The sequence below is a fragment of the Lelliottia sp. RD5 genome (assembly GCF_056032945.1).
This window is the reverse complement of record NZ_JBVYHQ010000004.1, coordinates 173,015-288,357: the sequence shown is the minus strand read 5'-3', so window position 1 is coordinate 288,357 and position 115,343 is coordinate 173,015. Positions and strand designations below refer to the sequence as shown.

The window sequence follows — 115,343 nt, the reverse complement described above, 5'->3', positions numbered from 1 at the left end:
GCACATACGCCGGTGACGCGGCAAGATGGTAAAACTGCTGGCCGAAAACACGCGCGTGGAAGGAGGAATCCGTCAGCTCACCGATGCGAAAAATCACGTCGGCAGCATCCTTGTGCGGATCGATATAATCGTCCGTCAGCGTCAGATCCAGGTTCAGCCGGGGATAGCGATCTGCCAGCGCGGCCAGCCAGGGGGCGACATGCCGCTGCCCAAAAAACACCGGCGCATTCATGCGGATCAACCCGGACGGCTCACGGGTGCGTTCATCGAGTTCACGCCGCGCGTCCTCCAGGCTCCCCGTCACGGTTCGCGCATAGCGGACGAAGAGATGGCCACTTTCAGTCGGCATCACCGCGCGGGTATTGCGATAGAAAAGCTGCTGGCCGATCGCATCTTCAAGCTGATGGATAACGCGCGAAACCTGGGACGCTGAAATCCCTTCTCGGCGCGCCACCACAGAAAAATTCTGCGTCTCATACACGTCAATAAACAAGCGCAGCCAGCGGATACTGATGTTGGCGAAATCGTACATTGATGCATTTCCTGCACAGGTGTTTATCGCATTATGGCATTTTTCTCATGGATGTTTCGCCGTAGTCTTCCCGGCTCAACAACGTGAGACGGTGTGTTATGCAACTTGTATTAATTCTAATGGTGATCGCGGGCGGCATGGGGTTGTCCGTAGAAGCAGGCTTGCTGGGGCCGCTGGGCGGCGAAGTCGGTGATTTATGGGCAACGTTCAGCGTGTTTGGCGTCGGTGCGGCGCTGACCTTTCTGCTTATGCTTTTTTTCAGCCCGCGCAACAGCCCGTCATTTTTCGCCCAACCGTCGTGGCAGCTCCTGGGCGGCGTGCTCGGCCCGGTCTACGTCATCATTCTGACCGTCGCCACACCCGCGATTGGCGTGGCGATGACCATGATTGGCGTGCTGGCCGGTCAGGTGTTTAAGAGCCTGATTATCGACCACTTCGGGCTACTCGGCACGCCGCATCGCAAAATTGACATTAAACGTATCATCGCACTGATATTTATTATCGCTGCGCTGGTTTTAGTGGCTCAGGGGTAACGGAACAAATGACGATTATCATGATTATTTTGGCTGTCATCGGCGGCGCGATGCTTAGCATTCAGGCCGCCATTAATGGGCAATTGGGCAGCCGAGTTGGCGTGTTCAAGAGCGCTTTCCTGACGTTTTCCGTCGGGGCGTTGATCACTGGCTTGCTGATTTTCTTCTTCGAATCTCCCCACAGCGCCAGCCTGCTGGACGTGCCGAAATGGCAACTATTGGGGGCGATGTTCGGCGTGCCGTACATTGTCATCATGGTGCTCGCCGTGCAGCGTATTGGTACTGCGGTCGCCACCGTCGCCGTTATTTTCGGGCAATTGACCATGAGTATGCTGATCGATAACTTTGGCTGGCTGCACAATCCGTCGATTCCGTTTTCGATGACCCGTCTGGGTGCCATTGTGTGCCTGGGCCTCGCGCTGTGCTTTATTTACGCCAGCAACAAAACCAAAACAGCGCCAACGAAAAAGTCACTGCGCGACACCGCGACGAACGAATAATCACGTTTGACAGGCAAGTGATAAATAGAACTCTACACTTAGGAAAACGCGCAAAACCGGGACGACAATAAAGATGAAAGCAAACGTGGTGGCAGTATTGCATACGGCAGCTGATTGATAACCGTGGGGGGCCAGTCTCTCTACTACATCGGTGAATACCGCTTATGTTAGTCAATAAACGACTGATCTCGGTGATCTTTTCGGTCACGGTGTTCAGCCTGACCTACGGACTCAGCTCGCCGTTGATCGCCTTTAAGCTGCTCAACGCCGGGATGAGCGAAAGCGCGATCGGCGTTAATGCCGCCATGCACGCCGTCGGGGTGTTTCTGATTGCCCCGTTTTTACCCGCCTTGTTCCGGCGATACCGTCCCCTGACGCTGATCGTGGTGTCGCTCTGCGCCATCACGGTGATTTTTATGCTGTTCGGCGTCGTCTCGTTCCCGATGTGGTTTTTGCTGCGAATGGGGCTGGGATTGTTTAGCGAAATCATTATGGTGCAGACCGAAACTTGGCTTAACGGCAGCACGGTTGAACGCGCCAGAGGAAAAGTGCTGGCGCTCTACACCGCCGGAATGTCGCTGGGATTTGCGACCGGACCGCTGATTCTGGCATGGACCGGAAGCGACGGGAATCTCGCCTTTTACGTCGCCAGCGTTCTGGCTGCACTGGCTATCGTTTTCATTTTCACTTCCGGAATGCCACGCGTTGAAGGGCACGAAGCAAAGCCCGAAACGCTGGGTAATAGCCTGAAACTGGCCGCGCTTCCGATCATGGCCACGGTGCTGAATGCCGCCGTGGAGGTGCTGGGAATGAATTTTCTTTCGCTATATGCCATCAAACTGGGCTGGAGCGAGTCGGCCTCCGCGCTGTTGATTTCAGTGCTGATGTTTGGCGCCATCCTTTTACAGCTCCCCATCGGCTGGCTGGCCGACAGGGTTGATCGACTCAAACTGATGACCACGCTGGCCTTTATCGCCGCCGCCCTGGCATTTGTCTGGCCGCATATTCTCGCGTTCCATCTGCTCTCTTACGTCATGCTGTTTATCTGGGGCGGCATTTTCGTGGGGATCTATACCGTCGCGATTACCTGGGTAGGCGAACGGTTCAACGGCGGGCAACTAGCCGGGATTTACGCCGCTATGTCGGTAGCCTGGGGCGCAGGCGCGCTGGCCGGGCCGCTGTTGGGCGGTTTTGCGATGACGTTTGCACTGCATGGTCTGCCCTGGCTGACCGGGGCGCTGTGCCTTGTGTTTGCGCTGCTGAGCCTCTCCGGTCCGCTCAGAAATCGTAGCTAAAGCCGACGGTCAGCTCGGCAATCGCGTTCTTGTTGACCATCGGGCTGTCGGTAAGGGTGGACGAGTAGAACCGGCCCGTCACTTCGGCCCAGGTATTCCAGTTTTTCTGCCAGTTATAATTAGCCGCCAGCGAAACAAACGGAATGGCGCTGCTATGGGGCCGCCAGGCGGATAATCCTGATGCCGATGCTTCGTCATCCGAGACGCCGTAGTAATAGCGGTTTTGCTGCCCGTTGTTCCAGTCCACACCCGCCATGGGCACCAGCGTAAAGCCGCCCCACTGCTTCATGACTATCCACGAAAAATTCGCGGTGACGCCTTTGCTCTGATTTAGCGCGTCGACGCCCAGCGCGGTCTCAAAACCGCCAACGGGCGTCGTCAGAAGATAACTTGCGCCCGCCAGCATGGTGCTGTGGCGGTTGTTTAAACTGCGCAGCGCGGCTGTGCGCCCTTGAGACGCATCGTATTGCACGTCGAGATACCAGACCTTGAGCTTCAGCGTGTTGACACGATCGTCCACCAGCGTGAAACCCATCTCCGTGCCGTCAATGTAAAACGATTTATACTCCAGGCCGACATACGGCAGCACCCAGTTTTCGGCATGACGATCGTTGTACGGCGTGCCGTAGCTCCCCCCTTCCAGGCCCAGCGATACCGCCCCGACACTTCCCGGAGTGAACGCCACGAGAGCCATCGCGACAGACACACCAACGTGGAATTTCTGTTTTTTCAGCATTCGAGCTGCCCTTTTGTTGGCATGCGCAAGCGGTTCGGTCACGCGGGTGCAACGCGATGGTTATAAAGAGGCTGATGATTCAACCTCCACTTTCACTCGGGGTTTGGACAACAGGATTTTAACCAGCTCCGTATAGGGCACGGGCTTAAAGAAGTAGAATCCCTGCATAAAAGCGATGTTATTGCGGTTGAGATATTCCAGTTGCTCCTGCGTTTCGACACCCTCGGCAACAATACTGATTTTGAGTTTACGCGCGAGCGCGAGATCGAGCACGGAATCCAGAATTCGCGTCGAGTCCTCATGGGCGTTCACGCGGCCCACAAAACTGCGGTCAATTTTGATGTAATCGATATTCAGATCATAAAGGTAGGCGATCCCTGAATACCCGGTACCAAAATCATCCAGCGCAATCGCAAAGCCATTTTCATGGAGGGTATTCAGGGTCTGGACAAGATGTGCATTAACATCCAGCGGCTCACGTTCCGTCACCTCAATCACCAGATTCAAATCAGGTCGGATAAAACTGTCTTTATATTTCAGGCACTCTTCCACGAAAGAAGGCGCAGCTATATGCGACGCGCTGAAATTGATCCCGATGTGAAACCCCTCCGGTAATTTACTGGCAATGGCATTCATATTTGCTGCCACCTGAGCCATTAAGCTCTGCGTGAGCGGCACGATCAATCCCGTTTTTTCTGCCACCGGAATAAAGGAGGCTGGCGAAATATACCCGCCCTGCGGATGTTTCCAGCGAGCCAGGACTTCGACACCGCGCAAAGTGCCCTCTTTGCCATTCACGATCGGCTGATAAAAGGGAACGATCTCGTTTCTGAAGATGGCCCGGCGAAGAGACTCTTCCGGCAGCGTATTTTTATTCAGATACTTGTGCAGCAAGTAAGCGGAGAGACCGGAGATCAGCATTAAAAACAGTAATACCCCTCCGGCCTCGTCGATCAATTTTTGGAGGCTAAATAATGGAGGCGCGTCGAAATCAATGCTGTAAGGAAAATCGGTCGCCTGCACGCTTAAATCCGCACGCTCGGCATCGTTAACGGCCTCGACATCACCCGTCATGCCTAAAATATCCTTGCCTACCTTGAGCGAATACAAAATGCCGTTTAACGGGATATCCATAGCGTCCCGAATATGACTGTCGCTCATGCTGATCATGATGCGGCTTCCGGCATATTCCGTTTGGTAAATCAGCACCGGGCGGCCATTGACCGTGCTTCGCGCGGGCACAAGAAGGAGTGATGATTTCGGCAACGCTGCGCTGTTCACCAGCAAGATACGGTTGCCAGGCAGAGAGGAGCACCAGACGGCATCCTTTTTCAGAATCACGATGGTTCTAAGATGCGGTTGCAACGCCGCCTCGGTGCCAAGCCGGTACTGTCCTTCCACATCGCACTCGTTATCAACCACCCGCATCGCCGTGCGGGTCGCATGGCGGGCTTCCTCAAGAATAATATTCATGTTTTTGACCACGTAGTGAGCGCCCGCCAGGCTGTCTACGCGTGTTGAATACCAAATCTGAATATTAATAATAAAAACACCCAACAGAAACATTGCCACGGCCACAGCGAGGGGGATAAGTGCCTTGCGCATTGATATGTCCTGGGAATGAGGGAGACGAGCACGTCGAAAGTGTCTGATTTATAATTATATTGAGCATGGTCGACAACATAAAAAATAACCATGCTCCAGATAGCATTTTCTAGCGAAAGCGGGGGTATCTCACTAAACGTAGTGCATCGGGTATTGCACCGGATTTCATACTGAATAAAACGTTTCGTGCAGGTGTCGCCACATCACACGCCCATCCGGATCGATGTCAAACACCGCCGTCGCAAAACGCTGCGTTACGTTTTGGCCGGGTAGGGTCTGTCGTTCCGTATAGGTGACCGTCGCCCCTTTTTCACTTTCAGCGATAATGTGCAGATCGACAATATCAATCGTTAACCCCGCCCGCGCGCCCCGTTGCGAGCGGAAGAAACGGTTTAACGCGTGAGAATCGAACAACACGCCAATTGGAGAGACCATCGAGAAAGCCGGGCTAAAACGCGACAATAAATCATCGCACGTCTCAACAGGCGTTTCGGCATCGCCCAGCCAGTCGCGGATCAGTTCATGCGTATCCAGTACTTCTTTAAAATAACGATTCATTTTTGTTCCTGATTGAGGGTAAAAATAATGCTCTGGTTAGCGATGCGGAAACAACAAAGCAGCGGAATCACCGCGCTACAAGCCGCTAACACAAAGCTCAAATGCCAGGCCTGGTCTACCGGCAAGCCAGTGTGAGCTATCACATTAAACAGCAGGCTGATTAGCGTCACGCCCAGGCAGAAACTCAGCTGGCGGTTAATGTTCCATAATGCGCTGGCATCGGCCAAATCCTCGTTAGCAATCCGAATAAACGCGGCACTTTGCGCCGTACTGCTGCACAAGCTGCTACCGAATCCCATTAAGACGAACGCGAGCACTGCCACCCCGATATGCGAAGTGTGACCGGTGAGCGCCAGTAGCCCAATGCCCAGACTGTGTATCAGGCAGCCAGTAATAAACAGCGGCCGTGGCCCCAAAATATTGAAGACCTTTCCCGTCAACGTTATCGCCACAAAAGACGCCAACGCCCATGGGAGCATCAACGCGCCTACCCGCGCAGCTGACATGCCCAACTGGTTTTGCAGGTAAAACATGGCAATCAAACTCACCCCGGTAAAAATGCCCGGAACGAACTGATAAATCAGCATTGAAGTCCTGAATAGCGGTTCTTTGACCAGTTGTAGGTTAAGCAATGGACTGGATTTTTTCATCGCGCCGCGGACATATCCGCCCATGACGACAACCCCCACCAGCAGAGCCAGAGCGCCCTGCGAAACATGATGCGATTCTCCCAACACGGTCAGCCCGATGAGGATCAGGGTGAGCGCAACGCTTGCGCTCGCCAGACCGGACAGATCCAGCCGTGCACCTTTTTCATCAGGGGCATCGGGGTGGAGCCAGCATCTGGCCAGAATCAATGCCGCAACGGCGAACGGCAAGCTCGCCAGAAATACCCATCGCCAGCTCAGGCTGTCAACGAAGAGACCGCCAATGGCGGGCGACAGCGCGGGAGCCAGCAGCGCCACTAACATCACCGCCGATGACAGCTTTGCTCGCTCATGGCTACGGTACAACGCGTAGGTCATCGTCTGGCCAATGGGGATCAACAATCCGCCGCCCATCCCCTGTAATCCTCGCCACGCAATAAGCTGGGGAACCGAGAATGCCGCACTGACACCACAGGTCGCGACAATGAACACCAGCAGGGAGAACATCAATAAACGCCTGGCGCCAATCCGTTTTGCCAGCCATGTGCTCAGCGGAATCACCAGCGTGAGGCCTAAAATATAGCTGTTACTGATCCACGCCAGCTGGCTGACGGGTGCATCAAATTGCCGACCTATTTCAGGATAAGCCACGCTGGCGATAAACATATTCACCAGATCGACAAAGAATCCCAGCAGGTAAACGCTGGCAACACGGGCGCGATACGTCATTTTATTCTCATTTAAAACAGCCTGGCTCGCAGTATAGGCGCATGACTTAGCAGGAAAAATCCACGTTTACGGATTACACTGTCAAATTAATTTTGACAATCTCCTGAGCAGAATGGACAACATCATGATCAACATGCAGCGCCTTGAGATGTATGTGGCGGTGGTAGAAGCCGGAAGTTTTACCGGCGCGGCCCAAACCCTTGGGCTGACCAAAGCCGTGGTGAGCTTCAACATTAAACAGCTGGAGCAGGAGCTTGGCGTCTCATTACTCACGCGAAGCACGCGCCATATGGCGATGACAGACGCGGGTGAACGGTTTTATCATCGCTGCCAGCAGCTGCTTCAGGATGCAGAACGTGTGCTCGATGAAGTCCGAAGCCATCACGGTGGACTAAGCGGATTGCTGCGGATTACCACGACGCCAGAATACGGCGCGCGCGTCGTCGTGCCCGCGCTGGCGGCGTTTTCGGCGCAGTATCCTCACCTGCGCATCCAGCACGTTTCCTCATCCAAAAGTGACAATCTTATTGCAGGGCGCTTTGATGTGGCGATCAGACTCGGCCACCTGGCTGACTCAACGCATCACGCCAGGCTTATCGATCAATTTGATATTTACCCTGTCGCGTCGCCCGCTTACCTGGACTCACTCGGCGAAACAGGCATCAACGATTTAGAACACCTTGCCAGGGCAAAGTGGATTGCGCACAGTCGCCTCTCCACGCCGTTAAACTGGCAGGTCTTAACCCCTGACGGCGACCATGTGATGTTTGCGGCTCAGCAGCCTGTCACCCTCATGGCCGACAGCGCCGCTACGCTGTTGGCATTTGCACTTAATCATGCCGGTGTGGCTCTGCTTCCTTCGTGGCTCGTGCAAGATGATCTGGCAAAGGGAACGTTGCGCCGGGTGCTGCCGGATCACCTTTTTCCCCGCCAGGGCATTTATGCGCTTTATCCCAACACCCGCCATGTGCCTGAAAAGGTCAGAACCTTTATCGACTTTTTGCACAGCCGCGTGAATATCACGCGCCCGAATGAGAAATGAAGAGCAGTGCCTATACTCAAAGCATCCCACTCAACGGAGCGCGCTATGCCACTACCCGACTTTCACTCTTCCGAGCCGTTCACGCTGGGCATTGAGCTCGAACTGCAGGTGGTCAATCCGCCGGGATACGATCTCAGTCAGGACTCTTCGGCGCTGATTGCTGCCGTCAAAAACGACATCAAAGCCGGTGAGGTCAAACACGATATCACCGAAAGCATGCTCGAAATTGCCACCGGAGTTTGTCACAACATCGACCAGGCAGCCGCGCAGTTTTCCGCCATGCAGCAGGCGATCCTGCGTGCAGCAAGCGATCAACATATTCAGATTGCCGGCGGCGGGACGCACCCGTTCCAGAAGTGGCAGCGTCAGGAAGTGTGTGACGATGAGCGTTACAATCACAATCTGGAGCTGTTTGGGTATCTGATTTTGCAGGCGACGGTGTTTGGTCAGCACGTGCACATCGGCTGTCGCAACGGCGATGATGCCATCTATTTGCTGCACGGCCTGTCGCGCTTCGTCCCTCATTTTATTGCCCTTTCCGCCTCGTCACCGTATATGCAGGGCAGCGATACGAAGTTTGCGTCGTCGCGACTCAACATCTTCTCGGGTTTCCCGGATAACGGCAAAATGCCGTGGGTGAGCAACTGGCAGGAGTTTGAAGGGTTGTTCCGCCGTCTCAGCTACACCAGCATGATCGACACCATTAAAGACATACACTGGGATATTCGCCCCAGCCCGGATTTTGGTACCGTCGAAGTGCGGGTGATGGACACGCCGCTGACGCTGGCGCACGCCATTAATATTGCCGGGCTGATTCAGGCGACCGCGCACTGGCTGCTGACCGAACGTCCCTATAAGCATCAGGAACAGGATTATTTGCTGTATAAATTTAACCGTTTCCAGGCGTGTCGTTACGGTTTAGACGGGCTGCTCACTGACGTGAAGACCGGCGAACAGAAAACCATTGCCGACGATATGACGTGGCTGCTGGATCGCGTTGCGCCCTCCGCCCAAAAGCTGGGTGGCGCAAGCGCGATTGCAGAGATTGCCCTGATGTTAAAGCAGGGCAAAAGTGAAGCACAGCGGATGCGGGACTTTATCGCCGACGGCGGCTCGCTTATCTCGCTGGTGCAAAAGCACTGTGAGCTGTGGGCTACTCACCCGTAAGCCGGTGCCCCCACTCGCGCAGACGCTGGAACAGCACAAACAGCGCCGGGATAAAGACGATCCCCACCACGGTGGCCACCAGCATGCCGCTGAACACCGTGGTGCCGATGATTCGGCGGCTCTGGGCACCCGCCCCCGTTGCGAGCATCATCGGCAGAACGCCGATAATAAACGACACTGCGGTCATCATCACCGCGCGAAAACGGCGCGATGCCCCTTCGCGGGCGGCATCGACAATCGCCATCCCTTCATTGCGCCGCGAGCGGGCGAACTCAACGATCAGAATGGCATTTTTAGCCGCCAGCGCAATCAGCAGTACCAGCCCTATCTGCACGTAAACGTCGTTGGCATACCCCGCAATCCATAGCCACGTCAGCGCACCGCCGATGGCGAACAGCACCGAAAGCATCACGCTGGCGGGCAGCGTCCAGCTTTCATACTGGGCGACAAGGAACAGCCACGCCATCACCACCGCCGCGAGCACGATCCAGACCGCCTGATTACCCGTCTGCTGCTCCTGATACGACATTCCGCTCCACGCGTAGTCATAGCCTGCTGGCAAATTATCGACCAGCAGTTGGCCCATCGCCGCCATTGCGGTGCTGCTGCTCACGCCCGGCGCGGCAGAACCGCTGACCGAAACGGATGGGAACTGGTTGTATTGCTGCAAAAACGGTGCGCCAACGGTCGGCGCGATCGTCACCAGATTACTCAAGCGCACCCGCTCGCCGTTATTACTGCGCACGTACAGCTCGCTGATTTGCTCCGCGCGCTCACGCCACTGCATCTCGTTTTGTATCACCACGTGATAGACACGGTTGTTGATGCTGAAATCCCCGGCGCGCGTGCCGCCAAATGCCGTTTGCAGACTGCTGAAAATACGTGAAACCGGGACGTCCAGACGCGCGGCGCGCTCGCGATCCACGCTCAGCGTCAACTGAGGCACATTGCTGCTCCAGGTTGTGAAGACCCGGCTGAGCTGCGGATGCTGGTTGGCTTTCGCCAGAATCTCACGGGTGACGCGCTCAAGATCCGCCGGGCTTTGACCCGCCTGGGCCTGGATACGCAAATCGAAGCCAGACGCGTTGCCCAGCCCCGGCAGCGTTGGCGGCGCAAAGGTCATGATCGTCGCTTCCGGTAGCGCCAGCAGTTGACGTTGCAGCGTGCCCATCACCTCATCCAGCGGCGGGCGTTCGCTCCAGTCTTTCAGCATTACCGAGACAAACCCGCCGTTTGAGGCGCTGGTGCCGTTGAGGAGATTAAAACCAGACACCTGAATCACGTCGGCCACGGCCGGATTGGCCGCAATCAGCTGGCGTGCCGTGGTCATCACCGCTTCGGTGCGCTCCAGTGACGCGGCCTCCGGCAACTGCACGCTGGCAAAGAAATAGCCCTGATCTTCCTGCGGCAAGAAGGCTTTTGGCATGGCGGTAAAGCTGAAAACGACCACTGCCGCCGCGCCTGCGGTGGCAATAAGCGCCAGCACAGGGCGATGATTTAAGACGTTGACCAGACGTGCGTAGGCATCGCGCGTGGTATCAAGACCGCGATTAAAACCGCGGAAAATCGCCGCCGGACGCGCAGGTCGTGGGCGCAGCAACATAGCGCACAGCGCGGGTGTTAGCGTCAGCGCCACCAGGCTTGAAAACGTCACGGCGGTAGAAAGCGTCACCGCAAACTGGCGATACAGCTCGCCGACAATCCCCGGCAGCAGCGCCACCGGAATAAACACCGCCAACAGCACGAGCGTGGTGGCAATCACCGGTCCGGCAATCTGACGCAGCGCAAGCGCGGTCGCCGACGTACGGCTTTGCCCTTCTGCCATCAGGGTTTCGACGTTTTCAACCACCACAATCGCGTCGTCCACCACCATCGTCAGCGCCAGAATAATGGCAAACAGGCTTAGCGTGTTGGCGGAATAGCCCAGCGCATACAGCATCGCGAACGTGCCGATGAGCGACACGGGGATCGCGATAGCGACAATCAGCGTCGCGCGCCAGCTTTGTAAAAACAGAGAGACAATCACCACCACGGCAAGCAGCGTCAGCGCCAGCGAGACGCCAATCTCTTTGATCGTGGCCGCCACAAACTCGGTGGTGTCGAATTTCACTTCATAAGCAAGATCCGCCGGGAAACGTGCGGACAAGCGTTCAAGCTCGCCGCGCACCGCTTCCGCCACCCGCAAGGCGTTGGCTGATGGCGTGGGATAGATGCCTAAATAGGCGGAGTCATGGCCGTTAAGCTGCGCGCCAGAACTGTAGCTGCGCGATCCCAGCTCGATGTTCGCGACCTCCTTCAGGCGTACCAGTTGCCCCATTTCTCCCGCGCGAATAATGATATCGCCAAAGGCGTCGGCTTCATTCAGCCGCCCCAGTCCGTTGATGGTCAGCGTTTGCTGTTGGCCGTTAAACACCGGCGGCGTACCGACCTGCCCCGCAGCCCCCTGCACGTTTTGCTCGCGCAGCGCCTGTGAAATATCATCCGTCGTCACGTTCAGCGCGTTCATGCGATCCGGTCGCAGCCAGATGCGCATGCTGAAATCACGTGCACCAAAAACCTGCACCTGACCCACGCCCGGCAGACGTGCCAGCGCTTCACGGATCTGGGTGCTGGCATAGTTACTGACAAACAGCAGCGAATGGGTTTGTTCAGGTGAGTAAAGGCTTACCCCCATCATCAAATTGGTGGCGCGCTTGCGCACCTGAACGCCATTTTGCTGTGCATCGGCGGGCAGTTGCGCCACGGCCTGCGCCACGCGGTTTTGCACGTCGATCGCCGCCAAATCCGCGTCGGTTCCCGCCGCAAAGGTGATATTCAGGCTGTACGAGCCTTCATCCGAACTGGTCGATTCCATATACAGCATGTGATCCACGCCGTTGATCTGCGTCTCCAGCGGCGTAGCGATGGCCTCCGCCACGTCAGCCGCACTGGCGCCCGGCCAGCTGGCTGACACATTCACTACCGGCGGCGTGATTTGCGGATATTGCTCCACGGGGATCAGCTTCAGCGCGATGGCGCCGAGCAGGGTGATCACCAGCGCAATCACCATGGCGAAACGCGGGCGTTTAATGAAAAACGTCAGCATAGTAGCTCCTTAGTTCGCAACCTGAACGACAACACCGGCCTGCAAGCGCTGCGCACCGTCCGTCACCACGCGCTCATTCGGCTTGACGCCGCTTTGCACAATAAACTGCTGGCCGATTTGCCCCCCGAGGGTCAGCGCACGTTTTTCTGCGATGTCGCGATCGTTAACGACCCAGGCGTAAAAACCGGCGTCGTTTTGCTGAACCGCGGCCGCCGGAATCACCAGCGTCTTCAGCTCAATCTGCGGTCGTAGAAACACATTCACGTTACCGCCGGGCAGCAGACGATGCTGCGGATTGGCGAATTCGGCGCGAAGCATCACGCTCGCCGTCCGCGGATCGATGCGGTTATCCACCGAGGTGAGCGTGCCGTTTATACGCTGGTCGCCGTTTTGAATTTGCGCCAGCCACGCGCTTTTCATGGCGCTGAGATCCGCGTGTGCCCCGGCTTTCGCCGCAAATACCCCCTCTTCGACGGCAAAGGCAACCCGCACCGGATCGAGCTGGACTACCTCAACCAGCACACCGCTTGCCGGATTCACCAGGCTGCCGGTGTGGAACTGGCTGTGCCCCATTCGTCCACTGATGGGTGCGGTGATACGGGTGAAACCGAGCGTGACCTTGCGGGCTTCAAGACGCGCTTTGGCCTGTTCGAGCGCCGCGCGTGCCACGTCACGCTGCATCAGGGCGTTATCGACGTCGTGTCGGCTGATGGCGTTGCTGGTACCGAGGCTTTGAAAGCGCGTGAGTTGCTGCTGCGCCTGACGTAGCGTGGCTTCAGCGCTTTGCACTTCGGCCTGCGCCAGTCGCACCGCCGCGCGCGGTTCAGCGTCATCAAGTTCAAAAAGGGCGTCGCCTTGCCGGACGTATTGCCCGTCGCGGAAATGCACCTGGGTGATCACCCCTTCCGTGCGGGCGCGAAGTTCAACGGTATGGATCGCCTCGACGCGGCCAGGGATCTGACGTTCAGAGGCGTGATCCGTTTGGTTAACGGTGGCGACGCGCACCGGAATGGCTGCGGCAACAGCGGTTTGCAGGGTGCAGGCAAGGAAAGCGCAGGCCGTGGCGATGCGCAGAAAAGTCGTTTTCATGGAAGTGCCTCGTTGAAATCCCCTCACCCCGCCCCTCTCCCGGAGGGAGAGGGAGGTGAACATCCCCGTCACCCGCAGTGAGTGTGGTTAGAGTCCTCTATCACCAGGGAGTGGAATATTAAAATCCCCTCTCCCACACCGGGTGCTATTAGAGTTCCCTCTCCCCGTGGGAGAGGGTTAGGGTGAGGGCAAAAGTTATGCAGCTTTACGGAACCTGCGCGTCAGTCGCTTCTCAATTTCGACAATAAAGAACATCGCCCCGGCAATCACCAGCGTAATGCCCCAGTAGCGCAGCGGCAGCGCTTCGGTGCCGAACAGCATCTGCATAAACGGCAGGTAGATAATCGCCAGTTGCAGCAGAAGCAGCACGCCCGTCACCAGCCAGATCCCTTTGTTTGCCAGCAGGCCACGGTTCAGAGAGAACCCGTTGGTGTTACGGCAGTTGATCATGTAGACCCACTGCGCACTCACCAGCATTTGCAGCAGCACGGTGCGGATGAATTCGGCGCTGTGGCCGCGTGGCGCGAGCCAGGCTTCGAGGGCAAACGCGGCAATCGCAATCAACGTACCGACGAACGCCACACGCCAGACCGCAAAGGCGTCCATAACGTGCTGTCCGGTTTGACGCGGCGGACGCTTCATGATGTTGCGCTCGGCCGCTTCAAATGCCAGACCGAAGGAGAGCGTGGCGGACGTCGCCATGTTCATCCACAAAATCAGCACCGGCGTCAGCGGAATAATGTTCCCCGCCAGCAGCGCAATCACAATCAGCAGCCCCTGCGCCAGGTTGGTCGGCATAATAAACAGGATGGTTTTCTTCAGGTTGTCGTAGACACGACGCCCCTCTTTGACCGCGCTGGCGATGGTGGCAAAGTTGTCATCGGTGAGCACCATATCAGCGGCCTCTTTGGTCACTTCCGTGCCTTTGATGCCCATCGCGATGCCGACATCCGCCTGACGCAGCGCGGGCGCATCGTTCACCCCATCACCGGTCATGCCGACGATTTCACCTTTCTGCTGCAAGGCTCTCACGAGGCGCAGCTTATGCTCCGGGCTGGTACGGGCGAAAATGTCATATTCCACCGCTGCCTCTGCCAGCTCCGCATCGTCCATGTGCTCCAGCTCATAGCCCGTCACCGCCTGCGCGCTGTTGGTAATACCCAGCATTTGTCCAATGCTCATCGCCGTTTGCGGGTGGTCACCGGTGATCATCTTCACGCGAATCCCGGCCTGCTGACAGGCGTGGATGGCGTCGATAGCCTCCGGGCGCGGCGGGTCCATCATGCCGGCGATCCCAAGGAATATCAGCCCGTTGCTCAGGTCATCGTGGCTCAGCGTCTCCTGCCCTTCTGGCGCCGGTTTAAAGGCGGCAGCGACCATGCGCAGGCCCTGACGCGCATAGCGCTCCATCTCCGTTTCCCAGTACGCACGGTTAAACGCCTGGGCACCGCTGCGGGTTTGCTGCTGGTCGCACAGGCCGAAAATCACATCCGGTGCGCCGGTGATCAGAATTTGCTCTTCACTGCCGATCTGGTAGTGCGTGCTCATGTACTTGTACTGCGAGTCAAACGGGATTTTGCCAATCAGCGTGGTGACAACAGGTGCGAGATTCGCTTTCGCCGCCAGCACTTTCAGTGCGCCTTCGGTCGGCCCGCCGGTGATGCCCCACAAACCGCGCTCATCCTGCATCATCTGACTGTCGTTGCAGAGATCGATGGTGCGCAGATAGTGCTCCAGCACCGTTCCCTGCTGGATTTGCACCGGCTCGTCGCTACCCTCAAGGCAGATATCGCCCACCGGCTCGTAGCTATTGCCTTCGACGCGATAACAGCTGTCGGCGGTGATAATCGCTTTAACGGTCATTTCGTTCATGGTCAGCGTGCCGGTTTTATCGGAGCAGACCACGGTCATCGCGCCCAGCGTTTCGACGGTCGGCAGCTTGCGGATAATGGCTTTTTTGCTCGCCATTGCCTGCACGCCGAGGGACAAAATAATGGAGATAATCGCAGGCAGGCCTTCCGGAACGGACGCCACCGCGAGGCTAATCAGGGACAGCAGCAGCTCGCCAAGCGGAATATCACGCAACAACATGCTGAAGACAAACAGCGCGGCCATCATCACCAGAATCAGCGCGAAAATCGCTTTGCCGAGCTTGTCCATCTGCACCAGCAGCGGCGTGCGGTGCTTTTCGATCCCCGCCATCATCTGGTTAATGTGGCCAAGCTCAGTGTCCTGCCCGGTGGCAATCACGACGCCTACACCGCCACCTGCGCTCACGGTCGTACCGGAGAACACCAGGTTGGTGCGATCGCCCAGCGATAATTCACCGGTCAGAGGAAGAATATGCTTATCCACGACCGTGGATTCACCGGTCAGAATCGCTTCTTCTACGCGTAAATTATGCGCTTCAATCAGTCGCATATCCGCAGGAATTCTGTCACCGGCACGCAGCACAATAATATCGCCTGGTACAATTTCGGTCGTCGGAATGGTTTCGTGCACTCCATTTCGAATAACCCGTGCTTCGCTCGAAAGCATATTTCGAATACTTTGCAGCGATTTTTCGGCGTTACTTTCCTGAATATGACCAATCAAGGCGTTAATCACCGCCACGCCTAAAATGACCAGCGTATCGACCCAATGCCCCATTAGCGCGGTTAATAATGCCGCCGCCAGCAGGACATAAATCAGCACATCGTTAAAATGGGCCAGAAAACGCAGCCATGCCGGTTTGCCTTTTTTCTCAGGCAACGCGTTGGGGCCGTATTGCTGCAATCGAGCCTGAGCTTCCTCACGCTCCAACCCATTGGTGTTACTCTTTTTTTCTGCGAGAACCTGCTCTACCGTCTGGTGGTAAGGCCGATTTTCGGTGTTCATTTTGTTGGTCATAGATACATTTCCTTTAATATCCGGTGGACGTAAGCCTGAATTCCTTTCTGGCTTTAATTATTCACGTTTTACTGTTTAACGCTTGCAGAGTTATTTTCAGCATCGCAATATATTGCCAGTTGCGTAATTAAATTCTGTAGGTCATTATTTCGATAAGATGATTTTTACAAAATGTTTCTAAACGATAACTAAACGAGGGATAGCATGTTTGGGATTAATAGCACGCGGCGTCTGGCTTTGTATGTCGTTGTTGCAATTGTTATTGCAACGTTAATTGGATATAGCACATATACGTTTGTAAAATTCTTCGCCTGAGCGTGACAATAATTTACATAAAGACAGAGTAATTTAATTGCAGACGCGTTATTAAATTAATGTGCGAATATTTGGCGGGTTATTTTTGATTTATTATCGAAAAAGGTTAATTCGGGTTGATATTGCTTTACGTTGCAAGATCCCGGACAATAACTTTTTTAACTGATGATTAACAATAATATGAAGCACCCGTTAGAGTCACTGTTAACGGCAGGAGGCATTTTGCTGATGGCACTGCTCTCCTGCCTGCTGCTCCCCGCGCCCTCTTTTGGACTCACCGTCGCGCAGAAACTGGTCGCACAGTTCCATCTGATGGATTTGAACCAGCTCTACACGATTGTCTTCTGCCTGTGGTTTTTACTGCTCGGCACCGTAGAGTTTTTTGTGCTGCGATTCGTCTGGCGCCGCTGGTTTTCACTGGCCGCGTAATCCGCTGAAATCCCGCATCCCGTGGATGAGCGCTTCACACCAGGCCGTATCGGCGGATAGCGCAATGCAGCCCACGATGACGCAACTCCTCTGCCATATAATCGGCATAGTCAGGGTTTGGCACGCGTCTGGCGTGGTCACAGTGTCCGTCGAACAGGATTGAAAAATATAAAAACAAATCTGTTATGAAATTCGCGTGAGCAACAGGAAGAATGACAAGCGGCAGGCGTGATTGCGAAAAAGTAGTCTACATCTGGTCAGCGTCGACCCCGGTAACCGAACGTTACCGGGGTACAGTTTCAGTGCGTTTGAACGTGATTTTCTTTGCGGTACGCGCCAGGCGGCTGGTTGAACGTGCGCGTGAAGATGCGGGTAAACGTCTGCTGAGAATCAAACCCATAGCGCAGACAGATATCGTACACCCGCTCATCCGACTCACGCAGATCCTTCGCCGCCAGCAGCAGTTTACGCTCGCGGATATAACGCCCCAGGCTTTCGCCTTTGTATTGCATAAACAGACGCTGCAAATGCCATTTGGAATACCCTGCGTGGCGGGCGATCTCTTCTATGCGCAGCGGTTGATGAAGATTATCGTCAATCCATTCGACGATGGTGTCGATGACCTGAGCGGAAATCGTCATGCTGCTCTCCCCCTCTGTTACCTGATTAATCATTATTCCCACCACTCACTAAATTGCTGCGTCGTATCATTAACATGCACGGGCTCACCCAATTCAGGGGTCAGCAAACGATAATTTTTGTCCTGACTGGCGCGCGTCAGCTGAATCACCGGATCGTTCCAGGTGTGTTTCGCCAACACAAATCGCCCGTAATGCCCCGGCACCACCGCTTTGGCGTTGACATCCGCCGCCGCCTGCGCCGTCTGTTCAGGCAACATATGAATGTATTTCCAGTCCTGGTCGTATTGTCCGTTTTCCATAATCGCCAGATCGACGTCGCCAAACTGCTCGCCGATGGCTTTGAAGTGCGGACCATAGCCAGAATCACCGCTGTAATAGACTTTCTGCTCTGGGGTGACGAACATAAAGCTCGCCCACAGCGTCTGATTGCGCTTGAGCCCGCGTCCGGAGAAATGACGCGCCGGAAGCACGTGAATCATCAGGTCATCGTTAATGCGGACCGTCTGATTCCAGTCGCGTTCGTCAATGATTGATGCGTCCATGCCCCAGTAACGCAGGTGCGATCCCACGCCAAGCGGCGTTACGACGCGCTTCACTTTGGGCATCAGGGCTTTGATAGTGGCGTAATCCAGATGGTCATAATGGTCATGCGAAATAATCAGCAGGTCGATTTCCGGCATGTTTTCGGCGCGCCACGGATATTCCCCGGCGAAGGCTTTGTTCAGAAACGAAAACGGCGCGGCGTAATTGCTGAAAACCGGATCGATGAGGATGCGTTTGCCTGCCAGCTGTAGATACCAGGACGAGTGACCGAGCCACACCAGCGTGTCCTGTTCCAGTGGCAGGCTGGCCAGATCGGTTTTGACAAGCGGCAACGGCTGCGCAGGACGGGCGTTTTCGCGTTTGGTGACGAGAAATTCCCACCATGCCGCCAGCATGCTTTTGTCGCCGCTGTAGCCCGGCGTCGGGAGTTGGTTATGGAACTGCCCGTCGCGATAATGCGGCGAAGCCTCTATTTCACTAAGCTGCTCACCCTGCGGCGACTGGCCAAATCCGGCATTCAGTACAAAGGGTAAACTTGCCGCGGACGCTATAATCATGACAAACACCATGCTGATTAAAAGAGGCTTTTTCATATCCTGACCCGAATACGCGCCCCATCCGATGGTTTACGCGGGTTAAACTTGATTATGAGTGAGTAAGCACTCATTATAGATGTGATGAATATATCGTCAAGACGTTTTCGATCTTTGACATTCCGCGTTGCAGCGTGGAAGAGAGCATGTTTCAATCGTGGTTTTTGTAAATTTGATGCACGGCATCATTCAATCTTAAGCAAGGCGGCAAGGCGGAAAACCTCAGATGCACGGATAACTGTGCGACTGAGATTTTGAGCATAGCCCACGCAGCGCGAGAGTGACGAATGAGGTGCATGGAGGGGAATACGTGGCACGTCCGAAGAGTGAAGATAAACGACAAGCGTTACTGGAAGCGGCTACTGTGGCCTTTGCGCAGTCAGGCATTGCGGCGTCGACCGCGCTGATCGCCCGAAACGCGGGCGTTGCCGAAGGCACTCTGTTTCGCTACTTCGCGACCAAAGACGATCTGCTGAATGCCCTCTATCTGCACCTGAAACAGGATTTGTGCCAGACCATGCTAGCAAATCTTGACCGTGCCCTGAGCACGCCGAAAGAACATACCCGCAATATCTGGAACAGCTACGTTGACTGGGGCATCCGCAATCCGATTGCCCACGGCGCAATCCGCCAGCTGGGCGTGAGCGAGAAAATCAACGCCGAAACCGAACAGGCGGTGCATGATATGTTCCCGGAACTTCATGAGCTGTGCCGCCGCTCGGTGCGCCAGGTCTTTATGTCAGACGAATTCCGTACCTTTGGCGATGCGATTTTCCTGTCGCTTGCTGAGACGACGATGGCCTTCGCCACTCGCGATCCGTCGCGTGCGAAGGAATTTAAAGCCCTGGGATTTGAATCAATGTGGCGAGCGCTCGCCATCGAGGATGTTAATGGACAGTAAATCACTGAAGGAACATGCGCACCGCGTGGCGCTGGAATTGCCTTTTATCGAGCACTGCTGGCCGTTTGGCCCGGAATATGATGTGTTTAAGGTCGGCGGCAAAATTTTCATGCTCACTGCCGTAGCCCGCGGGCGTCAGCACGTCAGTCTGAAATCCGATCCTGAAAAATCCCTGCTCAATCAGCAAATTTACCGCGGTATTGAACCCGGCTATCACCTGAATAAAAAGCACTGGATTTCGATTTACGCCGCCGATGATATTACGCCGGAACTGGTCACCGATTTGGTGCTCGATTCCTGGAATTTGGTTGTCGATAAGCTGCCTAAAAAAGACCAAAAGCGCATTCGTCCAACCTGATTGTTCATCATGGCCGAACAGTATAAGCGCATTTAACGCACTTATCTTTTCCCGCTTACGCTTGTATTCTGCTTTTCTTTCGCGCCCGCGCATGGGCGAATTTCACTCCAGGAGCCGTTATGGATATCATTTCCGTTGCCCGCAAGCGCCACTCAACGAAGGCGTTCGACCCGAATTTCAAACTGACAGCAGAACAAGCAGAAAAAATTCAAACGCTGCTGCAATTCAGCCCGTCCAGCACCAACTCTCAGCCGTGGCACTTCATCGTTGCCAGCACTGAGGAAGGCAAAGCACGCGTCGCTAAATCAGCAGCTGGCACATACGTTTTCAACGAACGCAAAATGCTGGATGCGTCACACGTGGTGGTGTTCTGCGCCAAAACCGCAATGGACGACGCATGGCTTGAGCGCGTGGTGGATCAGGAAGACGCAGATGGGCGTTTTGACACGCCAGAAGCCAAAGCAGCCAACCACAAAGGCCGCTGCTACTTCGCGGATATGCACCGCGTTGATCTGAAAGATGACGATCAGTGGATGGCGAAACAGGTTTACCTGAACGTTGGCAACTTCCTGCTGGGCGTTGGCGCGCTGGATCTGGACGCCGTACCGATTGAAGGCTTCGACGCCGCGATCCTCGACGCCGAATTTGGCCTGAAAGAAAAAGGCTTCACCAGCCTGGTGGTTGTGCCCGTGGGTCGCCACAGCGTGGAAGATTTCAACGCCTCTCTGCCGAAATCCCGCCTGCCGCTGAGCACCATTATCACCGAGTGCTAATCGCTTTTGGCACGCCGTTCTGCGGTGTGCCAAATTTTCTCGGCGTATCGCCCAATCACCGCCAACGACCCCGCCAGAATCAGGAAGAAAATCACTTTATTCATCCCGTCCCAGAAATATTCGAAATAACGGGTATACAGGTTGATTGCCAGAAACGTCAGGCCAAAACCCCGCAGCATCCCGTCGTCCGTTTTCAGGCTGATATAAATACATACCACCGCAGCAACAGCGAAGAGCAGCGCCCACGGGAGTAACGCCTCGCGCGTCATGCCGTACCAGCTATCGATATCGTAATTGCCGAAAATCGACATAATCCACAGGGCGACAAATAAGTACGTCAGCCCCATCGCTTTACTGGTCGTATACAGATTTCGCTGTTGCAGCATCGCGCGCAAAACCCAGCACAACGCCAGCAGCGCGCCGCCGAAGAAGATAAAGCGCACCGGATAATTCATTCCCAGCCAGTATGCACCCCAGCCGGACATATACCCCGTTTGTGCGCCAAACCAGTTGCCGAGCGATAACAAAAAGAACAGCCACACCAGCCCCGAGCGCCCAAAGAATCCCACCAGGCCATACACCGCGCAGCCCGCCAGGAAGAGCGGCGCAATGTGTCCGCTGCCGTTATCCAGCCGCTCGCCCAGTTGCCACAGCGCGATGGCGGTAAACAGGACGCCGAGAAACAGAATCGCTTCTGTAGAGTAATGCCACTGCGTTTCGTGCCGCTGTCGGCTGAATCCCCACAGATAAAACACCACAGCCAGCACGGCGGGCAAACCGATACGGGCGAGCGATGAAAAGGCGAGCAATTCGATAATGCGGGCCATCATGTCGCTGTCAGCAAACAGGCTACCAAAGGCGATAATCACGCATGCCAGCGCAGTCCAGAAGGCGTAACGGCTGAGGCGTTGCCAGTCCATCGCCACGCGTTTTAAGGTGCCCGTCAGGCGGAGATGTTCCTGGTTGCTGAGCGTGCCATCCTGTTCCCATTCGCTGAGCGCGCGGCGCAGCAGGCGTTCTTGTTTGCGGGTGACGTTCATTTCCATTCTCTCTGACTGAAGGTAATGAAAGTATATCAAATTTATTTATCATCACTCCGGGCAGCATAGTGGGATGTTTAATCCCTCCATTCTCATGCTCATTTTGAAAAATAACTTACTGGGAGGTTAAATTAATCGTTGCTGTCGCGTTCGCATTTCCAGATATAACTTTTTTTGTTAGAAAATAACGGGATTTTATTGGAAAACGCTCCTGACCGTCTTCGGAATGTTTAATCTTCAGCGTTTAATTAATTTTCGACCATTACACTTACATGCTTTACGTAAAGAATTATTATCCATAATGTATTGAATAATCAACTTTTCACGCTTAAAGTTTAGCTTTGGATGGCGTATGTTGTGACTCACAAATACCTCAGCCTGTATAATACCGACTTTCTGCTGCAAGATTTTGTGCCTACCTCTGGTATAATTCCGAGATGTCTTTTTAAGAGTCCAACGATATGAAACCAGAAGGCATTATAAAAACACTGATTCATGAAATTTCCGATCCATCGTGTATTCGCCACGGACAGGAACGCACAATTATATCGCTTGATAATTATGAACACGATATGACGTTTATTCTACATGTCGGGACAGTCGCTGTTCACAGAAGTACGGATCAATTGCTGTTAAAATTCACTGAAGCGCCAATGATCATTGGAATGAACGACCTATTTAATATTCATGAAGGAATCTATTATCAGGTTCACGGCCAGGTTAAATATGAGATAAGAAAAAAAAGTGACATTCTCGCCTTGCTTGACAGTAAAAACCTTTGGAAGGAAGCCGCTTATTGCTATATGTATGGCGTAAAAGAGTTGCTTACAGCGCATAAAAAATCAGCAGGTCTAACAACTTACGAACTGATACGTCAAAGTTTAATGACCTTAATGGCTAAAAAAGAGGCGTTACGCCAAACGATCAATACCTGTGACTATATTCAGGAAAAGACCCATATCTCGCGTAGCCGCGTCATGAAAATCCTGAGCGATCTTAAAATCGGTAATTATATCGAGATCGAAAGAGGGGTTTTAATTAAAATCAATAAGCTTCCAAAGACTTATTAATAAAAAAGTGCCCTGCCAGAATCAGAAGGGCGTTTTTATGAGTGATGATTTTCCGCCAGCCACGCCAGCACCTTTTCACCTTCATCATCGACGGGTAAATAAACCAGCAGCCGCGAGCCGTTACGCGGTGCGGAATACCAGTACATCTGCTGCAAATGAAAATCACCGAGCTGTGGATGGGTGAAGAGCTTCAGCTGATTTTCTACTCCTCGCACGTCATAGCCCTGATGCCACAACGTTTCAAACTCTTCCGATACCGCAAAAAACCGTGCCAGCTGCGCTTCCCACTGCGGATCGCCGCGATGCTCTGCCATTGCCGCGCGGAAATAGGAGACAAAAATCGGCAGCGCGTCGGCACGCTTGCCGAGTCGACTGCGCCACGCAGGATGGGTGAGGAAAAGGTAAATACAGTTGCGATCCTCTGCGGGGATCTCGTTGAAATCCACCCCCATCAAATGACCAAAACTGTCATTCCAAGCCACGATATCGAAATTGGGTTTCTGAATGCTGGCAGGTTTGGGCATTAACGTATCGAGTAAACGCCGCGTGCCTTCGCTGATCCCTTCGCACGGTACCTGCGGCGGCACTTCTCCCGGCGGCAATCCTGCCAAAACGAACAGATGACGCGTCTCTGTGGCGGTGCATTGCAGCGCTTTCGCGACCGCCAGCATAACCACGCTGGAGGGATTCACGTCCCTTCCCTGCTCAAGCCAGGTGTACCAGGTCACGCCGACATCGGCCAGCATCGCGACTTCTTCACGGCGCAGGCCCGGCGTGCGTCGCCGTCCGCTGCGCGGTAAACCCAGACGCTGCGGATCAAGACTTTCCCGGCGCGCGCGTAAAAACGCGCCGAGCTGCTTGCGATTCTCATCCTGTAACGACGATACCGGTTCGGTCATCAGCGTCATACCGCCCCCTGCGTAGTAGTGCCAGTACCAGTATAAGCAAGAACTGGTACCCGTTTTTAATTTCCCTGATGCTACGTCCATCTGCTGAATGACGCAATGGAGTTACCATGAATACGTCTGTTGTTTCACCGGGCCGCGCGGGCCTGATATTGCTCTTAACGGGCCAGATGCTGCCGCTGATCGATACCTCGATCACCAACGTGGCGCTGGATTCCATCACGCAGTCGCTGCACACCAGCCCGACGCAGCTTGAACTGATCGTCGCCCTGTACGGCGTCGCATTTGCGGTCTGTCTGGCGCTGGGCAGTAAACTGGGCGATAACCTTGGCCGTCGTCGGCTGTTTATGTGCGGCGTTGCGGCATTTGGCGTGGCATCGTTACTGTGCGGGATGGCGGGAACCGTCGGGCAACTGCTGGCTGCACGCGTATTGCAGGGCGCGGGCGCAGCGCTGATCGTTCCGCAAATCCTCGCGACGCTTCACGTCACGCTAAAAGGCACGGCGCACGCCAAAGCGATCAGCCTGTTTGGCGGTATTGGTGGGATTGCCTTTATCGTCGGGCAGATGGGCGGCGGCTGGCTGGTGTCTGCGGATATCGCCGGGCTGGGCTGGCGGAACGCCTTTTTTATTAACGTGCCGATCTGCTTAGTGGTGCTGGCCTTGAGCCGTCACTACGTCCCCGAAACCCGCCGCGAAACGCCATCGCGCATTGACTGGCAAGGCACCGGCCTGCTGGCCGCGATCCTCTGCTGCCTGCTTTTTCCGATGGCGCTGGGAGCTGAACTTCACTGGCCATGGTTCCTGCAACTGGCGTTAATCGCGGTGATCCCGCTTGGATTGTGGATGCGCGCCAGCGCATTGCGTAAACAACAGCGCGGCGAACATCCTCTGCTGCCCCCGCGTTTGCTCAAACTGACCAGCATCCGTTTTGGAATGCTCATTGCCCTGCTGTTTTTCAGCGCCTGGTCGGGATTTATGTTCTGCATGGCGCTCACGATGCAGTCCGGTCTGGGCATGGCCCCATGGCAATCGGGCAATAGCTTTATCGCGCTGGGCGTGGCCTATTTTGTCTCAGCCTGGTATGCGCCAACACTGATCGCCCGCCACAGCATGGGACGCATTTTACTGACGGGTTTGACGATACAAATCGCAGGTTTACTGCTGTTAATGGCGACATTCTGGCGCTTCGGACAGGCCAATACCGCATTAACCCTGGCGCCTGCCACCGCCCTGATTGGCTATGGTCAGGCGCTGATCGTGAACAGCTTTTACCGAATTGGGATGCGGGACATCAGCAACTGTGATGCGGGAGCCGGAAGCGCCATTCTGAGTACCTTGCAGCAGGCAACGCTGGGCCTTGGCCCCGCCGTGCTCGGCACGTTGTTCCTGATGTTTGAGCGACATAACGGCGGGCACTATCCGCAGGCGATGATCGGTTTTCTCGGCATTGAAGTGCTCATGATGCTGGCGCTGGGCGGAGTTGCGTTGTGGTTGCGCCACCAACTCAATGCGGGCCCCCTCCCCGCCGCATCGTAAAATCCGGCGTAACGTCTCCGGGTTGCATAATAAAAGCGCAACCTTCATGATAAAAAGGAATATATTCAGGAGACGTTATGCAGGAATTAATTGCTCAGGTAGAAGAACTTGGGATCGAAATTAACCACACCACTTCGCTGGTGCTCATCTTTGGCATCATTTTACTCACTGCCGTGATTGTCCACCTTATATTGCATAAGGTGGTTTTGCGCCTGTTCGAAAAACGCGCGCAGGCCAGCGCCCATTTATGGCTGCAAATCATTACGCAGAATAAGTTATTTCATCGTCTGGCCTTCACCCTACAAGGCATTATCGTCAATATTCAGGCGGCGCTGTGGTTACAGAAAGGCAGTGAAGCAGCAGAAATAACCATGACCTGCGCCAGGCTGTGGGTGATGGTCTATGCCCTGCTGTCGTTCTTTTCTTTACTGGATGTAATATTCAATTTTTCGCAAAAATTGGCGACGGCTTCTCAGCTTCCGCTCAAAGGCATATTCCAGGGCGTCAAACTGGTCAGCGCCATTGTGGTGGGGATCCTGATCATTTCGCTGTTAATTGGTCAGTCTCCGGCCATTCTGATCAGCGGTTTAGGCGCCATGGCCGCCGTGCTGATGTTGGTCTTTAAAGACCCCATTCTTGGCCTTGTTGCCGGTATTCAGCTCTCTGCCAACGATATGCTCAAGCCCGGAGACTGGCTGGAAATGCCAAAATACGGCGCTGACGGCGCGGTCACGGATATCGGTCTGACCACCGTCAAAGTGCGCAACTGGGATAACACCATCAGCAATATTCCCACCTGGGCGCTGGTCTCTGATTCGTTTAAAAACTGGAGCGGGATGTCGGCATCGGGTGGACGGCGAATTAAACGCAGCCTGAGCATTGATACCACCAGCATTCATTTTTTGGATGAGGACGAGCAACAAAGTCTGATTAAGGCAAAACTACTCAAGCCCTATATGGCCGCACGTCACGAAGAAATTGATCTGTGGAATCAGGAAAATGGCGAAGGTGAATCGGTATTAAATCTACGCAAGATGACCAATATCGGCACGTTCCGCGCTTACCTGAATGAATATCTGCGCAACCACCCGCGTATTCGCAAAGATATGACGCTGATGGTTCGACAGTTAGCGCCGGATGCGAACGGTCTACCGATTGAAATATACGCCTTTACCAACACGGTGATCTGGGCGGAATATGAAACCATTCAGGCGGATATTTTCGACCATATTTATGCCGTGGTGGAAGAATTTGGCCTGAGAATTCATCAGTCGCCCACCGGGAATGATATCCGTTCACTGGCGGACGCCTTCGCGAAATAAACCTCAGGTGCTGGCGCGTGCCACAAAGCGCCAGTCCAGCATCACTCGCTCCGTGGGTGCATCCGGGTTATCGATTTTGTTCAGCAACAGATCGACCGCTTTGCGCCCGATATCCTGTGACGGCTGCTCGATGGTGCTGAGCTGCGGAGAGACCATTTCAGCCAGTTCGGTGCCATCAAACCCCACGACGGCGATGTCCTGAGGGACGCATAATCCCGCCTGTTCAATGGCGCGCATCGCCCCCGCTGCCAGCGTGTCCGATACTGCAAACACCGCATCCGGGGGATTGTCCGCCAACAGCTTTTTCATTGCCGCCATTCCCGCGCTGGAGCTGAGATCGCTGGCGTACTCCACCACCTGATAATCCAGATCGCGAAGATGTACCACGCTTTTATAACCGCGCTCGCGTAGACGGGCATATTTGTAGCTTAAATCATGGTTGATCAGCGCAATGCGGCGTCGTCCGCTGTCCGCCAGCTGACTGACAACGTGCTGCGACGCGTCCACATCGTTGATCCCCACGCAGGAAACGGTACCTGAATCGGCATATTCGGCGCACTGCACCCACGGTGCATTACCAATCAGCGCCGAGAGTTCCGGAAGTTTTGAGAACGCGTCCATGGTGATAATGCCGTCAACGATTTTACCGGACAGCAGGCTCAAACCAGAACGTGAGCGTTCGATATTGGAACCGGAATTACACAGCAAAATGCGGTAACCTTTTTTCTCGGCTTCGGCTTCGATGCCTTTCACCACTTCTGCACAGAACGGATTGGCGATGTTAGAAACCATCACCAGAATCATATAGCTGCGGGATGTGCGGAGCTGACGCGCCAGCAAGTTCGGCTGATAATTGCTCTCTTTAATCGCCTGCAAAACGCGCTCGCGGTTGTTCGCTTTAACCTTATCGCTGTTATTTAGCACGCGCGAAACGGTAGCGACCGAGACACCGGCCAACTGGGCGATTTTCTGAATTGACATAACGACGGCACATCCTGCGGTTAGCGTTTTACTCAGGCTAACATAAATTTGCTGCCCGGCGAACCGGGCAGCAGGTCACGGCAGGACGCTGACCCAGCGCTGCTGCTGATGGCTTTTCACTATTGCATCAATGATATACATGACGTTTGCGCCATCATAAAAGGTCGCAAACAGCGGTTTTACTGGCATGACGCCTGTCTGCACCGCACGATAAAACTGCGCCATCATGTTCTTAAACGCATCCGGCCAGCCTTCGATATGCCCGCCCGGGAAGTGGGCGCTGTCTGCGGCATCACGATTCATCAGGCCCGGATCGTCCGACAGCGTCTGGTTGGCCTGCGAACGATGGCCAATCCACAGCTGCTGCGGCACTTCCTGATCCCACGCGACTGACTTTTCGCTGCCGTTGATTTCAAAGCTCAGGCGATTTTTACGCCCGGCGCTGACTTGCGAAACGCTAAAGCAGCCCTTGCTACCATCGTCGAAGCGAAACAGCACCGAGCCGAAATCTTCCGTGGTCACCGCTTTGTTCTCAAAAACGGCAGAATCCTGCTGGGTGAACGTTGAGTTGCCCGCCACATTTGCCTTGCGCGTTGGCCAGACGATAGAGAGATCGGCCATCACCTCGACGATCCGTCGCCCGGTGACAAACTGCACCGTGTCGCACCAGTGCGAGCCAATATCAGCGACAGCTCGGGACGCACCACCCAGCGCGGCGTCAACGCGCCAGTTATAATCAGTGTCGAGCAGCATCCAGTCCTGCAAATAGCTGCCGTGCGAGGCAAACAACCGCCCGAGGCTGCCCTCGCGCATCATGCTTTGCGCCTGGCGCACCATCGCGAACTGGCGGTAGACGAAGCCCACGCCGTGGACCACGCCCGCTTGCTCTGCCAGTTCCACCAGTTCACGCGCCTCTTCTGGCGTCATGCACAGCGGTTTTTCTGAGAACACATGTTTGCCCGCCCGTAAAATCTGGCGATTAATTTGCGCATGCAGATGGTTTGGCGTGCAGTTATGCACGACGTGCAAATCCGGATGGGCCAGCAGTTCTTCCACATTCCCGTAAGCGTGAGGAATATTCAGCGCCTGCGCCTTTTCCTGCGCTTGCTCGAGCGTGCCGTCGCACAGCGCGACGACCTGCACAAAGCCGAGTCGTCGCAGCGCCTCGATATGCGCCGGGCCGATGAAACCGCTGCCGATAATCCCGACGTTAATCATGAGAATCTCCTGCAGCAAAGTCGTCAAATGCCCGCCCCGACACCGGAATGATATGGCGACGGATGAACTCACTGCCCTCGCTCGCGCCCGTCTCGCCGTCCTTCATGCAGCATTCCCACTCCAGCACCGCCCAGCCGTCAAAATCGTATTCGGTGAGCTTGCTGAAAATGCCTTTAAAATCGATTTGCCCATCGCCGAGAGAGCGGAAGCGTCCGGCGCGCTTGAGCCACGGTTGATAGCCACCATACACACCGCTGCGCCCGCTCGGGCGGTACTCCGCGTCTTTCACGTGAAATGCTTTGATGCGCGAATGGTAGATGTCGATAAAGGCCAGATAATCCATCTGCTGCAACAGCATGTGGCTGGGATCGTAGAGAATAGAGCAGCGCGGATGGTTATCGACCAGCGCGAGAAAGCGCTCAAACGTCACGCCGTCGTGCAGATCTTCCCCGGGATGCAGCTCAAAACAGAGATCCACGCCGTGCTCATCAAAGTAATCCAGAATCGGTCGCCAGCGATTCGCCAGCTCGCCAAACGCCTCGCGAAAACGCTGCTCGTTGTGCGGTGGCCACGGGTAAACAAACGGCCAGGCCAGCGAGCCTGAGAACGTGGCGTGCGCCGTGAGGCCAAGCTTCGCAGACGCCGCTGCCGCTTGCTTAAGTTTTTCGGTCGCCCACGCCTGGCGCGCCGCATCGTTACCACGAACGGCTGGCGGTGCAAAGTGATCAAACGCCTCGTTATACGCGGGATTGACCGCGATCAGTTGCCCTTCCAGATGCGTGGACAGTTCGCTGATCGCCAGCCCGTATTCAGCCAGTTTCCCCGCGATCTCGTCACAATAGGTCTGACTTTCTGCTGCCTTTTCCAGATCGAAAATCTGCGGATGGTGACAGGGAATTTGCACCGCTTTGTAGCCCTTACCTGCCGCCCACCCCGCCAGCCCGTCGAGCGAGTTGAACGGAGCCTGATTTCCAATAAACTGCGTCAGGAAAATGCCCGGTCCCTTAATCGTTTTCATATCGCCTCCAGAACATTACGCCTTGTCATCGTCATATTTGAACGCGACCAGGAAAATCAGGGCAATCACCGCCGCCGCAACCGCCGGGATCCACCAGAATGTGACCCACGCCTGCGGTACGGTCTGCCCCGCCACCAGGCTGTTATACAACGCGCCGGAAATCTGCGACCCGAGCAGCATGCCGATACCGTAAGTGAACATCACGATCATACTCTGCGCCTGGCCTTTGACCTTTTCGCCCGCCACGCGGTCGGTGTAGATGAAGCCGACAACAAAGAAGAAGTCATAGCACACGCCGTGCAGCAGAATGCCGAGATACAGCAGGAAACGCCCCTCTTCGCTAACGCCCAGCGCAAAGAATGCGTAGCGCACAAACCACGCCAGCATGCCGATCAGCAGCATGTATTTCACGCCGAGACGGCGGAACAACAGTGGGATCACCAGCATAAAGACGATTTCAGACATCTGACCGAAGGACATCGCGGTGCTGACATCCGCGATTCCGGCATCGGCCAGATATGACGCGGTGTAGGCGTAGTAGGTACCCAGCGGAACGGAAATCAGCATCGCGCACAGGGAGAAAATAAAGAAGTGACGGGTTTTGAGCAGTGCGAAGGCGTCCGCACAGAACAGATCGCGAAGTTGTACAGGCAGGCCTTTGGCAGGTGCTGGCGTATGCGGCAACGTCAGGCTGTAGAGCGCCAGCAGCACGGAACTTGCTGCCGCGACCTGGAAAATAGTGACGCTTGAAGAGACGCCCGTGACGCCAATAAACACGCCCGCCACAATCCAGCCGATGGTGCCAAATACGCGCACCACCGGGAACGTCTTATCGACATTATTCAGGCTGTGGAAGGCGATATTATTTGTGAGCGCCAGCGTTGGCATGTAGCAGAGCGTATAGCCAAACAGCAGGCCGATCAGCAGCGCGCCATTTTCAGCCATCAGCGCGCCAGGGACGAACATTAAGATCCCCGCACCTGCCAGATGCATTACCGCCATCACTTTTTGCGACGGGAAGAAACGGTCCACCAGCATGCCGAGCACAAACGGCGAGAGAATCGAGGCGATTGGCCCGGCGGAAAACGCGTCGCCAATCAGCAGAGACATGTTGTGCTGCGTCATCACCAGACCCAGCGTGACGGACCAGCTACCCCAGATAAAAAATTGTAAAAACATCATTAACGATAGACGCGGTACCAGCATTCGGTGCTGGACTACCGCCTTTCCACTACTTTCAGTTGTTGACACCATGATAAGCCTCACCCAGAAAAAGTAATCGATTACAAAACAGTTCAAATGAAAAGTAATCGATTACAAAATAAAGATCCCGCTGTTCAAAACAGAATTGGGAGAGGGGTCACGATAAAGAGGCGTCCTGGTATTAAGAGGGGGTTATGTGCGGCCTGATGCCTTCACCCGGGCCCTCTCCCACGGGGAGAGGGAGAACACTAAAAAAAGGGATACCTGCGTTACCTTTTTACGTTGAGCTTGTGCGGCCTGATGCCCTCATCCCTGCCCTCTCCCACGGAGAGAGGGCGAAAACACATAAAAGGCAACCTGCGTTGCCTTTTATGTTGAGTTTGTTCGGCCTGATGCCTTCATCCCAATCCCCTCGCTCTGGAGAGGGAGATGATCACTTTTTGCGTGACAATTTAAACGCCACAAACAGGAAGACAATCCATACCGGCAGCAGGAAAGCCGAGAGTCGCATGTCGTCAAGGGTGCACATCAGCACGAGGATCATCGCCAGGAAGGCGATACAGATGTAGTTACCCGCCGGATAGAGCAGCGCTTTGAACTGCGTCTCGCGCCCTTTGCGGCGCATCGCCGCGCGGAAGCGCAGGTGCGCCAGGCAGATCATGATCCAGTTCAGCAGCAGCGTGGCGACAACCAGCGCCATCAGCAGGCCAAAAGCCTCTTTCGGCAACACATAGTTGATCAGCACCACCAGCGATGTGATCCCCCCGGAAAGCAGCAGTGAATTCACCGGCACACCACGGCGGCTGACGCGGGTCAAAAACTTCGGGGCGTTACCCTGAACGGACAGACCAAACAGCATGCGGCTGTTGGAATAGACGCCGCTATTATAAACGGACAGCGAGGCCACCAGAATGACGAAATTCAAGGCAGATGCCACCAGGTTGCTGTTCATATCGTGGAAGATCATCACGAACGGGCTGCTGTCGGATTTCACCTCGACCCACGGATAGAGTGCCAGCAGTACCACCAGCGAACCGATGTAAAACAGCAGAATGCGGTACACCACCTGATTGACCGCTTTCGGAATGCTTTTCTGCGGATCGCGCGCTTCAGCGGCCGTAATCCCGATAAGCTCAAGCCCGCCAAAGGAGAACATAATGACTGCCAGCGACATGATAAGCCCGTTCCAGCCGGTCGCCAGGAAGCCGCCGTGTTTCCACAGGTTGTCGATGTTCGCACGCTCACCGCCATGGCCGGAGAACAGCAGCCACAGACCAAAGCCGATCATCCCGATAATCGCCAGCACTTTTATCAGCGCAAACCAGAACTCGGTTTCACCGTACAGGCGCACGTTTACCAGGTTGACGGCGTTGATGATAATGAAGAAGGCGGCGGCCCAAATCCAGGTCGGGACGTCCGGCAGCCAGTACTGCATGTAGATGCCAGCGGCGGTGAGTTCCGCCATGCCTACCAGCACAAACATCACCCAGTAATTCCAGCCAGACAGGAAACCGGCGAACGGCCCCCAGTATTTATACGCAAAGTGCGCAAACGAGCCGGATACGGGCTCTTCAACGACCATTTCACCCAGCTGGCGCATGATCAGAAAAGCAATAATGCCTGCGATGCCATACCCCAACAGAACGGCAGGCCCGGCCATTTGAATCGCCGGCCCAATGCCGAGAAACAGCCCGGTACCGATCGCGCCGCCGAGGGCAATTAATTGAATATGTCGATTTTGCAAACCACGTTGCAGCGTCGGTGTCTGTTCCGACGAGGCTTCAGATAAACCGTTTCCTGAAGCGGATGACGCGTTTTTCACGTCCTACCCCTGTGTATTTATAGAGAAGGGGCACCTTTTAACACTTCATGTCAGCAGGAGCAAGTTATAGGGGTGATGAATGGATGGGGCATCCGTGCCCCTGATAACGAGGGTAAAACTTAGAACTCGTAGCCGACAGAAACCTTAAAGGTGCGCGCTTCGCCCTGGAACACGTAGGTGCCGGAGTCATCAACGCTCGACCAGTAGTTTTCGTCAGTGACGTTGTCGATGCCCGCACGCACGGTCATCTGATTCTGGTTTTGATTTACCGCGAAGCGATAACGCATCCCCAGATCCAGCGTGGTGTAGCTGTCTAACTTTTTGGTATTGGTCAGATTCGCATACTGTGAACCGGAGTGGTTCACGCGCGCCGTGGCGGTCAGGCCGTCAATCGGTTTGATGTCATATTCCGCACCCAGCACGGCATAAAAGTTCGGCACGCCAACCGCATCGTTGCCCTCGTTCAGGCCGTTGTTGGTTTTGGTCAGTTCCGCCTGCAGCCAGGTGGCGCTGGCGTTCAGACGCATGCCTAACATTGGTTCGCCGAATACATTCAGCTCCACGCCACGGTTACGTTGCTCGGCGTCAAGACCATAATGGTTGGTCACGCTGTCGAGAATTGCCGAGGGCATTTTGATTTCGAACAGCGCCAGAGAGCCGCCTACGCGACCAAAGTCGGCCTTCACGCCCACTTCGTTCTGTTTTGAATGCACGATGCCAGTGCTCTGACCGTAGTTGGTTGCAGCTTCTGGTGCGGTTTTACCCGGCTGCAGCGCTTCGGTGTGGTTAGCGTAGAGCGACAACGCATTCCACGGCTTATAGACGACGCCGTAGGTTGGCATCCAGCGGCTGCCGTCAAAGCTATCCGCCTGGTTTTCTGCGCCCGTCACTTTGTTATAGCCGCGAATCACCACTTTCTGATGACGAGCCCCCACGGTGAACAGCAGTTTGTCGTCCAATACGCCGAGCGTGTCGCTCAGCAGCCAGCCCTGAGAACGTGTGCGTCCGCTGGTCAGCGGGTCACTGTAATTCCCGCCGCTGCCGCCAAAGTTGGTGCTGTCTGGCTTGTCGACACCGGTATTGTGGTAGATGTTGGTGATCGGGTTATCCGCTGCTTTTGACATCTTCCACGCGATCTTTTCATTTTTGGTCTGCGCCGAATAACCGACGTTGACTTTGTGCGAGACAAAACCGGTATCGAAGTTGCCACGAAGGCCCGCCATACCGCTCACGCCGTCGCTGATGCGGTTGGTATCCAGACGCGTTGCCGTGGCTTTGCCGCTTTTATCGACAAGCTTCGCGCCGCTGTACAACCCCTCTTCATGCGCATGCTGCGCACTAAGGCCGGTGTAAGCTGTCCAATTATCGGTAATGTCGTATTCGCTACGCCACATCCCGAATTCATTTTCGATGTTGCTGTAAGCCCATTTCTGGGAATAGTTGCGATCGTTTTTCGGAGGCGTTGGCACGAAATCAACCGCGGAAATGTTGACGCCCGTTTCGCTGCCGTGGAAGGTTTTCTTCTGGTAACCCATATCAACGGACGTGCGGAAATTGTCGCCTTTGTAATCCAGGCCGGTCGAGAGCAGCGTGGTGCGGCGGCGATCGTTCGCCACGGGCGCTTCGCCCTCGCGATGAACCAGGTTTACGCGCGCGCCAAACTGGTCGCTGTCGCCAAAGCGACGGCCCGCGTCCAGCGTCGTGCCTATCTGCGAATCAGAGGTGTAATCCACGCCGATTTTCGCCTGCGGCACGTCGCCCGCATGTTTTGGCTCGAGGTTGATCATCCCGCCGACGCCGGAGCTTGCCGCACCGTTCATCAGGGCGTTAGCCCCTTTGAAAATTTCAATGCGGTCAACCATTTGTGCGTCAACCACCTGACGAGGCAGAACGCCGGACAGGCCGCCAAAGGTCATGTCGTCGCCGTCGAATTTCAGGCCACGAATGCGGAAACTCTCCGCGCTATTGCCGTAGCCCTGCACGGACTGCACGCCCGCATCGTTCGCAACCACATCAGCGATGGTTTTCGCCTGCTGATCGTCAACCAGTTTTGAGGTGTAGCTGATAATGTTAAACGGTACATCCATGGCGCTTTGCTGACCCAGCATCCCCATGCGTCCGCCGTTTGCGACCTGCCCGTCAAGGAATGCCGGCACCAGCTGATCGCCGCCCGGTTTAAAATCGCTCGCCGGGGCAGCCTGGACCACGAGAGTGTCTTCTTTTGGGGTTTCCGCCGCAGACGCGGAGTGCATAACCGTGCCGATAGCGAGTGCCAGCAGCGTTTTATTCATGGTGGTGTTGTTCATAATTAACTCGTTCAAGTACGCGCAAAATGGCCCGTTTCCGGGCCTAATCATTTTTATTTCAAAGCAATTCTGACGACGCTGTCCGGACCGTTCGTGGAGTGATCTTTATTGAATGCCTGCTTAACGGTGACATATAGGGTCTGCCCGTCTTCCGACAGCAGCAGGCTGTTTGGATTAGGCGGCAGATCCCAGCGCTGTTTCACCGCATAGGTCGTGGCGTCCAGACTCAGCAGTTTTCCGCTTTCGCGCTGGGTGATATAGATTTCGTTGCGTTTGGCGTTGAATTTCACCGCCATCGAATCGCCCACATCCAGCTGTTTGAGAACGTTTCCGGTGTGAATATCCAGCACCAGCGTGGTTTTGGCTTTGGAGTTATCAGTGACGAACAGACGGCCTGTGGCGGTGTCCTCGGCCATATTCAACAGCAGCGCAGGCTTGTCGCCCAGCGGTTTCCAGCGTTTTTCAATACGGTTAGTGCGTGGGTTGATCGTCAGGATCTCACCGCCACCGTTTGCCACGTAAAGGCGCTGAGTCTGCTCAGACCACAGCAAACCCGTAACCCACTGGCCGGCATTTTTGATGGTTTTTTTCAGCTTCAGCGTGTTGGCATCCACGACCCAGACGACCGCCGGATCGCCGACGCCGCCGATATAAAGTACGTCGCCGTGAAGCAGAACCTGCCGCGCGCCGTACGGATAACCTTCTTTATTACGCTCGGTGAACAGCAGGCGATTTTTGACTTTGCCGTCCGCGGTATTGATCGCGGTGATGCCGCCGTCCAGCGAATTGGTCGCATAAATCGTTTGCCCGTCCGGGGAGATCGCCAGAGCAAAGTTTTTCAGATCGGTATGGCTGCGGCCAATAGTTTTCAGCGTAATGGGATCGAGTTTGTAAACAACGCCGCCCTGCACATCCTTGAACCCTTCGGAACTGGCCACATACAGCGCATCGCCTTTCGGACTGAGCACCATTTCATATAAGCCGTCGGCCAATTCGCGTTTCACTACACCCGTTTCTGCCGGCGCGGTGACGGCGGTTTTCGCTTCTGGCGCAGCGGTTGGTTTTACTGCGTGCTGCGCGGCGCAACCGGAAAGAGAGGCAGCAACAAGCAGTGCCAGCGCGGACAATTTTTTGGTCATCAGGAACATCCTTTACCGTTCAAAAAGATCATTCAGGCGGGAAACTGCGTCGCATGCGGCTTGGCGATTTTGGTTATATTGACAGGCTGTTAAGCCAGTGCAGATTCCACTGTTAATACTCAGTGTTCCGTGTGAGATCTGCGCTCACTGTTGATGCGGGAAGAGTCCGTCTGCGCCCACAAACACTAAAGAGAATGAGAACTATACTCATTATCTTTATATTATCAAGTGTAAATAGGAGAAACAAATGTAAAAATCGCAGGATATTGCGGGGCTTATCCCCTTCTATCCTTTTGTACAATAAAAAATTGGGGAATTCGCGTAAATAAAGAAATAGCTGGATGCATTAGCTGGCGTTAATTTAAATCTCAACCCACGGTCGCGGACATGATAAAAATCCGGGATAGTGAGTCTGTACGCTTCTGTTTTTTTAGGGAGTTCATTGGTCTCATTAGAAATGAGCACCATTTCACCGTTTTCCTGCCATGCGTTAAATGAAACTTTATTACTGATCGCCACGGGTGGCGCATTCACTGGAATATATTCCCCTGACGTCTCGAGCGTGCCGGAACCACCAAGGAAAGTATAATCCATTATCACATCGACAACATATTTGTCATCTACGATGGTGGTATGCGCCTCGCAATTAAAATTACTGCGCTGGACGCGAATATATACGACGTAGAGTAAAGGAATGATGATAGCCAGCAATATGAGTGACCAGCGAAGGGCCAATTTATTCGTCGTCATCATTTTGCTTCCTGTAAAATATGGAATTGCATTGCGCCTGGGTATCCTGTGGGTTGCGGTCGCAAATCATTACCGAGCTCCCCCTCTGGGCATGATTTAACGTCATCCAGACCATCCCACCTGTATTACAATTAATCGGATAACGTTTAGATAGCTGGTTAAACATGCCGATGCTTTTCTCTTTTTCACGCCATGATGAATATACGTCGCAGTCGTTAATTTTTCCGACGTGTTGATAATTTTCGAAAGCAGTTTCATTACCTTTTAACGTCATGACAAGCACGCTGCAGGAAAGGATAAACATTAAGCCGGCCACGGCATACGCGAGGGGCGACGCAAAAAAAGACGTTTTCTGCGGCGCAACCCGTGCCACATTATCAGGAATGGTCATTTCAGAAGATAAGTCGGTTAACGCCGCCTCCGGCGAGGCTTTTTGCGAGAGAACAAACTCATCACGTTCGCCAGTACGGACCTGGGCAACAGACTTAAACCCTTCTTTTGGGATGGTTTTAATGATGTTTTCGTCAAGTCCCGAGGACTTCAACGCTTTACGTATCGAAGCAATGGTTTGATAAAGGGCATTGGTACTGACGATCGCCCCCTGTTTTTCCCATACGGAAGCAAATAAAAAGCGCTGGGTCAGTACCTGATCGTTATGTTCCAGAAGCAGAAGCAGGCATTCATTAACGGGTCCATGCAGCGTTATGGCCCTGTTTGGGTATCCTTCCAACGGTCCCAGGCGGCGCAGATCAGGTTCAAAAAGCAAAGTATCGTTGATCAAAAAGACTTTCTTCATGGCATCATCGCTAGTGGTCACAGAAAACCTGATTCAGATTTTACTTATTATATATCAGTAAGTTGAAAACGCCCAATTTCCGCAAAAAGGCTATTCTGATCGCCAAAACCACCGACTTCATTCAGTATAAATCATATAACTTCACTCCTCTTTATCTCAGGCAATTCTTAAACTTGTCGTCATCAAGTACGGGACATGGATGAACAATTAACCTGGTCCGTGACAGTCAGCGATTGATGCTGAACATGAGTTGAAATTCGCAACATAATGTTGAGCAATAGATTAAGTACACAAACCTGAAATTTAATACTACATAAAATGTCGTATGTAGATTTTAAAACTATAAGCAGCACTTATGAAAATAGAAACTCTAGCCAACCGGGCAGTCTACCGGGTTTCTGATAGCGCATAGAGTTGTGGATTGGATTGCCTTTATCGCAGCCCTATAATCCACCTTATAAACAGTGTGGGTTATTCAGAAGTGTATATCGTGGTGCAGGTCAGTTTACTCTAAAGTAGGTATTTAAGAGATGGGCTATCGTCTATATGGATTTATGATCGGTGATGAAATTCATTTCGATATTTCTAATCGCAGGCTGTATCGGCTCACGGGTAGCCATAACGATAAAAGTGTAGCGTTCGCATCAATATATTTTAATGAAACCATGTTAAGGCTGTTTCTTTATCTGCTCGAACATGGCCGTAAAAAAGTTGTCGCCAAAGAAGAGTTATTTGAGAAAATTTGGGAGGAGAATAATTTAAGTCCTTCCACGCAACGGTTATGGCAAGTGCTTCATAACCTAAACGGCAAACTCAATCTTCTTGGTCTGCCCGAAGATTTTATTCGAAATATTCGCGGGCACGGTTACATCATCAATTATCAAGATGTAACCCCAGTATATTACAGAATGAGTGAACTCCCAGCTCCTTCTGTTAAAAATAGAGGAGAAGACAGATACCCTGAGTGAGTGATGTCAATTCAGTGGTTTTCGCCCTGCGCATTTAATGCAAAGGGCTTTTTTTTTATGAGACATCAGGATGTCCAACCCACTTTTTAAAACGGCATATATCGCAAATTGACTGTTTATCGGTGTAACCCGATACTGGAAAAATATATGAGTATTATGAATCGCTTTGTAAACTTAAAAGTCAGTAAGAAATTATTCTTCGGCTTCACGACCGTTTTACTCGTCACCGTTGCCATTCTGGTATCGGGTCTGACAGGCCTTGTCTCTGTTCAGGATCGGGTCGAAAAAAACGGTCACACCACCAATCTGTTTAACGCACTTTCCACCGTGCGTTTGAACCGTTTTAACTACCAGTACACGCTTGAACAAAAGTATCTGGATAACACAACGGCTGCCGCGCAACAGATGCAGGACATTGTTAAAGACCTGCAAAGCCATTCCTGGACCTCAGACGGACAGGCAATGCTCGATAACACGTCAAATGCCGTGAATAGCTACATCGAGACGCTGACGCCGTTTACTAAAGCGCTGACGGCAAAAAAAGAGAGTGAAATCAAGCTCAGCACGAAAGTGCTCGCGGAGGACTCCGAGATCGCCTACAAACTTGGCCGCAGCAACACGCTTGATCTCCAGCATGCTTTATTAGCCTCGCAGATCGCGTTTATCTACAGTGACATCGACTCTCAGGTCACCGTTTTTAAACAGCACCCGACGCCTGCACTTCGACAGGACATTTTGACACGTATCACCTCAGCAACAACCAATTCACAGCAGCTTTTAGAGTCTGTTCCGGAAGACCAGAAAGCCTGGCTGATGGCGGGAATTTCAGAAATGCAGACCATCTCCGCGGAGCTGGCTAACTATGAGCAACTCTGGACTGCGCAGTCTGATATGTCAGACATTTTATCCACTAAAGCAGAGACTCTGACAAAAGTCATTCAGGACATGTTTACCCGACAGCAAATGATGGTGGTGTCGACGGTCAGCAACGTGCAGATGGTGATGGGTATTGTGGCGGCTATCGGCATCGCGTTAGGCGTTTTGCTGGCGTTGGCCATTACCAAATCGATTACCCGTCCGCTGAATGAAACCTTACGCGTCGCTGAACTTATCGCTAAGGGCGATCTCACCAGCACGCTCACCAGCACTCGCCGTGACGAGCCAGGCCTGTTAATGCAGGCAGTATCGACCATGAACGAAAACCTGAAAAACATCATCAACGATGTTCGAGAAGGCGTTGAGAGCGTGGCGCGTTCCTCGACGGAAATCGCCGCCGGCAACATGGATTTATCGGCTCGTACCGAGCAACAGTCTGCCGCCGTGGTTGAAACGGCTGCCAGTATGGAAGAGTTAACCTCAACCGTGGCGCTGAACGCCGAGAATGCTAACCACGCCCGTATGCTGGCAGAAGAAGCCTCTCAGAACGCGAGCGAAGGCAGCCAGATCTCTAAGAAAGTGATCGACACGATGAAAAACGTGCGCAGCAGCTCGCACCGTATTTCTGAGATTACGACGGTCATCAACAGCATTGCTTTCCAGACCAATATCCTGGCACTGAACGCCGCTGTGGAAGCAGCCCGTGCTGGCGATCAGGGTAAAGGCTTTGCGGTGGTTGCAGCGGAAGTGCGCACCCTGGCACAACGTAGCGCCCAGTCAGCGAAAGAGATTGAAAGCCTGATCAATGAATCGGTTATTCACGTCGATACCGGATTCACGCTGGTGGAAGGTGCAGGTGATGCAATGTCTAAAATCGAGACATCCGTCGCTCAGGTGCGCGACATCATGAGTGAAATCGCCGCAGCAACGGATGAACAAAGCCGTGGAATTGCGCAGATTGCTCAGGCAATGACGGAGATGGACACGACGACACAGCAGAACGCCGCGCTGGTGGAAGAATCCTCCGCTGCCGCCAGTTCGCTGGAAGATCAGGCCGTACAGCTTGAAAAAGTGGTGTCTATCTTCCGCGTGTCGAACGTGCCGCATCACCGTAAAGACAGCCGACCAATGAGCAAAGCAAGCAGTGTCGTTGCGCTCAACACGGTCAAAAAAGATAGCCACCGCGATCAAAACGACTGGGTTCAATTTTAACCCCAGCCCGATGTTTTAGCCCAACGTCGCCAGGCAGGCCTCTTTTAGGTTGTCTGGCGAGCGTGCGAGGAAAGCGAACCATGGAAAATATTCTGAATAAACACCACTCTGTACCTGCTGGCAGGGGTTCAATTTTGACCCGCACTTTTTCCTGGCTAAAAAAATCGGGCTCAAATTCGCCCTTAAAAACACTGCAAAACGCGATTGATCAGCGGCAGATTACGCCCTTTTACCAGCCTTTTATCAATGGTATCACCGGCGAGATTGCTGGCGTAGAAGTGCTTGCCCGATGGAAACACCCTTCCTATGGATATGTTTCGCCAGACGTTTTTATTCCTCTGGCGGAAAAACATAACCTCATCATTCCGCTAACGCACTCCCTTATCCAGCAGGTCATTGCGGATCTGCAGCATCAGATCCACCGTTTTCCCGTGGGCACTTACATTTGCATTAATATCAGTGCGCAAAACTGTCTCGACCCGAGTTTTGAAGTGGATACCTGCGAGCTTTTACAGAAGTTCACTGCCAATCAAAGTCATGTGGTAATGGAAATAACCGAACGCGATCCGCTGCATTTCACCCCGGAGTTAAGCGACTGGTTTGCCGCGCTGCGACGCTCTGATATTTCAGTGGCGCTGGATGATTTTGGAACCGGATATTCGAACCTGTCGTATATTTCGGCGCTAAACCCTGAATTTATCAAGATCGATAAAATGTTCGTCAGCCAGATTGGCGTTAGCGATGATACACGTCTGGTGGACAGCCTGATCGATCTGGCGAAAAACATGCGCCTGAAAATCATCGCTGAAGGCGTTGAGACGCAAGTGCAGGCGGATTATTTGCGCGCGAAAAAGATCGACTTTATGCAGGGGTTTTATTTTTGCAAACCCCTGCCAGTTCAAGAGTTAATGCGCGTTGTGATGGCGCAGGCGCTGCCCCCGCACTGATTGTGCACGAGTGCTGTATAGAATGCGTAGCGTATACTGACAAAGAGATTTCGCGGTTCACCGCACGCCGCAGAGTCATCCAGATAGGATACGAAAAGGGTAAAGTAAGTGGTCAGCCGCCCCTTCATCCTGTCGGCTTTTAAGCCGATTTTCGTCGTTTTTACTGATTACCGACCAGAGCCGCGCGCCGTCCTGGCGACGCCTATTTGCGGTGCAAAAATTGAAGCAGAGCTGGCGTGCGCCAATGGGTTGTCGGTGATGTCGTACAGCACTCTCAGTAAGGCGTTGTATTTACGCCTGTCGCCGCTGCAGGCGTTGGTGTTGCGCGTCCCCTTGATCAGCGAGAGCAGATCCGCCAGATAGCGTGTTGAAGCCACCCTGTCGTTTGGGTGGCTGCAAAGACGGTTACTTCTTCTTGTAGATATCGGCAGTGCCGTGAATTTTGTTTTCGGTATTCCCGGAGGTTAATACCAGCACATCCGCGCCTTTCTCATCGGCTTTTTTGATGAGCTCTTCTTTCGCATCAGCAATCGCAGTCTCACCAGAGGTCGACACAGAACCTATCTTTTCATACTGGGATTCAACTTTCTTGAAGTCTTCACGGGTGAGTAGCTCGGCCGCAAAGGCATTCGAGGTGAAGAGGATCGCGGTTCCTAACAAAAGGGCAGTCGTCTTTTTCATAACCTAATTCCTTGTGATTAATAAGAAACAACATCATCCTCACGAAGAGCAGCAAGGCTTAATCAGCATGGTAGAGAAACGTGATAAATGCCACGGCGTTTAATGAAATCGTTTATAGCAAAACGGTAGAAGCGGTATCTTGAAGGGTATTGTTTTTTGAATGCGGCTGGAGGGTTTTGAGCACTTAAGGAATGGCAGAAAACACATGGTACGCCCTGTAGGATTCGAACCTACGACCTACGGCTTAGAAGGCCGTTGCTCTATCCAACTGAGCTAAGGGCGCACGGATAACGTGCACTTGCGGGGGTGAAACGCGTGGAATTATACGGCCAATGACAAGTGAGTCAATGCCTTTTAACGCAATCGCCTGCCTTCTCAACAGCATCTCTGACATCCACTGTAAATACGTCTATTTTTTCAACATTACGTCGATTTTCCTCGCATTTCATCTCACTACGAAAAGGCTTAAGGCTCTTTAAGTAACGCCTGGTATTTTCTTAAACAGATGACCCGCACACTAGCCTGCGGTAATCCGGCGCCTGGGAGCCCGGAAGATAACAGGACAGTGCAGTGACCGCGTTTGCCTCCTCCTCATTTGCAGCCCCCTCGACGAACAAATTTGCCAAACTGCGCAGCGTGTCGCGTGAAATTATTGGCATCAAACTCGAACCCATTGTCGCCCTTACATCATCACGCATCGTCGGCATGGAACTGCTGAGCCTTCTCGCTTCGCCTGAAAAAAGCGAACAATTTTTCCAGCATCAGTCTGCCGATCAGTCGCTTATGTTGCTTGAAGCGCAACTTACCGCCTTAAAAAACACGCCCTACAGCCACAACCTTTTTATTAATCTGCCGATAACCGTATTTGTCGAGACAGAACATTTCAGACGGGTTCTGCCGTTGCTGGCCGCCGGACAAAATATTGAGATAGTCGACCCCCACGCATTCTTACGTCTTTCAGCAGAATCAAGGTCGTGTGTGACCCAACGCCTGCAGATCCTCGCCGAACGCGGCTGCCGCATCTGGCTTGACGACGTAGACGACGGCCTGATCCGCGCCTTTTTACGCTGTCGTTTACCCTTAAGCGGTATCAAGATCGATAAACTTGTGTTCTGGCGCCAAAGGGGAACGCCTGCATTAGCGCAGCTGGTGAGTCGCTGTGCGCAGGTCGCCAGCAATGTGCTTATAGAAGGTATCGAATCACATTGGGATCGGGAGTGCGCACTGCAAGCAGGAGCGGGATTCGGTCAGGGATATTACTGGCCCTCCATGGGCTGGTCTGAACAGTAAAAGGACATTCGCCTGAGAGAGAATCTATGCGCATGACAGTACGCCGCTATCGGCGTCGTCGGAAAGGAAGCGATTCGCTGGGATTCTCGTATTCACATTCCAGCCCCCCTTTTTTTGATCGCCTCGTGTCGCTAAGTCAGTCCATCAATCAGACGCGTAAAACAGACACTCCCTTTCTTATTCTGGTTACACGCGATAATTTTCTGCATACGGGTTTACAAAATGGGCCTTCGCCATTGAGTCATTGCTGCGGCTTTGACGCGCTAGAGCCTGCATTCCATGCCCTTAAAAATTGGCCTATGGCAAGACTGGTGGTTGATGTAGAGGGTCGATCGTCGTCCCTTCTGGACATGCTCGATGCTTTGCGACGAGTGATTCTTTATCCCCCCTTTACCCCCATCAGCTTGTTGGTTCGCTCAGACGACTACGATACGCGTCTATTTTGTAAGACTACCGGCCCTTTTGAGGTGCTTGAACGCCAGGTTTCAGCCCCTGCCTTACAGCAGGCTTTAATCGCTGCTAATCCGCCTTCCCCCCATCGTAGCCAGTGGTTTTCACGCGAAGAGTGGATCATCTTGCAGTTTTTGTCCCAGGGGCAGTCATTGCGACACATCGCGCTCATGCGTCAGCGCCCTTATAGCCGCATTGTTTATCGCCTTGGACGTATCCTGGATAAATTGGGCTTACACCATCGTCAGGAATTACTGCATCTTCTCCATCGGCTATCCGATCCTCCTTCTTTAAGCCTTTAATTCCTAAAGAGGTTTAGGAAATGGCTTACGATAATTATTAAAAGCAGGCCTTAATTTAACATTTTATTAAAAATTACAACTATTCCTAAAATTCACGCTCTCGCCACGTTTAACGCTGCTCCGCCTTAGAAAATCAGAGATTTCATCCAAAAGTTAACTTTTTACAAAATTTGTTAATGAGATGAGTGGTGCGTAAAAGCCTTACTATTCAAGGTGTAAAAAATAAGTGCATCGACGGCAGACAGCCGATTCTGCTGCATGACGTGATGATGCTCTTAAAGAGGGTAAATCGCTTTCAAATGAAGGTGTGATACGGGCAGAGGCGCTGAATTCCACTTAAGGAATGGCGAGTGCGTATGCGCGTTGAAGCGCTGAAAATAGAAACATAAAATTAACATTGAGTCGTTTGTATTATTTTTTGCAATTACATAAATATCATCACCCACCTTAACTTCAACACATGGTTATTTAGCCTGAATTTAAAATGAACGATTTAGCTCTCCAGAAGATTATATTAAGCAAGGAGCCCAGGCTAATTTACGGGCTTTTCGGAGAAAACTTACAAGGTATAATAAGGCTGTTCCGGACAAAAATAAGAAATAGCAATACCTGACCGTTAAGTCTCAATTCAACCATCACGTTGAGGAAATGTTTCATTACTACATAACAAGGATGCTTGCGCTTTTTCCAGGGAAATACCCCGTATAAGGATCTGCAAAATTATCCTTCCGGCTTACCCGCGCTTTTACATTGCGTGTTAACCACCTGAGGCATAAAAAATGAAACCTGCATCCATTATCATTATGGACGAACATCCTATCGTCAGAATGTCGATAGAAGTCCTGTTAGAGAAAAATAAAAACATCGCGGTAAAACTCAAATCCGGCGACAGCCATGAAGTGCTCGATTACATTCGAAATTACCCTATCGATCTGGTGATCCTCGACATTGAGATGACGGGGTCAGATGGATTTACTTTATTAAAAAGAATCAAGAACTTAAATGAAAACATAAAAGTTCTTTTTCTCTCTTCGAAATCAGAATCTTTTTACGCCGGACGCGCGATGCGTGCGGGGGCAAACGGCTTTGTGAGCAAAAGGAAAGATCTCAGCGATATCTATAACGCCGTAGAGATGTTGCTCTCTGGATATTCCTTCTTCCCCTATGAAACGCTGAGCTTTATAAACCATCACGGCTCGCATAAAGGGGCATTAAATGATATGCCATTATCCAACAGGGAAGTGACCGTTTTACGTTTTCTGGCGAATGGGTTGTCTAACAAAGAAATTGCAGAACAATTATTACTTAGCAATAAAACAATTAGCGCGCACAAGTCAAATATTTACACGAAATTAGGCGTGCAGACGATTGTCGAGCTCATCGACTATGCTAAAGCTCACGAGCTGCTATAAAGCAAAGGTACTCCCACCGCATTAACGCGTTTCCGGGAGTACCGTTCGGCTCAATAATAATTAATCATAAATGTCGCATCCGCGTCAGCGCGACCGGGCGTAGGATTATTTGCGGTCGCGATGTAATTGGCATAAAACGCCAGCACCGCATTTCCCTGCGCATCCACAACCATCTCCTGACTCGCCTGTTGAAGCGGCAAACGTGTTTTATCGTGATCGCGAATCTCTACGGCGACATTGCTTGCCTGACTGGCGTCATTGAGCGCAAGAAGCTGAGGATCGCGCGCATCAACCTTTCCCGTAAATGTGATCGAGGCGGCCCCCGGCGGACAGCCGGTCAATTTTAGCGTAAAGGGCATTGCCTGCGTTCTGCTGCCCGTGGTGCTCAATTGCTTTGTCGGCCACGTACCCAGCGTCACCGACTTGTTACTGTCGCTACCCTCCGCCACGCAGGTGAAATCTACAATGTTCCCGTACAGTTCAATATTGATTTCACCCAGCGGCGTCGCCGCCATCGATCCCTGCATCGGGGCACCTGACAGGGTCATTACGGCGAGTAACATCATTTTGCGCATCATTCCCCCTTAGTCGTAATCCACACGCAGGTATCCGCGTGAACGAAAGCGCCCTTCACTCGGTTTTTTCCCTGTGATGCTTACTGGCCAGGCGCTAATCCCCACCACCGCCGAGGCGTTATCATCCAGACGAAACGGAATTTTGCTGATGAGGCTATTCGGCGTAAGCGGCGCGCCGCTGGCCGTTGCCACGATAAAACCTAAATCAGGGTTGTCAGAAATCAATGCGTTTCCAGACACCTTTTCCGCTTCAACGCGCATTGTCAGATACGCGTTCGCCTCCACGTTGGTGCATTTGATGGCGATGGTTTGCGTTTTGGGGTTCACATTTTGGGGGCGATTCCCCGCCCCGGCCTGACTAAACAGTGACGCGCCGATGTCGCCAAAATCGAATTCGACGACTTTACCGGCGTTAATCGCGCAGCTTTGCGGCACCTGAATCGTGCCGCTGTAGCTGATGGTGTAAACCGGCGTCGTCAACGGATCGGCTGACGTTGTTGTAACGTAAACGCGAAACATCGTCTGGCGCGGGATCTCAACCATGTTGATAAACCGCCGCGTCACTCTGAGTCGAAACACCAGCTTTGAATCCTGAACGCCAAAAGGTTGGTTTTTGGAAACGTTAGGATGACTCCCCATCTGAATAAAAGATTGAGGAGGATAAAAAACACCCGCGTAGCTGTCGGTAATTTTCATCGCGCCATCGAGATAATCATTTAGCTTCAGGTACTTGTAGCTGTCGATGGTGCTAGTAATGGGAAAATCGGTGACGTAACTGCGCTTGGTCGTATTCCCCGACGTCCCTTTCGGGCAGACCGCATTCACACCCACCCACTGTGATTTTTCTGCCAGCGTGACGATCTGCCCAATCTGATTATTCGAGCTGTTAAATTTATCCGTTAAGTCATAGTACACATCGGTTGGGACACCGTTTTGGTTGACGCAGACGGTCGCCAGCGCATGCGTCGCAGGCATGAGCGCTAGCAGTGCCGCCGCCAAACAGCGGGTCTTAATCACAGCGAATCTCCTTAAGCGTGATGGCCTGTTGCAAGCTCTCTTCCGGCAGTGCGTAAGGCGCGCGGCATTGAGTATTGGCACTATTGCCCCACTGAATTAATAACGCCCCCGCCAGCGGTAAACCGCTCAGATAAATTTGTCCGTCGTCGCCCACCATGCTGGTCACACCGCTTTCTATTTCGCGTACTACCGCCCCAAAAGGCACGGGCTGATTGCCGCGCATGACGGTTAAGAGCGCACGTACGCCTATACGCGCGTCAAAGCTGGCGCGCACCAGCGCGCCTTTAGTAGGCACGACGCTGCTGACGTTATTTTCAATATCGGTATTGGTATTCATGCTGTTGGTGTCCAGCGCAATACGGTTATAGCGATAAACCGTGGCATAAGGCATCACCGCGTAACCGCGCCAGTCCGTTTTTACCCCGGTCTGGTTTTCGACATTCACGCCCGACGCGCCTGGCGCTTTAATCAACACGTTGGTGTCGCCAAGAGGCTGACTGAAGGTCACCCCATTCGCGTGCCCTACCACGCCGCCAGACATCTGCCAGTTAAGATCGTGCTGCTCGCGCGAGTAGTTGTACCCCGCACCAAACGTACCGTAGGCCGCCTGCCAGTTGGCACTGGCGCTACCGCTGCCACCGTTGTTGCTGGTATGTCCCTGCGTCACACTGTAAGTGAGGTTTCTGTCCTCCAGTAGCGTGCCGCTGATCCCTGTTTGCCAGCTGCTGTCGCCTTCGCTGTTCCGGCTGGCGGAGGCGGTTGCGTAGGCGCGATCGAACGCACTGTCGCGGCGATAGCCGTGCCGGGTAAACAGGCTGAACGGTACGGAGACGTTAAATGACGCAATTTTATCCGTCCCCCCTATCCCCACTGCCTGGTTCCATGACCACGAAACGGAATAGCTCACCCCCTGCACTCCACCGGCGTAGCCCAGCTGATACCAGACGCTGGAATCGCTGGTTCCCCAGTACGTTTGCTCGCTGCCTGAGACGTAAACTGAACCGTAATCTCCCAATGATTGAGAGATGTTGAGCTGAAATCGTCCTTTTTTATTCCATGTCAGATTGTGATAGCTCTGGACGTCGGGTACGCCGTTGTCGTCTTTGGTATCGCTGTACTGATAGCCTTCCATAGATTTCCACGCCACGTCATCAAGCGTGTAAAATCCTTTTGTCGAGTAGCGATAGCCCAGCAGCTGGAAGTTGGTGCCAAAGTCGTTCAACGATTTCGCATAAAGGAAACGCAAGGACTGCCCTTCGTGACGGCTGTCATCGGCCAGTTGGCTGCGAGCATGAGTTAAATCGACTGAAACGGCGCCCCAGTCGCCGAGGTTTTTCCCCGCACCTATCGCGAGCGCGGTGTAGCGTGATGCCAGTTGCGTACCCCCATACAGCGTATAGCCGTTGGCAAGCCCCGTAATCAGCGTGCCCTGGGTGAAGAATGGCGTCTCCTGCTCGCTGTTGCCGCTGCGATAGTCGCCAGCCACCAGATCGTATTTCACCCGACCTTCACGCTGTAATAACGGCACGGTGGAATACGGAACGGTATAGCGTTGTGGATTACCGTCTTTCTCTTCAATCGTCACGTCGAGATCGCCGCTTGATGACGTCGGGTTCAGATCGCTGATGGCAAACGCCCCCGGCTGCACGTAGCTTTGATAAATCACGTAACCGTTCTGGCGTATCACCACTTTTGCAGGCGTTCTGGCGATGCCGCGCACGGTCGGGGCGTAACCCTGCATGCTGTCCGGGTACATACTGTCAGACGAAAAGAGCCGCAAACCACGGAATCCCATGCTGTCGAAAACATCATTGCCGCTATTGCTGTCACCCAAGACCAGCTCGCTTTTGAGCGGAATGACCGTACGTTCCACCGACGTCCCGATGTTTTGCCACTCGCGATGGCTATTTCCATTGCTTTGCGTGGCGCGCCATGCGCCGGTGTTTCGCAGACGCCAGGCGCCATAATTCAGGCCAGTTTGCAGATTGAGGTAGTAGCTGTTGTCATCGTCATTGCCCTTGTTTCCGCTAAAGCTGTAGTTCAGCAGGATCGCCGGGATGCCCTCGTCCCACTGCTCAGGGGGAATATAGCCGCGCGCGCTGTTATGCATCGCCACCTGCGGCAAACTGATGTTGAGGCGCAGAGAGGCAAAATTGAATCCGATTTCGCTGCCTGGAATGGCCGTCGCAAGTGGAATACAGGTATCGTCCGTCGTCTGGGCGAGTTCCGGAAACGCATTGATATTCACGCCCAAGCGGTCAAGCATCCCACGCGTGATACAGGGCGAAAGCCCACCCGCCACGGGAGCCGTGCTTTTCTCGTCCGTCTCAAAACGCACATCCTGCGTGCCGATAAACTCCTCGTTGCGCCAGATATCCACACGGTAAATACCCGGTGCCTGTTGATGCCCTTGCTCAAAGCGAGACAAATCCGCCACACCGGCAGTGTCGTCGGATAAAAACCCCGGGTTGAAATAGCTTTCGCTCCATCCCGCTTGTGGAAAGAGAACTGCCGCCAACGCCAGCGCGCACGGGCAGTAACGCCATCGTGGAATGTTCATCGCCCTGACTCTGCTCACAGTGCGACGCGACGCGCCGGCGTGATGGCACCGTAATCATTCACGCTCTGCCAGGAAAGCGTGCCGCTGACGCCTGCAGGAAGAACCTGCTGTGCAGCGTTTTTCGGAGCGATCATCAGATTTTCAAGCTTCTGTCCGCCCAGTTGAAGATTGACCAGCGTGATGTAATACGGCGAGGGGTTGCTGACTTTGAGGTGGTTTCCAGCACGCTCAAACTTCAGCTGCGAAAGGGCCTCTTCCGGCTGCATCGCCAGATTTTTGGGGCGCACGAAAAGCTTTATCCGCGACAGGATCGCCAGTTGCAGAACGTTTTTTCCCTCCAGATTCGCTTTATTCACCGAAGGAATGGCTTTTACGTTCATGAAAAACAGGGATTCGCGATCGGTTGCCAGCGGTGGGCCCGCGTAAATAATGCGCAGCGTGTTTTCGCTGTCAGGCTCACTCACAAACAGCGGCGGCGTGACGGCAAAGGTTTTTTCTTTTTGCCCGCGATCGTTTTCTATCCACGCGTTAATTAAATACCGTTCTTGCTTATTGCTGTTCGTAATCGCCAGTGACGTTTGTCTGGCATCCGCCGGATATATCACGCGCGTTGCACCCAACGCGATCCCACCAGAAGCCTCTACGGACAGAGAAACCATCATCAAAATAATCGATAAAATGAATCCGGGTTTATTCAGGGAGTTCATCACAACAATACCTTTAATATTATGTTCGCAGGTGTATGCCGTTAGGGATAAATCAACGCGAACCAGACATCCGACTGGATATTGCCTGGCACAAGATGTTCAGAAATAACCCGATAGCGTGCGCTGAAATGTAAGTCCAGCTCAGAAGAATCTATTGGCCGCCAGTTACTAGCCGCCGCATTGGGGATAATCTGCCGCTGTTGCGAATCAAATAATGCCAGCCCCACACCGCTACTGACGCGGCTTTCGCCGGGTTGAGAGGTCGCCAGAAAGACTTGCGGATCCTCAGCGGGCGTGACGCCCTCAAACATGACGCCTACCGTGCGCGAGACGTCGACGCTGCACTCCACCAACCGCAGGATAAAGGGCACATTGACCGTCGAAAAACTGCCCACACCGGCAAATGAGTTGGTGCGGTATTGCCCCATTTCGATACGCAGGTTTTGGCTATCGGGCGCGACGGCGCAACCCCCGTTCACCAGCTCGCCTTTCATATGCACTTTTCCGCCATCCACCACCACGGTATGCGCCATCACAGGCGTCACCGCAGACAAAAGCAGCAGTAAAAGGAGCCTTAATCTGGTCATACCCGACCCTCAAATCGAAGAACAGGCCTCTTCCCTGAGGCCAGATCGTCCCTGAAAGCAGGGTTATTCGTATTTCATCACGAAGGTGGCATCGGCGTTTGCCTGGCCTGGTGCGGTCGTTGCCGCAGTAGATTTATAGCGGGCGGTAAAGTTCAGGGTGTTGGTGCCTTCGATCAGCGCTTTCGCTGCAGAGAACGTTGCGCCATCAGGGGTCAGTGTGCTGGATTGGCTATCGAGGATTTCAATGCCCACGCCTTGTGCGGTGTTGTCATTGCTGCCTGAAGTGATGGCCAGCAGCGTTTTATCTGTCGGATCGATTTGCCCCGTGAAGGCCACAGATGCCGTTTTCGCCACGTCTGGATCGCAATCATTCAGTTCAATGTTGAAAGGAATATTAGAGGTGGTGTCGCCCACTTTCGTAAATTTAGCCGTACGGTACTGGCCCAAATTAACAATCTGATCGGCGGATTCAGTATTCACTGCGCACGCGGCGTTAACTAATTCACCTTTAAAATGCACGGTACCGCCATTAACGGAAACCGGCGGCACAGGATCTTCTGCATGCACCGCACCCGCAACGAATACCAGCGAAGCAATAACGGAAGAAGCAATATTGCTGAATTTCATATCTATTCCTTTGAAATGTAAAAAGCCCTTCCCGCGTAAATCGGGAATAAAAAAGACATTCAATTGCGTAATTGAAAGTGTATTTTGGAAGAGACAAAGTAGCGTATGGGTGAAAAGTAAAACAGGTCAAAACACTGCGATTGAGCCAGGTCACATCCTAATTTGCCTTAGGAAAAGACCCATCAAAGCGCAGGGGTAATGCTGCGCCCCGAGGCTGATTGCGGAAATCTCGCAATGGGTGACTGACAGCAGCGCCCGCTTCTGACAAAATATAGGCAATCCCCCCCTTTAAACGTTACAGACGGAATCTTCTCTCTGATGGCAGCAAAGATTATTGACGGTAAAACGATTGCGCAGCAGGTACGCTCTGAGGTCGCGGTAAAAGTGAAGGCGCGTACAGCGGCCGGAAAACGCGCTCCTGGGTTGGCTGTCGTGCTGGTGGGTAGCAACCCGGCATCACAAATTTATGTCGGCAGCAAACGCAAAGCATGTGAAGAGGTCGGTTTTGTCTCTCGCTCTTATGATTTGCCGGAAACGACCACCGAGGCAGAACTGCTTGAGCTGATTGATACGCTGAATGCCGATGAGGTTATCGACGGCATTCTGGTGCAGTTGCCGCTCCCTGCAGGCATCGATAATGTGAAAGTGCTGGAACGCATCGCACCGGATAAAGACGTGGACGGTTTCCATCCGTATAACGTTGGCCGCCTGTGTCAGCGTGCCCCGCGTCTGCGTCCGTGCACCCCGCGCGGCATCGTGACGTTGCTGGAGCGCTATAACATCGACACTTACGGGCTGAACGCCGTGGTGATTGGCGCGTCCAACATCGTTGGCCGTCCGATGAGTATGGAGCTGCTGCTGGCAGGCTGTACGACGACGGTCACCCATCGGTTTACCAAAAACCTGCGCCAGCACGTCGAAAATGCTGACCTGCTGATTGTTGCGGTCGGTAAACCGGGCTTTATTCCTGGCGAATGGATTAAAGAAGGCGCGATCGTTGTGGACGTGGGGATTAATCGCCTGGAAAACGGCAAAGTCGTTGGCGATGTCGTGTATGAAGACGCCGCCGCGCGCGCGTCTTACATTACCCCCGTTCCGGGCGGTGTCGGTCCTATGACCGTAGCGACCCTGATTCAAAATACTTTGCAGGCATGCGAAGAGTACCACGATGTAGAGGAAGCGTAAGATGACCACATTTTCATTAGGTAAACACCCACACGTAGAACTGTGCGATCTCCTCAAGCTGGAAGGCTGGAGCGAAAGCGGCGCGCAGGCAAAAATTTTCATCGCTGACGGGCTGGTCAAAGTCGATGGCAAAGTGGAAACCCGTAAACGCTGCAAAATTATCGCGGGTCAAACAGTGAGTTTCGCCAGCCAGAGCATCACCGTTACAGCGTAATCCCCCGAACAACCCTCTCCTGCCTGGAGAGGGATTCTCTTCAAATAACGCCAGATCCCCCTGAATCCATCACGGCTAATTATCGATCGACTTCAAATAATCACTATTTCGTTTGTTGAAATGTGAAAATTAAGTTGCGCAAAATTCACGCTTCTCTCACGATAAGTAGAACGTTCTACTAAAACGTTCTACTTACAATAACAGCGCCAATAAAAGCGCTTCTCGGGGGAAATCAGCATGAGTCTGATATCAGGGTTTGTTAAATCGTTGTCAAAATTATCGATGATTGGTCGCGCGTTAATGCTGCCAATTTCACTTCTTCCTGCCGCGGGTTTGTTACTGGCCTTCGGTGATAAATTCCATATGCCGCTGATGATGAACGCAGGCGGCGTCATTTTTGATAACTTGCCGATGCTCTTTGCGATCGGTTCCGCTGTGGGTCTGGCATCGGAGTCCGGGATTGCTGCACTGTCCGCCGCGGTGTCGGTGTTTGTTACCAACATCACCATTGGTACGGTTCTGAGCATCACGCCAGAGATGGCCTCATCAGGCGGAAAATACGCCATGGTGGTCGGCATTCCGACGCTGCAAATGGGCGTTTTTGGCGGCCTTATTTGCGGTATTCTTGCCGCGTGGTGTTATAACCGCTTCCACACGTTGCAGTTGCCAGAATTCCTGGGCTTCTTCTCCGGTAAGCGTTTTGTCGCGATTGCGACGGCCTTCCTGTCATTTATTCTGGGTCTGCTGCTGCCGTACGTCTGGCAGCATATTCAGTCTGGTATTGACGCGCTGTCAGTCATTGTTAACGGCGATAATCAGGCGGCATCGACCTTTATTTTTGGTCTGGTAGAACGCGCATTAATTCCGCTGGGCCTCCATCACATCTGGTATCCCTCATTCTGGTATTCATTTGGGGATTACACCACGCAGGCAGGCCAGGTTATCCATGGCGATCAGACAATCTGGTTCAAAATGCTGGAAGAAGGCGTTAAATCCTTTAGTAGCGATACCTATCAGGATGCCGGTAAATTCATGCAGGGTGAATTCCCGCTGATGCTGTTCGCGCTGCCTGCGGCCTGTCTGGCGATGTATCACGAAGCGCATACCAAAAACAAAAAAATCGCTGCCGGTATTCTGTTCTCCGCCGCGCTAACCTGTTTCCTGACAGGGATCACCGAGCCGGTAGAGTTCACCTTTATCTTCGTGGCGCCAATCCTTTACGTCTTTAACGCCATCATGGCGGGCCTGGCGTACATGACCATGTATCTGTTGCATGCGCACATTGCCAAATCGTTCTCTGCGGGCTTTATCGACTACCTGTCGTTTGGCATTCTCCCGTCGTTTAACGGTTATCAGACAAACTTCCTGAGCGCGATTATTATCGGTGTTCCGATGGCGCTGATTTACTACTTCACCTTCCGCTTCGTCATCCGCCGTTTTGATGTCAAAACGCCGGGCCGTACGGAAGCAACCGCGACAACAGACGATAAAACCGATAGCGAAATTGCGACTGATATTATCGGCCTGCTGGGTGGCGCGCAGAATATTAACTCTGTCGGATCCTGTATCACGCGTCTGCGCCTGGAAGTAGCGAAAAGCGATGCGGTGGATAAGGATGGCCTTAACGGCTTAGGGGCACGCGGCGTGGTGTTTGTGGGTGACAACGGTATCCAGGTGATTTTTGGTGCCAGAGCACAATTTATTGCCCAGACCATGTCCACGATGATCGGTAAATAATAAGATGTCTGGCTGACACGTCTCCTGTACTCTGGGGGACGTTGTCATATCAGGCTGATAATCGAGAAATTTCAGGGAGCGGGTTTGAAGAAAGTCAGCATAATTGATGTTGCAAAACTGGCGGGTGTTTCGGTTTCAACCGTCTCACTGGTTTTACGTCAGAAGGGGAAAATCTCAGAGGCAACGATTGAGAAGGTCCACGCTGCCATCACCACGCTTGGCTATGTTCATAACGTCGCCGCTGCCAACCTTCGCGCCAACACCTCCAATCTTATCGGCCTGATTCTCCGCGATTTCAGCGACAGCTTTTCCATCAAAGTGATGGCGAGCATCGTCCAGGAACTGGAAAAGCAAGGCTTTATGGTTTTCCTCGGACAGCCGCTGAACGATCATGAACATCTTGAGCGCTGTCTGCTTTCGTTTAAACAACAGGGCGTTGCTGGCGTCATTTATCTCTCCTCCGACACGCGAACGCCCACTCTACCGAAACAGATCCGTGAATGCCTGCTTCCCTTGGTAGTGGTCTCACAGTCTTTACTGAATGAGCCCTGCAATCTGGTGATGCGTGACAATCGTCAGGCAGCGAATCTGGCCACGCGTTATCTGATTGAACGTGGTCACCGTAATATCGCCTATATCGGCGGTCGTGAGGGATGTCTCATTCGTGAGCAACGTCTTTTAGGGTTTCGCAGTGCGATGACGCAGTACGGCCTGGTGAATCGAGAGGAATCCGCACCTGTGTGTAGCGATGATACGCAGGCGGCCGGTTTTATTACCCGTCAGTTGCTGGATAAGAACAACACCATTACAGCACTACTGTGTCATTCACCCGATGCGATGATAGGTTCGATTTCAGGCATTCATCAGGTAGGGCGCACCGTCGGAAAGGATGTGTTCCTGACGCAGCAGGTTGCTCTGGTAGGGTTTGAAGATATGTTACATGTGAATCTCACCTCGCCGTCATTCACCTATGTTTCTTCCGCCAGTGAAGAGACGGGCCGCCAGGCGGCAGGGCTCATGATTCGGAAGCTGAAAGAGCCGGAACTTCAAACGCAGCGAATAACGCTGTCGGGGCAACTGATCGCGCGGGAATCAGCCTAAAAAAATGCGCCCATACTGAGGGCGCATCTTCTTCTTTTTTTAATGTGTTTTTAAATCCGGATTCACATTCACAACCTGAATTTCATAAACCATCGTCGCATTTGGTGGGATATCAGGCGCACTCCCCTCCTCACCGTATGCAAGCTCTGGTGGCACAACCATCTGGAGCCGACCCAGTTTATTCATTTTCATAATGGCGGACTGGAATAGCGGCGGGAATTTATCCAGCGGCAGAACCAAGGCTTTACCCATTTTGCTCATGTCTTTTACGACTTTGCCGCCTGCGAGACTTTCCTTCACCACAATCGCAACGGTATCTGTTTTATTAATTTTGCCCTTACCCTTCTCCATTACACGGTAGTAATAGCCCATTTCGGCTTTCTTAGCGCCGGGCTGCTTGCTGAAGGTAGTCATATAATTCTGGCCTTTATCTCCGGACACCTCTTTTTTGGCTTCCGTAGGATGCGTGGAAACTTCGGTATCCATCTCTTTGAGCGAAGCGACCATTTTTTCTTTTGGTATTTTGAACTTGCCCTGCAAGAAATCGGCGACCCCATTCGCCACATGCTGACGCGAGAGAGTGAGGCCTTCCGCTTCCATTTTATTCAGGGAACTCAGCACTTCTTGTCCCCAGAACGCCCCCAATGAATAGGCCCGCACATCTTCTTTTGTCTGCGGTGTTGGGGCTCCTGTAGATGCGGCTTTGAGCTCGCTGCGCAGAGACGCCAGCTGTTTATCCTGATCGTCCAATTTGGAACTGGCATCATCCCATTTCTTCTTCAGCTCATTTCGCTGATTCTCATTGTCCGTCAGCGCTTTCTGGGCATCCGCAATCGCTTTTTCTTTCAGACTGTTTTCGGCGGCTAACGAGGCCACTTTCTCATCCTGATCTAAAGCGCGCTTTTGATTGCCATCAAGCGACTTTTGCAACTGAGCAAGTTTCGCTTCACTGGCTGAAAGATTCGCACCGAGCGCCGCAAGCTCGCGGGTCTTATCGCTTAGCTGCTGGGTCGTTTTCTGGGAGGTATTCTGTAATTCCGCGCGCTGCTTCTCGCTGTCGGAAAGAGATTTCTGTGTCGCCGCCAGGGCTTTGGTCTGCTTGTCCTGCTCTTGCTTGAGATCGCTTATCTGTTTAAGCATCTCTTTGGCGCGACTCTGGCTTTCCGTCAGCGATTTGTTCAGCTGCGCGACCGCGCCCTCTTTATCAGCACCGGCATTCATAAGCGACGCCATTTTCTTCGTGGCATCGTCAAGTTGCCGGGTCGCATCCTGGTATTTTGCCTGCAAGGCGGTGCGCTGTTTTTCGCTGTCTGCCAGCGCGTCACGCGCATCGGCAATTGCTTTCTCTTTTACGCCCATCTCTGCCGTTAACGCGGCCATTTTTTTATTCTGCGCGGAGGCTTCATTTTGATTGCCATCAAGCGACTTTTGCAGCTGCGCAAGTTTCGCTTCACTGGCTGAAAGATTCGTACCGAGCGCCGCAAGCTCGCGGGTCTTATCGCTTAGCTGCTGGGTCGTTTTCTGGGAGGTATTCTGTTGTTCCGCGCGCTGTTTTTCGCTGTCGGAAAGGGATTTCTGTGTCGCCGCCAGGGCTTTGGTCTGCTTGTCCTGCTCTTGCTTGAGATCGCTGATCTGCTTAAGCATCTCTTTGGCACGGCCCTGGCTTTCCGTCAGCGATTTGTTCAGCTGCGCAACCGTGCCCTCTTTATCTGCACCGGCGTTCATGAGCGACGCCATTTTCTTCGTGGCATCGTCAAGTTGCTGAGTGGCATCCTGGTATTGTGCCTGCAAGGCGCTGCGCTGTTTTTCGCTGTCTGCCAGCGCGTCACGGGCGTCCGCAATGGCTTTCTCTTTTACGCCCATCTCCGCCGTTAACGCGGCCATTTTTTTATTCTGCGCGGAGGATTCATTTTGATTGCCATCTAGCGACTTTTGCAGCTGCGCAAGTTTCGCTTCGCTGGCGGAAAGACTCGTGCCGAGCGCCGCAAGTTCACGGGTCTTATCGCTTAGCTGCTGGGCTGTTTTCTGGGAGGTATTCTGTTGTTCCGCGCGCTGTTTTTCGCTGTCGGAAAGGGATTTCTGCGTCGCCGCCAGGGCTTTGGTCTGCTTGTCCTGCTCTTGCTTGAGATCGCTGATCTGCTTAAGCATCTCTTTGGCACGGCTCTGGCTTTCCGTCAGCGATTTGTTCAGCTGTGCGACCGCGCCCTCTTTATCAGCACCGGCATTCATAAGCGACGCCATTTTCTTCGTGGCATCGTCAAGTTGCTGGGTCGCATCCTGGTATTGTGCCTGCAAAGCGCTGCGCTGTTTTTCGCTGTCTGCCAGCGCGTTCCGGGCATCCGCGATTGCTTTCTCACTGCGCTCTTGCTCGGCGCTGTATTTTGCTTTCAGCTCAGCCATCGCTTTTTCTTGCTCAGCTTTCAGCGCAGAAAGTTCAGCATTAGCCGTGTTCTGTTGTGATTGTGGAGTTTGTAACCGAAGACGAGCGATCTTTTTTGCCGGCGCTTTATGATGCTGTTCCTCCGGAATCGGGGAAGATTCCGGAGGTGTAGCGGGCGCTGCAAATAATATAGCGGGAATGTCGCTGGATTGAGCCGTTATTGAATCCAGCGATTTTATTGTCTCTCCATTATCACTCGCCTGAGTGGGTGAAGTGACGGTGCTAATGATTAAAGCGGGTAATACAAAAAAAAAAGAGGCTTCATGCTGAACGCACTCATTTAAAATTTTCTCCACGACTTATAAGTGCTTGTTGCACTGTTTGCTGTATATCGCTACACAGTTTTTGGGTTCGGTATTTAAAAAGCGCATCCATCGTATCTTTGGTTTGCGAAGCAATATCCCCGCGAACAGAGGCGTACACTGATGCACTTGCTAATAAATCATCAAAAGCTGCCTTTTTTTGAACGTACAAACGGCCGTTGATTTTTGATAAGGCGGTTAGCTCGCGCTGGCAGTTAGTCACAGCGCTTTCAGACGCCATTTCAACAGGCGCTTCCGCTGGCTTGATCGTCGTGTTAGTTGAGCCACCCTGCGCGGGTACGGAGCTTGAGACCGCCTGAGCGGATTTACTGGCAGGGGTCACTTTACTTGTCGGTTTACTCTGACAACCCGTTACCACCAAAATCGTTGAAATCGCAACTAACGCTAAAAAAGGCTTTCCCGCACAGTTATTGAGTTTGTCAAACAAAGTCACAATATTACCCTCATAAAATCCATTCTGGATCACATAACAAAACTGCACGCCTAACATTTTCTGGAATGGAAAGCGCTGCATTATAGGATGAATAAGATTGCGTAAACAATCCCCGACATTATCAACTAAACCTTGTTTGTTGTCCAAAAAAGGACACTAACAATAATGTCCTATATAACTCAAGCCCCTATCCAAAATCATACAATCCCATTAATCCCTTAAAATAAATCTTATAAAAACCGTCAACAATTCATCATTAAAATTAATATTTTCCTGATCAATATTACGCGTTTTTTTAGTCAAAAATAGGAACGTTACTTTACGGAGCAGGAGACGCGGTGAACGGGCGGTTTAGGCAGAGTCATGTTGAAGGGAAATTGCCCGGCAAGCATTGCGCCGCCGGGCAGAACAAAATTATTTACGACGCCAGATAGTACCCTGCGGCCCATCTTCCAGAACGATCCCCATTTCCGTGAGACGATTACGTGCGGCATCTGCTGCCGCCCAGTCTTTCGCCTGACGCGCTTCAAGACGTGCAGTGATTAACGCTTCGATTTCGGCCACTTCGTCGCCGTCATTCTGCGCACCGCTTTGCAAGAAGGTTTCTGGATCTTGTTCCAACAGCCCCAGCACCGCTGCAAGCTTACGCAGATGGGAAGCCAACGCATTCGCCGCCGTCACATCTTCAACCTTCAGACGGTTAATCTCACGCGCCATGTCAAACAGCACAGAGTAGGCTTCAGGCGTGTTGAAATCATCGTTCATGACTTCAATGAAACGTGCTTCGAAAGCGTCACCGCCCGCAGGCGCGACGGATTTGTCAGTACCACGCACCGCAATATACAGGCGTTCCAGCGCAGAGCGAGCCTGTTTCAGGTTCTCTTCGCTGTAGTTCAACTGACTACGATAGTGGCCGGACATCAAGAAATAACGCACGGTTTCGGCATCGTAATATTTCAGCACGTCACGCACGGTGAAGAAGTTATCCAGCGATTTGGACATCTTCTCGCGATCGACCATCACCATACCTGAGTGCATCCAGTAATTAACGTACTCGCCGCCGTGTGCGCAAGTAGACTGAGCAATTTCGTTTTCATGATGTGGGAACATCAGGTCAGAACCGCCACCGTGGATATCGAAATGGTTACCTAACTGTTTGCAGTTCATTGCTGAGCACTCAATGTGCCAGCCTGGACGCCCTTCGCCCCACGGCGACGGCCAGCTCGGCTCACCTTCTTTAGACATCTTCCACAGCACAAAGTCCATCGGGTTGCGTTTGACGTCGACGACATCGACGCGCGCGCCGGCCTGCAGTTGCTCAAGATCCTGACGAGAAAGCTGACCGTAGCTCGGATCGGTGGGAACGGAGAACATCACGTCGCCGTTGCTGGCCACATACGCATGACCGCGCTCAATGAGCTTTTCGGTGATCTCGATAATTTCATGAATATGGTGAGTCGCACGTGGTTCGCTGTCCGGACGCAGAATATTTAATGCATCAAAATCTTTGTGCATTTCGGCGATCATGCGATCCACCAGCGCGACAAAGCTTTCACCATTCTCATTCGCACGTTTAATAATTTTATCATCAATATCGGTGATATTACGGACGTACTTCAGGGTGTAACCTAAGAAACGCAGGTAGCGAGAGACCACGTCAAATGAGACGAAGGTACGGCCATGACCAATGTGACAGAGATCGTAGACGGTAATACCACACACGTACATGCCGACTTCCCCGGCATGAATAGGTTTGAATTCCTCTTTTTGGCGCGTCAGAGTATTAAAGATTTTTAACATCAAAGATTCCATGTAAACGTGTGTGGATCGTAAAGACCGTATAATACCTATAATTCGGGATAGGATCAGCACGCAATGCAAGGTGATCGCATCCTGCGGTTATGCTATAACAAACCCCTATATGTGACCCTTATGTGGGTCGAAGCACCACTATAACGGAACAGGATGAAAAAATGGTTACTTTCCACACTAATCATGGCGATATCGTCGTCAAAACATTTGATGATAAAGCGCCTGAAACAGTTAAAAACTTCCTGGACTACTGTCGCGAAGGCTTCTACAACAACACGATTTTCCACCGTGTGATCAACGGTTTTATGATCCAGGGCGGCGGTTTCGAACCTGGCATGATCCAGAAAGACACCAAAGAAGCGATCAAAAACGAAGCGAATAACGGTCTGAAAAACACCCGTGGTACGCTGGCTATGGCCCGTACTCAGGCTCCGCACTCTGCAACTGCACAGTTCTTCATCAACGTAGCAGACAACGACTTCCTGAACTTCTCCGGCGAGAATCTGCAGGGTTGGGGTTATTGCGTGTTTGCAGAAGTGGTTGAAGGTATGGACGTTGTTGAGAAGATCAAAGGCGTTTCAACTGGCCGCAGCGGTATGCATCAGGACGTTCCAAAAGAAGACGTTATCATCACAAGCGTGACCGTCAGCGAGTAATTGGTGGCGACACTCTTTATTGCGGATCTGCATCTGCAAACAGAAGAACCGGCGATCACCGCCGGTTTTCTGCATTTTCTACAGGGTGAAGCGCGTACTGCACACGCCCTGTACATTCTGGGCGATTTGTTTGAGGCCTGGATTGGCGACGACGACCCGAATCCCCTCCACCGTGAAATGGCGGCGGCGATCAAAGCGCTGGTCGATTCTGGCGTCCCCTGCTATTTCATACACGGCAATCGCGATTTTCTGATCGGCAAACGCTTCGCTCGCGAAAGCGGCATGACATTGTTGCCCGAAGAAAAAGTGCTCGAATTATATGGCCGCAACGTCCTGATTATGCACGGCGACACGCTATGCACCGACGACACGGGCTATCTGGCGTTTCGCGCTAAAGTCCACACCCCCTGGATTCAAACCCTGTTTCTGGCCCTGCCTCTGTTTATCCGCAGCCGTATCGCCGCCAAAATGCGCGCGGGCAGTAAATCAGCGAACAGCAGCAAATCCATGACTATCATGGACGTCAACCCGCAAGCGGTCGTTGAAGTAATGGAAAAACATCGCGTGCAGTGGTTAATTCACGGTCACACCCATCGCCCGGACGTCCATCAACTCACTGCCAACGGCGAACCCGCGCATCGTGTTGTATTGGGTGCCTGGCACAGCGAAGGTTCAATGGTAAAAGTCACGCCAGAAGGCGTTGAACTCATCTCGTTTCCGTTTTAATTAACGCCTTTTTTTGCCGGTATTCTGGCGACGCAACCGTTTTCCTTGCCTGTATATCATGCTATTCTCTGTGCCCTCAAAGCAGTGTGTTCCGCACCACAGGAGTTTTAAGACGCATGTCTTCCCGCAATAATCCGGCGCGTGTCGCCATCGTGATGGGGTCCAAAAGCGACTGGGCTACCATGCAGTTTGCCGCCGAAATCTTCGAAATCCTGAACGTTCCGCACCACGTTGAAGTGGTCTCCGCGCACCGCACCCCCGATAAACTGTTCAGCTTCGCCGAAGGCGCAGAAGAGAACGGCTATCAGGTGATTATTGCTGGTGCGGGCGGTGCAGCACATCTGCCAGGCATGATTGCCGCTAAAACGCTGGTCCCGGTGCTCGGTGTGCCAGTGCAAAGCGCAGCGCTAAGCGGCGTCGACAGCCTTTACTCCATCGTCCAGATGCCGCGTGGCATTCCAGTCGGCACGCTGGCGATTGGTAAAGCGGGCGCGGCGAATGCAGCCCTGCTGGCGGCACAAATTCTGGCGACCCACGACAAAACCTTGCATCAGCGTCTGGTCGAATGGCGTCGTTCGCAGACCGACGAGGTGCTGGAAAACCCGGACCCGCGAGGTGCAGCATGAAACAAGTTTGCGTTCTCGGTAACGGGCAGTTAGGTCGAATGCTGCGTCAGGCGGGTGAACCATTGGGTATCGCCGTCTGGCCCGTTGGGCTGGATGCAGAGCCTGAAGCCGTGCCATTTCAGCAAAGCGTTATCACCGCTGAAATAGAGCGCTGGCCCGAAACCGCATTAACGCGTGAACTGGCGCGTCACAACGCCTTTGTTAACCGCGATGTATTCCCCATCATTGCTGACCGTCTGACGCAAAAGCAGCTGTTTGATAAGCTGAATCTTGCCACCGCGCCGTGGCAATTGCTCGCGAGTGAAAGCGAATGGCCTGCCGTTTTCGATAAGCTGGGCGATCTGGCTATCGTGAAGCGTCGCACGGGTGGCTACGACGGACGCGGTCAGTGGCGTTTACGCCAGCACGAAACCGCAGACCTGCCGACGGATTGCTACGGCGAATGTATCGTTGAGCAGGGCATCAATTTTAGCGGTGAAGTCTCGCTGGTTGGCGCGCGTGCGCATGACGGCAGCACGGTCTTTTACCCGCTGACGCATAACCTGCATCAGGACGGTATTCTGCGTACCAGCGTCGTCTTCCCGCACGCCGATGCCGGGCAGCAGGCGCAGGCGGAAACCATGCTGTCTGCCATCATGCAAGAGCTGGGTTACGTGGGCGTCATGGCGATGGAGTGCTTTATTACGCCTGCGGGTTTGCTGATTAATGAGCTTGCTCCACGCGTGCACAACAGCGGACACTGGACGCAAAACGGCGCGTCCATCAGCCAGTTCGAATTGCATCTGCGGGCGATTACCGATCTGCCACTGCCGCAGCCGGTGGTGAACAGCCCATCGGTGATGATCAATCTGATTGGCACCGCGCTGAACTACGACTGGCTGAAGCTGCCGCTGGTTCATCTGCACTGGTACGACAAAGAGGTGCGTGAAGGGCGTAAAGTCGGTCACCTGAACCTCAACGATGATGATACGGATCGTCTGAGCGCAACGCTCGAAGCCATCGTTCCCCTGCTGCCGCCGGAATACGCCAGCGGTATTGCCTGGGCGCAGACTAAGCTTAACTAATTCGCTTACCCTTATTAATTCGCATTTCAGAAAGGCGGCAAGAAAGTGAATCCCAGGAACGTGCACAAGTACGTGACTGGGTGAGCGAGCGCCGCCAACGCATATCAAACGCGGATAATGACGGGTAAGTTGACCTTCCCCTTCCCCGGCGTACAATCCCCGCCCATTGCTATTTTGCTTTCCTCAGGAATTCATCATGTACGATGGGACGGACTATCGCGCGATCCTCGCGAACGATACACCTTTAATTGACGTGCGCGCGCCCGTCGAATTTACGCAGGGCGCGATGCCCGCGGCACTCAATCTCCCGCTGATGAACGACACCGAACGCGCCGCCGTTGGCACCTGTTATAAACGGCATGGACCGGAAGCCGCGCTCGCGCTCGGCCACCGTCTGGTGAACGGTGAAACCCGCGAACAGCGCATTCATGCCTGGCGCGAAATCTGTCTGGCGAATCCGCACGGCTATTTTTGCTGCGCGCGCGGCGGCCAACGCTCACACATCGCGCAGGCGTGGGTGAAAGAGACCGGGATTGATTATCCGTTGATCGCGGGCGGCTACAAAGCGCTGCGCCAGGCGGCGATTCAGGCAACCGACGAGCAGGTGCAAAAGCCAATGGTACTGATTGGCGGCTGTACGGGGAGCGGAAAAACGTTGCTGGTTAAGCACCATCCCGATGGGATTGATCTCGAAGGGCTGGCGCATCATCGCGGTTCGTCATTCGGTCGCACGCTGCAGCCACAGTTATCACAAGCCACGTTCGAAAATCATCTCGCGGTTGATCTGCTAAAGAAAGATGCGGCCCGCTGGGTACTTGAAGACGAAGGCAGGATGATCGGCTCCAACCATTTGCCGGAATGCCTGCGTGAACGTATGGCACAGTCAATGATTGCGGTGGTGGAAGATCCGTTCGAGGTGCGTCTTGAGCGTCTGCGCGAGGAGTATTTCGAGCGCATGTGGCACGACTTTGCTGCGGCTTTTGGCGAAGACGCGGGCTGGCAGGAATACGGCGAGTATCTTCATCACGGTCTTTTCGCCATCCGCCGCCGTCTGGGATTGCAGCGTTTTGCCGAGCTGACCGCATGGCTGGATTCCGCACTCATCGAGCAGCGGCGGACCGGCAGTACCGAGGCGCACTATGCCTGGCTTGCGCCGCTGCTCAATGACTATTACGACCCGATGTACCGTTATCAGCTTGAGAAAAAAGCCGACAAGATTGTCTATCGCGGGACGTTTAACGACGTGGCCGCCTGGCTGGCGGCCTGAAGAGCTAGCGCCGATCCCGTTTATCGGCACGTTTCGCCAGCCAGTCACCCAGCACCTGAACGATCTGCACCACAATAATCAGCGCAATCACCGTTACCACCATGACCTGGGTTTCGTAGCGGTAATACCCGTAGCGGATCGCCAAATCCCCTACGCCACCGCCGCCGACAATCCCCGCCATTGCCGAGTAGCCGATCAGGCTCACCAGGGTGATGGTCAAACCGCGCAGCAATCCGGCGCTCGCTTCTGGCAATAATACCGTGCAGATGATGCGCATTGGACTGGCACCAAAGGCTTCCGCCGCTTCGATAATGCCTTTATCCACCTCACGCAGTGCGCCGTCCACCAGACGGGCATAAAAGGCAATCGCCGCTACGGAAAGCGGAACAGAGGCCGCAATCGGACCAATAGTATTACCCAGCAGCAGTTGCGTGAGCGGCAACAGCAGCACCAGCAGAATGACAAACGGCACCGAGCGGATAATATTGACCAGCACGGAGCTGACCAGATAAACAACGCGGTTTTGCCAGAACAGATTTCGGTCGGTGACAAAAATCAAAAAGCCCAGCGGCAGACCGCCGATAATCGCCAGCACCGTTGAGATACTCAACATCTGGAAGGTTTCGTTAAACGCCAGCCCCAAATCGGCCACTAAATCATCCACGAATCACCTCCACCTGTGCGGTACGTTGACGGATATGTTCCACAGCCAGCGCCACGGCAGACGGATTGTCCTGTGCGGTGAGTTGCACCACCAGAATCCCCAACGCGCGTTCGCCGATGTACTCAATCTTGCCGTGCAGAATATTCACCGCGACACCAAATTTCACCGCTACCTCCGATAATACGGGCTGTTCGGCAGAATCCCCGATAAACAGAATCTTCAGCAGCTGTCCCGGAAGATGCTGGCGCAACCGTTCGGGTAAGGTCAGATTCAACGTGTGCGACACCAGCTGCTGGGTAAACGCGTGTTGCGGATGCGCAAACACATCGAACACATCGCCCATCTCAACCACAACGCCGCCGGACATCACCGCCACGCGATCGCAGATGGATTTGATCACGTTCATCTCGTGGGTGATCAGCACGATCGTGATCCCCATCTGCGCGTTGATCTTTTTCAGTAGCGCCAGAATGGTGGCCGAGGTTTCCAGATCCAGCGCAGACGTCGGTTCATCACAGAGCAATACGTCAGGATGATTCGCAATACCGCGAGCAATACCCACGCGCTGTTTCTGCCCACCGCTCAGCTGTACCGGGTAACGATCCGCTTTATCGGTTAGTCCGACTAATGCCAGAATTTCCGTGACGCGCGGCGCGATTTTACTGCGCTCCCAGCCAGCAGCTTTAAGGCTGAATGCGACGTTTTGCGCCACCGTGCGGGTATGCATCAGGTTGAAGTGCTGGAAAATCATACCAATACGCTGGCGCGCTTTGCGCAGGTCTGCGCCATCAAGTGATGAAATTTCCACACCGTTGACGTTCACACTGCCAGCACTTGGGCGTTGTAGCGCGTTCAGCGTTCGCAATAGCGTGCTCTTGCCCGCCCCGCTGGTGCCGACAATGCCAAAAATCTCGCCCGCCGCAATCGTCAGGCTGACGTCTGATACCGCGCGGGTAGAAGGTCCGCGTCCCGTTGAAAAATCAACGCACACCTTATCTAACTTAATCATGACTACCTCAGAAATGCGAAAAGGGCAGACTCGGCTGCCCTGTCTTTCAAAAACGCGATTACTGTTTTGCTGCCGTCATCCAGTCTGGTTTCTGGAAAGCGGTGTAAACATTTTTCGGATCGTCGATAACGGCGCGATATGCCGGAGACTGCACCACCGCCACGATATCTTTGGCGAACGGTTTGTCCGCATCTTCCGTGCGCACGGCAATAATGTTTTTCAGATTTTCGTCGAGGTGTTCCTGCGCCAGGGCGCTGGAGAGATCTAACCCGGCTGCAATCGCAAAGTTCCCGTTGACCAACGCGGCGGTCACGCTATCCAGCGTACGCGGCAGCTGTGCGGCTTCCAGTGGCTTGAACACCAGCCCTTTTGGGTTGCTGGCAATATCACGCTCGGAGGCTTTGGTCGGGTCAATATTGTCTTTGATGGTAATAAGGTTCAGCGATTGCAGGAACCGCAGACCGCGCGCCAGATTGGTTGGGTCATTAGACAAGGTGACGATATCGCCCTTTTTCAGTTCATCCAGGCTTTTAACCTGACGTGAATAAAAGCCCATCCCGGCGGTGGGTACGGTCAGCAGTTTAGTGAGCTTCAACCCTTTATCAGCGGTGAATTTATTGAAATATAAGGAATGCTGGAACAGATTGGCGTCGATACTGCCGTTGGACAGCGCCATATTCGGCTGCACGTAATCGCTAAATTCACGCACAACCACTTTATAGCCTTTCTCTTTCAGTGAAGGGGCAATCGCCTGCTTCACCATGTCGCCATACGGCCCCGGCGCAACGCCGAAGACGATAGTGTGTGGATCGCTATTAGCGTGAGCGGCCTGCATACCGCAGACCAACAAAAATGCACCGGCAGCGGCGCGAAGCGTGTGACTTAATCCCATGAGATCTCCATTTCAAAGCGGCGTGGCGTTGTGTGAGTGCGCCGTACGATGCGGCACAGTTCCCATTAACATGACACAGATCACAGGCCGCGTCCTTGAAATTATTTCATGATGTTGCTGAATATGTCTTTGAATGTACAGGAGATGGGTTATGCGAAAGGTGAATAAGCTGAGGTCAAAAATGGCAATGCCGGGCGGCAAAACACCGCCCGGACAGACGACTTAGAAGTCGTAACGCAGACGCACCAGGTTCATATCACCCAGATTGTCGGTGCTGGAGGTAAATACGTGTTCGTAATCAACGCGGAAACCGTAATCCAGCTGGAAGCTGATACCCACGCCGTTATCGATGCGCTGGTAGTTGCGACCATTCACATATTCAATGCGATCGCCCATGAAGTAAGGCTGAACGGATTTCAGCGCATACTGACCCACCGGGATTTTGTAGCCTGCAAAGTACTCAATACCCCACGCATCACCGGCAAAGTAATCATTCACTGACACTTTTTTGGTGGTCATAAAGTTCTGATACCAGCCGCCACCGATGGAGAAGGTCCAGTTGTCTGGCGTCCAGCTCAGCGCCGTCCCCAGAATGTTCTGGTCGTACGTTTTGCTGTCGCCATTATCCGGGTTACGCATATCCGCACGGGTGTAGTTCCACGCTGCGCCCCAGGTCAGGTCGGTGGTCAGATGATAATCCAGACCCAGTGAACCGCCGCCTTTACGCTTATAACGCAGGCCGTTGCCCGGCAGATATTCGCTGTCTTCAAACAGGTAAGAAGCGTAGATATCGGCATCGCCAACGGTTTTTTTGTATTTCAGCATCTGGCGTGAACGATAAGATCCGTCGTAGTCACCGTTGATGCCGTTACCGGAGGCCTGGCCGACCATGTCGTAGTCCCAGATATCGGTCTTCGCGCCCACCACATCATAATAAACGCTGTTCTGTTGACCGAAGGTCAGGGTACCCCAAGTGTCGCTTTTCAGGCCGGTATACAGCATGCGACGAGAGGTATCACGCGCCCCCTCTGCATAGTGATGATCCCAGTTGAACTGCGCAGGAATATTCACGCCCAGCTCGTAATAGCTCACCCAGCTGATGTCATCAAACAGGTAATAATCGGCCGCGAAACGGAAACGCGTACCGCCGTCAAAACCATTACGTTTATAGCTATTTTTGCCGTCGTCGCCGGTCATATTTTGGAACTGTGGACGAATACTGCCGCCGACGGTGAAGTTGAGACGGCTCAGCGGATTACCCGCCTGAGGATCTTGCTTCAGAACGGTGATTTCTGCTTGAGCTGCGAAAGACATCAATGCCACTGCTGCGCCGATCGTTGTCGCCAGCGCTGTTTTAATTATTGTCATTATTATTCCTTGATAGACACGCTGCTAATTATTTAGCAGCAGAATAATATCCGGAATTAAAGGGGTCGTGTGGGCGGGTTTTTAATGTTTCGTGCTACTAAAAAAGAAGAGGTTGTCTTTTTGTGCTACCAAAGGATTACGCACCAGTATATATCCCGGTGCGTAATCATCACTTTTAGAAACTATCAGGCAAACTGACGGAACAGCGCTTTGCCTTTGAGCAGACGCGTGCCGAGCCAGCCACCGCATAACGACAGCAACAGCGCGCCGCAAACCGGCAGAATCAGCCACAGACGCCAGTCAGGCTCCCACGGGAAATCAAACACCCGCGTTTGCAACACCGCCAGCGCCGTTTCTGCACCTATCGCCGCCACCAGCCCCGAGACAAACCCCAGCAGCGCAAACTCACACCACAGCGTGGTGCGCAGCAGTTTTTTACCTGCACCCAGCGTGCGATAAACCACCAGCTCCTGATGGCGCTGACGCATTCCCACCTGCACCTGTGCCAGCAATAACAGCACTCCACAGGCCGTCACCAGCACCACCATCACCTCCAGCGCACGGCTAACCTGCTCCAGTACCTGCCCAACCTGTTTCAGGATCGCGCCGATATCCAGCAGGCTGACCGTCGGGAACTCGCGGTTGAGCTGCGTCAGCATGCCGTTACCGTTTTCCCAGCGGAAGCTGGTGAGCCAGCTTTGCGGTTGCCCTTCCAGCGCGCCGGACGGGAAGATAAAGAAGAAATTGGGGCGCAGACTTTCCCAGTCCACTTTGCGCAGGCTGGTCACTTTGGCGCTAAAGTCCTGCGTGTCGCCGGTGAACGTCACCGTATCGCCCAGCCCCACTTTCAAGCGCCCTGCCAGCCCCTCTTCCATCGACACTTCGCCCGACTTCGGCGGCCAGCTCCCGGCGGTGATCGGGTTATGATCCGGTCGTTTGTCCTGCCATGTCAGGTTCAGTTCGCGGTTAAGCGACTCATCCTGACTGCCGTCCGTCGTCTGCCCGTTGATTTGCGTGAGACGTGCACGCACGATCGGATAGAACGACTCCGGCACGATCTGGTGTTCAGACAAGAACCCTTTCAACGGCGTGACCTGTTCCGGCGCGATGTTGATCAGGAAGTAGTTCGGGCTTTCCGGCGGGAGCTGTTGCTGCCAGCGATCGAGCAGATCGCCACGCAGCACCAGCAGCATCGCCAGCAACATAAACGACAGTGAAAACGCCGACAGCTGGCTGAGCGTGGACCACGGCTGGCGCAGCAGACGGTTTATCGCCAGGCGCACCGGCAGCGATTTGACCGTCAGTCCTTTTAGCGCGTTGAGCAGCATCCAGCCCAGCACGCCGCACAGCAGCGCCAGTACTACCGCACCGGCCAGCACGGCCCACAGGAGCATGCTGCCGCCCATCAGCCAGGCGAGTAAAATCACCACAACAGCAACAATAATGGGCAGATAGAACTTCATCGGCCAGACGCTGGCGACCGCATCGCGACGCAACACGCGCAGCGGCTGGGTGGCCAGCAACAAACGATACGGGCGCAATCCCACCAGCAACGAAATCACCACCATCGCGCCAATGGACCACAGCCACGGCCACAGGCTAGCAGGGGGGAGCTCCGCTGGCAGAACTGGTTTAAGCAGCAGCATCAGCACTTTTTCAAACAGCAGGCCAATTATCCCGCCCGTGACGGCGGAAAGCGCGAGCACCATCAGCCACTGTCCGACGATCAGCTTGCGCAGTTGCGCTCTGCCCGCCCCCAGCGTTTTGAGGATCGCCACCAGATCGTAGCGGCTGCGGCAATAATGCCCCATCGCCACCGCAACGGCGGCCACCGCCAGCAGCATGGTCAGCAGCGCTGAAAGCAGTAAAAATTGCTGCGAACGCTCAAGGGATTTGCCCAGCGCACCGTCGTCCTGCTCAAGACCGATCCAGCGATGCTCTGGTTTTAACTGCGGCAAAAGCCACTTTTCGTAGGACTCAAGCTGAGCAGGCGTACCGCCAAACTTGTAGCGCCAGGTGACGCGGCTGCCCGGCTGCACCGCACCGGTTTTTTCCACGTCCGCCGTGTTCATTAACAGGCGAGGTGCCATCTGGAACGGGTTAAAGCCCGAATCGGGTTCCTGAACCACTTCGCCTGCGATTTTCAGCGTGGCATCACCCACGTCAATATTGTCCCCGGTTTTGAGATTCAGCAGCGCCATCAGACGCGGGGCCAGCAGCACCGAGCCTACGGTCGGCTTCAGGCCCGGCGGATTGCTCTGCAACTCGCCGTACATCGGATAGACATCGTCGACGGCTTTCACGCTGGCCAGTTGCGGCGTGTCGGCGGCAAACGTCATGGTCTGGAAAGTCAGCTGTTTGCCCACTTTCAGCCCCCGTTTCTGCGCTTCATCAATCCAGGCCTGCGGCACATCGCGCGAGCTGCTCAGCGTTCTGTCGCCCGCCATAAATTCACGGCTTTGCTGACTCAACCCCTTTTCCATGCGATCGCTGACGCTGCCGAGCGCCAGCACGCAGGCCACCGCCAGACTTAGCGCCAGCCAGACAATCAACAGCGAGGGCGAACGCCATTCTCGCCAGAACCAGCGTGCGATCATGCTTCCTCCTGCAACTGCCCGTTAACCAGACGCAGACGGCGATCGCAGCGCGCCGCCAGCTGTGGATCGTGCGTGACCAGAATCAGCGTGGTGCCGTGTTCACGGTTGAGCGAGAACAGCAGATCGGCAATTTTATCCCCGGTCTGCCTGTCCAGATTGCCCGTAGGTTCATCGGCAAACAGGACGTCAGGACGACCATTAAAGGCGCGCGCCAGCGCGACGCGCTGCTGCTCGCCGCCGGAAAGCTGCGCCGGAAGATGATCGAGACGCTTACCCAGCCCGAGCTGCTCCAGCAGCGCTTTGGCACTGGCACGGCTCTGGCGGGTATTTTCACCGCGTAGCAGGCCAGGCAGCTCTACGTTTTCCAGCGCGTTGAGCGTGGGAATTAGCATGAACGACTGAAAGACAAAACCGATATGTTTTGCCCGCAGCGCTGCACGCGCCTCTTCGTCAAGGTTATGCAAGGGCTGTCCAACAAGATTGACCTCGCCGCTGCTGCCGTCATCCAGACCGGCCAGGATCGCCAGCAGCGTGGATTTACCGGAACCGGATTCACCAATCAACGCGATGGTCTGCGCGCGTTTGACAACGAGTTCAACTCCGGTGAGGATGGATAGCTCGTGCTCACCCTGACCGACGGACTTCTTAAGATGATGAACTGCAACAATGTTTTCCGCTGGCATTTGCCCTTCCTGTTTCTGATTCTGATGACGTTTCGCGCCGCGGCGGCGGACACGTTACTGGTGCTGGGTGACAGCCTGAGCGCGGGCTATCGAATGGCGGCTACAGCCGCATGGCCCGCACTGCTCAACGATAAATGGCAAACTAAAACGCCGGTACTGAATGCCAGCATCAGCGGCGATACTTCGCAGCAGGGGCTTGCGCGCCTGCCTGCCCTGCTCAAACAACATCAACCGCGCTGGGTACTGGTGGAGCTGGGCGGTAACGACGGGTTACGCGGTTTCCAGCCGCAGCAGACTGAACAAACGCTGCGCAAAATCATTCAGGATATTCAGGCCGCCAACGCGCAACCGCTATTAATGCAAATTCGACTGCCCGCTAACTACGGTCGCCGTTATAATGAGTCCTTTAGCGCCATCTATCCCAAGCTTGCCAAAGAATTCGATATTCCGCTGCTGCCATTTTTCATGGAAGAGGTCTATCTAAAGCCGCAATGGATGCAGGATGACGGGATACACCCCAATCGCGACGCCCAGCCGTTTATCGCCGACTGGATGGCAACACGGCTGGCCCCACTAGTTAAACATGACTCTTAATTCAGCGGAGATCCTGACAGGTAAAGTTATGCAAAAATCGGTCTTAATAACAGGATGTTCCAGCGGAATTGGCCTCGAAAGCGCCCTCGAACTTAAACGCCAGGGATTTTGGGTGTTGGCCGCTTGCCGAAAACCCGAAGACGTCGAACGGATGAACAACAAAGGCTTTAAGGGCGTTTTACTGGATCTGGACTCCTCAGAGAGTATTGAACAGGCCGCCGCCGACGTGATCGCCCTAACCGGAAATCGTTTATACGGTCTGTTTAATAATGCAGGCTACGGCGTTTATGGCCCCTTGCAAACCATTTCACGCGAACAGTTAGAACGGCAGTTTTCAGCCAATTTCTTTGGCATCCACCAGCTCACGATGGCGCTGTTACCGGCTATGTTGCCGCACGGTGAAGGCCGTATCGTGATGACCTCCTCCGTGATGGGGCTGATTTCTACCCCAGGTCGCGGCGCCTACGCCGCGAGTAAATATGCGCTGGAAGCCTGGTCTGACGCACTGCGTATGGAACTGCGTCATAGCGGCATCAAAGTCAGTCTTATTGAACCAGGCCCCATTCGCACGCGCTTCACCGAAAACGTCAACCAGACGCAATCGGATAAACCGGTTGAAAACCCCGGTATTGCTGCACGTTTTACCTTGGGTCCAGAGGCAGTTGTCGCCAAAGTGCGCCATGCTTTTGAGAGCGATCGTCCCAAATTACGCTATCCGGTGACGCTGGTCACCCATGCCGTCGGCTGGCTAAAACGGCTGCTGCCAGGCCGCATGATGGATAAAATTTTACACGGTTGAGTTGAAGCCTCGCTCCTCACCCCCATGTATTTATCAAACCGATAAAAGAGAATGCCGTATGTCCGTACAGAATATCGTCAACATTACCGAAGCTAACCTGCAGCAGACCCTGGAATTGTCCATGACAAAACCGGTGCTGTTCTATTTCTGGTCTGAACGCAGCCAGCACTGCCTGGAGCTGACGCCAGTTCTGGAAAGCCTTGCAGCCCAGTACAATGGACAGTTCGTTCTGGCAAAACTGGATTGTGACGCCGAGCAAAGGGTGGCCTCGCAGTTTGGCCTGCGCGCCATTCCTACCGTCTATCTGTTCCAGAACGGTCAACCGGTGGATGGCTTCCAGGGTCCGCAGCCTGAAGAAGCGGTTCGCGCTCTGCTGGATAAAGTGTTACCGCGTGAAGAAGAGCTGAAAGCCCAACAGGCGCTGGAACTGATTCAGGAAGGGAAACACGACGAAGCGCTGCCGCTGCTGAAAGAGGCGTGGCAGCTGTCGAATCAGGACAGCCAGATTGGTCTGCTGCTGGCACAAACGCAGATCGAGCTGAACCGTTCTGAAGACGCCGAAGCGGTGTTAAAAACCATTCCACTGCAGGATCAAGACACGCGCTATCAGGGTTTGCTCGCGAAGATTGACCTGCTGAAACAGGCTGCCGACACGCCGGAAATCCAGCAACTGCAGCAGCAAGTGGCGAACAACCCAGACGACGCCGCACTGGCGAGTCAACTGGCGTTGCAGCTGCATCAGGTGGGTCGTAACGAAGAAGCGCTCGAACTGTTGTTCAGCCATCTGAAAACCGATCTGGCTGCCGCCGATGGTCAAGCGCGTAAAATGTTCCAGGAAATTCTGGCGGCGTTGGGCACGGGCGATGCGCTGGCGTCTAAATACCGTCGTCAGCTGTACGCGCTGCTGTACTAACATAAAGTCCCCTCTTCTCGACACGGAGAGGGGAAATTCCCCGTTGAGCACTGAAACTATTCGCTCAACGTTTTTGCCTGATACAACACCCCCACGCTTCTCATTGCCTCTCTCACATGATTAACCTGCCACGCCTTCCCTTGATGAATTTCTGCGGCGACCGAATATTGTAGCCACGTTAATGGATTAGGGGCGAATTCCCCTGCAATAGCCGATATACTAATGTTCAACAAACGAACAATTTTTGCTATGACACGGACTGCTAAACAGGAGGTTTTTATATGTTGATCGTTATCCCTATCCTTATTTTCGTCGCACTGGTGATCGTCGGTGCAGGCGTAAAGATCGTGCCGCAGGGTTATCAGTGGACGGTGGAACGCTTCGGACGCTATACCAATACTCTTCAGCCGGGCTTAAGTCTCGTGGTCCCGTTTATGGATCGTATCGGGCGTAAGATCAACATGATGGAACAGGTGCTCGATATCCCCTCGCAGGAGATCATTTCTAAAGACAACGCCAACGTCACCATTGACGCCGTCTGTTTTATTCAGGTGATCGACGCCCCAAAAGCCGCTTATGAAGTCAGCAATCTTGAGTCGGCAATCATGAACCTGACGATGACCAACATTCGTACCGTACTCGGCTCCATGGAGCTGGACGAAATGCTCTCCCAGCGCGACAGCATCAATACGCGCCTGCTGCATATTGTTGATGAAGCGACCAATCCGTGGGGCATTAAAGTCACGCGTATTGAGATCCGCGACGTACGCCCACCTGCAGAGCTGATTTCGTCAATGAACGCGCAGATGAAAGCTGAACGTACCAAACGTGCTTATATTCTTGAGGCCGAGGGTATCCGCCAGGCCGAAATTCTCAAAGCCGAAGGGGAAAAACAGTCCCAGATCTTAAAGGCGGAAGGTGAGCGTCAGTCCGCATTCTTGCAGGCGGAAGCGCGCGAACGTTCTGCCGAGGCCGAAGCCCGCGCCACGCAAATGGTTTCTGAAGCTATCGCGGCAGGAGACATTCAGGCCGTGAATTACTTTATCGCGCAGAAATACACCGATGCGTTGCAGCAGATTGGCTCAGCCAATAACAGCAAAGTCGTGATGATGCCGCTTGATGCCAGTAGCCTGATGGGGTCCATCGCTGGTATCGCGGAACTGGTCAAAGACAGCGGAAACGAGCGCAAAAAATGATTGAGATGATTACGGCACACCCGCACGTCTTTTGGCTCAGCCTGGGTGGCCTATTGCTGGCAGCCGAAATGCTTGGCGGCAATGGGTATCTGCTGTGGAGCGGCGTGGCGGCGGTGATGACTGGCCTGCTGGTCTGGCTGCTGCCGTTCGGTTGGGAGTGGCAAGGCGCACTCTTTGCCGTGCTGACGCTGGTTGCAGCGTGGCTGTGGTGGCGATGGCAAAACCGCCAGGTGCGCAGCCAAAAGCCCGCCGACGCCGCGCTCAATCAGCGCGGACAACAGCTGGTGGGTAAACGCTACACGCTGGACGATACGCTAATCAATGGTCGCGGCCATGTGCGCATCGGCGACAGTTCATGGCCGGTCATCGCTGATGAGGATCTGATCGCCGGAACACGCGTAGAAGTGATTGCGGTTGAAGGGATCACGCTTCGCGTCAAAGCCAGTTAAGCGCCCGTCTTACGATGGCAGCAGCCGGAAAGATTATCAATAATCGGACACTCGGCGCTGTCATCCCCTGGGCAGGATTCCGCCAGTGCCAGCAGCTGTTCACGCATTGCCTGTAACTCAACAATGTGGCGTTCGATCTCCGCCACCTTTTCCAGCGTTCTACTTTTCACATCCGCGCTATGGCGTTTGGGATCGTTGAAGAGATTAACGAGTTCGCCGCACTCTTCAAGATTGAACCCCACCTGGCGGGCCTGACGCAATAGCGTGAGCTCATCCAGATGCAGTTGCGTATAGCTGCGGTAGCCGTTTTCGCTACGCAACGGCGGCGTCACCAGCCCTTTCTCTTCATAAAAACGAATCGCCTTGCTGGTCAGTCCGGTTTTTTTCGCCACATTACTGATATTCACATTTCCCCCTTGACCTTAACCTTACTGGAAGGTTTAACCTTTATAGTATCCTTTTAAAGCCTAAATAATTCGAGTTACATAAAGGCGGCAAGACTGAGAATCCCCAGAGCTTACTCAAGTAAGTGACTGGGGTGAGCAAGCGCCGCCAACGCACAGGCAACTCGAATTATGACGGGTTTATTGGTCAATCGTTGACCGGATAACTATACAGGAGTTTTGTTATGTCTCACACAATCAACCTGACGCTGGATGGCCTCACCTGCGGTCACTGCGTTAAACGCGTTAAAGAGAGCCTGGAGCAACGCCCGGACGTTGACCATGCTGAAGTGACCGTTGAGCACGCAGAAGTGACCGGCAGCGCGAGCGCCGATGCGCTGATCGACACCATCAAACAAGCCGGATACGGGGCGGAGCTCAGCCACCCAAAGGCTAACCCGCTGACAGAGTCATCAATCCCGTCGGAAGCGCTGACAGCGGACACCCCTGAGCTTCCGGCAGCCAGCGATATTGATGACAGCCAGCAGCTGTTGATCAATGGCATGAGCTGCGCCAGCTGCGTCTCCCGCGTACAAAAAGCCTTGCAGGGCGTACCGGGTGTGTCGCAGGCACGGGTAAACCTCGCGGAACGCACTGCGCTGATTATGGGCAGTGCGTCCGCAGCAGAATTAGTCCAGGCGGTTGAAAAAGCGGGTTACGGCGCCGAGGCGATTGAAGATGAAGTCGAGCGCCGTGAACGCCAGCAGGAAACCGCCCTCTCCACCATGAAACGCTTTCGCTGGCAGGCGATAGTCGCGCTGCTGGTGGGTATTCCGGTGATGGTGTGGGGCATGCTCGGCGACAACATGATGGTCACCGACGAGAACCGCACGCTGTGGCTGGTGATTGGTGTGGTAACGCTCGGAGTCATGGTTTTTGCTGGCGGACATTTTTATACCAGCGCCTGGAAAAGCCTGAAGAATCGCACTGCCACCATGGATACGCTGGTGGCGCTGGGAACGGGCGCGGCATGGCTCTACTCGATGAGCGTGAACGTTTGGCCGCAATGGTTCCCGATGGAAGCGCGTCATCTCTATTACGAAGCGAGCGCGATGATTATCGGCCTGATCAATCTGGGCCACATGCTTGAAGCCCGCGCGCGTCAGCGCTCATCAAAAGCGCTGGAACGATTGCTCGACTTAACGCCGCCATCCGCACGTGTCGTGACGGATGACGGTGAAAAAACGCTGCCGCTTGCAGACGTGCAGCCGGGAATGACGCTGCGTCTCACCACAGGCGACCGCGTCCCGGTGGACGGCGAAATCACGCAAGGCGAAGCCTGGCTGGATGAAGCCATGCTCACCGGTGAACCGATCCCGCAACAAAAAGGCGCGGGTGACGCGGTACATGCCGGAACCGTGGTACAGGACGGCAGCGTGCTGTTCCGCGCCAGCGCGGTGGGCAGCCACACCACCCTGTCGCGCATCATTCGCATGGTGCGTCAGGCGCAAAGCAGTAAGCCGGAAATCGGGCAACTGGCCGATAAAATCTCCGCTATTTTTGTGCCGGTCGTCGTAGGTATCGCGCTGTTTAGCGCAGCCATCTGGTATTTCTTCGGCCCCGCCCCGCAAATTGTGTACACGCTGGTGATCGCAACGACGGTGCTGATTATCGCCTGCCCTTGCGCACTCGGTCTGGCGACGCCAATGTCGATTATTTCCGGCGTGGGCCGTGCCGCGGAGTTTGGCGTGCTGGTTCGCGATGCCGATGCGCTCCAGCGGGCAAGCACGATCGATACATTGGTGTTTGATAAAACCGGTACGTTAACGGAAGGCCGACCGCAGGTTGTGGCGGTGCGGACAGTTAACCTTGCAGATACCGACGCGCTACGTCTGGCGGCGGCACTTGAACAAGGTTCCAGCCATCCGCTGGCAAGGGCGATTCTCGAGAAAGCCGGTAACGCGACGCTGCCGCAGGTGGATAATTTCCGCACGCTGCGCGGTTTGGGCGTGAGTGGCGACGTGGAAAATCGTGCTGTGCTGCTCGGCAATCAGGCGTTGTTGCACGAAAATGGCATTGATACCGCAGCGCTGGACGATGAACTGAAAGCTCAGGCTTCGCAGGGTGCGACGCCGGTTCTGCTGGCAATTGACGGCAAAGCGGTTGCACTGTTTGCCATCCGCGATCCGCTGCGTCAGGACAGCGTGGCCGCGCTTCAGCGTCTGCATCGCGCGGGCTACCGTCTGGTGATGCTGACCGGCGATAACCCCACGACGGCCAACGCCATCGCCAAAGAGGCAGGTATTGACGAGGTGATTGCAGGCGTAATGCCGGACGGTAAAGCTGACGCCATCAAAACGCTGCAAAGTCAGGGCCGTCAGGTGGCAATGATCGGCGATGGCATCAACGATGCCCCTGCGCTAGCGCAGGCGGATGTCGGGATTGCGATGGGCGGCGGAAGCGACGTGGCGATTGAAACCGCGGCTATTACGCTGATGCGCCACAGCCTGATGGGCGTGGCTGACGCGCTGGCGATTTCAAAAGCCACTTTGCGCAATATGAAGCAAAACTTGCTCGGTGCGTTTATCTATAACGCGTTCGGTATTCCGATTGCTGCCGGCATTTTATGGCCGCTAACCGGAACCTTGCTGAACCCGGTTGTCGCGGGGGCCGCCATGGCGCTCTCCTCCATCACCGTGGTGAGTAACGCCAACCGGCTCCTGCGCTTTACGCCGAAGGATTGAACCTTAACCTCCTACGCGCTAGCATGAACCTTTGTATTCATGGAGCGCGTATGAGCCTGTTTAATCGTATAAAAACCACATTCCGCGCTCGATTTCCCCGCCGTTATCCCTGGCCGGGACTGGATAGGGTGCTCCCTGGCGGGCAGCATTTGCATCTGATCGGCAGCATCCATATGGGCACGCGTGACATGTCACCGCTGCCGCCCGCGCTGGTTGAAAAACTCAGTACCGCCGATGCGCTGATCGTTGAGGCGGATATTTCCGGCAACGAATCCCCCTTTGCCAACCTTGATATTCCGCCGCCTCTCAACGAACGACTCAGCGAAACGCAGCTAAGCGAACTTGAACGCGTTGCCGATGAGCTGGGGCTTGCCCTGTCGATGCTCGAAACCCAGCCGCTATGGCAAATCGCCATGGTATTGCAGGCCACGCAGGCTCAGCGCCTGGGATTACGCGGCGAATACGGTATCGACTATCAACTCCTCAACGCCGCGCGCGCCAGAAATCTCAGAGTTATTGAGCTGGAAGGCGCTGAAAGTCAGATTGCGCTGCTGCGCCAGCTTCCCGGCGACGGGTTGTCGCTGCTGGATGATACGTTAACGCACTGGCACACCAACGCGCGGCTATTACAGATGATGATGAGCTGGTGGCTGGAGTCGCCGCCCGCAGACGGCAAGCTTGAGCTGCCCTCGACGTTTAGCGAATCGCTGTATGATGTGTTGATGCATGAGCGTAATCAGGCCTGGCAAAGAACCTTGCAGGCGTTGCCCGCCGGGCACTATGTGGTTGCCGTCGGTGCGCTGCATTTATACGGGGAAGGGAATTTGCCGTCGCTGTTAAAATAAAAAAATGGCCAATATTTCTATTGGCCCGTCAAAGAGGAATTTCATCGTTATTATTATGCCGAAGGAGACCTTCGGTTGAGCCGATTGTCGCTCAAAGTCATCATCTCCGCCAATACTATTGCGCAAGATGGTGCTATTTTTTAGACAGCCGTCAGGCGTATGCTGAACGCGAAAATTGTCTGTCGTCAGAAGGATCACTATGACTCCCGCCGTTAAATTACTCGAAAAAAACAACATTCCTTTCCGTATTCATACCTACGACCATGACCCCGCCGAAACTAATTTTGGTGACGAAGTGGTGCGCAAGCTGGGGCTGAACGCCGACCAGGTCTATAAAACGCTGCTGGTGGCCGTGAATGGCGATATGAAACATCTTGCGGTGGCGGTCACGCCCGTCGCGGGCCAGCTGGATTTGAAAAAAGTCGCCAAAGCGTTGGGCGCGAAAAAGGTCGACATGGCGGACCCGATGGTGGCGCAGCGCACCACGGGATATCTGGTCGGCGGTATCAGCCCGCTCGGCCAGAAAAAGCGCCTGCCCACACTGATCGATGCCCCTTCCCAGACGTTTGAAACGATCTTTATTTCAGGCGGAAAGCGCGGACTGGATATTGAGCTTGCAGCGGGAGATTTAGCGAAAATACTCGGGGCCCAATTTGCGGATATTGCACGGCGGGAGTGATCCTTCTGCACATAAAAGGGCGTTACTGGCGACGTCAGTTTGGGCGCGGACAGCACGCAGGAACCATAGCGTACAGAGAGTACGTGAGGATCCCGGGCACTGCCCGCGTTCAAAATAGCCAACGAGTTTGCTCTGTTACTGCCAGCTCACCTCGCCTTTCGGCTCATACGCATTCACATCCAGCGGTGAATTTTGCTGGATAAACTGCTTCAACACTTCGGCATCAATAAAACCGGTGTTCACATAGCCCGGTTTATCATCGATATGCGGATACCCGTCACCGCCAGTGGCGTTAAAGCTTAGCGTCGCCATGCGGTAGGTTTTGGCGGGATCAACCGGTTCGCCTTTGATCTTCAGATCGTTAAGCTTGCCGTCCTTCGCGGTAAAACTGACGTTAGCAAACTGCGGATAGGCACCGGAGTCAGGCTTCATTTGCGCCACGGCAGTCAGATAATCGATCACCTCTTTACCGCTCATATCGGCGTAGACCACGATGTTGCCAAACGGCTGCACCTTGAGCACATCTTTGTAGGTAATATCACCGCCATCAATGGAATCGCGAATGCCGCCGCCGCTCATCACCGCAAAATCAGCACCGGTGCGTGCCATTTGCGCTGCCAGCAACAGATGTCCCATATTGGTTTGTACAAAGCGAACTTTGCTGCGATCCCCTTCCAGACGACCATTAATAGTGCCGATCTTCACATCCAGCTGCGCTTTGCCTTTGTTCTGGAATGGCGTCAGGAGCGACAGCATTTGGGCGTTTTCAGCAATTTCAGGCGTGTAAAGTACGCGCTCACTTTTGCCATCATCGTAAGTTACTTTTTTCTTCAGATTCACCGGAATCAGCTGATAATTAACCAGTTTCATCTCGCCGTTGCGGAATTCAAAGTCAGCACGGCCAACGTATTTGCCCCACTCGTGAGCCTGAACAATCCAGATCCCGTTCTGACGATCGGGTGCACATGGCGTTCCCGGCACGTAATCGACCTGCTTTTTATTCTCGGCAGCCATGCAAACCGGGTTTTGTGAGTGACCACCCACAATCATTGCCAGCGCGCCTTCTGGCAGACTGCGCGCCATTTCCACATCACCGGGCGCGTTCGAGCCGTGGTCGCCGTTATCGTAATGCCCCATATGGGTTGTCGCGATAATCACGTCCGGTTTTTCGTTTTGATTCAGCTCCTGAATCACCAGCTTTGCTTCGTCAGCCGGTTTACGGAATTCGATGTCTGTAAAATATTCCGGGTTGCCGATTTTCGCAGTGTCATCGGTGGTTAAACCGATCACGGCAATTTTTAAATCGTCCCTTTTGAATAATGCCCAGGGCTTAAAGAGGCGCTCGCCGGTACTTTTTTGATAAATATTGGCGGACAGGAACGGGAATTTAGACCACTTTTCCTGCTGGCGCAGCACGGTTAACGGATTATCAAATTCATGGTTGCCGACGGCCATCGCGTCATAACCAATTAAATTCATGCCGCGGAAATCGGGTTCCGCGTCCTGTAAATCGGACTCCGGTACGCCGGTATTAATGTCGCCGCCAGAGAGCAATAATACGCTGCCGCCCTGCGCCGCCACATCTTTGCGAATCCCGTCGACCAGCGTTTTTTGCGCCGACAGGCCATATTCACCGTATTCGCTGCGCCAGAAATGACCGTGGTGGTCGTTGGTGTGCAGAATAGTGATTTTGTAGGTTTTATCTTTTTCGTATGCCTGCGCTGACTGGCTTGCCAACGCCCATGTGGCTATCAGCGCCAATGCGACGCCTCGCTTCATTAACTTCATATTCTCGCTCCCTGACTAAAAGACAAACGCAAAAATTACAATGAGTAAGAAGAATAGACAAATATGTTTTCAGAATTGCGACTTTCCTCAACTCTCACGGAAAGGTATGTTAGCCAGATAATAATGACATCCTGCATTTCTTATAAATAAAAGACGTGGAATTTTATGGCAATCAGTGAATCAACCCAGCCCGCCACGGGCTCTCCGGCGTCACCGCCAAAAGCGCGCACCTCATTTGGTATTTTGGGCGCGATCAGTTTGTCGCATCTGCTGAACGATATGATTCAGTCGCTGATTCTGGCGATTTATCCCCTGCTGCAGTCAGAATTTTCATTAACCTTCGTTCAGATCGGAATGATTACACTGACCTTCCAGATGGCATCGTCTCTGTTACAGCCTGTCGTGGGCTACTGGACAGATAAATATCCGATGCCGTGGTCGCTGCCGATTGGGATGTGTTTCACTCTCAGCGGGCTGGTGCTGCTGGCGCTGGCCGGTAGCTTTGAGATGGTCCTGGTGGCTGCGGCACTGGTCGGGACGGGCTCGTCGGTATTCCATCCGGAATCCTCGCGGGTGGCGCGTATGGCCTCGGGGGGTCGTCACGGTCTGGCCCAGTCGCTGTTCCAGGTGGGCGGCAACTTCGGTAGCTCGCTCGGCCCATTGCTGGCCGCCGTCATCATTGCGCCATACGGAAAAGGTAATGTGGCCTGGTTTGTGCTAGCCGCGCTGCTGGCAATTGTCGTATTGATACAGATCAGCCGTTGGTATTCCGCACAACATCGGGTGAATAAAGGAAAACCGCAGGTCGCCGTAGTGAATCCGTTGCCGCGCGACAAGGTTATTCTGGCCGTGGGAATACTGTTAGTGCTGATTTTCTCTAAATATTTCTATATGGCGAGCATCAGCAGCTATTACACCTTTTATCTGATGGAAAAATTCGGATTATCGGTACAAAACGCGCAGTTTCACCTGTTTGCGTTCTTGTTCGCGGTTGCAGCCGGTACGGTGATTGGCGGCCCTGTCGGCGATAAAATTGGGCGTAAATACGTGATTTGGGGCTCTATCCTCGGCGTTGCGCCGTTTACCCTCATTTTACCCTACGCATCCCTTGAATGGACGGGCATTTTAACTGTGATAATTGGTTTTATCCTTGCCTCTGCGTTTTCAGCCATTCTGGTGTATGCCCAGGAGCTGATGCCGGGACGTATCGGTATGGTTTCTGGACTGTTTTTCGGCTTCGCTTTTGGGATGGGAGGCCTTGGCGCCGCCGTTCTGGGGCTGGTTGCTGACCATACCAGTATCTTCCTGGTCTATAAAATCTGTGCTTTCCTGCCACTTCTGGGGATACTGACCATATTCCTGCCTGATTATCGGCATAAGGCCTAGTTTCTCTGCGGCCAAAGTCAAACTTTGGCCGCACTCGACGCCTACTGCCGTAAGGCTTCCCTCTCGCTCCTCGTGTTAATTTGTCCTAATCTGCTTTTTTTAACGCTTATTGCTGTTTTATTCAAATTTCAACAATTATTCATAAACATAAGGCTCAAAATTGTCATAAACTATTAATCGGGTTTTTGGCATTCACGCCAAAAATGGATCACCACACGACGAAAGGAGACGGAATGCATCACGCCACACCGCTTATCACCACCATTGTTGGTGGCCTTGTGCTCGCTTTTATCCTTGGCATGCTTGCCAACAAGTTACGAATTTCTCCTCTCGTGGGCTATTTATTAGCAGGTGTGCTGGCCGGTCCGTTTACGCCCGGCTTTGTGGCAGATACTAAACTGGCACCAGAACTGGCGGAATTAGGCGTGATTCTGCTGATGTTTGGCGTGGGTCTTCATTTCTCCCTGAAGGATTTGATGGCGGTAAAGGCCATCGCCATCCCCGGTGCGATCGCCCAGATAGGCGTGGCGACGTTATTGGGTATGGCGCTTTCTGCGGTGCTGGGCTGGCCGCTGATGACCGGCATTGTGTTTGGATTGTGTCTCTCAACCGCCAGTACCGTGGTGCTGCTGCGCGCGCTTGAAGAACGGCAGCTTATCGACAGCCAGCGTGGGCAAATCGCTATCGGCTGGCTGATTGTTGAAGATTTGGTGATGGTGCTGACGCTGGTTCTGCTGCCTGCCGTCGCCGGGATGCTTGAAAAGGATAACGTCGGCTTCGCTTCGCTGGCGCTGGATATGAGTATCACCATTGGGAAAGTGATCGCGTTTATCGTCATCATGATGGTCGTGGGCCGCCGCCTGGTCCCGTGGATTATGTCGCGCAGCGCCGCAACCGGCTCACGCGAGCTGTTTACCCTTTCCGTGCTGGCGCTGGCGCTGGGCATTGCCTTCGGGGCAGTCGAATTCTTTGACGTCTCCTTTGCTCTGGGCGCATTCTTCGCCGGGATGGTGTTGAACGAGTCAGAACTCAGCCACCGCGCAGCGCATGATACGCTGCCGCTACGCGATGCATTTGCGGTGCTGTTCTTTGTCTCCGTCGGCATGCTGTTCGACCCGTGGATCTTGTTAGAGCAACCGCTGGCAGTGCTGGCAACCCTGGCGATTATTATCTTTGGTAAATCCGTTGTCGCCTTCCTTCTGGTGCGCATGTTTGGTCACTCTCCGCGTACCGCGCTGACCATCGCGGCAAGCCTGGCGCAGATTGGTGAGTTCGCCTTTATCCTGGCGGGCCTGGGCATGGCGCTGAACCTGCTGCCGCAGGCCGGGCAAAATCTGGTGCTGGCAGGCGCGATACTCTCCATTATGCTCAACCCGGTGCTGTTTGCGGTGCTGGAAAAATATCTCGATAAAACCGAGACGCTGGAAGAGCAGACGCTGGAAGAGGCGACCGAAGAAGAGAAACAGATCCCGGTGGATATTTGTAACCATGCGCTGCTGGTCGGGTTTGGCCGCGTCGGTAGCCTGCTCGGCGAGAAGCTGCTGGCTCAGGGCGTTCCACTGGTGGTTATCGAGACATCACGTTCCCGCGTGGATGAGCTCCGTGCACGCGGTATCCGTGCCGTGTTAGGCAACGCCGCTAACGAAGAGATCATGAATCTGGCGCATCTGGACTGCGCGCGCTGGCTGCTGCTGACCATTCCAAATGGTTACGAGGCAGGCGAGATTGTCGCGACGGCGCGTGAGAAATGCCCGACGATTGAAATTATCGCCCGTGCGCATTATGACGATGAGGTGGAGTACATTACCGAACGCGGTGCAAATCAGGTGGTGATGGGCGAGCGCGAGATTGCCAATACCATGATTACGCTGATTGAAAAGCCGCCGATTGAAGAAGCGGTGACGGGGTAAGATTATTGCGGCCTGATGCCCTCACCCCGACCCTCTCCCACAGGGAAAAGGGAATATCCAGCCACGATGAGATGCACCAAACGGTTCCCTCTCCCTTAGGGAGAGGGTTTGGGATTATCTTTTAGCGATCCCAGTACGACTCTTCGAGACTGTCTTCCCGCTCCGGCAGACCACGCGTTAAGCGCGGGGAATGCTGATTCAACACCTGATAGCTCACGCGGTTCGCGTATTTACATACCTGTGCCAGCGACGAATAGGTCAGCCAGCTGAATTTGTGCTTGCTGGAGTTCGGGACGTTAGAGCGGTGATAGGCATTCGCGGTGATGTCGTGCAGCAGTGCCGCCAGCGCACCATCGCCCGCACCGTTGGTGTTCATGATCTTCTCCGGTCCGCCCATGTATGGCGCGATGTGGGAGAAGATGCGCAGCGGATTTTCACACTCTTTGTGACGCATCGCGCGGCTGAATTCATACTGGTTGAACTCGGCAATCGCGCCCGGCAATAACGGATGCTGGGTTTTGCGTTTGCTCTCTTCTTCCGTAAAGCCCGCCATAAACAGCCCCACAGGACCGGCGGTACAGAGCACTAAATCAACCCAATCCAGCGCTTTATCAGACGCCAGCAGCGGATCGCTTTCGCCGGTCAACGCTTCGGCCTCTTCTTCATTCATCGCCAGAATGGAGACATGCTCTTTCAGGAACGCCTGCCACCACTCCGGGTTATCAGCGATCACGAATTTAGTCCCCAGCGTCAACACCACCGGGACATTATATTTCTTCGCGTACTCAATCGCCTGCATGGTCGCTTCCGGCATCGGCTCGCCAGGCTTACAACGCACCAGATAGGAGGTCAACACCAGCGCAGACGCGCCCGCGATCACCTCTTCCGGGATGCTCTCCGCGCGCAGCTTATTCATGTGGCCTGGGCTGATGGCAAACGTGCGCTCGCCGGAATCGCTAATGAGCGTAAAACAGCGGCCAATCGCCCCGTCAACGCCCTGAAGATAGTTCAGGTCGGTACGGCTGGAGGTGTTGCAAAGATAGCGGTAGGCATAGCCGCCGATTTCAATATTGCTGCACATCACGCCCAGCAGGACCGAACGGTCATCCGCCAGCACGGAATAGTTGTGCATGGTGTTCCCGATAGTGCCACCGGCAAACTGATGGGTGATCAGGTTTTCGCGCACCAGCTCCTGGTACAGCGCCTCAGCGACATCATCTTCTATCACCAGCGAATGGCCGGAACTTAGCCCATAGCGTGCGACAAACGCATCATCCACTTTTGCTTCAATGTCGACCAGCGTCTGATCGATACCGACCACCCACGCCGCGCTGGTTTCATTCTCTGGCTGAATCTGTTGCAGGAGGGGATCGCGTGCGTTGACGGGGAAATAGTGTTTGGATTTGCGCTTACCGGGAAATTTCATTTTCAGGGCTACGAGTGACTAATGGGCCGGAAATGGTAGCACAAACCCGGCCCAATACGCGATTAGCGACGCGTCGTTACCAGTGAAACCATCATCTCGATATGCTCTGGCGAATCATTCAGAGCTGGAATGTATTCGTACTTCTCGCCGCCGGCTTCGAGGAAAAACTCCCGGTTCTGCACCGCGATCTCTTCCAGCGTTTCCAGACAGTCCGCCGAAAAGCCAGGCGACATCACCTGAACGTGCTTCACGCCCTTTTCACCGAGCATTTTCAGGGTTTCATCGGTGTAAGGTGTCAGCCAGGGTTCGCGACCAAAGCGAGACTGGAAGGTCATCATCACTTTTTCTGGCGGCAGGCCCAGAGCCGAAACCAGTTCGCGCGTGGTGTCGCGACAGCGCTGCGGATAGTCATCGCCTTCGTCGGCATAACGCTGCGGAATCCCGTGATAGGAGAGTAAAAGCAGATCCGGCTCGCCGTGCTTAGCGAACGATGCGCGCGCGCTGTTCACCAGGGCCGCAATGTACATCTCATCATCGGCGTAATCGCGGATAAAGGTGATGCCAGGAATGTGACGACGAGTGGCGAGAATGCGCGCCAGCTCATCCCAAACCGCAGCGACCGTCGAGCAGGAATATTGCGGATACAGTGCCAGCACCACGATATGCTCAACGTCCTGTGACAGCAGGTTTTCGACCGCACTTTCCAGGGACGGTTTGCCATAGCTCATGCCGAGTGCCACGGGCATGTCGGGCAATCGGGCGGCAAGCGCTTTCTCCTGACGACGGCTGTAGACCATCAGCGGAGAGCCCTCATCCATCCACACGGACTGATAAAGTTTGGCAACGCGTGGGGAGCGAATCGGCAGAATGACGCCACGCAGCAGCGGCCACCACAAGACGCGTGGGGTATCGACGACGCGCGTGTCGCTTAAAAACTGTCGCAGGTAACGCTTAACTGCCGCTGGAGTGGGTGCTTCTGGAGTGCCCAGATTGGCAAGCAGGATGCCGGTTTTCGCCTGACTCATTCACGCCTCTTAACCATTTGAATGGCTGATGATTGTAACTGAAAAGCGTGTAAACGGAACCCATTGCTGCAATAGGTACTGGTGAGAATATTTCTCACCCAGAGAGCTCCGGGTGAGAGGAGCGTGATTAGCCGAGGATTTTTTCCAGCTCTGCACGCACTTCAGCGACCGGCCTGGTGCCGTCAACTTTCGCGTATTGGGTGTTACCCGCCTGCGCTTCTTTAGAGTAGTAGCCAATCAGCGGCGCGGTCATCTGATGGTATTCCACCAAGCGTTTACGTACGGTCTCTTCCTGATCGTCTTTACGCGTGGTCAGCTCTTCGCCGGTCACGTCATCTTTGCCTTCAACCTTTGGTGGGTTGAATTTGATGTGGTAAACGCGGCCAGAAGCAGCATGCACGCGACGACCGATAATACGATCAACGATCAGCTCGTCAGGAACGGCAAATTCCAGAACGTAATCCACGTTGATACCCGCTTCTTTCATGGCGTCAGCCTGCGGAATGGTACGCGGGAAGCCGTCCAGCAGGAAACCGTTACGGCAATCTTCCTGAGTGATGCGTTCTTTTACCAGGGCGATAACCAGTTCGTCAGTTACCAGCTTGCCAGCGTCCATGATGTCTTTCGCTTTTTTACCCAGCTCAGAGCCAGATTTAACAGCGGCACGCAGCATGTCACCCGTAGAGATTTGCGGAATACCGTATTTCTCCATGATGAACTGAGCCTGAGTTCCTTTACCCGCGCCCGGAGCGCCAAGCAGAATAATACGCATTGCGAAAATCCCCTCAAAAGTTGGTTCAATTTTTCAAAAGCGCTAAACAATACCATCAGAACGGGTATGGCTCAAGGAAGGCGGGGAGGCTGAAACGGTTAACGGGGGGATTATTTGGGAGAGCGCGGTCTGAAGCCCTCACCCTGGTCCTCTCCCACATGAGAGGGAGAAGACCAGGGGAGGTGCGTTTAATTACGCCAGCAGCAACGCATTCACGCGCTTGATGAACTGGTTTGGATCTTCCAGCGTACCGCGCTCAGCCAGCAGGGACTGATCCAGCAGCAGCTCAACCCACTCGGCAAAACGCGTTTCATCCTGCGTGTCTGCCGCGCGTTTAACCAGCGGGTGATCCGGGTTCAGCTCGAAGATGTATTTCACTTCTGGCATCGCCTGGCCGGCAGCAGCGAACAGTTTCGCCATCTGCGTGCCCATTTCGTCGGCTTCAGTGGTGACAATTGCCGGCGTGTCGGTCAAACGATGGGTGAAACGCACCTCTTTAACGCGATCGCCCAGCAGCGTTTTCACGCGCTCAACGAACGGCTCCAGCGCTTTCTCGGCTTCTTTCGCGGTTTCGTCCACGTCATCCGCCAGTTTATCGATGGATTCGTCCGCTTTCGCCACGGACTGGAACGCTTTACCGTCGAACTCGGTCAGGTAGTTCATCATCCACTCATCGATGCGATCGGAAAGCAGCAGCACTTCGATGCCTTTCTTACGCAGCAGTTCCAGATGCGGGCTGCTCTTCGCGGCAGCGTAGCTGTCAGCGGTGATGTAGTAGATCTTCTCCTGCCCTTCTTTCATACGAGACACGTAATCTTCGAGCGACACGGTCTGCTCGGAAGAGTCGGTGTGCGTAGAGGCAAAGCGCAGCAGCTTCGCGATAGATTCTACGTTACCCGAATCTTCCGCTGGGCCTTCTTTCAGCACCAGGCCGAACTGTTTCCAGAAGGTCTGGTATTTTTCCGCGTCGTCTTTCGCCAGTTTTTCCAGCATCTGCAGCGTACGTTTGGTCAGCGCGTTACGCAGGTTACGCGTTACGGTGCTGTCCTGCAGGATTTCACGCGAGACGTTCAGCGGCAGATCGTTGGAATCAATCAAACCACGGGTAAAGCGCAGGTAATTCGGCATGAACTGTTCAGCGTCGTCCATGATGAACACGCGCTGTACGTACAGTTTTAGACCGTGCTTGTGATCGCGGTTCCACATATCCCACGGCGCCTGCGCCGGGATATACAGCAGGCTGGTGTATTCCTGCTTACCTTCCACACGGTTGTGGCTCCAGGTCAGCGGATCGGTAAAGTCGTGGGCGATGTGCTTATAGAATTCGTTGTATTCGTCGTCTTTAATTTCAGACTTGTTACGCGTCCACAGCGCCTGCGCCTTGTTGATTTTCTCCCAGGAGACCACGGTTTCACCGTCGACCTCTTCGGTTTTTTCAATCTCGACCGGCAGTGCAATGTGATCGGAGTATTTGCTGATGATCGAGCGCACGCGCCAGTCATTCAGGAAATCGTCCTCGCCCTCACGCAGGTGCAGGGTGATTTCGGTACCACGATCGGCTTTGGTGATGTCATCAACGGTGTATTCACCTTCGCCATGAGATTCCCAGAACACGCCGTTTTCTGCGCTGTCGCCCGCCGCGCGGGTGCGGACGGTGACTTTATCCGCCACGATAAACGCAGAGTAGAAGCCCACGCCGAACTGGCCGATCAGCTGGCTGTCTTTCGCCTGATCGGAACCCATGGATTCGAGGAAGGATTTGGTGCCAGATTTAGCAATCGTACCGAGATGATCGATCACCTCGTCGCGATTCATGCCGATACCGTTATCAGCGATAGTCAGGGTGCGGTTGTCTTTATCGAAAGAGACGCGCACGCGCAGTTCGCCGTCGCCTTCATACAGATCCGGGTTGGACAACGCGCGAAAACGCAGCTTGTCCGCCGCATCCGAGGCGTTGGAAATCAGTTCGCGCAGGAAGATTTCTTTATTGGAATACAGGGAATGGATCATCAGATGCAGAAGCTGTTTGACCTCTGACTGGAAACCACGGGTTTCTTGTCCTTTCATATTCAATCGACCTCAACAATGCCATTTAATGAAGTGGATACCCTAAATAATTCGCGTTGCAGGAAGGCGGCAAGTCAGAGAATCCCCGGGAGCTTACCTAAGTAAGTGACTGGGGTGAACGAACGCAGCCAACGCACCTGTAACGTAAAATATGACGGGTACAAAGCGTTGAGGGAGAGATGGGGATAAGAAGAGAATATTTCAAGCGGAGGCCACGAATGCGACCTCCGTTTGGTCAGAAAACAAGCTTGTGACGACCCGCTAAAGAGTGGGACAGCGTGGTGCCGTCCACCATTTCCAGCTCACCGCCGACCGGCACGCCGTGGGCGATTCGGCTGGCGCTCACGCCATACTGTGCGCACAACTCACCGATATAGTTCGCTGTCGCCTCGCCTTCCACCGTGGGGTTGGTGGCGAGAATCACCTCGGTGAGCGTCTCGGATTCAAGACGCTGTTCAAGACGATCCAGACCGATATCGTCCGGACCAATCCCATCCAGTGGAGACAGATGCCCCATCAGCACGAAATAACGGCCCGAAAACTGCCCGGTTTGCTCAATGGCGTAGATATCCGCTGGACTCTCCACCACGCAAATCTGACCGTTTTCCTGACGACGCGGATTGGTGCAGATATTGCACACATCCTGCTCGGTAAACGTACGGCAATCCGCACAGTGACCAATTTCTGACATGGCGCGGGTCAGTGCCTGCGCCAGGCGCATCCCACCGCTGCGGTCGCGCTGTAACAGCGTAAACGCCATGCGCTGTGCTGACTTTGGGCCGACGCCCGGTAAGCAGCGCAGCGCTTCCATTAACTGCGTGAGCAGCGGACTGGTTTGCATCAGAACGGCATCTTGAAGCCCGGCGGCAGTTGCATACCGCTGGAAACAGAAGCCATTTTCTCTTTCTGCGTTTCGTCGATACGGCGCGCAGCATCGTTAAATGCAGCAGCAACCAGATCTTCCAGCATATCTTTGTCGTCTTCGAGCAGGCTTGGATCGATCTCCACGCGGCGGCAGTTGTGCGCGCCGTTAATGGTGACTTTCACCAGACCAGCACCAGATTCACCCGTGACTTCCAGCTGGGCGATCTCTTCCTGTGCCTTCTGCATTTTTTCCTGCATCTGCTGAGCCTGCTTCATCAGGCCACCCAGACCGCCTTTTCCACCAAACATAGGCTTCTCTCTCTTTCACGTTTAACGATTAAAACCGTAAGTCAGACTCACGATCAAAGGGGGCGAATACTTTCTTCATCCAGGTCAGCGTCGAAGAAACGACGCAGAGTCTGGATGTTGTTATCCGCAATAATCGACTCGCGCGCCTGCGCAAGCTTCTCTTCATAAATGGCCTGTCGCCACTCCAGCGGCGTTCGCATCTCGGGATTATCATCTTCAATGATAGTCAATTCAACCGGCACACCGTGTAATGCGGCGAGCGCCTCCGTCAACACCTTTTGCGCTGACGGGGAATTGAGGTGCCGCTGACTCGGACGCAGGTGCAGGCGGATATGATTTCCGTCCTGCTCTTTCCAGGCATTCAGCGCAACCTGTTCCACCAGCTTCGGCAACGGCAATTTACTGACCTCCGCGGCCCAGGCATCACGCTCAAGCGACTCTTCGGCAAGCTTTGCTGACAGCTCTGGCGTCTTCTCATGCTCGAGCGCTTTTTTGAGCGCTTTCGGCGTGGCAACGTCGACTTTCACCTCTACTGCGGTGTTGGTCGATTTCCAGCGGTAAGCCTCTTTCTTCGCCGGGGCTTTGACTTCAGCTGCGCTGGATGCGGGGCGCGATTGCACACGCTCCGTTACCGAGGCGAGTCGTTCGAGTGCGGCGTTATTAACCGGCCGCGCTCTTCCTGGCGCTGCCGGTTCACTCTTTTTTGGCTTGGTTGCTCCCTGCGCGCGCTGTAGCTGATTGCGGGCGGCGAGCACCGAACTGGTGGCATCCGGCAGCGAAACGTCCTGCCGGGGTGGTGGCGCAGGATCGTGCGGCACCTGCGGTGGCGTCAACACGGCGGTTGGCGCGACCGGAGCAAAAGATTGTTGCGTCACTTCAGGCTCGGGCAACGGCTTGCGCGGATGAAACGCCAGCGCGCGCAAAAGCGTCATTTCAACGCCCATACGGCGGTCCGGCGCAAACGGCAGCTCTTTGCGACCGATCAGCAGCGTCTGATAGTAAAGCTGAACGTCGGTAGGCGGAACGATGCGCGCAAGTTCGCGCATCCGCTGTTCAATCGCGGCCATATCTGCGCCGATAGCGGCAGGCGAAAGCTGCAACATGGCCACGCGGTGCAGCAAAGCGAGCATTTCCACCAGCAGCGCTTCCCACTCCACGCCGCGAGACGCCGCGGCGTTGACCAGCGACATCACGCGTTCGCCGTTCGCCTCGATCACGGCTTCCACCAGCGACAGCGCCTGATCGTCGTCGAGCGTGCCGAGCATCGTGCTGACCGCGACCGTAGAAAGCTGGCCGTCACCGCTGGCAATGGCCTGATCGGTGAGGCTTAACGCATCACGCAGGCTACCGTCTGCGGCACGCGCCAGCAGTTGCAGCGCACGCGGTTCGTGGACGATTTTTTCTTCGTCAAGAATATGTTCGAGCTGCGCGCGGATCTGTTCGACGTCCAGCGCCTTCAGATGGAACTGCAGGCAGCGCGACAGAATCGTGACCGGCAGCTTTTGCGGATCGGTCGTCGCCAGCAGGAATTTGACATGCGATGGCGGCTCTTCCAGCGTTTTCAGCAGGGCGTTAAAGCTGTGGCGCGACAGCATGTGGACTTCATCGATCAGATAGACCTTGAAGCGGCCACGCGCCGGGGCGTACTGCACGTTATCCAGCAGATCGCGGGTGTCTTCGACTTTTGTGCGCGACGCGGCATCGATCTCAATCAGATCGACAAAACGCCCCTGCTCGATTTCACGACAGTTATCACACACGCCGCACGGTGTGGCGGTGATCCCGGTTTCGCAGTTGAGGCCTTTTGCCAGCAAACGGGCAATAGACGTTTTGCCGACGCCGCGCGTGCCGGAGAATAGATACGCGTGATGAATACGTCCTAGCGATAAACCGTTCGCCAGGGCGGTCAGCACATGTTCCTGGCCGACAACGTCAGCGAAGGTTTGGGGTCGCCATTTTCGGGCTAACACCTGATAACTCATGGGCAGGCTCTGCAACGCTGGAAGGTGGAATTCAGGGGGGTCATGCTAACACAACCTCACCCGTTGGGCGAGGTTGCGGGAGTCGGGATTAATGACCCGGGAAAGGAACGAGACTGTAGCTGGTGATGCCCTGTTTTTCCAGGCGCTGTTCGCCACCCAGATCGAACAGATTGATGATAAACGCTGCGTCGGTCACTTCACCGCCCAGACGGCGGATCAGTTTCACGGTTGCTTCAATCGTGCCGCCCGTTGCCAGCAGATCGTCGACAACCAGCACTTTATCGCCGGGTTTAATCGCATCAACATGGATTTCCAGCTGATCGGTGCCGTATTCCAGCTCATAACTTTCAGCAATGGTTTCACGTGGCAATTTACGCGGTTTACGTACCGGTACAAAGCCCACGCCCATCGCCAGCGCAACCGGTGCGCCAAACAGGAAGCCACGCGCTTCTGTTCCTACTACTTTGGTGATCCCGGCGTTTTTGTAACGCTCAACCAGCAGTTCAATGCTGAGAGCGTACGCTTTCGGGTCTTCCAGCAAGCTGGTGACATCACGGAAAAGAATGCCAGGCTTCGGATAATCCTGGATGCTTTTGATGCTGTTTTTCAGATATTCAAGCTGCTGCGCAGTTGCGGTCATAAATGTATGCCTGGTTAAAAACGGTGTTACCCACGGCGCGCATAAAAGTCCGGTCAACGTTACAATTGATTAACCTTTGACCAGGCGCACCTGTGCTCGAAAACGGTCGAATTTACTGGCTGCGCGGGATAATTGCAACAGCGATCGGCGCTCTTCAGTGCTTTTGTTGTTTTTCGTCAACCACGGGAATTCGCCACATAAAGAAAAGCAGGCAGGATAGAATCACCAGCAGCAGAATGCGTACCCACATCATTTTGACCAGCCACAATGAAATGGCAAAGGTAATGAGGATCACCGCAATGGCGCGAGGCTTTGCCCCAGGCGGCATCGCCCGGTATTGTTGCCAGTGGCGCAGATAGCCGCCAAACCACGAGCGATACAGAAGCCATTGGTGGAATCGCGGCGACGAGCGGGCAAAACACCAGGCCGCCAGCAGAATAAACGGCGTGGTCGGCAGGAGCGGTAAAACCACGCCCAACGTGCCAAGCACTACCGCAAGCCAGCCAATGATGATTAAAATAGTACGCTTCATAATGCGAATCGTTATCAAACTGAACGGCTACTTTACCACTGGAGAGCGGATTGAAAACAGCCTTGCTTTTGGAAACCCTGCAAAATCAGCTGATCGCCCTGCGCGCGCAGGCCTCACCGCTGATGCAGCACGCGACGCTGAAACCCCGCTTTGACAGGCAGTTATTCCGCACCCGCAGCACGCTGATGAAAGATTATCTTGATGAAGCGCAGGCTCACTTTGAGGAGTTGCAGCGTGCCGTTAAGCAGGCGCAACCTGAGCAGGTGGCGTGGCTTGCGGGGCATCTGACCGAGCAAATCACCGCCCTGCATCGCGAGATTACCGCATGGCCGCTGCGCGCCTGGGACAGCGCGTCGTCCGGCACAGGAAAATGGCAGCGCAAGCGTCTTGAGCATCAGGATTTTGAGCGCCGGCTGTTTGAGATGAAACGGGATCGAGAAAAGCAGCTAGAATCCGCCGAAACGCTGGACGATCAGCAGCGCTTAATGCGTGAAGTCAGCGCGCTGGAAGGCCGTATCACGCGTTGTCGTCAGGCGCTGGAAGAGATCGAACGCGTGATTGCACGTATGACCCGTTAATGGAGAGAAAAATGTCGCTGGAAAACGCACCTGATGAGGTCAAATTGGCCGTCGATTTGATTATGCTGCTGGAAAATCACGATCTTTCGCCCGAAACGGTGCTGAAAGCGCTGGACATTGTAACGCGGGATTTTGAAAGCAAGGTGAAGGCTGGAAGCCCTCACCCTACCCCTCTCCCACGGGGAGAGGGAATGTAATCAAATCCATTTGCCAGAATCAAGCCAGCGTTCAAGCAGGGAAAAATCAGGCCGGCGTTGGGTCGTCGCCCTTCATTTCGCGCTTCACTTCCGTATGCTCATCACCTTTCTCATTGCGCAGATGAACTTCAAGCTGGTTGAAAGCGATATTAATGCCATTTTCGCGGCACAGGCGGTCGATGGTGCGGTTAAGCTCATCCACCGCATAGCTGCGATCGCGCAGTTCACGCACATATAAACGCAGTTCGTGATCCAACGTGCTTGGGCCAAAGGTGGTGAAGAACACCGCCGGAGCCGGATCGTGCATCACTTTTGGATGCTCCATCGCCGCCTGCAGCAGAACCTCTTTCACTCTCTCAAGATCGGAACCGTACGCCACGCCGAGACGGATCACCACGCGCGTTATGGTGTCGGAAAGCGACCAGTTGATCAGACGCTCGGTCACAAACGCTTTGTTCGGGATGATCACCTCTTTGCGATCGAAATCGGTGATGGTGGTCGCACGAATGCGGATCTTGCTGACTGTACCGGAGAAGGTTCCGATGGTTACGGTGTCGCCGATACGCACCGGGCGCTCGAACAGGATAATCAGACCGGAAACGAAGTTACCGAAGATCTCCTGCAAGCCAAAACCGAGACCCACGGAGAGCGCGGCGGCCAGCCACTGAAGTTTATCCCACGAGACACCAAGCGACCCGAAGACGGTCATTGCTCCCGCGACCAGAATCACGTAGTTCAGAATGGTGGTGATGGCGTACGACGACCCCTGACGCATGTTCAGACGCGAGAGCACCAGCACTTCCAGCAAGCCCGGCAAGTTGCGGATCAGCGCCCACGCGACCATCGAAGAAACCAGCGCAAACAGCAGGCTACCCATGGTTACGCTTTTCATCACCGCCGCACCGGCTTCGGTGCCGTTGTATTGCCACAGAGTGATGCTGTCGAGATAGGCGAACACGGTGATCAAGTCTGACCAAATCGCCCAGAACACCACGCCAAACAGCGCCACCATCACCAGCATGGTGATACGCAACGTCTGCTGGTTAACCTGTTCGAGCGCAATGGTCGGCTCCTCCTGCGGCTCCGCCCCTTCCGCGCCCTCTTTCACCATGTTCTGACGACGCGCCAGCGCACGACGATAGGCGATACGGCGCGCCGCAACGCTCAGGCCACGCAGCACCGTCTGATGCAACAGGTTCCACAGGATCACCAGATAAACCGTTTCAATCCAGCGGCCTGAGAGGCGCAGCGTGGTATAGAAATAGCCCGTCGCGGTGAGCACCATCAGCGCCAGCGGAATGACCGCCAGCACGGTAACGGTGATCAGCCGCATATTGTGCGACTCTTTATCACGCCAGCTGTCGCGGCACATCGGCCACATCAGCACGGCAATCAGCAGCAGGTTGAGGAAAATGGCAAGCTGGCCAAGCACATCATCCATCAGATGCAGCGGGGAAAGCTCAGCCACGACAGACCAGAAATGCAGCGGCAGCAGCGCCAGGCTCACACGCACAATCTGGCGACGCCAATGGCTGGTGAGCTGCTCAGGCATATTGAAGTGACGCACTGCCACGCCATCTTTTTCCAGCACTTTCCAGCACAAGCCAAACACCAACCAGAACAGTGCCAGCTTTTTACTGAATGCCCACAGCAGATCGCTGATGTTGAGCTGCATGGTCAGCAGAATCAGGCCCACGGCCAGAATCACAAGGCAGATTGGCATCGCACGGATCAGATCGATAAGGATCGCTTTTGGCGTGTGGAGCTGGCTGTCATTACGCAGTTGCCCCACTTCGTCCGCCAGCTTCTCCTGATATTTTCTTAGCCAGCCGAGACGCCAGCGAATCAAGCCCGCGATCAATAACAACGGCAAACCCGCGAGGAAGGCAATCATCACCGCAGGCCAGGCTTTCTCCCAGTTCACGGTAATTTTCATGCTCTTGATCTGGGATTTCAGCGTTTCGGGGAAAGATTTAAACCAGTCCCAGTCCATCGGTTTATTGCTGTTCACCCAGAAAATTTGCTGTGTCAGAATTTCCTGCAGACTTTTCGATACGCTCACCAGCTGCTGCTGGTTGATTTGCAGGTTAATCGCCATCATCAGCTGATTACCCAGCTGTGTGTTGAGCTTGTCCAGCAGCTCACGGCGCATATCCACCACCTGCACCAGCGCGTCATGCACTTCGTCATTCACTTCGCTGGAGTGGCCCTCTTCCACTTTCGCGACAAAAGCGTCACTCTGGAAAAGCGCATCGCGCTGCTGGTTGACTTCGAACTGCTCAAGACGCAAATCGGCAATACGATTCGTCATGTCTTCCAGCTCATCGGCGGAAGGCAGCGTCTGCTGTTGCTGATAAAGAATGCGCGATAACAGCAGACTGCCCTTCAGGACCGCAATCTGTTCTTTGATATTGCGTTCGGCCTGCAGCGCGCGATCCAGCCAGTTTTTAACTTTAATATTTTGCTGAACCAGCGAGTTCCCGCTCTCCGTCGCCTGAATCAGGCGCTGGCTAAGCTGATGGTTAACATCAAGCTCTTGCTTCACCAAAGGATTCGTCTGGATGCGCGTGGTTTCGTCCGGGGAGACCGCTTCCTGCGCAGTTTTTTCAGTGATCGTCAGCCGTTTGCTGTTCAGCGCTTCCTGCAAGAGCTGTAGCTGGTGCTCCAGACGATTAATATTCGCAGTGACATAATCACGTTGTTTTTGCAGGGTATCCTGCAAAACGGTATTGCCTTCCAGACTTTTACGCTGCTGGTCAATTTGCGCATTGAGCAGCGTTTGCTGTGCCAGCAGCAGCGTTTGTTGAGTGGGACGCAGCGCGCCCTCTCCCAGCGTCGTCCCGTTCAGGCGGTTACGAATTTGCTGAAGCTGTTGCGAGGCGCTGTACATCGCGTTCTGCACGCGTTCCGGCTGCGTTTGCAGGGAGACCAGTTGGCTGTTGTACGTCGCGAGATCGCTCTGCCCGGTTTGTAGATCCTCGAGCAGTTGCGTCACTCGCGATTCAAGCTGGCGCAGCGAGAGTGTCGTGAGCGTTTTGCGGGTTTCATCGTCATTATCCACATCGCTCAATGCGCTAAGCGATGCGGTCGCCTGACGCATTTTCGCCGGCGCTTCGGCCACTTTCTGACGCAGTTGCGCGGTTTCCGTCTTCACGCGCTCGATTTTATCCAGCGTCTCCAGCGTTTCCGTCAGATCGGCGAGGACGAGTTTATCCTGCGGCGTGAGGTCTTTTTGTTTGTTGAGCGCGTCCACCTGCGACTGAACATCCGCACGCGCCGGGAGGTCGGTGCTATTTTCAGCACGCGCCCAGGCGGCAGGCGCTGCCATCAAGAAAATCAGCACGGAGAAAATTAAGGCAAAAACAGGGTTTTGCAAGCGAGAATAGTGCAACATAGTTATGAGTTTGCTGTGAGAAGATGACCAAAAATAGCCAGGTGCGAAGAATATCATGCGCACAAGTTGCAGAATAGCGAGAACGCCACGCTCCAGGAAAATTCCTGGGGGATTAAAGCTGAGGGTTGTGGGAACCGGCGCGAAGCGTTGGGCTGAACTGGCACATCTCGAGTAAAATCGCGACGTAACTGCGCGCTTCATTTTTTAGGTCAAACGACTGCGGAGAAAAAAGCCAATTTTCCATCAGACCAGAAATATAGGCACGCATCAGAATGGCCGTCCGGCGGGTCAGGAGATCGGCAGGCAACATTTTCGCCTGAATGCACTGGTTCAGGGTATACTCGATGCGGTCGTAGCTCTCCAGACACAGGCTTCTTTGTGCCTGTTGCACGCTTTCCATTTCACCGACAAACTCACATTTATGGAAGATGATTTCCATCATCAGGCGGCGTCGTTCTTCAATGACCGTCGCCTCAAGAACATATACCAGTATTTCTCTCAAAACTGAGAGTGGATCGTCGGGGAATTTTGCCCGATACTCAGTCTCAAGATCGGCAATACTAGATTCTGACAACTCCCAGATTTCGCTAAACAAGTCTGACTTATTTTTGAAATGCCAGTAAATCGCTCCCCGCGTGACACCCGCGGCCTGAGCAATCTGCGCCAGCGAGGTTGATGACACGCCCTGCTTTGAAAACAGACGCAACGCCACATCAAGAATGTGTTGCCGAGTTTCAAGCGCTTGTTGTTTGGTTTTTCGTGCCATACGTGAGTGAATTTACAGTAGTCAGATTTACATACATTTATGAATGTATGTAACATAGCACGACGATAATATAAACGCAGCAATGGGTTTGCGGACTTTTGATCCATTGATCAATTTGAAATCGGACACTCGAGGTTTACATATGAACAAAAACAGAGGGTTAACGCCTCTGGCGATCGTTCTGATGCTCTCAGGCGGCTTAGCGCTTACAGGATGTGATGAGAAACAGGCTCAACAAGGAGCGCAGCAGGCACCCGAAGTCGGTGTCGTGACGCTTAAAACCGAACCTCTGCAAATCACAACAGAATTACCAGGCCGTACAAGCGCTTACCGCGTTGCGGAAGTTCGTCCTCAGGTGAACGGGATTATCCTGAAACGTAACTTCATCGAGGGTGGTGATGTAAAAGCAGGTGAGTCTCTGTATCAGATTGATCCGGCAACCTATCAGGCTGCTTACGAAAGCGCAAAAGGCGATTTGGCAAAAGCAGAAGCTGCAGCCCGAATTTCTCAGGTCACGCTAAATCGTTATAAGAAACTGCTCGGTACGCAATACATCAGTCAACAAGACTATGACACTGCGCAGGCAGATTCCCAACAAGCTAACGCTGCGGTTGTTGCCGCAAAGGCCGCTGTCGAAACTGCCCGCATTAACCTGGCGTACACCAAAGTGACCTCTCCTATCAGTGGTCGTATTGGTAAATCCTCCGTCACTGAAGGCGCATTGGTTCAGAACGGTCAAGCGAACGCGCTGGCGACTGTCCAGCAGCTTGATCCGATCTATGTTGACGTCACGCAATCCAGCAACGATTTCCTGCGTCTGCAGAAAGAGCTGGCGAGTGGTGCACTGAAGCAAGAGAACGGCAAAGCCAAAGTGGAACTGGTGACCAATGATGGCAGCAAGTTCGCCCAGGAAGGGACGCTGGAATTCTCTGACGTGACCGTCGATCAGACCACAGGCTCCATCACCTTACGTGCCATTTTCCCGAACCCTGACCACACGCTGTTGCCAGGTATGTTCGTGCGTGCCCGTCTTGAAGAAGGGATTAACCCAACCGCACTTCTGGTACCGCAGCAGGGCGTAACGCGTACGCCACGTGGCGATGCCAGCGCGCTGGTTGTCGGTGCTGATGACAAAGTCGAAATGCGTCAAATCACTGCAACGCAGGCGATTGGCGACAAATGGCTGGTGACCGAAGGTTTGAAAGATGGCGATCGCGTAATTATTACTGGTTTGCAAAAAGTACGACCTGGTGCGCAAGTGAAGGCTCAGGAAGTCAAATCTGACGAGAAACAACAAGCCGCAGCCGGTGGCCAGTCAGAACAAACCAAGTCTTAACTTAAACAGGAGCCGTTAAGACATGCCTAATTTCTTTATCGATCGCCCCATATTCGCGTGGGTGATCGCCATCATTATCATGCTTGCAGGGGGACTGGCGATCCTGAAGCTGCCCGTCGCGCAATATCCAACGATTGCGCCGCCAGCAGTTTCAATCTCCGCCGTCTACCCTGGCGCTGATGCGAAAACGGTGCAGGACACCGTGACACAGGTTATCGAACAGAACATGAACGGTATCGATAACCTGATGTACATGTCCTCCAACAGTGACTCCACCGGTACGGTTCAAATCACCCTGACCTTCGAGTCTGGTACCGATGCGGATATCGCGCAGGTTCAGGTGCAGAACAAACTGCAGCTGGCCATGCCGTTACTGCCGCAAGAAGTCCAGCAGCAGGGCGTGAGTGTCGAGAAATCGTCCAGTAGCTTCCTGATGGTTGTCGGCGTGATCAACACCAATGGCACGATGACGCAGGAGGATATTTCCGACTACGTGGGTGCCAACATGAAGGACGCGATCAGCCGTACTTCCGGTGTCGGTGACGTGCAGCTGTTTGGTTCCCAATACGCGATGCGTATCTGGATGGATCCGAACAAACTGAACAACTTCCAGCTTACGCCGGTCGACGTGATTGCCGCCATTAAAGCGCAGAACGCCCAGGTTGCAGCCGGTCAGTTAGGCGGTACACCGCCGGTGAAAGGCCAGCAGCTTAACGCCTCCATCATCGCGCAAACCCGTTTAACCTCCGCGGATGAGTTCAGTAAAATTCTGCTGAAAGTGAATCAGGACGGTTCACAGGTTCGCCTGCGCGATGTGGCGAAGGTAGAACTGGGTGGTGAGAACTACGACGTTATTGCGAAATTTAATGGTCAGCCGGCATCCGGTCTGGGTATTAAGCTGGCAACCGGCGCAAACGCCCTGGATACCGCCACCGCGATTCGTGCTGAACTGAAGAAAATGGAACCGTTCTTCCCATCAGGCCTGAAAATCGTTTACCCGTATGATACGACCCCGTTCGTGAAAATCTCCATTCACGAAGTGGTAAAAACGCTGGTTGAAGCGATCATTCTGGTATTCCTGGTCATGTATTTGTTCCTGCAAAACTTCCGCGCGACGTTGATTCCAACCATCGCCGTACCGGTTGTTCTGTTAGGCACCTTTGCCATCCTGTCGATCTTCGGATATTCGATAAACACCCTCACAATGTTCGGGATGGTGTTGGCGATAGGCTTGCTCGTCGATGACGCCATCGTGGTGGTCGAAAACGTCGAGCGTGTGATGGCCGAAGAGGGACTTCCGCCAAAAGAAGCCACCCGTAAATCCATGGGCCAGATCCAGGGCGCACTGGTGGGTATCGCGATGGTACTGTCAGCAGTATTTATCCCGATGGCCTTCTTTGGTGGCTCGACCGGTGCGATTTACCGTCAGTTCTCCATCACCATCGTTTCTGCGATGGCGCTGTCGGTACTGGTAGCATTGATTCTGACGCCAGCGCTTTGTGCAACCATGCTAAAACCTATCGCCAAAGGCGATCACGGTGAGAACAAGAAAGGGTTCTTCGGCTGGTTCAACCGCATGTTCGATAAGAGCACGAATCACTACACCGACAGTATCGGCGGGATTCTGCGCAGCACCGGTCGTTATTTGCTGCTCTACATCATCATCGTCGTGGGTATGGCGTTCCTGTTCGTTCGTCTGCCAAGCTCCTTCTTGCCGGATGAAGATCAGGGCGTATTCCTGACGATGGCGCAGCTTCCTGCGGGTGCATCGCAAGAGCGTACGCAGAAAGTGCTGGATGAAGTGACCGATTACTACCTGACCAAAGAAAAAGCGAACGTTGAATCGGTGTTTGCGGTTAACGGCTTTGGCTTTGCGGGTCGTGGTCAAAACACCGGTATTGCGTTCGTCTCGTTGAAAGACTGGTCTGAACGTTCGGGCGATGAAAACAAAGTTGAAGCGATTACTGGCCGTGCAATGGGCACGTTCTCACAGATTAAAGATGCGATGGTGTTCGCCTTTAACCTGCCTGCGATCGTGGAACTGGGTACCGCAACGGGCTTTGACTTCCAGCTCGTCGATCAGGGCGGTCTGGGTCACGAAAAACTGACTCAGGCACGTAACCAACTGCTCGGGGAAGTGGCGAAACACCCTGACCTGTTGGCCGGTGTGCGTCCCAACGGCCTTGAAGATACACCGCAGTACAAGATCGACATCGATCAGGAAAAAGCACAGGCGCTGGGCGTATCTATCAGTGACATCAATACCACACTGGGCGCAGCCTGGGGCGGTAGCTATGTGAACGACTTCATCGACCGTGGTCGTGTGAAGAAAGTCTACATCATGTCTGAAGCGCAGTACCGTATGTTGCCGAACGATATCAACAACTGGTACGTGCGCGGTAGCGATGGTCAGATGGTGCCGTTCTCCGCTTTCTCAACCTCGCATTGGGAATACGGTTCGCCGCGTCTGGAACGTTACAACGGCTTGCCATCGATGGAAATCTTGGGCCAGGCCACGCCAGGTAAAAGTACAGGTGAAGCGATGAACCTGATGGAAGAACTCGCCAGCAAGCTGCCTTCGGGTATCGGCTACGACTGGACGGGAATGTCTTATCAGGAACGTCTGTCGGGCAACCAGGCCCCTGCCCTGTACGCCATTTCACTGATTGTGGTGTTCCTGTGTCTGGCAGCATTGTACGAGAGCTGGTCGATTCCGTTCTCCGTTATGCTGGTTGTTCCGCTGGGGGTTATCGGTGCGCTGCTGGCCGCGACGTTCCGTGGACTGACAAACGACGTTTACTTCCAGGTGGGCCTCCTCACAACCATTGGCTTGTCGGCGAAGAACGCGATACTTATCGTGGAATTCGCCAAAGATCTGATGGATAAAGAGGGTAAAGGTCTGATTGAAGCGACGCTGGAAGCGGTACGTATGCGTCTGCGCCCAATCCTGATGACATCGCTGGCGTTTATCCTTGGGGTAATGCCGCTGGTTATCAGCACCGGTGCAGGCTCTGGCGCACAGAACGCCGTAGGTACAGGTGTAATGGGCGGTATGATTACCGCGACCGTACTGGCTATCTTCTTCGTTCCTGTGTTCTTTGTGGTGGTTCGCCGCCGCTTCAGCCGCAAGAATGAAGACGTTGAACACAGCCACTCAGTAGAACACCACTGATACCGGTTTCACCTGATAAAAAGGCCGCAATAGCGGCCTTTTTCTTTTCCTTAAAATCATAAATTACGCTTATTGTCAGTTCATTTATTTTCTGCCAACGTAATAAGGCATATCCTATTTAATAGCGAAATTAAGCCATACACTCTGAGTAATTTAATTGGATCCCATTTCAGGATTATTAAGATTATTCCTGGTGGATTAAGTAAGGTCGATGTGTACAGATCCAGACTTCATACGCAATACGCAAGGGCTGGGTAACGTGATGAATCTTAAGATAGCATTAAAAATGCCAATGCCGATTAAGGAAGTATTTACCCTGCTAACCGTAAGCATTCATTTAACTTTCTCAATTACGAGGTTAATTGTAATTTTTCGTAATAGCGCGATGAAATTTTGATCCGAGTAGATTATAGTTAAAGACATTAGGAGAACTGTACCCGTAAAGGCTACGCTAGTTGTATCCATCCCGACGTTGATGCTCGGTGAGTAAAGAATCACTCAAAAGGGGATGCGCTATGGACGAGTACTCGCCAAAAAGGCATGATATCGCGCAGTTGAAATTTCTCTGCGAATCCTTGTACCATGACTGCCTCGCCAATCTTGATGAAAGCAACCATGGCTGGGTTAATGATCCGACCTCTGCAATCAACTTACAGCTTAATGAGCTGATAGAGCATATCGCAACCTTCGCACTTAATTATAAAATTAAGTACAATGAAGATAATAAGCTGATTGAGCAAATTGATGAATATCTGGACGACACCTTTATGTTGTTCAGTAGTTATGGCATTAACACGCAAGACTTGCAAAAATGGCGTAAATCAGGAAATCGGCTATTCCGTTGTTTCAACAACGTCAGCAGAGCTAATCCGGTAAGTCATTCCTGTTAAAATTATTACAAATACTAAGGTGAATTTATGTCTGATAAACCATTAACCAAGACAGATTATTTGATGCGTTTGCGTCGCTGTCAGTCACTCGACACGCTTGAGCGTGTTATTGAAAAAAATAAATATGAGCTGCCCGATCATGAACTGGCTGTATTTTATTCAGCCGCAGATCATCGTCTTGCCGAGCTAACCATGAATAAACTGTATGACAAAATCCCGGTGTCTGTATGGAAATTTGTCCGTTAATTTCAGGCTTGTTTTAGAGGCACTACCGTTATCTTCTTACGCTGAATTCACCTTTCGATTTACGATCCCTGCGTGAAAGGCAGGTCCACCGTTTCAAACGTGCGCGTCGGCATTTATGCTGTGACTTTGATCACATCAACTTATCGGGAACGTTCCCTTTCTGGATGAGGTTATTTACGCTGATACCGAGCGTATCATTCCAGTGAGGCATTCCATGAGTGAAGAAAAACAAAAAATGATCGCCGGAGAGCTTTACCGCCCTTCGGACGAGACCCTACGGGCAGAGCGCCTTCAGGCGCGTCATCTGATTCACCGCTACAATCACACTGAACCTGATGCGAAATCTGAGCGTCAGGCTTTGCTAAACGATTTATTAGGGCAAAGTGAAGGCGCGTATATCGAGCCGACCTTTCGGTGCGATTACGGCTACAACATTTATCTCGGCAAAGGGTTTTACGCGAACTTTGATTGCGTGATGCTGGATGTGTGCCCCATTATCATCGGTGACAATTGTATGCTGGCGCCTGGCGTACATATTTACACCGCCACGCATCCACTGGACGCAACCGAACGCAACAGCGGCCTGGAATTAGGTAAACCCGTCACCATCGGCCATAATGTCTGGATTGGTGGACGAGCGGTGATCAACCCTGGCGTTACCATTGGTGATAATGTGGTGGTGGCCTCTGGCGCCGTTGTCACAAAAGACGTGCCTGCTAACGTGGTCGTGGGCGGCAACCCTGCCAAAATCATCAAAACACTGTAAAACTGAAAATGAGTAACTGTTATGCTTTTTCCCCGCATAACTGTTACTTTTTTCCGCTAAACCACTCCCCTAAAATGGGCAGATCCCCTGTATTTTGCAAAATTCATGAAGGTTATAAATGACAGAGATACAGCGCCTGCTTACTGAAACCATCGACGATCTCAATGCCCGCGAGAAACGCGATAATCGCCCGCGCTTTAGCATCAGCTTTATCCGTAAACATACTGGCCTGTTTTTGGCGATGTATGCTGCCCTCCTCGCAACACTCATCGTTATGCTATTGTCAGAAACGCTCATCGACTCGGTGTGGTTACTGATTGTTTTATTCGTCGTCTTTAACGCCTTCTTCTTCTTTGACGTTAATCCGCGCTATCGCTATGAAGATATCGACGTGCTCGATTTCCGCGTTTGCTATAACGGCGAGTGGTACAACACCCGCTATGTGCCGTCGGAGCTGATCAACCGCATTTTGCATTCGCCAAATGTGGAAGAAGAGCAAAAGTCCAAATTGCAGAAAATGATCTCCACGAAAGGCGAACTCTCTTTCTACGACGTCTTCACCCTTTCTCGCCCCGAGACTGCATAATTAACGTCTGCAAGCGCCTGATGCCAGGCGCAAACTGAGACGCAGGGGTATTTCCATACCCCAAAACCAAACCGGTTTGCCCCTGCAGCTCGTCAAGGTAATACCCGCTCAGCGCAGCGGGTGCCATATGATAATGACTTGCCTGACGTGCTACGGCTTTATCATCAATATCGTCAATAGCGACAGTCAAATGCATGCCCCCTTCCCCGGCTAAAACCCGATGCGGAACGTGGAGTTCAGCGTGAAGCGCATCGCGTAGCTGTTTATAACGCTTGCGGTACAAACGCCGCATCGCAGCAAGATGTCGGGCGTAATGTCCCTCTTCGATAAACAACGCCAGCGTGCGCTGCTCTGCGCGATGCCCGCCGCGTAGCAACGAGCCAAGCGCGGGCTGCGCGGCGTTCGCTAATGCCTTTGGCATCACCATAAAACCGGTGCGCAGCGAGGGAAACAGTGTTTTACTAAATGTCCCTAAATAGACCACGGGCGCATTTTTCTGCATGCCCATCATCGCTGGAACGGGTTCCCCGCTATAGCGAAATTCACTGTCGTAATCATCTTCAATAATCCAGGCATTATGCTGGCGCGCAAATTCAAGCAGCGCGAATCGTCGATGGATGCTTAGCACACTCCCGTACGGAAACTGGTGGGATGGCGAGGTGAATATCAGTGTGGGTGAGTGCTCACCTTTTGTTTCCAGCCGCATGCCTTCTTCGTCAACAGGCATGCCGACCATCGTCAGGCCCGATTTCGCAAACGCACTTTTGGCACCGGCGTAACCCGGATCTTCTATCCAGGCAATATCCCCCGTCTCGCTGAGAAGTTGAGTGCACAGGTTCACCCCTTCAAGTGCGCCTTCGGTAATCACAATCTGGCTGGCATCGCAATCAATCCCACGCGAAAGCGCCAGATGACGGGCAATCGCGCTACGCAGCGACACTTCGCCCGCCGGATCGCCATACCCTAACAACGCGCTGCCTTCTTCTCGTAAAACGCGATCGTACAAACGTCGCCACAGCGGTAAGGGAAAATAGTGGATCGCGGGCGTGCCGGGTGTGAATGCCGGGACAGGCATGGCGCGAGATGTCGGAGCGGGGAGCCGTGCTACGCGCTGCGCAAGCGTGATATCCAGAATCTGAGCGGACTGTACGTTATCGCGATGCCCGACCTGAGCCACGCGAGTTCCTTGCCGATTACGGTGTAAAAAGCCTTCAAGCGTGAGCTGCTCCAGCGCGGCATTCACCGTGTTACGCGAAATCCCCGCCTGTTCAGCGATGATGCGGGATCCCGGTAAACGACTCTCCGCCAGCAGCCTGCCGTTTAATATGGCTTCCCGCAAGCCGCGATACAACGATCGCTGAAGCGTTTCTGCACCGCGACGTTGCAGCACGTCATTGATTAATGCGTAAAAATCGTCACCTGAAATATTCATTGCCGCCTCCGTGGTACCACATGATTATAACCATGTGGATCTTCTTGTGGGGCCACAAATTTCCTAATCTGGAATTCACATCAGACAAAGGGAATCAACATGAATCAATTCAATCAGTTTGGTCAGCCAGTGGGTGAGCCGATGAACGACTGGCAGCCTCGTCCGCATCCGGATCGCGTGGCGCTAAAAGGGCATTATTGCACGCTCACGCCGTTACGCCCGGAACATGCTGAAGCCCTTTTTACCGCCTATCAGCAGGCTGAAGACACCCGCAGCTGGACGTGGCTTTTGCGCGAACCGGATGCAACTGCCGACGAATTTACAGCGTGGGTAGAGAATGTTTGTGAACTGTCCGATCCGATTCACTTCACGGTGATCGACAACCAGACCAAATCACCTGTCGGCACATTAGCCTTGATGCGGATCGATGCGAAAAACGGCGTGATCGAAGTTGGGCATGTCCATTTTTCACCGCGCCTCAGCGGCACCGTGATGTCCACCGAAGCACAGTATTTACTGATGCAGTATGTGTTTACGACGCTGGGATATCGTCGCTACGAATGGAAATGCAACAGCCTGAATGCGCCTTCACGCCGCGCGGCGCAACGTCTGGGGTTTCAGTATGAAGGGCGTTTTCGTCAGGCGCTGGTGATCAAGGGGCATAATCGCGACACCGACTGGTTTTCGATCATTGATAGCGAATGGCCAGGACTGGAAAGCGCATTCCAGAGCTGGCTCGCCGCCGACAATTTCACCGCCGACGGCAAGCAGATAAGATCCCTGGAAAATTGGCGCGAATCACGGCGTTAACGTCTTTTCTTTCTTCCCTGCACCGCTTTAAAGCGCGGGTTAGATTTGCAAATCACGTACAGGCGTCCTTTGCGTTTCACAATCTGGCAATCCGGATGACGCTGTTTTGCACTGCGTAGCGAGTTTAGTACCTGCATGGTTAACCTCGCTTCGCATTGATAAAGCCACTAAAGCGCTGGCGGAAACGTGCCGCGCTGCCCTCTGTCGAGAAGGTTTTTTGCTTCCCGGTGTAGTACGGGTGCGATTTTGACGAGACATCGAGAGTGATGTACGGATACGTCTGGCCGTCGAGTTCGATTTCGCGATCGGTTTTAATCGTCGATCCCACTTTAAAAAATTCGTCAACGCTGGTGTCGTGAAAAACGACGGTACGGTAGTGCGGATGGATATTAGGTTTCATCTTACGCTCGATATGTTTTGTTATAACATAACAAAAGTCTATCCGAGTCACAGGATAAAAACAACCCCCGCCCGATTGGGCGAGGGAACCACGCTAAACGTCTTGCGAAGCCTGCTCTTTGCCCACCAGCAACGTGGTCAGGAAAAATGACAGCACCAACGCCATCGCCACGCCCGCAAGTGCAAAGATAAAATAGGGGCCGATATAAGCAGGCAAACTGAAGATGCTCGACAGAATGTAGCCGTAAAGCCGCACGCCGAAGAACGCGATAAACGCGGAGGCCAGTGAACTGGCGACAGTGGCCGCAATAAACGCTTTTTTGTAGCGCGTCAGAACACCAAACAGCGCCGGTTCGGTAATGCCAAGCAGTGCGGAAATCGCGGCTGAAAGGGTAACGGTTCTCTCCTGGCGGTCTCTGCTCAAGCGCCAGATGGCGAACGTAGAACCCGCAATCGCCATATTGGCCATAAACATCATTGGCATCAGCATGTCGTACCCGCGATCGCTAAAGTTTTGCAGCGCGATCGGCGTCATCGCATGGTGCATACCGGTGAGGATCGCTACCGGGCGAATCGCGCCCACAATCAAACCGGCAAAACTTGCCGACACGCTAAACAGCCCTTCAATAAACAACGCCAGCCCTTTGCCTAGCCAGATGCCAATCGGGCCAATTACCACCAGCGCGGCCAGAGCGCCAATAAACAGCGTTAGCGTGGGCGTGAATACGGTCTTCAGTACGTCCGGCATGATGCTATCGACCCAGCGGTGGATATAGCTCAAGGCCAGAATCGAGAAAATCACCGGGATCACGCTGGAGGAGTAGTTGAACACCGAAACGGGAATCGCATTCAGTAGCCAGAGCGCGCTGACCGCCCCTTCCTGATGCGTCGCCAGCGCTTTGGCCGCGTCAATCAGCGACGGATACATCAGGCAAGCCGCGACGGCCGCCGCCAGATACTCGTTGGTTTTGAAGATTTTCGCCGCCGATACCGCCAGGAAAAACGGCAGGAAATAAAACACGCCGCTAGCAATAAGATCGATCACCATCACGGTATCACTTTTGGCGGAAACCACTTTTAGGGCGATCAAACCTGCCAGCAGCCCTTTGATCATCCCCGCGCCTGCAATGGCAGGGACAATAGGACCAAACACGCCCGACACGGTATCCATAAACAGCGATATCAGGCTCTTACGCCCTTTGGTTGCTGCCGGTGCCGCCGTATCGTTATTGCCCAATACGGTGAGCATCTGTTCATACCAGCTGTTCACTTTCGGGCCAATAATGACCTGAAACTGATCGCTTTGCAGCTGCGCGCCCAGCACTCCGGGCAATTTTTTTATCTCATTTTGATCGACTTTATTATCGTCAATGAGATCAAAGCGCAGCCGCGTCATGCAGTGCCAGACTTTATTAATATTCCCCTGGCCGCCGACCAGACGAATAATATTATTGATCGCTTCGTGCGTCCCCATAAAGACTCCTGCCCGATGTTGTTGTCGTTTTAATGTCGCCATGAAGAATAATTAAAGCATGACAACAAAACAAACCAATAAAAGTAGACTTCGCTCACAATTAGCCAGCAGAAAGCCAAAAAAACGTAAAACGGCTCAAATTGGTATGGTTTTAAATTACATTTACGATAAATAACTGACCAAAATAAATAGTCAAAAAAACGGTTTACCCACTCACGATTTTAGGGTGATGATATTCCCCATAACGTATTCCCACAGTGCAGCAAAGGAGTTATTTCGTGACGCCTGTGATCATCAAAGATATTGAATGTTTTATTACCCGCCCTGATCGACATAATCTGGTTACCGTCCGTGTGACCACCGAACAAGGCATCACGGGCCATGGATGTGCGACCTTTCAGCAGCGCCCACTGGCCGTTAAAACGCTGGTGGATGAATACCTGCGACCCCTGCTGATTGGACGTGATGCGAACAATATTGAAGACCTGTGGCAGATGATGAACGTCAACGCCTACTGGCGTAACGGCCCGTTGATGAACAATGCCATTTCAGGCGTCGACATGGCCCTGTGGGATATTAAAGGTCAGCTGGCCGGTATGCCGCTGTATCAGCTGTTTGGCGGTAAATCCCGCGACGCGATCCCGGCCTACAGCCACGCCAGCGGCGAAACGCTGGAAGCGTTATTTGCCTCCGTGGATACGCTCATTGCGCAGGGCTATCGCCATATCCGCTGTCAGCTCGGCTTTTACGGCGGTACGCCATCCGAACTCCACTCCCCGGACAACCCTACGCCGGGCGCATGGTTCGATCAGCAAGAGTACATGAGCAATACCGTCGAGATGTTCCGCGCCCTGCGCGAAAAATATGGCTGGAAGCTGCATATTTTGCATGATGTCCATGAGCGGCTGTTCCCACAGCAGGCCGTGCAATTGGCAAAACAGCTCGAACCGTTCCAGCCCTACTTTATTGAAGATATTTTGCCGCCACAGCAAAGCGCATGGCTGGAACAGGTGCGTCAGCAAAGCTGCGTTCCGCTGGCGCTGGGAGAGTTGTTTAATAACCCTGCTGAATGGCACGATCTGATTGTGAATCGTCGTATCGATTTTATACGCTGCCACGTCTCGCAAATCGGCGGGATCACTGCGGCGCTCAAGCTGGCGCATTTATGTCAGGCTTTTGGCGTACGCCTTGCCTGGCATGGCCCGGGCGATATGACGCCGATCGGCGTCGCGGTGAACACTCACCTGAATATTCACCTCCACAATGCGGCGATTCAGGAATTTATTCCTCGCTCTGCCACGACAAACGACGTGTTCCCCGGCGCGCCAGAGGTAAAAGACGGATTTGTCTATCCCCCCGTACAGCCCGGCATCGGCGTGGGCTTCAACGACGCGTTGGCGATGGCGCACCCGGTTGTTTATCGACCGCACGAGTGGACACAAAGCCGTCTGCCCGACGGTACCCTTCACACGCCCTGATTTTGGCGCCAGGCCAGATTGTCGCGGTTGTACGGAATGACGTAAGTGCAGGTATAGTTGATATCAATAATATCGCTCACCTCAAACACGCGCCCGCCATCCAGAATACCGCGATTATTGATATGCATTGCCGGGCTGCCTTTTTTGCAGCCCAAAATCACCGCCTGTTCACGGCCTACGCTCACCGCGCGATAGGTGGTCAACATATGAGAAATGGTCAATCCTTTGCTCAGAACATACTGCTGGATTGAGCGCTCAATGGCCTGCTGATTCAGATCCGGGAAATCCGCGGCAGGCATACTCGATATTTCGAGCTGTACGGGCATGTCATCGACGTAGCGCAAGCGGCAGAAGTGCCAGATAAAACTCTCCTCATCAATACCGAAAATCTGCTGCGCGGCGCGATCCGGGCGCTTCTTATGCAGGCTGATCATCCGGTAACGAATCTGATCGAAGCGCTTTTCCGTGATCGAGTTATACACCAGGGGATTATTGCGCGCGTGCTCGTTGATCCAGATCCCCGAACCTTGCACAATCCGCACCACGCCAATGCTGACCAGCTTTTCGAGCGCCTGTCGAATAGTAAAACGTGACACACCATATTCCTCGGCGAGCTGTCGTTCCGGCGACAGTTTGCGCGGACCCGGCGTGGTGTCCTGATAAATTTTGCTCAGGAGATCTTGTGTCACGAATTCTTTTTTCTTCATTACTTTTCCCTGAATCAAATCAATCACTGCAGCATGTTATAAGATTATCATTTTGGGGCGATTTAATTCAGCACTGCAGAAAGGATACCGCTGCATGACAACCCGCCATTTGGTCAGCCTGGTGACTGGTGTTCTGATTTTTTCCGTGCTGATCCCCATCAGCCTGAGTGTTTGGCTCGCGCATCGCCAGGCAGAGGACAAATTTGTCCAGGATTTGGATCGCTACTCTTCGCGTGTGTTGATCCGTAGCAACAAAGTGATTGATCAAGCTAAAGCAGCGCTAACGCAAATCCAGTCTTTTAACGGTGAGCCGTGCAGCTATCAGCATTTACTGGAGATGCGCCGGATCTCTTTCTCCTTCCGCTACGTTCAGGAAGTGATGTACGTTGATAACCGCAAGCCCGTGTGTTCATCGCTCGAGCAGGTCAGCAAAGCGAAGGCGTTTCCGCTTCCTATGCGCACGACGCACGATGGCTATGATGCGTGGCTGACGCAGCAAAACGATCTCGGCATTCGGCGCTATATGACCGTGCTGGGCCTCGGAAACTATCTGGTCCTGTTAGATCCGGAATCGCTGATTGATGTCATTCCTTTTGGGGCCTGGCCGATCGAAGCCGCGCTGGTCGGCTATGACAGCAATATTGTTTTTTCCAGCAGCAGCCCTCTCCCACCGCACATCTGGCAGCAATTACAGAAACAGGATTTTGCGCCGCTGCAGTACAAGGGATCGATG

Annotated in this window: 104 protein-coding genes, 1 tRNA gene and 1 other annotated feature (2 of these 106 running past the window's edge); of the genes, 48 read left to right on the top strand and 57 right to left on the bottom strand. The window is 53.6% G+C overall.

What is annotated here, in order from left to right:
- On the bottom strand, nucleotides 1-532 hold the 5' portion of the coding sequence (locus AC0LWE_RS15475; protein WP_219346914.1) for a LysR family transcriptional regulator. 422 nt of this gene lie to the left of the window's left edge; the window shows 532 of its 954 coding nt (coding positions 1-532); the start codon lies at nucleotides 530-532; its stop codon lies beyond the left edge, outside the window.
- Nucleotides 533-630: 98 nt separating this feature from the next.
- Here AC0LWE_RS15475 and AC0LWE_RS15470 point away from each other — a divergent pair, with 98 nt between their 5' ends.
- From AC0LWE_RS15470 to AC0LWE_RS15460, 3 genes are all read left to right on the top strand, one after another.
- Nucleotides 631-1,065: a DMT family transporter gene (locus tag AC0LWE_RS15470; RefSeq protein WP_059178006.1), complete on the top strand. Its 435-nt coding sequence runs from the start codon at nucleotides 631-633 to the stop codon at nucleotides 1,063-1,065.
- Nucleotides 1,066-1,073: 8 nt separating this feature from the next.
- Nucleotides 1,074-1,565, top strand: a complete 492-nt coding sequence (locus AC0LWE_RS15465) for a DMT family transporter (RefSeq protein WP_174342349.1) — start codon at nucleotides 1,074-1,076, stop codon at nucleotides 1,563-1,565.
- A 164-nt stretch (nucleotides 1,566-1,729) separates the two neighbouring features.
- On the top strand, nucleotides 1,730-2,860 hold the full coding sequence (locus AC0LWE_RS15460; RefSeq protein ID WP_219346915.1) for an MFS transporter: 1,131 nt from the start codon (nucleotides 1,730-1,732) through the stop codon (nucleotides 2,858-2,860).
- Here AC0LWE_RS15460 and AC0LWE_RS15455 read toward each other — a convergent pair.
- The 4 genes from AC0LWE_RS15455 to AC0LWE_RS15440 form a co-directional block, all read right to left on the bottom strand.
- Nucleotides 2,844-3,596 carry a MipA/OmpV family protein gene (locus tag AC0LWE_RS15455; protein ID WP_202694234.1) on the bottom strand — a complete coding sequence of 251 codons (753 nt, stop codon included), beginning with the start codon at nucleotides 3,594-3,596 and terminating at the stop codon, nucleotides 2,844-2,846. The two genes, AC0LWE_RS15460 and AC0LWE_RS15455, sit on opposite strands and share 17 nt — an antisense overlap.
- Nucleotides 3,597-3,656: 60 nt before the next feature.
- The gene (locus tag AC0LWE_RS15450) at nucleotides 3,657-5,201 is read right to left on the bottom strand and encodes an EAL domain-containing protein (protein ID WP_219346916.1); all 1,545 of its coding nucleotides are present in this window, start codon (nucleotides 5,199-5,201) and stop codon (nucleotides 3,657-3,659) included.
- Nucleotides 5,202-5,366: 165 nt separating this feature from the next.
- On the bottom strand, nucleotides 5,367-5,759 hold the full coding sequence (locus tag AC0LWE_RS15445; protein WP_219346917.1) for a DUF4440 domain-containing protein: 393 nt from the start codon (nucleotides 5,757-5,759) through the stop codon (nucleotides 5,367-5,369).
- Nucleotides 5,756-7,135 carry an MFS transporter gene (locus AC0LWE_RS15440; RefSeq protein ID WP_219346918.1) on the bottom strand — a complete coding sequence of 460 codons (1,380 nt, stop codon included), beginning with the start codon at nucleotides 7,133-7,135 and terminating at the stop codon, nucleotides 5,756-5,758. The genes AC0LWE_RS15445 and AC0LWE_RS15440 overlap by 4 nt, the downstream gene beginning before the upstream one ends.
- A 124-nt stretch (nucleotides 7,136-7,259) precedes the next feature.
- On the opposite strand from AC0LWE_RS15440, the gene AC0LWE_RS15435 reads away from it, so the two are divergent.
- Both AC0LWE_RS15435 and AC0LWE_RS15430 read left to right on the top strand, forming a co-directional pair.
- The gene (locus tag AC0LWE_RS15435) at nucleotides 7,260-8,177 is read left to right on the top strand and encodes a LysR family transcriptional regulator (RefSeq protein ID WP_219346919.1); all 918 of its coding nucleotides are present in this window, start codon (nucleotides 7,260-7,262) and stop codon (nucleotides 8,175-8,177) included.
- A gap of 45 nt (nucleotides 8,178-8,222) precedes the next feature.
- On the top strand, nucleotides 8,223-9,344 hold the full coding sequence (locus AC0LWE_RS15430) for a YbdK family carboxylate-amine ligase (protein ID WP_219346920.1): 1,122 nt from the start codon (nucleotides 8,223-8,225) through the stop codon (nucleotides 9,342-9,344).
- Here the strand turns inward: AC0LWE_RS15430 and AC0LWE_RS15425 are convergent.
- The 3 genes from AC0LWE_RS15425 to AC0LWE_RS15415 all read right to left on the bottom strand — a co-directional run bounded on the left by AC0LWE_RS15425 (nucleotide 9,331) and on the right by AC0LWE_RS15415 (nucleotide 16,407).
- A complete protein-coding gene (locus tag AC0LWE_RS15425; RefSeq protein ID WP_202667230.1) occupies nucleotides 9,331-12,429 on the bottom strand; it encodes an efflux RND transporter permease subunit in 3,099 nt (1,032 codons plus the stop codon). The genes AC0LWE_RS15430 and AC0LWE_RS15425 overlap by 14 nt on opposite strands.
- 9 nt (nucleotides 12,430-12,438) lie before the next feature.
- Nucleotides 12,439-13,518, bottom strand: coding sequence for an efflux RND transporter periplasmic adaptor subunit (locus AC0LWE_RS15420; RefSeq protein ID WP_234593075.1), 1,080 nt, complete (start codon nucleotides 13,516-13,518; stop codon nucleotides 12,439-12,441).
- 195 nt (nucleotides 13,519-13,713) lie between these two features.
- The gene (locus tag AC0LWE_RS15415; protein WP_219346921.1) at nucleotides 13,714-16,407 is read right to left on the bottom strand and encodes a cation-transporting P-type ATPase; all 2,694 of its coding nucleotides are present in this window, start codon (nucleotides 16,405-16,407) and stop codon (nucleotides 13,714-13,716) included.
- Nucleotides 16,408-16,902: 495 nt separating this feature from the next.
- Between AC0LWE_RS15415 and AC0LWE_RS15410 the strand changes: the two genes are divergently transcribed.
- Nucleotides 16,903-17,151, top strand: coding sequence for a DUF1158 domain-containing protein (locus AC0LWE_RS15410; RefSeq protein WP_202667232.1), 249 nt, complete (start codon nucleotides 16,903-16,905; stop codon nucleotides 17,149-17,151).
- Between the two features lie 299 nt (nucleotides 17,152-17,450).
- On the opposite strand, the gene AC0LWE_RS15405 is transcribed toward AC0LWE_RS15410, so the two are convergent.
- Both AC0LWE_RS15405 and AC0LWE_RS15400 read right to left on the bottom strand, forming a co-directional pair.
- On the bottom strand, nucleotides 17,451-17,792 hold the full coding sequence (locus AC0LWE_RS15405; protein WP_059178046.1) for a RamA family antibiotic efflux transcriptional regulator: 342 nt from the start codon (nucleotides 17,790-17,792) through the stop codon (nucleotides 17,451-17,453).
- A gap of 32 nt (nucleotides 17,793-17,824) precedes the next feature.
- Nucleotides 17,825-18,928 carry an MBL fold metallo-hydrolase gene (locus tag AC0LWE_RS15400; RefSeq protein WP_219346922.1) on the bottom strand — a complete coding sequence of 368 codons (1,104 nt, stop codon included), beginning with the start codon at nucleotides 18,926-18,928 and terminating at the stop codon, nucleotides 17,825-17,827.
- Nucleotides 18,929-19,238: 310 nt separating this feature from the next.
- Here AC0LWE_RS15400 and AC0LWE_RS15395 point away from each other — a divergent pair, with 310 nt between their 5' ends.
- The 3 genes from AC0LWE_RS15395 (at nucleotide 19,239) to nfsB (ending at nucleotide 20,960) form a co-directional block, all read left to right on the top strand.
- Nucleotides 19,239-19,829, top strand: coding sequence for a TetR/AcrR family transcriptional regulator (locus AC0LWE_RS15395; RefSeq protein ID WP_059177994.1), 591 nt, complete (start codon nucleotides 19,239-19,241; stop codon nucleotides 19,827-19,829).
- The gene (locus AC0LWE_RS15390) at nucleotides 19,819-20,187 is read left to right on the top strand and encodes an MmcQ/YjbR family DNA-binding protein (protein WP_131488164.1); all 369 of its coding nucleotides are present in this window, start codon (nucleotides 19,819-19,821) and stop codon (nucleotides 20,185-20,187) included. Before AC0LWE_RS15395 ends, AC0LWE_RS15390 begins: the two co-directional genes overlap by 11 nt.
- Before the next feature lie 119 nt (nucleotides 20,188-20,306).
- Complete coding sequence (gene nfsB / locus AC0LWE_RS15385) at nucleotides 20,307-20,960, top strand: oxygen-insensitive NAD(P)H nitroreductase (RefSeq protein ID WP_216981763.1); 654 nt, start codon at nucleotides 20,307-20,309, stop codon at nucleotides 20,958-20,960.
- Here nfsB and AC0LWE_RS15380 read toward each other — a convergent pair.
- A complete protein-coding gene (locus AC0LWE_RS15380) occupies nucleotides 20,957-22,000 on the bottom strand; it encodes a DUF2157 domain-containing protein (RefSeq protein WP_219346923.1) in 1,044 nt (347 codons plus the stop codon). The genes nfsB and AC0LWE_RS15380 overlap by 4 nt on opposite strands.
- 461 nt (nucleotides 22,001-22,461) lie before the next feature.
- On the opposite strand from AC0LWE_RS15380, the gene AC0LWE_RS15375 reads away from it, so the two are divergent.
- Entirely contained in the window at nucleotides 22,462-23,070 is a 609-nt protein-coding gene (locus AC0LWE_RS15375; protein WP_202667237.1) for a helix-turn-helix domain-containing protein, read from the top strand.
- A gap of 35 nt (nucleotides 23,071-23,105) precedes the next feature.
- Here AC0LWE_RS15375 and AC0LWE_RS15370 read toward each other — a convergent pair whose 3' ends face one another.
- Nucleotides 23,106-23,978, bottom strand: a complete 873-nt coding sequence (locus AC0LWE_RS15370; protein ID WP_219346924.1) for a helix-turn-helix transcriptional regulator — start codon at nucleotides 23,976-23,978, stop codon at nucleotides 23,106-23,108.
- A 107-nt stretch (nucleotides 23,979-24,085) separates the two neighbouring features.
- Between AC0LWE_RS15370 and AC0LWE_RS15365 the strand changes: the two genes are divergently transcribed.
- Both AC0LWE_RS15365 and AC0LWE_RS15360 read left to right on the top strand, forming a co-directional pair.
- Entirely contained in the window at nucleotides 24,086-25,513 is a 1,428-nt protein-coding gene (locus AC0LWE_RS15365) for an MFS transporter (protein ID WP_219346925.1), read from the top strand.
- A 77-nt stretch (nucleotides 25,514-25,590) separates the two neighbouring features.
- On the top strand, nucleotides 25,591-26,835 hold the full coding sequence (locus AC0LWE_RS15360) for a mechanosensitive ion channel family protein (protein WP_219346926.1): 1,245 nt from the start codon (nucleotides 25,591-25,593) through the stop codon (nucleotides 26,833-26,835).
- A gap of 3 nt (nucleotides 26,836-26,838) precedes the next feature.
- On the opposite strand, the gene AC0LWE_RS15355 is transcribed toward AC0LWE_RS15360, so the two are convergent.
- The 9 genes from AC0LWE_RS15355 to AC0LWE_RS15315 all read right to left on the bottom strand — a co-directional run bounded on the left by AC0LWE_RS15355 (nucleotide 26,839) and on the right by AC0LWE_RS15315 (nucleotide 38,089).
- On the bottom strand, nucleotides 26,839-27,816 hold the full coding sequence (locus AC0LWE_RS15355) for a LacI family DNA-binding transcriptional regulator (RefSeq protein ID WP_131488151.1): 978 nt from the start codon (nucleotides 27,814-27,816) through the stop codon (nucleotides 26,839-26,841).
- Nucleotides 27,817-27,891: 75 nt separating this feature from the next.
- Nucleotides 27,892-29,034 (bottom strand): Gfo/Idh/MocA family protein, encoded by a 1,143-nt coding sequence (locus tag AC0LWE_RS15350; protein ID WP_219346927.1) that lies wholly within the window; start codon nucleotides 29,032-29,034, stop codon nucleotides 27,892-27,894.
- On the bottom strand, nucleotides 29,027-30,052 hold the full coding sequence (locus tag AC0LWE_RS15345) for a sugar phosphate isomerase/epimerase family protein (protein ID WP_202694249.1): 1,026 nt from the start codon (nucleotides 30,050-30,052) through the stop codon (nucleotides 29,027-29,029). The genes AC0LWE_RS15350 and AC0LWE_RS15345 overlap by 8 nt, the downstream gene beginning before the upstream one ends.
- Nucleotides 30,053-30,067: 15 nt before the next feature.
- Nucleotides 30,068-31,306, bottom strand: coding sequence for an MFS transporter (locus AC0LWE_RS15340; RefSeq protein ID WP_202667243.1), 1,239 nt, complete (start codon nucleotides 31,304-31,306; stop codon nucleotides 30,068-30,070).
- Nucleotides 31,307-31,688: 382 nt separating this feature from the next.
- Nucleotides 31,689-33,077: a phenylalanine transporter gene (gene pheP, locus AC0LWE_RS15335; protein WP_202667244.1), complete on the bottom strand. Its 1,389-nt coding sequence runs from the start codon at nucleotides 33,075-33,077 to the stop codon at nucleotides 31,689-31,691.
- 119 nt (nucleotides 33,078-33,196) lie between these two features.
- Nucleotides 33,197-35,383: a TonB-dependent receptor gene (locus AC0LWE_RS15330; protein WP_474265779.1), complete on the bottom strand. Its 2,187-nt coding sequence runs from the start codon at nucleotides 35,381-35,383 to the stop codon at nucleotides 33,197-33,199.
- Between the two features lie 53 nt (nucleotides 35,384-35,436).
- Entirely contained in the window at nucleotides 35,437-36,522 is a 1,086-nt protein-coding gene (locus AC0LWE_RS15325) for a YncE family protein (RefSeq protein WP_131488141.1), read from the bottom strand.
- A gap of 285 nt (nucleotides 36,523-36,807) precedes the next feature.
- Nucleotides 36,808-37,275: a hypothetical protein gene (locus AC0LWE_RS15320; RefSeq protein ID WP_219346929.1), complete on the bottom strand. Its 468-nt coding sequence runs from the start codon at nucleotides 37,273-37,275 to the stop codon at nucleotides 36,808-36,810.
- A complete protein-coding gene (locus AC0LWE_RS15315; protein ID WP_219346930.1) occupies nucleotides 37,259-38,089 on the bottom strand; it encodes a winged helix-turn-helix domain-containing protein in 831 nt (276 codons plus the stop codon). Before AC0LWE_RS15315 ends, AC0LWE_RS15320 begins: the two co-directional genes overlap by 17 nt.
- A 533-nt stretch (nucleotides 38,090-38,622) precedes the next feature.
- Between AC0LWE_RS15315 and AC0LWE_RS15310 the strand changes: the two genes are divergently transcribed.
- From AC0LWE_RS15310 to AC0LWE_RS15300, 3 genes are all read left to right on the top strand, one after another.
- The gene (locus AC0LWE_RS15310) at nucleotides 38,623-39,036 is read left to right on the top strand and encodes a winged helix-turn-helix domain-containing protein (protein ID WP_237736133.1); all 414 of its coding nucleotides are present in this window, start codon (nucleotides 38,623-38,625) and stop codon (nucleotides 39,034-39,036) included.
- Between the two features lie 147 nt (nucleotides 39,037-39,183).
- Nucleotides 39,184-41,124: a methyl-accepting chemotaxis protein gene (locus AC0LWE_RS15305; protein ID WP_280637747.1), complete on the top strand. Its 1,941-nt coding sequence runs from the start codon at nucleotides 39,184-39,186 to the stop codon at nucleotides 41,122-41,124.
- 134 nt (nucleotides 41,125-41,258) lie between these two features.
- Complete coding sequence (locus AC0LWE_RS15300) at nucleotides 41,259-42,071, top strand: EAL domain-containing protein (RefSeq protein WP_234593715.1); 813 nt, start codon at nucleotides 41,259-41,261, stop codon at nucleotides 42,069-42,071.
- A 167-nt stretch (nucleotides 42,072-42,238) separates the two neighbouring features.
- On the opposite strand, the gene AC0LWE_RS15295 is transcribed toward AC0LWE_RS15300, so the two are convergent.
- From AC0LWE_RS15295 to AC0LWE_RS15285, 3 genes are all read right to left on the bottom strand, one after another.
- Nucleotides 42,239-42,448, bottom strand: a complete 210-nt coding sequence (locus tag AC0LWE_RS15295; protein ID WP_219346932.1) for a hypothetical protein — start codon at nucleotides 42,446-42,448, stop codon at nucleotides 42,239-42,241.
- Nucleotides 42,449-42,476: 28 nt separating this feature from the next.
- Entirely contained in the window at nucleotides 42,477-42,752 is a 276-nt protein-coding gene (gene yahO / locus AC0LWE_RS15290; RefSeq protein ID WP_059177975.1) for a DUF1471 family periplasmic protein YahO, read from the bottom strand.
- Nucleotides 42,753-42,958: 206 nt separating this feature from the next.
- A tRNA-Arg gene (locus AC0LWE_RS15285) sits at nucleotides 42,959-43,035 on the bottom strand.
- A 287-nt stretch (nucleotides 43,036-43,322) separates the two neighbouring features.
- Between AC0LWE_RS15285 and AC0LWE_RS15280 the strand changes: the two genes are divergently transcribed.
- From AC0LWE_RS15280 to fimZ, 3 genes are all read left to right on the top strand, one after another.
- Nucleotides 43,323-44,042, top strand: a complete 720-nt coding sequence (locus AC0LWE_RS15280; protein WP_234593714.1) for an EAL domain-containing protein — start codon at nucleotides 43,323-43,325, stop codon at nucleotides 44,040-44,042.
- Nucleotides 44,043-44,068: 26 nt separating this feature from the next.
- Nucleotides 44,069-44,794, top strand: coding sequence for a helix-turn-helix transcriptional regulator (locus tag AC0LWE_RS15275; RefSeq protein WP_202694258.1), 726 nt, complete (start codon nucleotides 44,069-44,071; stop codon nucleotides 44,792-44,794).
- 779 nt (nucleotides 44,795-45,573) lie between these two features.
- On the top strand, nucleotides 45,574-46,206 hold the full coding sequence (gene fimZ, locus AC0LWE_RS15270) for a fimbria biosynthesis transcriptional regulator FimZ (RefSeq protein WP_059177973.1): 633 nt from the start codon (nucleotides 45,574-45,576) through the stop codon (nucleotides 46,204-46,206).
- Between the two features lie 50 nt (nucleotides 46,207-46,256).
- On the opposite strand, the gene sfmF is transcribed toward fimZ, so the two are convergent.
- The 6 genes from sfmF to fimA form a co-directional block, all read right to left on the bottom strand.
- A complete protein-coding gene (gene sfmF, locus AC0LWE_RS15265; protein WP_255210198.1) occupies nucleotides 46,257-46,772 on the bottom strand; it encodes a fimbria assembly protein in 516 nt (171 codons plus the stop codon).
- 18 nt (nucleotides 46,773-46,790) lie between these two features.
- Entirely contained in the window at nucleotides 46,791-47,798 is a 1,008-nt protein-coding gene (gene fimH, locus AC0LWE_RS15260) for a type 1 fimbria D-mannose specific adhesin FimH (RefSeq protein WP_131486775.1), read from the bottom strand.
- On the bottom strand, nucleotides 47,791-50,358 hold the full coding sequence (locus AC0LWE_RS15255) for a fimbrial biogenesis usher protein (protein ID WP_219346936.1): 2,568 nt from the start codon (nucleotides 50,356-50,358) through the stop codon (nucleotides 47,791-47,793). The genes fimH and AC0LWE_RS15255 overlap by 8 nt, the downstream gene beginning before the upstream one ends.
- Before the next feature lie 14 nt (nucleotides 50,359-50,372).
- Complete coding sequence (fimC, locus tag AC0LWE_RS15250; protein ID WP_204772816.1) at nucleotides 50,373-51,065, bottom strand: type 1 fimbria chaperone FimC; 693 nt, start codon at nucleotides 51,063-51,065, stop codon at nucleotides 50,373-50,375.
- A 41-nt stretch (nucleotides 51,066-51,106) separates the two neighbouring features.
- Complete coding sequence (fimI, locus tag AC0LWE_RS15245) at nucleotides 51,107-51,652, bottom strand: type 1 fimbrial protein subunit FimI (RefSeq protein ID WP_202665282.1); 546 nt, start codon at nucleotides 51,650-51,652, stop codon at nucleotides 51,107-51,109.
- Between the two features lie 63 nt (nucleotides 51,653-51,715).
- Nucleotides 51,716-52,279 (bottom strand): type 1 fimbrial major subunit FimA, encoded by a 564-nt coding sequence (gene fimA, locus AC0LWE_RS15240; RefSeq protein ID WP_059177968.1) that lies wholly within the window; start codon nucleotides 52,277-52,279, stop codon nucleotides 51,716-51,718.
- A gap of 318 nt (nucleotides 52,280-52,597) precedes the next feature.
- On the opposite strand from fimA, the gene folD reads away from it, so the two are divergent.
- From folD to malI, 4 genes are all read left to right on the top strand, one after another.
- A complete protein-coding gene (folD, locus tag AC0LWE_RS15235; protein WP_012016390.1) occupies nucleotides 52,598-53,464 on the top strand; it encodes a bifunctional methylenetetrahydrofolate dehydrogenase/methenyltetrahydrofolate cyclohydrolase FolD in 867 nt (288 codons plus the stop codon).
- Nucleotide 53,465: 1 nt separating this feature from the next.
- Nucleotides 53,466-53,678 carry a ribosome-associated protein YbcJ gene (ybcJ, locus tag AC0LWE_RS15230; RefSeq protein ID WP_059177967.1) on the top strand — a complete coding sequence of 71 codons (213 nt, stop codon included), beginning with the start codon at nucleotides 53,466-53,468 and terminating at the stop codon, nucleotides 53,676-53,678.
- Nucleotides 53,679-53,915: 237 nt separating this feature from the next.
- On the top strand, nucleotides 53,916-55,415 hold the full coding sequence (locus AC0LWE_RS15225; protein ID WP_059177966.1) for a PTS transporter subunit EIIC: 1,500 nt from the start codon (nucleotides 53,916-53,918) through the stop codon (nucleotides 55,413-55,415).
- Between the two features lie 84 nt (nucleotides 55,416-55,499).
- Nucleotides 55,500-56,516, top strand: a complete 1,017-nt coding sequence (gene malI / locus AC0LWE_RS15220; protein ID WP_059177965.1) for a Mal regulon transcriptional regulator MalI — start codon at nucleotides 55,500-55,502, stop codon at nucleotides 56,514-56,516.
- A gap of 39 nt (nucleotides 56,517-56,555) precedes the next feature.
- Here malI and AC0LWE_RS15215 read toward each other — a convergent pair whose 3' ends face one another.
- The 3 genes from AC0LWE_RS15215 to cysS form a co-directional block, all read right to left on the bottom strand.
- Complete coding sequence (locus tag AC0LWE_RS15215; protein ID WP_219346938.1) at nucleotides 56,556-58,916, bottom strand: FKBP-type peptidyl-prolyl cis-trans isomerase; 2,361 nt, start codon at nucleotides 58,914-58,916, stop codon at nucleotides 56,556-56,558.
- Between the two features lie 316 nt (nucleotides 58,917-59,232).
- On the bottom strand, nucleotides 59,233-59,859 hold the full coding sequence (locus AC0LWE_RS15210; protein ID WP_202667255.1) for a hypothetical protein: 627 nt from the start codon (nucleotides 59,857-59,859) through the stop codon (nucleotides 59,233-59,235).
- Nucleotides 59,860-60,126: 267 nt separating this feature from the next.
- Complete coding sequence (gene cysS / locus AC0LWE_RS15205) at nucleotides 60,127-61,512, bottom strand: cysteine--tRNA ligase (RefSeq protein ID WP_059177962.1); 1,386 nt, start codon at nucleotides 61,510-61,512, stop codon at nucleotides 60,127-60,129.
- Between the two features lie 173 nt (nucleotides 61,513-61,685).
- On the opposite strand from cysS, the gene ppiB reads away from it, so the two are divergent.
- The 5 genes from ppiB (at nucleotide 61,686) to mnmH (ending at nucleotide 65,863) form a co-directional block, all read left to right on the top strand.
- Nucleotides 61,686-62,180 (top strand): peptidylprolyl isomerase B, encoded by a 495-nt coding sequence (gene ppiB / locus AC0LWE_RS15200; protein ID WP_059177961.1) that lies wholly within the window; start codon nucleotides 61,686-61,688, stop codon nucleotides 62,178-62,180.
- Between the two features lie 3 nt (nucleotides 62,181-62,183).
- Complete coding sequence (gene lpxH / locus AC0LWE_RS15195) at nucleotides 62,184-62,906, top strand: UDP-2,3-diacylglucosamine diphosphatase (protein ID WP_219346939.1); 723 nt, start codon at nucleotides 62,184-62,186, stop codon at nucleotides 62,904-62,906.
- A gap of 116 nt (nucleotides 62,907-63,022) precedes the next feature.
- On the top strand, nucleotides 63,023-63,532 hold the full coding sequence (purE, locus tag AC0LWE_RS15190; protein ID WP_219346940.1) for a 5-(carboxyamino)imidazole ribonucleotide mutase: 510 nt from the start codon (nucleotides 63,023-63,025) through the stop codon (nucleotides 63,530-63,532).
- On the top strand, nucleotides 63,529-64,596 hold the full coding sequence (gene purK, locus AC0LWE_RS15185) for a 5-(carboxyamino)imidazole ribonucleotide synthase (RefSeq protein WP_202667259.1): 1,068 nt from the start codon (nucleotides 63,529-63,531) through the stop codon (nucleotides 64,594-64,596). The genes purE and purK overlap by 4 nt, the downstream gene beginning before the upstream one ends.
- Nucleotides 64,597-64,792: 196 nt before the next feature.
- Entirely contained in the window at nucleotides 64,793-65,863 is a 1,071-nt protein-coding gene (mnmH, locus tag AC0LWE_RS15180) for a tRNA 2-selenouridine(34) synthase MnmH (RefSeq protein ID WP_219346941.1), read from the top strand.
- Nucleotides 65,864-65,867: 4 nt separating this feature from the next.
- On the opposite strand, the gene AC0LWE_RS15175 is transcribed toward mnmH, so the two are convergent.
- From AC0LWE_RS15175 to ybbA, 6 genes are all read right to left on the bottom strand, one after another.
- Nucleotides 65,868-66,527 carry a methionine ABC transporter permease gene (locus AC0LWE_RS15175; RefSeq protein WP_474265769.1) on the bottom strand — a complete coding sequence of 220 codons (660 nt, stop codon included), beginning with the start codon at nucleotides 66,525-66,527 and terminating at the stop codon, nucleotides 65,868-65,870.
- Nucleotides 66,520-67,536, bottom strand: coding sequence for a virulence-associated ABC transporter ATP-binding protein SfbB (sfbB, locus tag AC0LWE_RS15170; protein ID WP_059177957.1), 1,017 nt, complete (start codon nucleotides 67,534-67,536; stop codon nucleotides 66,520-66,522). The genes AC0LWE_RS15175 and sfbB overlap by 8 nt, the downstream gene beginning before the upstream one ends.
- 58 nt (nucleotides 67,537-67,594) lie before the next feature.
- Nucleotides 67,595-68,428: a MetQ/NlpA family ABC transporter substrate-binding protein gene (locus tag AC0LWE_RS15165; RefSeq protein WP_219346942.1), complete on the bottom strand. Its 834-nt coding sequence runs from the start codon at nucleotides 68,426-68,428 to the stop codon at nucleotides 67,595-67,597.
- A gap of 222 nt (nucleotides 68,429-68,650) precedes the next feature.
- Nucleotides 68,651-69,796, bottom strand: coding sequence for a porin (locus AC0LWE_RS15160; RefSeq protein WP_174342388.1), 1,146 nt, complete (start codon nucleotides 69,794-69,796; stop codon nucleotides 68,651-68,653).
- A 185-nt stretch (nucleotides 69,797-69,981) separates the two neighbouring features.
- Nucleotides 69,982-72,393: a putative ABC transporter permease subunit YbbP gene (gene ybbP, locus AC0LWE_RS15155; RefSeq protein ID WP_216981775.1), complete on the bottom strand. Its 2,412-nt coding sequence runs from the start codon at nucleotides 72,391-72,393 to the stop codon at nucleotides 69,982-69,984.
- On the bottom strand, nucleotides 72,390-73,076 hold the full coding sequence (gene ybbA / locus AC0LWE_RS15150; RefSeq protein WP_174342390.1) for a putative ABC transporter ATP-binding protein YbbA: 687 nt from the start codon (nucleotides 73,074-73,076) through the stop codon (nucleotides 72,390-72,392). The genes ybbP and ybbA overlap by 4 nt, the downstream gene beginning before the upstream one ends.
- On the opposite strand from ybbA, the gene tesA reads away from it, so the two are divergent.
- The 5 genes from tesA to AC0LWE_RS15125 all read left to right on the top strand — a co-directional run bounded on the left by tesA (nucleotide 73,047) and on the right by AC0LWE_RS15125 (nucleotide 77,027).
- A complete protein-coding gene (gene tesA / locus AC0LWE_RS15145; RefSeq protein ID WP_041689607.1) occupies nucleotides 73,047-73,670 on the top strand; it encodes a multifunctional acyl-CoA thioesterase I/protease I/lysophospholipase L1 in 624 nt (207 codons plus the stop codon). The two genes, ybbA and tesA, sit on opposite strands and share 30 nt — an antisense overlap.
- On the top strand, nucleotides 73,660-74,469 hold the full coding sequence (locus AC0LWE_RS15140) for an SDR family oxidoreductase (protein ID WP_131486762.1): 810 nt from the start codon (nucleotides 73,660-73,662) through the stop codon (nucleotides 74,467-74,469). Before tesA ends, AC0LWE_RS15140 begins: the two co-directional genes overlap by 11 nt.
- A 58-nt stretch (nucleotides 74,470-74,527) precedes the next feature.
- The gene (locus tag AC0LWE_RS15135; protein WP_059177951.1) at nucleotides 74,528-75,382 is read left to right on the top strand and encodes a co-chaperone YbbN; all 855 of its coding nucleotides are present in this window, start codon (nucleotides 74,528-74,530) and stop codon (nucleotides 75,380-75,382) included.
- A 281-nt stretch (nucleotides 75,383-75,663) separates the two neighbouring features.
- The gene (locus AC0LWE_RS15130) at nucleotides 75,664-76,578 is read left to right on the top strand and encodes an SPFH domain-containing protein (protein ID WP_012016369.1); all 915 of its coding nucleotides are present in this window, start codon (nucleotides 75,664-75,666) and stop codon (nucleotides 76,576-76,578) included.
- Nucleotides 76,575-77,027 (top strand): NfeD family protein, encoded by a 453-nt coding sequence (locus AC0LWE_RS15125; RefSeq protein ID WP_219346943.1) that lies wholly within the window; start codon nucleotides 76,575-76,577, stop codon nucleotides 77,025-77,027. Before AC0LWE_RS15130 ends, AC0LWE_RS15125 begins: the two co-directional genes overlap by 4 nt.
- Here AC0LWE_RS15125 and cueR read toward each other — a convergent pair.
- On the bottom strand, nucleotides 77,024-77,434 hold the full coding sequence (gene cueR, locus AC0LWE_RS15120; protein WP_219346944.1) for a Cu(I)-responsive transcriptional regulator: 411 nt from the start codon (nucleotides 77,432-77,434) through the stop codon (nucleotides 77,024-77,026). The genes AC0LWE_RS15125 and cueR overlap by 4 nt on opposite strands.
- Before the next feature lie 221 nt (nucleotides 77,435-77,655).
- On the opposite strand from cueR, the gene copA reads away from it, so the two are divergent.
- The 3 genes from copA (at nucleotide 77,656) to ybaK (ending at nucleotide 81,678) form a co-directional block, all read left to right on the top strand.
- Entirely contained in the window at nucleotides 77,656-80,154 is a 2,499-nt protein-coding gene (gene copA, locus AC0LWE_RS15115) for a copper-exporting P-type ATPase CopA (protein ID WP_219346945.1), read from the top strand.
- A gap of 50 nt (nucleotides 80,155-80,204) precedes the next feature.
- Nucleotides 80,205-80,999 carry a TraB/GumN family protein gene (locus AC0LWE_RS15110; protein WP_202667264.1) on the top strand — a complete coding sequence of 265 codons (795 nt, stop codon included), beginning with the start codon at nucleotides 80,205-80,207 and terminating at the stop codon, nucleotides 80,997-80,999.
- Between the two features lie 199 nt (nucleotides 81,000-81,198).
- Nucleotides 81,199-81,678 (top strand): Cys-tRNA(Pro)/Cys-tRNA(Cys) deacylase YbaK, encoded by a 480-nt coding sequence (ybaK, locus tag AC0LWE_RS15105; protein WP_131486754.1) that lies wholly within the window; start codon nucleotides 81,199-81,201, stop codon nucleotides 81,676-81,678.
- A gap of 135 nt (nucleotides 81,679-81,813) precedes the next feature.
- Here ybaK and ushA read toward each other — a convergent pair whose 3' ends face one another.
- Nucleotides 81,814-83,466, bottom strand: a complete 1,653-nt coding sequence (ushA, locus tag AC0LWE_RS15100; RefSeq protein WP_216981777.1) for a bifunctional UDP-sugar hydrolase/5'-nucleotidase UshA — start codon at nucleotides 83,464-83,466, stop codon at nucleotides 81,814-81,816.
- Between the two features lie 165 nt (nucleotides 83,467-83,631).
- On the opposite strand from ushA, the gene AC0LWE_RS15095 reads away from it, so the two are divergent.
- Both AC0LWE_RS15095 and ybaL read left to right on the top strand, forming a co-directional pair.
- A complete protein-coding gene (locus AC0LWE_RS15095; protein WP_131486753.1) occupies nucleotides 83,632-84,852 on the top strand; it encodes an MFS transporter in 1,221 nt (406 codons plus the stop codon).
- Between the two features lie 233 nt (nucleotides 84,853-85,085).
- Nucleotides 85,086-86,762, top strand: coding sequence for a YbaL family putative K(+) efflux transporter (ybaL, locus tag AC0LWE_RS15090; protein ID WP_202667266.1), 1,677 nt, complete (start codon nucleotides 85,086-85,088; stop codon nucleotides 86,760-86,762).
- A gap of 121 nt (nucleotides 86,763-86,883) precedes the next feature.
- On the opposite strand, the gene AC0LWE_RS15085 is transcribed toward ybaL, so the two are convergent.
- From AC0LWE_RS15085 to AC0LWE_RS15045, 9 genes are all read right to left on the bottom strand, one after another.
- Entirely contained in the window at nucleotides 86,884-88,188 is a 1,305-nt protein-coding gene (locus AC0LWE_RS15085; protein WP_059177941.1) for an inosine/guanosine kinase, read from the bottom strand.
- A 62-nt stretch (nucleotides 88,189-88,250) separates the two neighbouring features.
- Nucleotides 88,251-89,213, bottom strand: coding sequence for a ferrochelatase (hemH, locus tag AC0LWE_RS15080; protein WP_131486750.1), 963 nt, complete (start codon nucleotides 89,211-89,213; stop codon nucleotides 88,251-88,253).
- Between the two features lie 127 nt (nucleotides 89,214-89,340).
- Complete coding sequence (gene adk / locus AC0LWE_RS15075) at nucleotides 89,341-89,985, bottom strand: adenylate kinase (protein WP_059177939.1); 645 nt, start codon at nucleotides 89,983-89,985, stop codon at nucleotides 89,341-89,343.
- Between the two features lie 192 nt (nucleotides 89,986-90,177).
- Nucleotides 90,178-92,052 (bottom strand): molecular chaperone HtpG, encoded by a 1,875-nt coding sequence (gene htpG / locus AC0LWE_RS15070; RefSeq protein ID WP_174342399.1) that lies wholly within the window; start codon nucleotides 92,050-92,052, stop codon nucleotides 90,178-90,180.
- A gap of 235 nt (nucleotides 92,053-92,287) precedes the next feature.
- Nucleotides 92,288-92,893 (bottom strand): recombination mediator RecR, encoded by a 606-nt coding sequence (gene recR, locus AC0LWE_RS15065; RefSeq protein WP_059177937.1) that lies wholly within the window; start codon nucleotides 92,891-92,893, stop codon nucleotides 92,288-92,290.
- Entirely contained in the window at nucleotides 92,893-93,225 is a 333-nt protein-coding gene (locus AC0LWE_RS15060) for a YbaB/EbfC family nucleoid-associated protein (protein ID WP_012016355.1), read from the bottom strand. The genes recR and AC0LWE_RS15060 overlap by 1 nt, the downstream gene beginning before the upstream one ends.
- A 53-nt stretch (nucleotides 93,226-93,278) precedes the next feature.
- Complete coding sequence (gene dnaX / locus AC0LWE_RS15055; protein WP_239608022.1) at nucleotides 93,279-95,207, bottom strand: DNA polymerase III subunit gamma/tau; 1,929 nt, start codon at nucleotides 95,205-95,207, stop codon at nucleotides 93,279-93,281.
- Nucleotides 93,885-93,949 (bottom strand) — a sequence feature (DnaX frameshifting element). Its footprint overlaps the gene before it by 65 nt.
- Before the next feature lie 88 nt (nucleotides 95,208-95,295).
- On the bottom strand, nucleotides 95,296-95,847 hold the full coding sequence (gene apt / locus AC0LWE_RS15050) for an adenine phosphoribosyltransferase (protein WP_000127359.1): 552 nt from the start codon (nucleotides 95,845-95,847) through the stop codon (nucleotides 95,296-95,298).
- Nucleotides 95,848-96,001: 154 nt separating this feature from the next.
- Nucleotides 96,002-96,379: a DUF454 family protein gene (locus tag AC0LWE_RS15045; protein WP_059177935.1), complete on the bottom strand. Its 378-nt coding sequence runs from the start codon at nucleotides 96,377-96,379 to the stop codon at nucleotides 96,002-96,004.
- A 50-nt stretch (nucleotides 96,380-96,429) separates the two neighbouring features.
- On the opposite strand from AC0LWE_RS15045, the gene priC reads away from it, so the two are divergent.
- Both priC and rsmS read left to right on the top strand, forming a co-directional pair.
- On the top strand, nucleotides 96,430-96,957 hold the full coding sequence (gene priC / locus AC0LWE_RS15040; protein ID WP_131486747.1) for a primosomal replication protein N'': 528 nt from the start codon (nucleotides 96,430-96,432) through the stop codon (nucleotides 96,955-96,957).
- An 11-nt stretch (nucleotides 96,958-96,968) separates the two neighbouring features.
- Nucleotides 96,969-97,154, top strand: a complete 186-nt coding sequence (gene rsmS, locus AC0LWE_RS15035; RefSeq protein WP_059177933.1) for a pleiotropic regulatory protein RsmS — start codon at nucleotides 96,969-96,971, stop codon at nucleotides 97,152-97,154.
- A gap of 46 nt (nucleotides 97,155-97,200) precedes the next feature.
- Here rsmS and mscK read toward each other — a convergent pair whose 3' ends face one another.
- Nucleotides 97,201-100,548, bottom strand: coding sequence for a mechanosensitive channel MscK (gene mscK, locus AC0LWE_RS15030; RefSeq protein ID WP_219346947.1), 3,348 nt, complete (start codon nucleotides 100,546-100,548; stop codon nucleotides 97,201-97,203).
- 112 nt (nucleotides 100,549-100,660) lie between these two features.
- Entirely contained in the window at nucleotides 100,661-101,314 is a 654-nt protein-coding gene (gene acrR, locus AC0LWE_RS15025; RefSeq protein ID WP_131486745.1) for a multidrug efflux transporter transcriptional repressor AcrR, read from the bottom strand.
- A 142-nt stretch (nucleotides 101,315-101,456) separates the two neighbouring features.
- Here acrR and acrA point away from each other — a divergent pair, with 142 nt between their 5' ends.
- The 6 genes from acrA (at nucleotide 101,457) to AC0LWE_RS14995 (ending at nucleotide 108,310) form a co-directional block, all read left to right on the top strand.
- Nucleotides 101,457-102,650: a multidrug efflux RND transporter periplasmic adaptor subunit AcrA gene (gene acrA / locus AC0LWE_RS15020; protein ID WP_174342403.1), complete on the top strand. Its 1,194-nt coding sequence runs from the start codon at nucleotides 101,457-101,459 to the stop codon at nucleotides 102,648-102,650.
- 22 nt (nucleotides 102,651-102,672) lie between these two features.
- Nucleotides 102,673-105,822 (top strand): multidrug efflux RND transporter permease subunit AcrB, encoded by a 3,150-nt coding sequence (acrB, locus tag AC0LWE_RS15015; RefSeq protein ID WP_059177929.1) that lies wholly within the window; start codon nucleotides 102,673-102,675, stop codon nucleotides 105,820-105,822.
- A 515-nt stretch (nucleotides 105,823-106,337) separates the two neighbouring features.
- Nucleotides 106,338-106,712: an Hha toxicity modulator TomB gene (gene tomB / locus AC0LWE_RS15010; RefSeq protein ID WP_059177928.1), complete on the top strand. Its 375-nt coding sequence runs from the start codon at nucleotides 106,338-106,340 to the stop codon at nucleotides 106,710-106,712.
- A gap of 27 nt (nucleotides 106,713-106,739) precedes the next feature.
- A complete protein-coding gene (locus tag AC0LWE_RS15005; protein ID WP_012016344.1) occupies nucleotides 106,740-106,958 on the top strand; it encodes an HHA domain-containing protein in 219 nt (72 codons plus the stop codon).
- A 214-nt stretch (nucleotides 106,959-107,172) separates the two neighbouring features.
- Nucleotides 107,173-107,724, top strand: coding sequence for a maltose O-acetyltransferase (gene maa, locus AC0LWE_RS15000; protein ID WP_059177927.1), 552 nt, complete (start codon nucleotides 107,173-107,175; stop codon nucleotides 107,722-107,724).
- A gap of 118 nt (nucleotides 107,725-107,842) precedes the next feature.
- Nucleotides 107,843-108,310 carry a YlaC family protein gene (locus tag AC0LWE_RS14995; protein WP_059177926.1) on the top strand — a complete coding sequence of 156 codons (468 nt, stop codon included), beginning with the start codon at nucleotides 107,843-107,845 and terminating at the stop codon, nucleotides 108,308-108,310.
- Here AC0LWE_RS14995 and pdxR read toward each other — a convergent pair.
- Entirely contained in the window at nucleotides 108,282-109,742 is a 1,461-nt protein-coding gene (gene pdxR / locus AC0LWE_RS14990) for a MocR-like pyridoxine biosynthesis transcription factor PdxR (RefSeq protein ID WP_219346948.1), read from the bottom strand. The genes AC0LWE_RS14995 and pdxR overlap by 29 nt on opposite strands.
- Before the next feature lie 99 nt (nucleotides 109,743-109,841).
- On the opposite strand from pdxR, the gene AC0LWE_RS14985 reads away from it, so the two are divergent.
- The gene (locus AC0LWE_RS14985) at nucleotides 109,842-110,552 is read left to right on the top strand and encodes a GNAT family N-acetyltransferase (RefSeq protein WP_202667272.1); all 711 of its coding nucleotides are present in this window, start codon (nucleotides 109,842-109,844) and stop codon (nucleotides 110,550-110,552) included.
- Here the strand turns inward: AC0LWE_RS14985 and ykgO are convergent.
- From ykgO to AC0LWE_RS14970, 3 genes are all read right to left on the bottom strand, one after another.
- A complete protein-coding gene (ykgO, locus tag AC0LWE_RS14980) occupies nucleotides 110,549-110,689 on the bottom strand; it encodes a type B 50S ribosomal protein L36 (protein WP_003859006.1) in 141 nt (46 codons plus the stop codon). The genes AC0LWE_RS14985 and ykgO overlap by 4 nt on opposite strands.
- 2 nt (nucleotides 110,690-110,691) lie before the next feature.
- Nucleotides 110,692-110,952, bottom strand: a complete 261-nt coding sequence (locus AC0LWE_RS14975) for a type B 50S ribosomal protein L31 (protein WP_202713810.1) — start codon at nucleotides 110,950-110,952, stop codon at nucleotides 110,692-110,694.
- Nucleotides 110,953-111,045: 93 nt separating this feature from the next.
- Nucleotides 111,046-112,425: a PTS transporter subunit EIIC gene (locus AC0LWE_RS14970; RefSeq protein ID WP_216981783.1), complete on the bottom strand. Its 1,380-nt coding sequence runs from the start codon at nucleotides 112,423-112,425 to the stop codon at nucleotides 111,046-111,048.
- Nucleotides 112,426-112,703: 278 nt separating this feature from the next.
- Between AC0LWE_RS14970 and AC0LWE_RS14965 the strand changes: the two genes are divergently transcribed.
- A complete protein-coding gene (locus AC0LWE_RS14965) occupies nucleotides 112,704-113,903 on the top strand; it encodes an enolase C-terminal domain-like protein (RefSeq protein WP_202694277.1) in 1,200 nt (399 codons plus the stop codon).
- On the opposite strand, the gene AC0LWE_RS14960 is transcribed toward AC0LWE_RS14965, so the two are convergent.
- Nucleotides 113,891-114,610 (bottom strand): GntR family transcriptional regulator, encoded by a 720-nt coding sequence (locus tag AC0LWE_RS14960; protein ID WP_174342409.1) that lies wholly within the window; start codon nucleotides 114,608-114,610, stop codon nucleotides 113,891-113,893. The genes AC0LWE_RS14965 and AC0LWE_RS14960 overlap by 13 nt on opposite strands.
- A gap of 94 nt (nucleotides 114,611-114,704) precedes the next feature.
- On the opposite strand from AC0LWE_RS14960, the gene AC0LWE_RS14955 reads away from it, so the two are divergent.
- Nucleotides 114,705-115,343, top strand: the 5' end (the start) of a protein-coding gene (locus tag AC0LWE_RS14955; protein ID WP_219346949.1) for an EAL domain-containing protein. 924 nt of this gene lie beyond the right edge of the window; 639 of the gene's 1,563 nt are visible here — the first part of the coding sequence; the start codon lies at nucleotides 114,705-114,707; the stop codon falls past the right edge of the window.

Bases quoted from the DNA above. Each gene is read 5' to 3' on its own strand.
- pdxR (WP_219346948.1), bottom strand. From the start codon at position 109,742: ATGAATATTTCAGGTGACGATTTTTACGCATTAATCAATGACGTGCTG.
- AC0LWE_RS15470 (WP_059178006.1), top strand. From the start codon at position 631: ATGCAACTTGTATTAATTCTAATGGTGATCGCGGGCGGCATGGGGTTG.
- AC0LWE_RS15340 (WP_202667243.1), bottom strand. From the start codon at position 31,306: ATGGTGTCAACAACTGAAAGTAGTGGAAAGGCGGTAGTCCAGCACCGA.
- AC0LWE_RS15365 (WP_219346925.1), top strand. From the start codon at position 24,086: ATGAATACGTCTGTTGTTTCACCGGGCCGCGCGGGCCTGATATTGCTC.
- recR (WP_059177937.1), bottom strand. From the start codon at position 92,893: ATGCAAACCAGTCCGCTGCTCACGCAGTTAATGGAAGCGCTGCGCTGC.
- AC0LWE_RS15255 (WP_219346936.1), bottom strand. From the start codon at position 50,358: ATGAACATTCCACGATGGCGTTACTGCCCGTGCGCGCTGGCGTTGGCG.
- AC0LWE_RS15460 (WP_219346915.1), top strand. From the start codon at position 1,730: ATGTTAGTCAATAAACGACTGATCTCGGTGATCTTTTCGGTCACGGTG.
- adk (WP_059177939.1), bottom strand. From the start codon at position 89,985: ATGCGTATTATTCTGCTTGGCGCTCCGGGCGCGGGTAAAGGAACTCAG.
- fimC (WP_204772816.1), bottom strand. From the start codon at position 51,065: ATGAACTCCCTGAATAAACCCGGATTCATTTTATCGATTATTTTGATG.
- mnmH (WP_219346941.1), top strand. From the start codon at position 64,793: ATGTACGATGGGACGGACTATCGCGCGATCCTCGCGAACGATACACCT.
- AC0LWE_RS15135 (WP_059177951.1), top strand. From the start codon at position 74,528: ATGTCCGTACAGAATATCGTCAACATTACCGAAGCTAACCTGCAGCAG.
- AC0LWE_RS15410 (WP_202667232.1), top strand. From the start codon at position 16,903: ATGAAGCACCCGTTAGAGTCACTGTTAACGGCAGGAGGCATTTTGCTG.
- hemH (WP_131486750.1), bottom strand. From the start codon at position 89,213: ATGAGTCAGGCGAAAACCGGCATCCTGCTTGCCAATCTGGGCACTCCA.
- AC0LWE_RS15215 (WP_219346938.1), bottom strand. From the start codon at position 58,916: ATGGCTGAGCTGAAAGCAAAATACAGCGCCGAGCAAGAGCGCAGTGAG.
- AC0LWE_RS15130 (WP_012016369.1), top strand. From the start codon at position 75,664: ATGTTGATCGTTATCCCTATCCTTATTTTCGTCGCACTGGTGATCGTC.
- AC0LWE_RS15415 (WP_219346921.1), bottom strand. From the start codon at position 16,407: ATGACCAACAAAATGAACACCGAAAATCGGCCTTACCACCAGACGGTA.
- AC0LWE_RS15435 (WP_219346919.1), top strand. From the start codon at position 7,260: ATGATCAACATGCAGCGCCTTGAGATGTATGTGGCGGTGGTAGAAGCC.
- ushA (WP_216981777.1), bottom strand. From the start codon at position 83,466: ATGAAGTTAATGAAGCGAGGCGTCGCATTGGCGCTGATAGCCACATGG.
- AC0LWE_RS15430 (WP_219346920.1), top strand. From the start codon at position 8,223: ATGCCACTACCCGACTTTCACTCTTCCGAGCCGTTCACGCTGGGCATT.
- AC0LWE_RS15375 (WP_202667237.1), top strand. From the start codon at position 22,462: ATGAAACCAGAAGGCATTATAAAAACACTGATTCATGAAATTTCCGAT.
- fimA (WP_059177968.1), bottom strand. From the start codon at position 52,279: ATGAAATTCAGCAATATTGCTTCTTCCGTTATTGCTTCGCTGGTATTC.
- AC0LWE_RS15330 (WP_474265779.1), bottom strand. From the start codon at position 35,383: ATGAACAACACCACCATGAATAAAACGCTGCTGGCACTCGCTATCGGC.
- fimI (WP_202665282.1), bottom strand. From the start codon at position 51,652: ATGACCAGATTAAGGCTCCTTTTACTGCTGCTTTTGTCTGCGGTGACG.
- AC0LWE_RS15465 (WP_174342349.1), top strand. From the start codon at position 1,074: ATGACGATTATCATGATTATTTTGGCTGTCATCGGCGGCGCGATGCTT.
- AC0LWE_RS15225 (WP_059177966.1), top strand. From the start codon at position 53,916: ATGAGTCTGATATCAGGGTTTGTTAAATCGTTGTCAAAATTATCGATG.
- dnaX (WP_239608022.1), bottom strand. From the start codon at position 95,207: ATGAGTTATCAGGTGTTAGCCCGAAAATGGCGACCCCAAACCTTCGCT.
- folD (WP_012016390.1), top strand. From the start codon at position 52,598: ATGGCAGCAAAGATTATTGACGGTAAAACGATTGCGCAGCAGGTACGC.
- ybcJ (WP_059177967.1), top strand. From the start codon at position 53,466: ATGACCACATTTTCATTAGGTAAACACCCACACGTAGAACTGTGCGAT.
- AC0LWE_RS15165 (WP_219346942.1), bottom strand. From the start codon at position 68,428: ATGGGATTAAGTCACACGCTTCGCGCCGCTGCCGGTGCATTTTTGTTG.
- ybaL (WP_202667266.1), top strand. From the start codon at position 85,086: ATGCATCACGCCACACCGCTTATCACCACCATTGTTGGTGGCCTTGTG.
- AC0LWE_RS15440 (WP_219346918.1), bottom strand. From the start codon at position 7,135: ATGACGTATCGCGCCCGTGTTGCCAGCGTTTACCTGCTGGGATTCTTT.
- copA (WP_219346945.1), top strand. From the start codon at position 77,656: ATGTCTCACACAATCAACCTGACGCTGGATGGCCTCACCTGCGGTCAC.
- AC0LWE_RS15425 (WP_202667230.1), bottom strand. From the start codon at position 12,429: ATGCTGACGTTTTTCATTAAACGCCCGCGTTTCGCCATGGTGATTGCG.
- AC0LWE_RS15085 (WP_059177941.1), bottom strand. From the start codon at position 88,188: ATGAAATTTCCCGGTAAGCGCAAATCCAAACACTATTTCCCCGTCAAC.
- rsmS (WP_059177933.1), top strand. From the start codon at position 96,969: ATGTCGCTGGAAAACGCACCTGATGAGGTCAAATTGGCCGTCGATTTG.
- acrB (WP_059177929.1), top strand. From the start codon at position 102,673: ATGCCTAATTTCTTTATCGATCGCCCCATATTCGCGTGGGTGATCGCC.
- cysS (WP_059177962.1), bottom strand. From the start codon at position 61,512: ATGTTAAAAATCTTTAATACTCTGACGCGCCAAAAAGAGGAATTCAAA.
- AC0LWE_RS15095 (WP_131486753.1), top strand. From the start codon at position 83,632: ATGGCAATCAGTGAATCAACCCAGCCCGCCACGGGCTCTCCGGCGTCA.
- AC0LWE_RS15125 (WP_219346943.1), top strand. From the start codon at position 76,575: ATGATTGAGATGATTACGGCACACCCGCACGTCTTTTGGCTCAGCCTG.
- tomB (WP_059177928.1), top strand. From the start codon at position 106,338: ATGGACGAGTACTCGCCAAAAAGGCATGATATCGCGCAGTTGAAATTT.
- AC0LWE_RS14975 (WP_202713810.1), bottom strand. From the start codon at position 110,952: ATGAAACCTAATATCCATCCGCACTACCGTACCGTCGTTTTTCACGAC.
- ykgO (WP_003859006.1), bottom strand. From the start codon at position 110,689: ATGCAGGTACTAAACTCGCTACGCAGTGCAAAACAGCGTCATCCGGAT.
- AC0LWE_RS15370 (WP_219346924.1), bottom strand. From the start codon at position 23,978: ATGACGCTGATGACCGAACCGGTATCGTCGTTACAGGATGAGAATCGC.
- AC0LWE_RS15420 (WP_234593075.1), bottom strand. From the start codon at position 13,518: ATGAAAACGACTTTTCTGCGCATCGCCACGGCCTGCGCTTTCCTTGCC.
- AC0LWE_RS15310 (WP_237736133.1), top strand. From the start codon at position 38,623: ATGATCGGTGATGAAATTCATTTCGATATTTCTAATCGCAGGCTGTAT.
- AC0LWE_RS15305 (WP_280637747.1), top strand. From the start codon at position 39,184: ATGAGTATTATGAATCGCTTTGTAAACTTAAAAGTCAGTAAGAAATTA.
- AC0LWE_RS15390 (WP_131488164.1), top strand. From the start codon at position 19,819: ATGGACAGTAAATCACTGAAGGAACATGCGCACCGCGTGGCGCTGGAA.
- ybbP (WP_216981775.1), bottom strand. From the start codon at position 72,393: ATGATCGCACGCTGGTTCTGGCGAGAATGGCGTTCGCCCTCGCTGTTG.
- acrA (WP_174342403.1), top strand. From the start codon at position 101,457: ATGAACAAAAACAGAGGGTTAACGCCTCTGGCGATCGTTCTGATGCTC.
- AC0LWE_RS15060 (WP_012016355.1), bottom strand. From the start codon at position 93,225: ATGTTTGGTGGAAAAGGCGGTCTGGGTGGCCTGATGAAGCAGGCTCAG.
- nfsB (WP_216981763.1), top strand. From the start codon at position 20,307: ATGGATATCATTTCCGTTGCCCGCAAGCGCCACTCAACGAAGGCGTTC.
- AC0LWE_RS15275 (WP_202694258.1), top strand. From the start codon at position 44,069: ATGCGCATGACAGTACGCCGCTATCGGCGTCGTCGGAAAGGAAGCGAT.
- AC0LWE_RS15445 (WP_219346917.1), bottom strand. From the start codon at position 5,759: ATGAATCGTTATTTTAAAGAAGTACTGGATACGCATGAACTGATCCGC.
- acrR (WP_131486745.1), bottom strand. From the start codon at position 101,314: ATGGCACGAAAAACCAAACAACAAGCGCTTGAAACTCGGCAACACATT.
- AC0LWE_RS15345 (WP_202694249.1), bottom strand. From the start codon at position 30,052: ATGAAAACGATTAAGGGACCGGGCATTTTCCTGACGCAGTTTATTGGA.
- mscK (WP_219346947.1), bottom strand. From the start codon at position 100,548: ATGTTGCACTATTCTCGCTTGCAAAACCCTGTTTTTGCCTTAATTTTC.
- AC0LWE_RS15160 (WP_174342388.1), bottom strand. From the start codon at position 69,796: ATGACAATAATTAAAACAGCGCTGGCGACAACGATCGGCGCAGCAGTG.
- fimZ (WP_059177973.1), top strand. From the start codon at position 45,574: ATGAAACCTGCATCCATTATCATTATGGACGAACATCCTATCGTCAGA.
- AC0LWE_RS15325 (WP_131488141.1), bottom strand. From the start codon at position 36,522: ATGACCAAAAAATTGTCCGCGCTGGCACTGCTTGTTGCTGCCTCTCTT.
- AC0LWE_RS15380 (WP_219346923.1), bottom strand. From the start codon at position 22,000: ATGAACGTCACCCGCAAACAAGAACGCCTGCTGCGCCGCGCGCTCAGC.
- maa (WP_059177927.1), top strand. From the start codon at position 107,173: ATGAGTGAAGAAAAACAAAAAATGATCGCCGGAGAGCTTTACCGCCCT.
- purE (WP_219346940.1), top strand. From the start codon at position 63,023: ATGTCTTCCCGCAATAATCCGGCGCGTGTCGCCATCGTGATGGGGTCC.
- tesA (WP_041689607.1), top strand. From the start codon at position 73,047: ATGAACTGCAACAATGTTTTCCGCTGGCATTTGCCCTTCCTGTTTCTG.
- AC0LWE_RS15455 (WP_202694234.1), bottom strand. From the start codon at position 3,596: ATGCTGAAAAAACAGAAATTCCACGTTGGTGTGTCTGTCGCGATGGCT.
- yahO (WP_059177975.1), bottom strand. From the start codon at position 42,752: ATGAAAAAGACGACTGCCCTTTTGTTAGGAACCGCGATCCTCTTCACC.
- AC0LWE_RS14970 (WP_216981783.1), bottom strand. From the start codon at position 112,425: ATGGGGACGCACGAAGCGATCAATAATATTATTCGTCTGGTCGGCGGC.
- AC0LWE_RS15360 (WP_219346926.1), top strand. From the start codon at position 25,591: ATGCAGGAATTAATTGCTCAGGTAGAAGAACTTGGGATCGAAATTAAC.
- purK (WP_202667259.1), top strand. From the start codon at position 63,529: ATGAAACAAGTTTGCGTTCTCGGTAACGGGCAGTTAGGTCGAATGCTG.
- AC0LWE_RS15400 (WP_219346922.1), bottom strand. From the start codon at position 18,928: ATGAAAAAGCCTCTTTTAATCAGCATGGTGTTTGTCATGATTATAGCG.
- htpG (WP_174342399.1), bottom strand. From the start codon at position 92,052: ATGAAAGGACAAGAAACCCGTGGTTTCCAGTCAGAGGTCAAACAGCTT.
- AC0LWE_RS14995 (WP_059177926.1), top strand. From the start codon at position 107,843: ATGACAGAGATACAGCGCCTGCTTACTGAAACCATCGACGATCTCAAT.
- ppiB (WP_059177961.1), top strand. From the start codon at position 61,686: ATGGTTACTTTCCACACTAATCATGGCGATATCGTCGTCAAAACATTT.
- AC0LWE_RS15450 (WP_219346916.1), bottom strand. From the start codon at position 5,201: ATGCGCAAGGCACTTATCCCCCTCGCTGTGGCCGTGGCAATGTTTCTG.
- AC0LWE_RS15110 (WP_202667264.1), top strand. From the start codon at position 80,205: ATGAGCCTGTTTAATCGTATAAAAACCACATTCCGCGCTCGATTTCCC.
- AC0LWE_RS15140 (WP_131486762.1), top strand. From the start codon at position 73,660: ATGACTCTTAATTCAGCGGAGATCCTGACAGGTAAAGTTATGCAAAAA.
- sfbB (WP_059177957.1), bottom strand. From the start codon at position 67,536: ATGATTAAGTTAGATAAGGTGTGCGTTGATTTTTCAACGGGACGCGGA.
- ybbA (WP_174342390.1), bottom strand. From the start codon at position 73,076: ATGCCAGCGGAAAACATTGTTGCAGTTCATCATCTTAAGAAGTCCGTC.
- AC0LWE_RS15005 (WP_012016344.1), top strand. From the start codon at position 106,740: ATGTCTGATAAACCATTAACCAAGACAGATTATTTGATGCGTTTGCGT.
- AC0LWE_RS14960 (WP_174342409.1), bottom strand. From the start codon at position 114,610: ATGAAGAAAAAAGAATTCGTGACACAAGATCTCCTGAGCAAAATTTAT.
- AC0LWE_RS14985 (WP_202667272.1), top strand. From the start codon at position 109,842: ATGAATCAATTCAATCAGTTTGGTCAGCCAGTGGGTGAGCCGATGAAC.
- AC0LWE_RS15405 (WP_059178046.1), bottom strand. From the start codon at position 17,792: ATGACGATTTCCGCTCAGGTCATCGACACCATCGTCGAATGGATTGAC.
- AC0LWE_RS15350 (WP_219346927.1), bottom strand. From the start codon at position 29,034: ATGATTAACGTCGGGATTATCGGCAGCGGTTTCATCGGCCCGGCGCAT.
- AC0LWE_RS15320 (WP_219346929.1), bottom strand. From the start codon at position 37,275: ATGATGACGACGAATAAATTGGCCCTTCGCTGGTCACTCATATTGCTG.
- AC0LWE_RS15355 (WP_131488151.1), bottom strand. From the start codon at position 27,816: ATGTCAATTCAGAAAATCGCCCAGTTGGCCGGTGTCTCGGTCGCTACC.
- ybaK (WP_131486754.1), top strand. From the start codon at position 81,199: ATGACTCCCGCCGTTAAATTACTCGAAAAAAACAACATTCCTTTCCGT.
- sfmF (WP_255210198.1), bottom strand. From the start codon at position 46,772: ATGATGTTACTCGCCGTAATGACCCTGTCAGGTGCCCCGATGCAGGGA.
- AC0LWE_RS15045 (WP_059177935.1), bottom strand. From the start codon at position 96,379: ATGAAGCGTACTATTTTAATCATCATTGGCTGGCTTGCGGTAGTGCTT.
- apt (WP_000127359.1), bottom strand. From the start codon at position 95,847: ATGACCGCAACTGCGCAGCAGCTTGAATATCTGAAAAACAGCATCAAA.